The 115,343-nt window shown below is 71.4% G+C and carries 94 protein-coding genes and 7 pseudogenes (1 of these 101 cut by a window edge); 37 read left to right on the top strand and 64 right to left on the bottom strand.

All coding sequences use genetic code 11. The features are described 5' to 3' along the window. The 6 genes in view from gnd to tkt are tightly spaced (at most 18 nt apart) and all read right to left on the bottom strand, a layout consistent with a single transcriptional unit that may run on beyond the window. Positions 1-39: the start of a phosphogluconate dehydrogenase (NAD(+)-dependent, decarboxylating) gene (gene gnd / locus ACIQHQ_RS07775; protein ID WP_402610840.1), read on the bottom strand. Its footprint begins 846 nt before the window's first position; the window shows 39 of its 885 coding nt (coding positions 1-39); its start codon is at positions 37-39; the stop codon falls past the left edge of the window. Position 40: 1 nt separating this feature from the next. Then, entirely contained in the window at positions 41-1,705 is a 1,665-nt protein-coding gene (gene pgi, locus ACIQHQ_RS07770; RefSeq protein ID WP_402610839.1) for a glucose-6-phosphate isomerase, read from the bottom strand. Next, the gene (gene opcA, locus ACIQHQ_RS07765) at positions 1,698-2,633 is read right to left on the bottom strand and encodes a glucose-6-phosphate dehydrogenase assembly protein OpcA (protein WP_402610838.1); all 936 of its coding nucleotides are present in this window, start codon (positions 2,631-2,633) and stop codon (positions 1,698-1,700) included. The genes pgi and opcA overlap by 8 nt, the downstream gene beginning before the upstream one ends. Continuing rightward, positions 2,630-4,303 carry a glucose-6-phosphate dehydrogenase gene (gene zwf, locus ACIQHQ_RS07760; protein WP_402610837.1) on the bottom strand — a complete coding sequence of 558 codons (1,674 nt, stop codon included), beginning with the start codon at positions 4,301-4,303 and terminating at the stop codon, positions 2,630-2,632. The genes opcA and zwf overlap by 4 nt, the downstream gene beginning before the upstream one ends. Beyond that, positions 4,300-5,445: a transaldolase gene (gene tal, locus ACIQHQ_RS07755; protein ID WP_402610836.1), complete on the bottom strand. Its 1,146-nt coding sequence runs from the start codon at positions 5,443-5,445 to the stop codon at positions 4,300-4,302. The genes zwf and tal overlap by 4 nt, the downstream gene beginning before the upstream one ends. 18 nt (positions 5,446-5,463) lie before the next feature. Next, a complete protein-coding gene (gene tkt, locus ACIQHQ_RS07750; RefSeq protein WP_402610835.1) occupies positions 5,464-7,539 on the bottom strand; it encodes a transketolase in 2,076 nt (691 codons plus the stop codon). A 156-nt stretch (positions 7,540-7,695) separates the two neighbouring features. On the opposite strand from tkt, the gene ACIQHQ_RS07745 reads away from it, so the two are divergent. Beyond that, complete coding sequence (locus tag ACIQHQ_RS07745; protein WP_402610834.1) at positions 7,696-8,583, top strand: helix-turn-helix domain-containing protein; 888 nt, start codon at positions 7,696-7,698, stop codon at positions 8,581-8,583. Positions 8,584-8,642: 59 nt separating this feature from the next. On the opposite strand, the gene ACIQHQ_RS07740 is transcribed toward ACIQHQ_RS07745, so the two are convergent. After that, a complete protein-coding gene (locus ACIQHQ_RS07740) occupies positions 8,643-10,037 on the bottom strand; it encodes a glycoside hydrolase family 16 protein (protein ID WP_402610833.1) in 1,395 nt (464 codons plus the stop codon). Positions 10,038-10,589: 552 nt separating this feature from the next. Between ACIQHQ_RS07740 and ACIQHQ_RS07735 the strand changes: the two genes are divergently transcribed. The 4 genes from ACIQHQ_RS07735 (at position 10,590) to ACIQHQ_RS07720 (ending at position 14,562) form a co-directional block, all read left to right on the top strand. Then, entirely contained in the window at positions 10,590-11,099 is a 510-nt protein-coding gene (locus tag ACIQHQ_RS07735) for an SRPBCC family protein (RefSeq protein ID WP_402610832.1), read from the top strand. Further along, positions 11,092-12,711, top strand: coding sequence for a phytoene desaturase family protein (locus ACIQHQ_RS07730; RefSeq protein WP_402610831.1), 1,620 nt, complete (start codon positions 11,092-11,094; stop codon positions 12,709-12,711). The genes ACIQHQ_RS07735 and ACIQHQ_RS07730 overlap by 8 nt, the downstream gene beginning before the upstream one ends. A gap of 46 nt (positions 12,712-12,757) precedes the next feature. Next, positions 12,758-13,639 (top strand): SDR family oxidoreductase, encoded by an 882-nt coding sequence (locus ACIQHQ_RS07725; protein WP_402610830.1) that lies wholly within the window; start codon positions 12,758-12,760, stop codon positions 13,637-13,639. Positions 13,640-13,710: 71 nt separating this feature from the next. Next, on the top strand, positions 13,711-14,562 hold the full coding sequence (locus ACIQHQ_RS07720; protein ID WP_402610829.1) for an oxygenase MpaB family protein: 852 nt from the start codon (positions 13,711-13,713) through the stop codon (positions 14,560-14,562). 99 nt (positions 14,563-14,661) lie between these two features. Here ACIQHQ_RS07720 and ACIQHQ_RS07715 read toward each other — a convergent pair whose 3' ends face one another. The 4 genes from ACIQHQ_RS07715 to ACIQHQ_RS07700 form a co-directional block, all read right to left on the bottom strand. Then, the gene (locus ACIQHQ_RS07715; RefSeq protein WP_402610828.1) at positions 14,662-15,405 is read right to left on the bottom strand and encodes an IclR family transcriptional regulator; all 744 of its coding nucleotides are present in this window, start codon (positions 15,403-15,405) and stop codon (positions 14,662-14,664) included. Further along, complete coding sequence (locus ACIQHQ_RS07710; protein WP_402610827.1) at positions 15,402-16,772, bottom strand: alpha/beta hydrolase family protein; 1,371 nt, start codon at positions 16,770-16,772, stop codon at positions 15,402-15,404. Before ACIQHQ_RS07710 ends, ACIQHQ_RS07715 begins: the two co-directional genes overlap by 4 nt. Continuing rightward, positions 16,769-18,115 carry an MFS transporter gene (locus tag ACIQHQ_RS07705; RefSeq protein WP_402610826.1) on the bottom strand — a complete coding sequence of 449 codons (1,347 nt, stop codon included), beginning with the start codon at positions 18,113-18,115 and terminating at the stop codon, positions 16,769-16,771. Before ACIQHQ_RS07705 ends, ACIQHQ_RS07710 begins: the two co-directional genes overlap by 4 nt. Before the next feature lie 80 nt (positions 18,116-18,195). Beyond that, positions 18,196-18,621, bottom strand: a complete 426-nt coding sequence (locus ACIQHQ_RS07700; protein WP_402611600.1) for a MarR family winged helix-turn-helix transcriptional regulator — start codon at positions 18,619-18,621, stop codon at positions 18,196-18,198. A gap of 189 nt (positions 18,622-18,810) precedes the next feature. On the opposite strand from ACIQHQ_RS07700, the gene ACIQHQ_RS07695 reads away from it, so the two are divergent. The 4 genes from ACIQHQ_RS07695 to ACIQHQ_RS07680 are packed head-to-tail and all read left to right on the top strand — an operon-like array spanning position 18,811 to position 22,592. Next, positions 18,811-19,728, top strand: coding sequence for an SDR family NAD(P)-dependent oxidoreductase (locus tag ACIQHQ_RS07695; RefSeq protein WP_402610825.1), 918 nt, complete (start codon positions 18,811-18,813; stop codon positions 19,726-19,728). Between the two features lie 11 nt (positions 19,729-19,739). Further along, on the top strand, positions 19,740-20,615 hold the full coding sequence (locus ACIQHQ_RS07690) for an amidohydrolase family protein (protein WP_402611599.1): 876 nt from the start codon (positions 19,740-19,742) through the stop codon (positions 20,613-20,615). A gap of 10 nt (positions 20,616-20,625) precedes the next feature. Beyond that, a complete protein-coding gene (locus ACIQHQ_RS07685) occupies positions 20,626-22,128 on the top strand; it encodes a long-chain fatty acid--CoA ligase (RefSeq protein WP_402610824.1) in 1,503 nt (500 codons plus the stop codon). 8 nt (positions 22,129-22,136) lie between these two features. Continuing rightward, a complete protein-coding gene (locus ACIQHQ_RS07680) occupies positions 22,137-22,592 on the top strand; it encodes a MaoC family dehydratase (RefSeq protein ID WP_402610823.1) in 456 nt (151 codons plus the stop codon). On the opposite strand, the gene ACIQHQ_RS07675 is transcribed toward ACIQHQ_RS07680, so the two are convergent. The 8 genes from ACIQHQ_RS07675 to ACIQHQ_RS07640 all read right to left on the bottom strand — a co-directional run bounded on the left by ACIQHQ_RS07675 (position 22,583) and on the right by ACIQHQ_RS07640 (position 32,708). After that, the gene (locus ACIQHQ_RS07675; RefSeq protein ID WP_402610822.1) at positions 22,583-23,410 is read right to left on the bottom strand and encodes a PaaX family transcriptional regulator C-terminal domain-containing protein; all 828 of its coding nucleotides are present in this window, start codon (positions 23,408-23,410) and stop codon (positions 22,583-22,585) included. The two genes, ACIQHQ_RS07680 and ACIQHQ_RS07675, sit on opposite strands and share 10 nt — an antisense overlap. Before the next feature lie 191 nt (positions 23,411-23,601). Beyond that, positions 23,602-25,434 (bottom strand): LamG-like jellyroll fold domain-containing protein, encoded by a 1,833-nt coding sequence (locus tag ACIQHQ_RS07670; RefSeq protein ID WP_402610821.1) that lies wholly within the window; start codon positions 25,432-25,434, stop codon positions 23,602-23,604. Positions 25,435-25,469: 35 nt separating this feature from the next. After that, positions 25,470-27,449 (bottom strand): glycoside hydrolase family 2 TIM barrel-domain containing protein, encoded by a 1,980-nt coding sequence (locus ACIQHQ_RS07665; RefSeq protein ID WP_402610820.1) that lies wholly within the window; start codon positions 27,447-27,449, stop codon positions 25,470-25,472. After that, on the bottom strand, positions 27,446-28,366 hold the full coding sequence (locus ACIQHQ_RS07660) for an alkaline phosphatase family protein (RefSeq protein WP_402610819.1): 921 nt from the start codon (positions 28,364-28,366) through the stop codon (positions 27,446-27,448). The genes ACIQHQ_RS07665 and ACIQHQ_RS07660 overlap by 4 nt, the downstream gene beginning before the upstream one ends. Before the next feature lie 112 nt (positions 28,367-28,478). Then, entirely contained in the window at positions 28,479-29,327 is an 849-nt protein-coding gene (locus ACIQHQ_RS07655) for a carbohydrate ABC transporter permease (protein ID WP_402610818.1), read from the bottom strand. Further along, positions 29,324-30,208 (bottom strand): carbohydrate ABC transporter permease, encoded by an 885-nt coding sequence (locus ACIQHQ_RS07650; RefSeq protein ID WP_402610817.1) that lies wholly within the window; start codon positions 30,206-30,208, stop codon positions 29,324-29,326. Before ACIQHQ_RS07650 ends, ACIQHQ_RS07655 begins: the two co-directional genes overlap by 4 nt. Positions 30,209-30,332: 124 nt before the next feature. After that, positions 30,333-31,610 (bottom strand): extracellular solute-binding protein, encoded by a 1,278-nt coding sequence (locus ACIQHQ_RS07645; protein WP_402610816.1) that lies wholly within the window; start codon positions 31,608-31,610, stop codon positions 30,333-30,335. A 60-nt stretch (positions 31,611-31,670) separates the two neighbouring features. Further along, on the bottom strand, positions 31,671-32,708 hold the full coding sequence (locus tag ACIQHQ_RS07640) for a carbohydrate kinase family protein (RefSeq protein ID WP_402610815.1): 1,038 nt from the start codon (positions 32,706-32,708) through the stop codon (positions 31,671-31,673). Positions 32,709-32,857: 149 nt separating this feature from the next. Between ACIQHQ_RS07640 and ACIQHQ_RS07635 the strand changes: the two genes are divergently transcribed. The 5 genes and pseudogenes from ACIQHQ_RS07635 to ACIQHQ_RS07615 all read left to right on the top strand — a co-directional run bounded on the left by ACIQHQ_RS07635 (position 32,858) and on the right by ACIQHQ_RS07615 (position 39,153). Further along, entirely contained in the window at positions 32,858-33,622 is a 765-nt protein-coding gene (locus ACIQHQ_RS07635) for a DeoR/GlpR family DNA-binding transcription regulator (RefSeq protein ID WP_402611597.1), read from the top strand. After that, on the top strand, positions 33,619-34,959 hold the full coding sequence (locus ACIQHQ_RS07630; protein WP_402610814.1) for a 6-phospho-beta-glucosidase: 1,341 nt from the start codon (positions 33,619-33,621) through the stop codon (positions 34,957-34,959). The genes ACIQHQ_RS07635 and ACIQHQ_RS07630 overlap by 4 nt, the downstream gene beginning before the upstream one ends. Positions 34,960-35,030: 71 nt before the next feature. Then, a complete protein-coding gene (locus ACIQHQ_RS07625) occupies positions 35,031-38,072 on the top strand; it encodes an alpha-mannosidase (RefSeq protein WP_402610813.1) in 3,042 nt (1,013 codons plus the stop codon). A gap of 4 nt (positions 38,073-38,076) precedes the next feature. Continuing rightward, positions 38,077-38,381: pseudogene (locus ACIQHQ_RS07620) on the top strand (alpha-L-fucosidase); the annotation flags it as partial. Between the two features lie 259 nt (positions 38,382-38,640). Further along, the gene (locus ACIQHQ_RS07615) at positions 38,641-39,153 is read left to right on the top strand and encodes a cupin domain-containing protein (protein ID WP_402611595.1); all 513 of its coding nucleotides are present in this window, start codon (positions 38,641-38,643) and stop codon (positions 39,151-39,153) included. On the opposite strand, the gene ACIQHQ_RS07610 is transcribed toward ACIQHQ_RS07615, so the two are convergent. Continuing rightward, a complete protein-coding gene (locus ACIQHQ_RS07610) occupies positions 39,150-40,286 on the bottom strand; it encodes an ATP-grasp domain-containing protein (protein ID WP_402610812.1) in 1,137 nt (378 codons plus the stop codon). The two genes, ACIQHQ_RS07615 and ACIQHQ_RS07610, sit on opposite strands and share 4 nt — an antisense overlap. A gap of 255 nt (positions 40,287-40,541) precedes the next feature. Here ACIQHQ_RS07610 and ACIQHQ_RS07605 point away from each other — a divergent pair, with 255 nt between their 5' ends. Both ACIQHQ_RS07605 and ACIQHQ_RS07600 read left to right on the top strand, forming a co-directional pair. Further along, a complete protein-coding gene (locus ACIQHQ_RS07605; RefSeq protein WP_402610811.1) occupies positions 40,542-41,402 on the top strand; it encodes a metallophosphoesterase family protein in 861 nt (286 codons plus the stop codon). Further along, complete coding sequence (locus ACIQHQ_RS07600) at positions 41,399-42,058, top strand: 4'-phosphopantetheinyl transferase (RefSeq protein WP_402610810.1); 660 nt, start codon at positions 41,399-41,401, stop codon at positions 42,056-42,058. Before ACIQHQ_RS07605 ends, ACIQHQ_RS07600 begins: the two co-directional genes overlap by 4 nt. 36 nt (positions 42,059-42,094) lie before the next feature. Here the strand turns inward: ACIQHQ_RS07600 and ACIQHQ_RS07595 are convergent, their stop codons facing one another. From ACIQHQ_RS07595 to ACIQHQ_RS07585, 3 genes are all read right to left on the bottom strand, one after another. Then, positions 42,095-42,319 (bottom strand): hypothetical protein, encoded by a 225-nt coding sequence (locus ACIQHQ_RS07595; protein WP_402610809.1) that lies wholly within the window; start codon positions 42,317-42,319, stop codon positions 42,095-42,097. A gap of 175 nt (positions 42,320-42,494) precedes the next feature. Then, entirely contained in the window at positions 42,495-43,025 is a 531-nt protein-coding gene (locus ACIQHQ_RS07590) for a toxin-antitoxin system, toxin component (protein WP_402611593.1), read from the bottom strand. Between the two features lie 32 nt (positions 43,026-43,057). Continuing rightward, complete coding sequence (locus ACIQHQ_RS07585; RefSeq protein ID WP_402610808.1) at positions 43,058-43,717, bottom strand: helix-turn-helix domain-containing protein; 660 nt, start codon at positions 43,715-43,717, stop codon at positions 43,058-43,060. A gap of 238 nt (positions 43,718-43,955) precedes the next feature. Here ACIQHQ_RS07585 and ACIQHQ_RS07580 point away from each other — a divergent pair, with 238 nt between their 5' ends. The 7 genes from ACIQHQ_RS07580 (at position 43,956) to ACIQHQ_RS07550 (ending at position 50,113) form a co-directional block, all read left to right on the top strand. After that, positions 43,956-44,615: a hypothetical protein gene (locus tag ACIQHQ_RS07580; protein ID WP_402610807.1), complete on the top strand. Its 660-nt coding sequence runs from the start codon at positions 43,956-43,958 to the stop codon at positions 44,613-44,615. A gap of 70 nt (positions 44,616-44,685) precedes the next feature. Continuing rightward, positions 44,686-45,840 carry an NAD(P)/FAD-dependent oxidoreductase gene (locus tag ACIQHQ_RS07575; protein ID WP_402610806.1) on the top strand — a complete coding sequence of 385 codons (1,155 nt, stop codon included), beginning with the start codon at positions 44,686-44,688 and terminating at the stop codon, positions 45,838-45,840. Beyond that, positions 45,837-46,151: a (2Fe-2S)-binding protein gene (locus ACIQHQ_RS07570; RefSeq protein ID WP_402610805.1), complete on the top strand. Its 315-nt coding sequence runs from the start codon at positions 45,837-45,839 to the stop codon at positions 46,149-46,151. The genes ACIQHQ_RS07575 and ACIQHQ_RS07570 overlap by 4 nt, the downstream gene beginning before the upstream one ends. Further along, positions 46,141-47,505, top strand: coding sequence for an FAD-dependent oxidoreductase (locus ACIQHQ_RS07565; protein ID WP_402610804.1), 1,365 nt, complete (start codon positions 46,141-46,143; stop codon positions 47,503-47,505). The genes ACIQHQ_RS07570 and ACIQHQ_RS07565 overlap by 11 nt, the downstream gene beginning before the upstream one ends. Continuing rightward, complete coding sequence (locus ACIQHQ_RS07560; RefSeq protein WP_402610803.1) at positions 47,502-48,392, top strand: dihydrodipicolinate synthase family protein; 891 nt, start codon at positions 47,502-47,504, stop codon at positions 48,390-48,392. The genes ACIQHQ_RS07565 and ACIQHQ_RS07560 overlap by 4 nt, the downstream gene beginning before the upstream one ends. Positions 48,393-48,397: 5 nt before the next feature. Beyond that, the gene (locus ACIQHQ_RS07555) at positions 48,398-49,399 is read left to right on the top strand and encodes a proline racemase family protein (RefSeq protein WP_402610802.1); all 1,002 of its coding nucleotides are present in this window, start codon (positions 48,398-48,400) and stop codon (positions 49,397-49,399) included. Positions 49,400-49,441: 42 nt separating this feature from the next. After that, complete coding sequence (locus tag ACIQHQ_RS07550) at positions 49,442-50,113, top strand: GntR family transcriptional regulator (protein WP_402610801.1); 672 nt, start codon at positions 49,442-49,444, stop codon at positions 50,111-50,113. A gap of 115 nt (positions 50,114-50,228) precedes the next feature. Here the strand turns inward: ACIQHQ_RS07550 and ACIQHQ_RS07545 are convergent, their stop codons facing one another. From ACIQHQ_RS07545 to ACIQHQ_RS07465, 17 genes and pseudogenes are all read right to left on the bottom strand, one after another. Further along, positions 50,229-51,164, bottom strand: coding sequence for a PDR/VanB family oxidoreductase (locus tag ACIQHQ_RS07545; RefSeq protein WP_402610800.1), 936 nt, complete (start codon positions 51,162-51,164; stop codon positions 50,229-50,231). Continuing rightward, positions 51,161-51,340: a hypothetical protein gene (locus ACIQHQ_RS07540; protein ID WP_402610799.1), complete on the bottom strand. Its 180-nt coding sequence runs from the start codon at positions 51,338-51,340 to the stop codon at positions 51,161-51,163. The genes ACIQHQ_RS07545 and ACIQHQ_RS07540 overlap by 4 nt, the downstream gene beginning before the upstream one ends. Further along, complete coding sequence (locus tag ACIQHQ_RS07535) at positions 51,337-52,407, bottom strand: Rieske 2Fe-2S domain-containing protein (RefSeq protein ID WP_402610798.1); 1,071 nt, start codon at positions 52,405-52,407, stop codon at positions 51,337-51,339. Before ACIQHQ_RS07535 ends, ACIQHQ_RS07540 begins: the two co-directional genes overlap by 4 nt. Before the next feature lie 308 nt (positions 52,408-52,715). Further along, positions 52,716-53,622, bottom strand: a pseudogene (locus ACIQHQ_RS07530) (ATP-binding cassette domain-containing protein); the annotation flags it as partial. Positions 53,623-53,676: 54 nt separating this feature from the next. Beyond that, positions 53,677-54,343 (bottom strand): annotated as a pseudogene (locus tag ACIQHQ_RS07525) (ABC transporter substrate-binding protein); the annotation flags it as partial. Between the two features lie 61 nt (positions 54,344-54,404). Further along, entirely contained in the window at positions 54,405-54,509 is a 105-nt protein-coding gene (locus ACIQHQ_RS07520; RefSeq protein ID WP_402610797.1) for a putative leader peptide, read from the bottom strand. 135 nt (positions 54,510-54,644) lie between these two features. Continuing rightward, complete coding sequence (locus tag ACIQHQ_RS07515) at positions 54,645-55,103, bottom strand: RrF2 family transcriptional regulator (RefSeq protein WP_402610796.1); 459 nt, start codon at positions 55,101-55,103, stop codon at positions 54,645-54,647. A gap of 103 nt (positions 55,104-55,206) precedes the next feature. Beyond that, positions 55,207-56,106: a TauD/TfdA dioxygenase family protein gene (locus ACIQHQ_RS07510; protein WP_402610795.1), complete on the bottom strand. Its 900-nt coding sequence runs from the start codon at positions 56,104-56,106 to the stop codon at positions 55,207-55,209. Continuing rightward, on the bottom strand, positions 56,103-56,288 hold the full coding sequence (locus ACIQHQ_RS07505) for an FAD-dependent oxidoreductase (protein WP_402610794.1): 186 nt from the start codon (positions 56,286-56,288) through the stop codon (positions 56,103-56,105). Before ACIQHQ_RS07505 ends, ACIQHQ_RS07510 begins: the two co-directional genes overlap by 4 nt. After that, positions 56,285-57,658: an LLM class flavin-dependent oxidoreductase gene (locus ACIQHQ_RS07500; protein WP_402610793.1), complete on the bottom strand. Its 1,374-nt coding sequence runs from the start codon at positions 57,656-57,658 to the stop codon at positions 56,285-56,287. The genes ACIQHQ_RS07505 and ACIQHQ_RS07500 overlap by 4 nt, the downstream gene beginning before the upstream one ends. Before the next feature lie 90 nt (positions 57,659-57,748). Next, positions 57,749-58,759: an ABC transporter permease gene (locus tag ACIQHQ_RS07495; protein ID WP_402610792.1), complete on the bottom strand. Its 1,011-nt coding sequence runs from the start codon at positions 58,757-58,759 to the stop codon at positions 57,749-57,751. Beyond that, positions 58,756-59,604: an ABC transporter ATP-binding protein gene (locus ACIQHQ_RS07490; RefSeq protein WP_402610791.1), complete on the bottom strand. Its 849-nt coding sequence runs from the start codon at positions 59,602-59,604 to the stop codon at positions 58,756-58,758. Before ACIQHQ_RS07490 ends, ACIQHQ_RS07495 begins: the two co-directional genes overlap by 4 nt. Positions 59,605-59,608: 4 nt before the next feature. Continuing rightward, on the bottom strand, positions 59,609-60,652 hold the full coding sequence (locus tag ACIQHQ_RS07485; RefSeq protein ID WP_402610790.1) for an ABC transporter substrate-binding protein: 1,044 nt from the start codon (positions 60,650-60,652) through the stop codon (positions 59,609-59,611). 161 nt (positions 60,653-60,813) lie between these two features. Further along, complete coding sequence (locus ACIQHQ_RS07480) at positions 60,814-60,906, bottom strand: putative leader peptide (protein WP_402610789.1); 93 nt, start codon at positions 60,904-60,906, stop codon at positions 60,814-60,816. 153 nt (positions 60,907-61,059) lie between these two features. Continuing rightward, positions 61,060-61,419: pseudogene (locus tag ACIQHQ_RS07475) on the bottom strand (TSUP family transporter); the annotation flags it as partial. Positions 61,420-61,613: 194 nt separating this feature from the next. Further along, on the bottom strand, positions 61,614-62,843 hold the full coding sequence (locus ACIQHQ_RS07470; protein ID WP_402610788.1) for an acyl-CoA dehydrogenase family protein: 1,230 nt from the start codon (positions 62,841-62,843) through the stop codon (positions 61,614-61,616). Between the two features lie 13 nt (positions 62,844-62,856). After that, the gene (locus ACIQHQ_RS07465) at positions 62,857-63,426 is read right to left on the bottom strand and encodes a winged helix-turn-helix domain-containing protein (protein WP_402610787.1); all 570 of its coding nucleotides are present in this window, start codon (positions 63,424-63,426) and stop codon (positions 62,857-62,859) included. A gap of 548 nt (positions 63,427-63,974) precedes the next feature. On the opposite strand from ACIQHQ_RS07465, the pseudogene ACIQHQ_RS07460 reads away from it, so the two are divergent. Then, a pseudogene (locus ACIQHQ_RS07460) lies at positions 63,975-64,209 on the top strand (LLM class flavin-dependent oxidoreductase); the annotation flags it as partial. Between the two features lie 405 nt (positions 64,210-64,614). Beyond that, positions 64,615-65,172, top strand: coding sequence for an NADPH-dependent FMN reductase (ssuE, locus tag ACIQHQ_RS07455; protein WP_402610786.1), 558 nt, complete (start codon positions 64,615-64,617; stop codon positions 65,170-65,172). Between the two features lie 315 nt (positions 65,173-65,487). Here ssuE and ACIQHQ_RS07450 read toward each other — a convergent pair whose 3' ends face one another. The 7 genes from ACIQHQ_RS07450 to ACIQHQ_RS07420 all read right to left on the bottom strand — a co-directional run bounded on the left by ACIQHQ_RS07450 (position 65,488) and on the right by ACIQHQ_RS07420 (position 72,729). Continuing rightward, positions 65,488-68,229 (bottom strand): fumarate reductase/succinate dehydrogenase flavoprotein subunit, encoded by a 2,742-nt coding sequence (locus ACIQHQ_RS07450; protein ID WP_402610785.1) that lies wholly within the window; start codon positions 68,227-68,229, stop codon positions 65,488-65,490. Positions 68,230-68,246: 17 nt separating this feature from the next. Beyond that, positions 68,247-69,035: an ABC transporter ATP-binding protein gene (locus tag ACIQHQ_RS07445; RefSeq protein ID WP_402610784.1), complete on the bottom strand. Its 789-nt coding sequence runs from the start codon at positions 69,033-69,035 to the stop codon at positions 68,247-68,249. After that, complete coding sequence (locus ACIQHQ_RS07440; RefSeq protein WP_402610783.1) at positions 69,019-69,894, bottom strand: ABC transporter permease; 876 nt, start codon at positions 69,892-69,894, stop codon at positions 69,019-69,021. The genes ACIQHQ_RS07445 and ACIQHQ_RS07440 overlap by 17 nt, the downstream gene beginning before the upstream one ends. Continuing rightward, complete coding sequence (locus ACIQHQ_RS07435) at positions 69,891-71,234, bottom strand: ABC transporter substrate-binding protein (protein WP_402610782.1); 1,344 nt, start codon at positions 71,232-71,234, stop codon at positions 69,891-69,893. Before ACIQHQ_RS07435 ends, ACIQHQ_RS07440 begins: the two co-directional genes overlap by 4 nt. A gap of 15 nt (positions 71,235-71,249) precedes the next feature. Further along, positions 71,250-71,477, bottom strand: a complete 228-nt coding sequence (locus ACIQHQ_RS07430) for a ferredoxin family protein (protein ID WP_016437651.1) — start codon at positions 71,475-71,477, stop codon at positions 71,250-71,252. A gap of 42 nt (positions 71,478-71,519) precedes the next feature. After that, the gene (locus ACIQHQ_RS07425) at positions 71,520-72,308 is read right to left on the bottom strand and encodes a GntR family transcriptional regulator (protein ID WP_402610781.1); all 789 of its coding nucleotides are present in this window, start codon (positions 72,306-72,308) and stop codon (positions 71,520-71,522) included. Positions 72,309-72,531: 223 nt separating this feature from the next. Further along, positions 72,532-72,729: a hypothetical protein gene (locus tag ACIQHQ_RS07420; RefSeq protein ID WP_402610780.1), complete on the bottom strand. Its 198-nt coding sequence runs from the start codon at positions 72,727-72,729 to the stop codon at positions 72,532-72,534. Between the two features lie 1,531 nt (positions 72,730-74,260). On the opposite strand from ACIQHQ_RS07420, the gene ACIQHQ_RS07415 reads away from it, so the two are divergent. The 5 genes from ACIQHQ_RS07415 (at position 74,261) to ACIQHQ_RS07395 (ending at position 87,620) form a co-directional block, all read left to right on the top strand. After that, positions 74,261-77,539: a DUF6603 domain-containing protein gene (locus tag ACIQHQ_RS07415; RefSeq protein ID WP_402610779.1), complete on the top strand. Its 3,279-nt coding sequence runs from the start codon at positions 74,261-74,263 to the stop codon at positions 77,537-77,539. A gap of 6 nt (positions 77,540-77,545) precedes the next feature. Further along, positions 77,546-79,774, top strand: a complete 2,229-nt coding sequence (locus ACIQHQ_RS07410) for a hypothetical protein (protein WP_402610778.1) — start codon at positions 77,546-77,548, stop codon at positions 79,772-79,774. Then, positions 79,774-83,415: a hypothetical protein gene (locus ACIQHQ_RS07405; RefSeq protein WP_402610777.1), complete on the top strand. Its 3,642-nt coding sequence runs from the start codon at positions 79,774-79,776 to the stop codon at positions 83,413-83,415. Before ACIQHQ_RS07410 ends, ACIQHQ_RS07405 begins: the two co-directional genes overlap by 1 nt. Positions 83,416-83,441: 26 nt before the next feature. Further along, positions 83,442-84,959, top strand: a complete 1,518-nt coding sequence (locus ACIQHQ_RS07400; RefSeq protein WP_402610776.1) for a hypothetical protein — start codon at positions 83,442-83,444, stop codon at positions 84,957-84,959. 609 nt (positions 84,960-85,568) lie between these two features. Next, a complete protein-coding gene (locus tag ACIQHQ_RS07395) occupies positions 85,569-87,620 on the top strand; it encodes a phosphocholine-specific phospholipase C (RefSeq protein WP_402610775.1) in 2,052 nt (683 codons plus the stop codon). Positions 87,621-87,691: 71 nt separating this feature from the next. Here ACIQHQ_RS07395 and ACIQHQ_RS07390 read toward each other — a convergent pair whose 3' ends face one another. From ACIQHQ_RS07390 to ACIQHQ_RS07380, 3 genes and pseudogenes are all read right to left on the bottom strand, one after another. Then, complete coding sequence (locus tag ACIQHQ_RS07390) at positions 87,692-88,666, bottom strand: hypothetical protein (RefSeq protein WP_402611591.1); 975 nt, start codon at positions 88,664-88,666, stop codon at positions 87,692-87,694. A 423-nt stretch (positions 88,667-89,089) separates the two neighbouring features. Beyond that, positions 89,090-89,206 (bottom strand): annotated as a pseudogene (locus ACIQHQ_RS07385) (DUF2510 domain-containing protein); the annotation flags it as partial. A gap of 53 nt (positions 89,207-89,259) precedes the next feature. Further along, a complete protein-coding gene (locus ACIQHQ_RS07380) occupies positions 89,260-89,670 on the bottom strand; it encodes an anhydro-N-acetylmuramic acid kinase (protein ID WP_402610774.1) in 411 nt (136 codons plus the stop codon). A gap of 447 nt (positions 89,671-90,117) precedes the next feature. Here ACIQHQ_RS07380 and ACIQHQ_RS07375 point away from each other — a divergent pair. Beyond that, positions 90,118-92,801, top strand: a pseudogene (locus ACIQHQ_RS07375) (ATP-binding protein). Between the two features lies 1 nt (position 92,802). Here the strand turns inward: ACIQHQ_RS07375 and ACIQHQ_RS07370 are convergent. The 8 genes from ACIQHQ_RS07370 to ACIQHQ_RS07335 all read right to left on the bottom strand — a co-directional run bounded on the left by ACIQHQ_RS07370 (position 92,803) and on the right by ACIQHQ_RS07335 (position 99,820). Continuing rightward, positions 92,803-92,967 carry a hypothetical protein gene (locus ACIQHQ_RS07370; RefSeq protein WP_402610773.1) on the bottom strand — a complete coding sequence of 55 codons (165 nt, stop codon included), beginning with the start codon at positions 92,965-92,967 and terminating at the stop codon, positions 92,803-92,805. Between the two features lie 372 nt (positions 92,968-93,339). Further along, positions 93,340-94,455 (bottom strand): 3-oxoadipate enol-lactonase, encoded by a 1,116-nt coding sequence (gene pcaD / locus ACIQHQ_RS07365; RefSeq protein WP_402610772.1) that lies wholly within the window; start codon positions 94,453-94,455, stop codon positions 93,340-93,342. Continuing rightward, complete coding sequence (pcaB, locus tag ACIQHQ_RS07360; protein WP_402610771.1) at positions 94,452-95,747, bottom strand: 3-carboxy-cis,cis-muconate cycloisomerase; 1,296 nt, start codon at positions 95,745-95,747, stop codon at positions 94,452-94,454. The genes pcaD and pcaB overlap by 4 nt, the downstream gene beginning before the upstream one ends. Then, positions 95,744-96,349, bottom strand: a complete 606-nt coding sequence (gene pcaG, locus ACIQHQ_RS07355) for a protocatechuate 3,4-dioxygenase subunit alpha (protein ID WP_402610770.1) — start codon at positions 96,347-96,349, stop codon at positions 95,744-95,746. The genes pcaB and pcaG overlap by 4 nt, the downstream gene beginning before the upstream one ends. A 6-nt stretch (positions 96,350-96,355) precedes the next feature. Further along, positions 96,356-97,129 (bottom strand): protocatechuate 3,4-dioxygenase subunit beta, encoded by a 774-nt coding sequence (pcaH, locus tag ACIQHQ_RS07350; RefSeq protein WP_402610769.1) that lies wholly within the window; start codon positions 97,127-97,129, stop codon positions 96,356-96,358. Between the two features lie 92 nt (positions 97,130-97,221). Beyond that, positions 97,222-98,424, bottom strand: coding sequence for a thiolase family protein (locus tag ACIQHQ_RS07345; protein WP_402610768.1), 1,203 nt, complete (start codon positions 98,422-98,424; stop codon positions 97,222-97,224). Then, positions 98,421-99,065, bottom strand: a complete 645-nt coding sequence (locus tag ACIQHQ_RS07340; protein WP_402610767.1) for a CoA transferase subunit B — start codon at positions 99,063-99,065, stop codon at positions 98,421-98,423. Before ACIQHQ_RS07340 ends, ACIQHQ_RS07345 begins: the two co-directional genes overlap by 4 nt. After that, entirely contained in the window at positions 99,065-99,820 is a 756-nt protein-coding gene (locus ACIQHQ_RS07335; protein ID WP_402610766.1) for a CoA transferase subunit A, read from the bottom strand. Before ACIQHQ_RS07335 ends, ACIQHQ_RS07340 begins: the two co-directional genes overlap by 1 nt. Before the next feature lie 206 nt (positions 99,821-100,026). Here ACIQHQ_RS07335 and ACIQHQ_RS07330 point away from each other — a divergent pair, with 206 nt between their 5' ends. Then, positions 100,027-100,491: a MarR family winged helix-turn-helix transcriptional regulator gene (locus ACIQHQ_RS07330; protein ID WP_402610765.1), complete on the top strand. Its 465-nt coding sequence runs from the start codon at positions 100,027-100,029 to the stop codon at positions 100,489-100,491. A 23-nt stretch (positions 100,492-100,514) separates the two neighbouring features. Here the strand turns inward: ACIQHQ_RS07330 and ACIQHQ_RS07325 are convergent, their stop codons facing one another. Further along, positions 100,515-101,495, bottom strand: coding sequence for a DUF3048 domain-containing protein (locus ACIQHQ_RS07325; protein WP_402610764.1), 981 nt, complete (start codon positions 101,493-101,495; stop codon positions 100,515-100,517). A gap of 200 nt (positions 101,496-101,695) precedes the next feature. Here ACIQHQ_RS07325 and ACIQHQ_RS07320 point away from each other — a divergent pair, with 200 nt between their 5' ends. Beyond that, the gene (locus ACIQHQ_RS07320; RefSeq protein ID WP_402610763.1) at positions 101,696-102,886 is read left to right on the top strand and encodes a zinc-dependent alcohol dehydrogenase; all 1,191 of its coding nucleotides are present in this window, start codon (positions 101,696-101,698) and stop codon (positions 102,884-102,886) included. 21 nt (positions 102,887-102,907) lie between these two features. Here ACIQHQ_RS07320 and ACIQHQ_RS07315 read toward each other — a convergent pair whose 3' ends face one another. Further along, positions 102,908-103,972: an ATP-dependent DNA ligase gene (locus ACIQHQ_RS07315; RefSeq protein WP_402610762.1), complete on the bottom strand. Its 1,065-nt coding sequence runs from the start codon at positions 103,970-103,972 to the stop codon at positions 102,908-102,910. 74 nt (positions 103,973-104,046) lie between these two features. Between ACIQHQ_RS07315 and ligD the strand changes: the two genes are divergently transcribed. After that, entirely contained in the window at positions 104,047-105,078 is a 1,032-nt protein-coding gene (gene ligD, locus ACIQHQ_RS07310) for a non-homologous end-joining DNA ligase (protein WP_402610761.1), read from the top strand. On the opposite strand, the gene ACIQHQ_RS07305 is transcribed toward ligD, so the two are convergent. Beyond that, complete coding sequence (locus ACIQHQ_RS07305; protein WP_402611589.1) at positions 105,065-107,209, bottom strand: OmpL47-type beta-barrel domain-containing protein; 2,145 nt, start codon at positions 107,207-107,209, stop codon at positions 105,065-105,067. The two genes, ligD and ACIQHQ_RS07305, sit on opposite strands and share 14 nt — an antisense overlap. Before the next feature lie 44 nt (positions 107,210-107,253). Continuing rightward, the gene (locus ACIQHQ_RS07300) at positions 107,254-109,734 is read right to left on the bottom strand and encodes a ThuA domain-containing protein (RefSeq protein ID WP_402610760.1); all 2,481 of its coding nucleotides are present in this window, start codon (positions 109,732-109,734) and stop codon (positions 107,254-107,256) included. A gap of 189 nt (positions 109,735-109,923) precedes the next feature. On the opposite strand from ACIQHQ_RS07300, the gene ACIQHQ_RS07295 reads away from it, so the two are divergent. The 3 genes from ACIQHQ_RS07295 (at position 109,924) to ACIQHQ_RS07285 (ending at position 112,654) form a co-directional block, all read left to right on the top strand. Further along, positions 109,924-110,901, top strand: coding sequence for a multicopper oxidase domain-containing protein (locus ACIQHQ_RS07295; protein WP_402610758.1), 978 nt, complete (start codon positions 109,924-109,926; stop codon positions 110,899-110,901). A 94-nt stretch (positions 110,902-110,995) separates the two neighbouring features. Next, positions 110,996-112,033: a LacI family DNA-binding transcriptional regulator gene (locus tag ACIQHQ_RS07290; protein WP_402610757.1), complete on the top strand. Its 1,038-nt coding sequence runs from the start codon at positions 110,996-110,998 to the stop codon at positions 112,031-112,033. Positions 112,034-112,408: 375 nt separating this feature from the next. Continuing rightward, the gene (locus ACIQHQ_RS07285) at positions 112,409-112,654 is read left to right on the top strand and encodes a WhiB family transcriptional regulator (protein ID WP_402610756.1); all 246 of its coding nucleotides are present in this window, start codon (positions 112,409-112,411) and stop codon (positions 112,652-112,654) included. Between the two features lie 127 nt (positions 112,655-112,781). Here ACIQHQ_RS07285 and ACIQHQ_RS07280 read toward each other — a convergent pair whose 3' ends face one another. Then, on the bottom strand, positions 112,782-113,759 hold the full coding sequence (locus tag ACIQHQ_RS07280; protein ID WP_402610755.1) for an acyl-ACP desaturase: 978 nt from the start codon (positions 113,757-113,759) through the stop codon (positions 112,782-112,784). Between the two features lie 191 nt (positions 113,760-113,950). Beyond that, the gene (gene ddaH / locus ACIQHQ_RS07275; RefSeq protein ID WP_402610754.1) at positions 113,951-114,727 is read right to left on the bottom strand and encodes a dimethylargininase; all 777 of its coding nucleotides are present in this window, start codon (positions 114,725-114,727) and stop codon (positions 113,951-113,953) included. Positions 114,728-115,343 lie beyond the last annotated feature (616 nt).

Below are 115,343 nucleotides of genomic sequence, written 5' to 3'. Positions count from 1 at the left end.
GCCGCCCATCTTGCCGAGACCCACAAGACCGATCTGCATGTCAGTTCACTTCCCGGAGATTGCGGTAGGTGGCCACCAGCGCGGCCGTGGACGGGTCGAGACCGGGGACGTCCGCGCCCTCGGTCAGAGCGGGCTCGACGCGTTTGGCGAGGACCTTGCCCAGCTCCACGCCCCACTGGTCGAAGGAGTCGATGTTCCAGACGGCGCCCTGCACGAACACCTTGTGCTCGTAGAGGGCGACGAGCTGGCCGAGGACCGACGGGGTCAGTTCGGTGGCCAGGATCGTCGTGGTGGGGTGGTTGCCCCGGAAGGTGCGGTGCGGAACCTGTTCCTCGGGCACGCCCTCCGCACGCACCTCCTCGGCGGTCTTGCCGAAGGCGAGCGCCTGCCCCTGCGCGAACAGGTTGGCCATCAGCAGGTCGTGCTGCGCCTTCAGCTCGTCGCTCAGCTCGGCGACGGGCCGGGCGAAGCCGATCAGGTCCGCCGGGATGAGCTTGGTGCCCTGGTGGATCAACTGGTAGTAGGCGTGCTGCCCGTTGGTGCCCGGCGTGCCCCACACCACCGGCCCGGTCTGCCACTGGACGGGGTGGCCGTCGCGGTCCACCGACTTGCCGTTGGACTCCATGTCGAGCTGCTGGAGATAGGCGGTGAACTTCGACAGGTAGTGGCTGTAGGGCAGCACCGCGTGCGACTGGGCGTCGTGGAAGTTGCCGTACCAGATGCCCAGCAGGCCCATGATCAGCGGGGCGTTGGCCTCCGCGGGGGCGTTGCGGAAGTGCTCGTCGACGATCCGGAAGCCGTCGAGCATCTCCCGGAAGCGGTCCGGGCCGATCGCGATCATCAGGGACAGCCCGATCGCGGAGTCGTACGAGTAGCGGCCGCCGACCCAGTCCCAGAACTCGAACATGTTGTCGACGTCGATGCCGAAGCCGGCGACCTTCTCGGCGTTCGTCGACAGCGCGACGAAGTGCTTGGCCACCGCCTTCTCATCACCCCCGAGGCCCTCCAGCAGCCAGGAGCGCGCCGAGGTGGCGTTGGTGATCGTCTCGATCGTGGTGAAGGTCTTGGAGGCGACGATGAACAGCGTCTGTGCCGGATCCAGGTCGCGGGTGGCCTCGTGCAGGTCGGAGCCGTCCACGTTCGACACGAAGCGGAACGTCAGTTCCCGATCGGTGAACGGCCGCAGCGCCTCGTAGGCCATCGCCGGGCCGAGGTCCGAGCCGCCGATGCCGATGTTGACGACGTTGCGGATGGGCTTGCCGGTGTGTCCGGTCCATTCACCCGAGCGCACCCGGTCCGCGAAGGCGGCCATCTTGTCCAGCACGGCGTGCACGCCCGGGACGACGTTCTCGCCGTCGACCTCGATGACGGCGTCCCGCGGGGTGCGCAGCGCGGTGTGCAGCACGGCCCGGTTCTCGGTGACGTTGATCCGCTCACCGCGGAACATGGCGTCGCGCAGCCCGAACACGTCGGTCGCGGCGGCCAGCTCCTGGAGCAGGGCGAGCGTCTCGTCGGTGATCAGGTGCTTGGAGTAGTCGATGCGCAGGTCGCCCACGCGCACGACGTAGCGCTCGGCGCGCCCGGGGTCCGCGGCGAACAGTTCCCGCAGGTCCGGCTGGGACAGGGCGTCCGTGCGGTGGTTCTCCAGGGCGGCCCACTCGGGGCGCCGGGTGAGCCTCGGGGAACCGGAGGGGGAGTCAGACATGAGCAGGGATCTCCTCGGTCGCCTCGCCGTTCAGGGCGATGGCGTACATCTCGTCCGCGTCGAGGCGCCGCAGCTCCTCGGCGATCAGTTCGGAGGTGGCACGGACCTTGAGCGCGAGGGTGCGCGACGGCTGGCCCGGCAGGGTCAGCGTGGCCAGCGGCCCCTCGGGGCGGTCGATGACGATCTCGCCGTTCTCCGTGCCCAGGCGCACGGCCGTGACGACCGGACCGGCGGTGACCACACGGTCGACCCGGACGTGCAGCCGTGCCTCCAGCCAGCGGGCCAGCAGCTCGGCGGCCGGGTTCTCGGCCTCGGCCTCCACGGCCGCCGAGGTGATCTGCGCCCGGGCCTGGTCCAGCGCCGCCGCCAGCATCGAACGCCAGGGCGTCAGCCGGGTCCAGGCGAGATCGGTGTCACCGGGCGCGTAGGAGCGGACCCGGCTCTCCAGCATCCCCAGGGGGTTGGCGACGGCGTACAGGTCGGTGATCCGGCGCTGGGCCAGTGCTCCGAGCGGGTCCTTCGAGGGCACCTCCGGGGAATCCATCGGCCACCACACCACCACCGGCGCGTCCGGCAGCAGCAGCGGCAGCACCACCGAGTCGGCGTGGTCGGACACCTCGCCGTAGGTCCGCAGGATCACCGTCTCGCCGGTACCCGCGTCGGCGCCCACCCGGACCTCGGCGTCCAGGCGGGAGGCCTGACGGTCGCGCGGGGTACGGGCGTGCCGCTTGATGACGACCAGGGTGCGCGAGGGGTGCTCGTGCGAGGCCTCCTCGGCCGCCTTGATCGCGTCGTAGGCGTTCTCCTCGTCCGTGACGATCACCATCGTCAGGACCATGCCCACGGCAGGCGTGCCGATGGCGCGGCGCCCCTGCACCAGCGCCTTGTTGATCTTGCTTGCCGTGGTATCGGTCAGGTCGATCTTCATGGCCTGCGCCAGCTCCGTCCGTCTCGTGCGAGCATCTCGTCGGCTTCCTCGGGTCCCCAGCTGCCCGAGGCGTACTGCGCGGGCCGGCCGTGCGTGGCCCAGTACTGCTCGATCGGGTCGAGGATCTTCCAGGACTCTTCCACTTCCTGGTGACGGGGGAACAGGTTGGCGTCGCCCAGGAGGACGTCGAGGATCAGCCGTTCGTACGCCTCGGGGCTCGACTCGGTGAAGGACTCGCCGTAGGCGAAGTCCATCGTCACGTCCCGGATCTCCATCGACGTGCCCGGCACCTTCGAGCCGAAGCGGACCGTCATGCCCTCGTCCGGCTGGACGCGGATGACGATCGCGTTGGATCCCAGCTCCTCGGTCGCGGTGGAGTCGAAGGGGGAGTGCGGGGCCCGCTGGAACACCACGGCGATCTCCGTCACCCGGCGGCCGAGCCGCTTGCCGGTGCGCAGGTAGAACGGGACGCCCGCCCAGCGGCGGTTGTCCACCTGGAGCCTGACCGCGGCGTAGGTGTCGGTCGTGGAGGACTGGTCGATGCCGTCCTCCTCCAGGTAGCCCCGCACCTTCGTGCCGCCCTGCCAGGCCGCCGCGTACTGCCCGCGCACGGTGCCCTGCCCGAGGTCCTGCGGCAGCCGCACGGCCTTGAGGACCTTCAGCTTCTCGGTGAGCAGCGAGGCGGCGTCGAAGGCGGCCGGCTCCTCCATGGCGGTGAGCGCCATGAGCTGGAGCAGATGGTTCTGGATGACGTCACGGGCGGCGCCGATGCCGTCGTAGTAGCCGGCCCGGCCGCCGATGCCGATGTCCTCGGCCATGGTGATCTGCACGTGGTCGACGTACGACCGGTTCCAGATCGGTTCGAACATCTGGTTGGCGAAGCGCAGGGCCAGGAGGTTCTGGACGGTCTCCTTGCCGAGGTAGTGGTCGATGCGGAAGACCTGCTCCGGGTCGAACACATCGTGCACGATGCGGTTCAGCTCTTCGGCCGACCTCAGGTCGTGCCCGAAGGGCTTCTCGATGACCGCGCGGCGCCAGGCGCCCTCGGGGGCGCTCGCCAGCTTGTGCTTCTTCAGCTGTTGGACGACCTTGGGGAAGAACTTCGGCGGCACCGAGAGGTAGAAGGCGTAGTTGCCGCTGGTGCCCCGGGAGGCGTCCAGCTCCTCGACGGCGGCGCGCAGCTGCTTGAACGCCGTGTCGTCGTCGAAGTCGCCGGGGATGAACCGCATGCCCTCGGCGAGCTGCTGCCAGACCTCCTCGCGGAACGGGGTGCGCGCGTGCTCGCGGACCGCGTCGTGCACCACCTGCGCGAAGTCCTGGTCCTCCCAGTCCCGGCGGGCGAAGCCCACCAGGGAGAAGCCCGGCGGCAGCAGGCCGCGGTTGGCCAGGTCGTACACGGCCGGCATCAGCTTCTTGCGGGACAGGTCGCCGGTGACGCCGAAGATGACCAGCCCGGAGGGCCCCGCGATCCTGGGCAGACGGCGGTCGCGCGGGTCGCGCAGCGGGTTGCTGAAGTCGGGGTCCGCGTGGTCGGTGCGCGGGGCGGGCGGTGCCTCGCCGCTCACCCCGGTCTGCTCGACCCCGGCGGCCTCCTGGGCCACCCGGGCCTCCTTGTCCTCCTTGGTCCCCTTGGTCTCCTGTTCGGCCGTCTGGGGGATGCCCTCGCTCATTCCGCGTCAACTCCCTTGTCGTTCAAGGACTTGGTGACCGCGTCCAGCAGGTCCTGCCAGGCCACCTCGAACTTGGCCACGCCCTCGTCCTCCAGTTGCCGCATCACCTCGTCGTATGCAATGCCGAGCCGTTCGACGTCCGCCAGGTCCGCTCGGGCCCGGTCGTAACCGCCGGTGACGGTGTCGCCCCGGACGTCGCCGTGGTCGGCGGCGGCGTTCAGCGTGGCTTCCGGCATGGTGTCGACCGTGCCGGGGGCGACCAGTTCGTCCACGTACAGGGTGTCCTCGTAGACGGGGTCCTTCACACCGGTGGAGGCCCAAAGGGGGCGCTGCCGGTTCCCGCGGGCATCCGCCAGGGCCTGCCGGCGCGGCCCGGCGATGACCTGTTCGTACGCCTGGTGGGCGAGCCGCGCGTGGGCCGGGGCCGCCCCGCCCTTCAGGGCGAGCGCCTCGTCACAGCCCAGCACCGCCAGCCGCTTGTCGATCTCGGCGTCCACGCGGGAGACGAAGAACGACGCGACCGAGTGAATCCCCGACAGGTCGAGGCCGGCCGCCCGCGCCCGCTCCAGACCGGCGAGGCAGGCGTCCATCACCTCGCGGTAGCGCTCCAGCGAGAAGATCAGCGTCACATTGACACTGATACCCGCTCCGATCACGTCCGTGATCGCCGGCAGGCCCGCCTTCGTCGCCGGAATTTCGATCATCACATGGGGGCGGTCCACCAGCCAGGCCGGCTGCCGGGCCTCGGCGACGGTCGCCATCGTGTCGTGGGCCAGCCGGGGGTCGACCTCGATGGAGACCCGGCCGTCCCGGCCGCCGGTGGCCTCGTACACCGGCCGCAGGACGTCGGCGGCGGCCCGGACGTCGGCGGTCGTCATCATCCTGACCGCCTCGTCGACGGTCACGCCGCGCACCGCCGGGTCGGCGAGCTGCTCCTCGTAGCCGACGCCGGAGCCGATGGCGGCCCGGAAGACGGAGGGGCTGGTGGTGACGCCGACGACGTTCCTGTCGGCGACGAGCTCGGCCAGGTTGCCGGACTCGATCCGTCGGCGCGACAGGTCGTCCAGCCGGAGCGGCACGCCCTCGTGGGACAGGCGCTCCAATGCTCCCGCGTTCGCGGTCGCTTCGGTCACGGTGATCATCTTCTTTCGGGCGGTCGGTCAGTCGCGAGCCGCGGACAGGGATTCCCGCGCGGCGGCGACGACGTTCTCGGCGGTGAAGCCGTACTCGGCGAAGAGGGTCCCGGCGTCGGCGGATGCACCGAAGTGCTCCAGGGAGACGATGCGCCCCGCGTCCCCGACGAACCGGTACCATGTCAGGCCGATGCCGGCCTCGACGGCGACCCGGGCCTTCACGGACGGCGGAAGCACGCGGTCGCGGTACGAGCGCGGCTGCTCCTCGAACCACTCCACGGACGGCATCGACACGACGCGAGTGGGCACGCCCGCCTCCTGGAGACGCTCGCGCGCCTCGGCGGCGACGTGGACCTCGGAACCGGTGGCGATCAGGATGACCTGCGGCTCGCCGCCCTCCGCCTCGAACCGCACGTAGCCGCCGCGTGCCGCCTGCGGGTCCGGCTCGTAGGCCGGCACGCCCTGGCGGGTGAGCGCGAGGCCGTGCGGGGCCGGGGCGGTGGAGTGCCGCTTGAGGATCTCGGCCCAGACGATGGCGGTCTCGTTGGCGTCGGCGGGGCGTACGACATTCAGGCCCGGTATCGCCCGCAGTGACGCCAGGTGCTCGACCGGCTGGTGGGTCGGGCCGTCCTCGCCCAGGCCGATGGAGTCGTGCGTCCACACGTAGGTCACCGGCAGCTGCATCAGAGCCGACATCCGCACCGCGTTGCGCATGTAGTCGGAGAACACCAGGAAGGTGCCGCCGTAGATCCGGGTGTTGCCGTGCAGCGCGATGCCGTTCATCTCGGCGGCCATGGAGAACTCGCGGATGCCGAAGTGGACGGTGCGGCCGTACGGGTCGGCCTCCGGGAGCGGGTTGCCCGCCGGGAGGAACGAGCTGGTCTTGTCGATGGTGGTGTTGTTGGAGCCGGCCAGGTCGGCCGAGCCGCCCCACAGCTCCGGGACGACCGGGCCGAGCGCCTGGAGGACCTTGCCGGAGGCCGCACGGGTGGCGACCGTCTTGCCCGGCTCGAACACCGGCAGGGCGTCCTCCCAGCCCTCGGGCAGCTCGCCCTTGCTGACGCGGTCGAACGTGGCGGCCCGCTCCGGGTTCTCGCCCCGCCAGGCGGCCACCCGCTTGTCCCAGGCGCTGTGCGCCTCGGCGCCCCGGTCCAGGGCCCGGCGGGCATGGGCCAGCACCTCGTCCGCGACCTCGAAGGACCGCTCCGGGTCGAAGCCGAGGAGGCGCTTGGTGGCAGCGATCTCGTCCTCGCCGAGCGCCGAGCCGTGGGAGGCCTCGGTGTTCCGGGCGTTCGGGGCGGGCCAGGCGATGATCGTGCGCATCGCGATGATCGAGGGGCGCCCGGTCTCGGCCTGAGCCGCCCGCAGCGCCGCGTACAGCGCGTGCACGTCGACGTCGCCGTCCTCCCGCGGCTCGATCCGCTGCACGTGCCAGCCGTAGGCCTCGTAGCGCTTCAGCACGTCCTCGGAGAACGCGGTCGCGGTGTCGCCCTCGATGGAGATGTGATTGTCGTCGTAGAGGAAGACCAGGTTGCCGAGCTTCTGGTGGCCGGCGAGCGAGGAGGCCTCGGCGGAGACGCCCTCCTGGAGGTCGCCGTCGGAGACGATCGCCCAGATCGTGTGGTCGAAGGGGGAGTCGCCCTCGGGGGCGTCCGGGTCGAACAGACCGCGCTCGTAGCGGGCTGCCATCGCCATGCCGACGGCGTTCGCGACGCCCTGGCCGAGCGGGCCGGTGGTGGTCTCCACGCCCGCCGTGTGCCCGTACTCGGGATGACCGGGTGTCTTGGAGCCGTGCGTGCGGAACGCCTCCAGGTCGTCGAGCTCCAGCTCGTAACCCGCGAGGTAGAGCTGCGTGTAGAGGGTCAGCGAGGTGTGGCCGGGGGACAGGACGAAGCGGTCACGACCGGCCCACTCGGGATCGGCGGGATCGTGCCGCATCACCTTCTGAAAGATCGTGTAGGCGGCCGGCGCCAGGCTCATCGCGGTACCGGGATGGCCGTTGCCGACCCGCTGGACGGCATCCGCCGCCAGAAGACGGGCGGTGTCGACGGCACGCCGGTCGAGTTCGGTCCATTCGAAGCGGTCCGGTGTCTGCGTGCTCATCTTCAAGAAATCCTCGATAGGAGCGAAGCTGCTGGTCTGACGTGTTCAAAACTAAAAGTCTGACTTATTCGACGGAAGGTCGTCGTGTGCCAGCCTGTGGTGAAAGTGGGACACCCGCGGGCAGCGGGGCACGCGAGCGGGCGGTACGAGGCGGACATGGCGGACAGAAGCATCCAAGGCGGCGACGGGATCGATACGTTCCCCTTCCCGGTCGAGCTCAGTGTCGGCGGCGTCGGCATGCAGGTCGGCCCGATGGGCACCGGCCGTACCTGGCACGTCGACGCGCCGCTGGAGCGTGTGCACCGCATCGACTTCCACGTCGTCCTGCTGTTCGGCGCGGGCCCGGTCCGGCACATGGTCGACTTCACCGAATACGAGGCCACGGCCGGGGACCTGCTGTGGATCCGCCCCGGGCAGGTCCACCGCTTCTCGCGTACCAGCGAGTACCGCGGAACCGTGCTGATCATGCAACCCGGCTTCCTGCCCCGCTCGACCGTGGAGGCCACCGGCCTCTACCGCTACGACCTGCCGCCGCTGCTGCGCCCGGACCCGGCCCAACTCGACGGTCTGCGGGCCGCCCTGGCCCAACTGCGGCGCGAGTACGAGGACACGGCGACACTCCCGCTCACCCTGCACACCGCCGTCCTGCGCCACTCGCTGACGGCGTTCCTGCTGCGGCTCGCCCACCTCGCGGCGAGTTCGGCTCAGGCCCTGCGGCAGCGGTCCGACTCCACCTTCACCCTCTTCCGGGACGCCGTGGAGCGGGACTTCGCCACCAACCACAGCGTCAGCGCCTATGCCGACGCGCTCGGCTACTCCCGCCGCACCCTGGTCCGGGCGGTGCGCGCGGCGACCGGTGACACGCCCAAGGCCTTCATCGACAAGCGCGTGGTCCTGGAGGCCAAACGGCTGCTCGCCCACACCGAGTTGCCGATCGGCAGGGTCGGCGTGGCGGTCGGCTTCCCGGACGCCGCGAACTTCTCCAAGTTCTTCCACCAGCACACGGAGCAGACTCCGGCGGCGTTCCGGGCCGAGTTGCGCTGACGGCGGTCCGGCGCAGCGAAAAGGGGCCCCACGCACGTGGAGCCCCCCGCCGTGAGCGCTCAGTGCCCGAAGGTGAACCAGTTGACGTTCACGAAGTCCGCCGGCTGTCCGCTGGTGAAGGTCAGATACACGTCGTGCGTGCCCGTCACGGCGCCGATGTTCGCCGGGACGGTCCGCCAGGCCTGCCAGCCCCCGGTGTTGCCCACCGAGAAACTCCCGACGGGCGCGTTGCTCCGGCTGTCCAGCCGCACCTCGACCAGCCCGCTGACACCGCCCGCCGCGCCGCTCGCGACCCGGGCGCTGAACTGCCGGGCCGCCGAGGAGCCGAATTCGACGCCCTTGAAGTGCAGCCAGTCGCCGTTGGCCAGGGCGCCGACGTTCCGGCCGCCGCCGGAGTCGGACGTCGTCTCGGTGATCACACCGGACTGGCCGTCGTAGGACTCGGCCTGGATGGTGCCGTAGGCGTCACGGCCGCCGGTCGGGGGAGGCGTGGTGCCACCGCCGGACGACAGCACCTGCACGTAGTCGACGACCATCGCGTGGCCGGGCTGCGTCCCGGCGTCCGGGCCGCCGCCGAACGCGTCGGGGAAACCGCCGCCCATCGCGACGTTCAGGATGATGAAGAAGCCGTGGTCGGTGGCGTTCTTCCAGGTCGTCGCGTCGACCTGGTTGGCGCGCACCGTGTGGTAGTTGACGCCGTCGAGGTAGAAGCGGATCTCCTCGACGCTCGTCGAGCGGTCCCACTCCATCCGGTACGTGTGGAAGCCGGCCTGGCATGAGGTGCCCTGGCAGGTCGTCGAACCGCCGATGCCGCTGGTCTCGTTGCAGGGGCCGCCCGGCGAGGTGCCGCAGTGCATCGTGGCGAACACCGTGTTCATGCCCTGGGTGTTCTCCATGATGTCCAGCTCGCCGACCGCCGGCCAGTTCCAGTAGTCGCCGCGGTAGGGGGACCCCAGCATCCAGAACGCGGGCCAGTAGCCCTTGGCGGCGGCGCCGGTGACGTTCGGCACCTGGATGCGCGACTCGACGCGGAGCGTGCCGCCGGCCGGGGGCTCGAAGTCGGTGCGGTGGGTCTCGATCCGGCCGGAGGTCCAGTTGCCGGCGGCGTCCCGCCGGGGCGTGATGCGCAGGTTGCCGTTGCCGTCGAGCGAGACGTTCTCCGTGCTGTTCGTCATCGTCTCGATCTCGCCGGTGCCCCAGTTGGCGGGACCGCCCGGGTAGCCCTTGCCGGTCGCGTACTGCCAGTTGGAGGTGTCGACGCCGGAGCCCGCGGCGCCGTTGAAGTCGTCCGCGAACACCTGCGTCCAGCCCGGCGGGGGCGGTGGCGCGGAGGCCTCGGCCGAGTCAGTGGCGACCGTGGCGGCGGCCGCCGTGAGGCCGAGTGTGCCGACGACGGCGACGAACGCCCGCCGGAAGGGACGGGGTCCGCGGGGGGTGCTTGAGGTTCCGCTCATGTGGGGGCCTCTCGGGAAGGGGATTGAGAGCGCTCTCAAAGTGCCGCCAATGTGCTCCACCGCACCCGGGCCGTCAAGGGATGAAGCCAAGAAAAGTGGGCGGGCTCGGCCGGCTGCAGAGCCTGAAGGAAAGGGACCGGGAGCCGGCCGGAAGCCCCTTCGCCGGCGGACCACCGCATCACGTACCGGGCCACCGTGTGGTCCGAGGCCAGGATGAGCACGATGCCGATCCCCGTCGTCCACTCGGGAAGCCCGGTGAAGAACCCGGTGAAGACGAGGGTGCCCACGGCCCTCGAGGCGACGGCCATCGGCAGCCACCGCGGCCCGGTCCGCCGCCAGCGGTGCGCCGCCGGCCACCGTGCCTCACCACCGTGCCCCGTCCGACGGTGCCGTCCCCGGTTCCCGCCGCTGAGCACCTCGCAGGGTTCGACCCCCTCGGGCCGCGGCGGTCGCCCCGAGCGCCGCCCTGTGCGCTCGCGCACCGGGCTGTTGAACCGGGCCTGGCGGGGCACTCGGGGGCGGAGAACCCGTTCGAGCCAGCAGGAGGCATCCGTGGCCGTACGCCATCACCTGATCCGAGTCCCGCCGAGCACCGTGTGGGACGTCCTCGCCGACGGCCACCGCTACGCCGAGTGGGTGGTGGGAACCTCCGAGTCCCACCCCGTACGCGGACAGTGGCCGCGCACCGGCGCGGCGATCCGCTACGAGGTCCGGCTCGGGCCGGTGTGCCTGAACAACGAGACGGTCGTCCGCCACTGTGAGGAAGGCACCCGGCTGGAGCTGGAGGCGCAGGCCGGTGCGCTGGGCTCGGCACGCATCGCGATCGAGCTGCGGCCCTGGGGCGAGCACTGCCTGGTGATCGTGGACGAGCATCCGCTGCGCGGCGCGGGCGGCCGGCTGCACAACGTCGGATTCGAGGCACTGATCCAGTTGCGCCACCGCGCCATGCTGGCCCGGCTGGCCCGGCTGTGCGAGGCCGAGGCAGGGCAGGCGGAAGACACCCGGCGGCCCCTGGGCCAGGTGACCGTGGCGTCCGACGCCGACGGAGCCCGCGATGCCTGACGCCGTGGTGATCGGCGCGGGCCCCAACGGGCTGGTCGCCGCCAACGTCCTCGCGAGCGCCGGGTGGAGCGTCGAGGTGCTGGAGGAGCAGCCCGAACCGGGGGGCGCGGTGCGCCACGACCGGGGCGTCGACGCCGCCTTCGTCAACGACCTGTTCAGCTCCTTCTACCCCCTCGCGGCCGCCTCGCCCGTCCTGGCGGCGCTGCGCCCCGAGGAGCACGGACTGCGCTGGAGCCACGCGCCCAGCGTCCTGGCCCACCCCCTCACCGACGGCAGCTGCGCCCTCCTGGACCGGGACATCGACACCACCGCCGCGTCCCTGGACACCTTCGAGCAGGGCGACGGAGCGGCCTGGCGGCGGCTGCACGATGTGTGGGAGGGCCTGCGCCCCGGGCTCCTGGACGCCCTGTTCACCCCCTTCCCACCCGTTCGCGCGACGGCACGGATGGCGCTGCGGTTGCGGGCGGCGGGCGGACTGCGCATGGCCCGCTCCCTGGTGCTGCCGGTGCGGCGCCTGGGAGAGGAGGAGTTCCGCGGCCAGGGCGGGCGTCTGCTGCTGGCCGGCAACGCCCTGCACGCCGACCTCGCCCCCGAGTCGGCGGGCAGCGGAGGCTTCGGCTGGCTGATGGCCATGCTGGGCCAGACCTACGGCTTCCCCGTCCCGGCCGGTGGCTCCGGTGCGCTGACCTCGGCCCTGGTCCGGCGTCTGGAGAGTCTGGGCGGGCGGGTCCGCTGCGGGCAGCGCGTCGAGCAGGTCGTCGTCCGCGGCGGGCGGGCCGTCGGTGTACGGACGGCCACCGGTGACGCGGTGCGGGCCCGGCGGGCGGTGCTGGCGGACGTGTCGGTGCCCGCCCTGTACGGCGAGCTGGTCGCCCCCGCGCACCTGCCCGCCCAGGTCCTCGACGACCTGCGCCGTTTCCAGTGGGACTTCGCCACGTTCAAGGTCGACTGGGCGCTCGACGGCCCGGTGCCCTGGCAGGCCGAGCAGGCCGCCCGGGCCGGTACGGTGCACCTCGCCGACGGCATGGACGAGCTGACCCGTTTCGCCGCCCAGATCGCCATGCGGCAGGTCCCGGACCGCCCGTTCCTGATCTTCGGGCAGATGACCACCTCCGACGCCACCCGCTCGCCGCAGGGCACCGAATCGGCCTGGGCCTACACCCACATCCCCCACGAGATCCGCGCCGACGCCGCGGACGAGGGGATCACCGGCAGCTGGGACACCAAGGACCAGGAGCTCATGGCCGACCGGGTCGAGCGCCAGGTGGAGCGCTTCGCGCCCGGCTTCCGCTCCCTGATCCGCGGCCGCCGCATCCTCGCGCCGCCGACCCTGGAGGCGCTCGACGGCAATCTCACCGGCGGCGCCATCAACGGCGGCACCACCGCGATGCACCAGCAGCTCGTCTTCCGCCCCCTGCCCGGCACCGGCCGCCCCGAGACCCCGGTGCCCGGCCTGTACCTCGCCTCCTCCGGAGCCCACCCGGGCGGTGGCGTGCACGGAGCGCCGGGAGCCAATGCCGCGCGGGCCGCCCTGCGCCGCAACCGGCCCCCCGGCCTGGCCCGCGCCCAGCGGCTCCTCGCCCACCGCGACCGCACCGGAGCCAGGCGCTGAGCCGGTCCTGCGGGAAGGTGTCCGGCACCGGAAGGAAGGGCAGCCCATGAGCAGCAGCCCGCTCGCCGAGCGCACCGTCGTCATCACCGGAGCCGCCCGCGGCGTGGGCGCCGCCCTGGCCGGCGAAGCCGCCCGGCGCGGCGCCCGGGTGGGCCTCGTCGGCCACGAGAAGAGCGTTCTGGACGAGGTGACGGCCTCCCTGCCGGGCCCCGCCCTCGCCGTGGAGGCCGACGTCACCGACCTCTCCGGGCTGGAAGCCGCCGCGGACACCGTGCGGGCCCGACTCGGCCGTCCCTCGGCCGTCGTGGCGAACGCCGGCATCGCCGAGGGCGGCGCCCTCCTCGACTCCGACCCGGCCACCTGGCGCCGGGTGATCGACGTCAACCTCACCGGCAGCGCCCACACCGCCCGGGCGTTCCTGCCGGACCTGCTCGACACGGCGGGCTACTTCCTCCAGGTCGCCTCGCTGGCGTCGATCGGCGCCGCCCCGCTGATGAGCGCGTACTGCGCATCCAAGGCCGGGGTCGAGGCCTTCGCGCACTCCCTGCGCGCGGAGGTGGCACACCGCGGGGTCGGCGTGGGCATCGCCTACCTGAACTGGACGGACACCGACATGATCCGCGACGCCGAGCGGTACGACGTCCTGCGGGAACTGCGTCTGCACATGCCCCCGCCGGCCCGCCGCGTGTACCCCGTGGACACGGTCGCCGCCCGCATGGTCAACGGCATGGAGCGCCGCCGTACGGCCGTGTACGCACCGGCCTGGCTGCGGCTGGCCCAGCCGATACGCCCGGCCATGCCCCCGGTGGTTCTGCGCGTGGCGCGCCGCGCCCTGCCCCGCCTGGAGGCCTCGGGTTCGCTCCGCCCCACCGGGCCGCTCGGCGCCGGCGGCCTGGCCGACCGCGCGGCGACCGGGCCGGGGACCTGACGGGGCCGGGCGTCAGGTCCGGACGGCACGGTCATGCCGGACACTGGGCAGCAGAGGAAGGGAGGCCGACCGTGCTGACCGGAGTCCGTGAACAGCTGGGCCAGGCCCTGTTCCGCCGCGTCGCGGGCCCGGGCGGACCCGAGACCCGTGCCCGCATCCACCACACCCCCGGCCCGCGCTGGTTCGGGCCGGACCGGCCGATCCGCGCGGTCCACGGTGACGCCTCGATGTTCATCGGCGGGCTGACCGCTCTGCTCCTGCAGTCGCTGCATCCGCTCGCGATGGCGGCCGTCGCCGGGCACTCCGGCTTCCGCGGCGACCCGTGGGGCCGGTTGCAGCGCACCAGCACCTTCCTGGCCGTGACGACCTACGGCACCGCCGCGGACGCCCGGCAGGCCGTCGACCGGGTGCGCGGCATCCACGAACGGATCCGCGGCACGAGCGCCGAGGGTGTGCCGTACCACGCGGCCGATCCTCATCTGCTGGGCTGGGTGCACGCCGCCGAGACGGACAGCTTCCTGCGCGCCCACGAGCGCTACGGGGCCCGGCCGCTGGACGCCGCCGGCTACGACGCCTACGTCGCCGACACCGCGCGCGTCGCCGAGGCGCTGGGAGTGGCCGACCCGCCGCGGGACCGGCGTGAACTGGCCGAACGCCTGACCGCCTACCGGCCCGAGCTGCGGCCCACGCCCGAGGCGCGGGCCGCCGCCCGCTTCCTGCTGTTCCAGCCTCCGCTGCCCCTCGCCGTCCGGCCCTTCTACGGCGGGCTGGCCGCGAACGCCGTCACCCTGCTCCCGCCCTGGGCACGCGGCATGCTGTGGCTGCCCCGGGTGCCGGTCGTCGAGGACCTCGCCGTCCGTCCCGCCGGCCTGGTCCTGACCCGGACCATCCGCTGGGCGATGACCCCGGCCCAAGAAGCCTGACGGCCCTCAGGCCCTTCCCGGCCCGAGCCGGTTGCGACAAGGGACAGCGGACGTGGATCCACGTCGCGGGCGTCAGCGCCCGGCGCACCCCGGCAGCGCTCAGGGCTGCCACCCCAGCGCCCGCGAGATGCCACGCGCCGCCATCCGCACCGCCGGGCCCAGCACCGGGACCTGGGCGTCCGCGTGGGGCACCACGATCGACACGGCGGCGGTGACCGTGCCGTCCGCGCCGCGGACCGGCGCGGCCACGGACAGTGCGTCCTGTGTGACCTGACGGTCGCTCACCGCCACCCCCGACCTGCGCACTTCGGCGAGCGCCCGCCGCAGGCGCTCCGGTTCGGTAATCGTGTACGGGGTGAAGGACGCGAGGTCGCCCGCGCAGTACTCCTTCTGGAACACCGGGTCGCCGTGGGCCAGCAGCGCGAGGCCGACGCCGGTGGCGTGCAGCGGCCAGCGGGCGCCGACGCGGATGTGCACGCCGACGGCGGACCGGCCCGACAGCCATTCGATGTACACGACGTCCCGGCCGTCCCGGACGGCCAGCTGCACGTTCTCGTGCGTCGCCTCGTACAGGTCCTCCAGATACGGCAGCGCGATCTGCCGCAGGGCGAGGCCGCGCGGGGCCAGTGCGGCGAGCTCCCACAGCCGCAGCCCGACGTGGTAGACGCCGGACTCGTCCCGCTCCAGGGCGCCCCATCCGGTGAGCGCGCCCACCAGGCGGTGCGTGGTGGTCAGACTCAGCCCGGCCCGTCGGCTGATGTCCGTCAGGCACAGCCCCGGATGCTCGTGGTCGAAGGCCGCGAGTACGGACAGCAGTCGGTCGGGCGCGGTGGAGGCGGTCATGGCCGGGCGTCTTTCGGGTGGGCGAGGTCGTAGGGGCGCGGGTAGGCGGTCGGGCGGTACGGAACGTAGCGGGGCCCGGCCGTCGGCTCCACCGCCTTCGCACGGGAGTTGAGGGCACGGGGCGAGGCGTCCCAGCGGCCGGTGTCCAGGCGCTTCTCCACGGTGTGCAGGGCGGCCAGTGTCTCGCCCGGGGTGAAGGTGCAGTGGCCCGGGGCGTCGACGTACGCCTGGCGGAGGAGCCCGGCGGAGCCCGCCGCCGTGGCGGCCCGCCGGTAGGCGCTCTCCGACTGCACCGGTATCAGGGCGTCGCCGGTGGTGTGGATGTTCAGCTGGGGGTCGGTGAGCCGGCCGGAGAGCACGCTGGTGCCGCGCATCCACCGCACCGCCGAGGGGTCGGCGGAGATCCTGGGGGCCCGGGCCAGGGCCGAGAGGTCGGTGCGCAAGGACAGTCCCGCCTCCTTGTAGAGCTCCGTCACCTCTTTGTACAGCGGGGACCGCACGAGCATCGAGCGATAGTCGACACCCGTGTTCCAGGACGGGTTGCCGCCCGCCCGGCCCTCGGCCTCCTGCCGCCAGCTGAAGGCGGGCAGCTGGAGAAGTCCCCGGACGGCGGAGTACTGGTTGGACTGCGCGGTCTTCCAGTCGGTGGGGCCGGGCTCGGGCTGAGAGGCGTCGTTGTGGCCGGGGATGTCGTGCAGGGCCGCGGCGAGGGCGATCCGGGCCCGGCCCCCGGGGGTCTGCTGGGCCGCGTCGACCTTCGAGGTGAGCGCGTTGCCTGCGGCGACCGCCTCGGCCTGGTCCGCGAACCCCGCGAGCTTGATGCCGGAGTCCGGGGCGAGCAGCGTGCGCAGCGCGAACACCGGGTCCAAGGTGCTGTTCCAGTTGGCGACACCGCCCTGCACCAGCCCGCACATCGACAGCGACCCGTCGAAGCGGCCGGGGTGCCGCTCGGCGAGCATGCTGGTGACGAAGCCGCCGTAGGAGGTGCCCCAGGCGAGCGTGCGCCGCGCCGAGCCGAACGTCTGCGTGAACAGGTCCAGCGTGGCGAGCTGGTCGGGCACCGCCTCGGTGATCGCCCAGCCGTTCGTCGCGTAGGAGGAGCCGATCAGGGCGTAGCCCTCGGCCAGCAGCTTGTCGCGGGCGGCCGGGCCGGGCGAGTTCTGGGCCGGGTTGGGGGCTCCGGCCGGGGTGTAGCCGTGGCTGTACAGCAGCACCGTGCCGTTCCACGACGCGGGTACGTCCATCACGTACGCGGCGCCGGAAGGGAGCTCGCCCTCCAGATGGGCGCCGGTGGCGTCGACGGCCTGCGCGGGCAGCGCGGTCGCCACGGACAGGCAGGCGGTCAGGAGGACGAGGCGGATCCTCACCGCGGGGTCCCTTCCAGGGCGGGGGCGGCGGCGGGGGTGTCCAGCGCGTCCGTGTGGGTCTCGCGCAGCCGCCACACGGTGACCGCGGTGATCGCCGCGCCCGCGCACAGCAACAGCGACACCGGAGTGCTGCCGCCGCCGAAGGAGGCCAGGAGGCTGCCGGCGATCAGCGGGGAGAACCCGGCGCCGATCAGGGTCGCCCCCTGGTAGCCGAGGGAGGCGCCGGTGTAGCGGACGCGGGTGCCGAACATCTCGGTGAGCAGGGCGCCCAGCGGCCCGTACATCGTGGACTGGGCGACGCCGTGGCCGAGCGCCAGGGCGAGGATCAGCAGGCCGGGGGAGCCGGAGTCGACCAGGGCCAGCACCGGGAAGGAGAGCGCCGCCGCGGCGACGGCACCGGCGAGGACGACGGGCCGGCGCCCGACCCGGTCCGACAGCGTGGACGCGGCCGGCAGGACGACGAGGGCCACGCAGGAGGCGATGGTGACCGCCGTCAGTACCTGCGGGCGGGTGTATCCCTCGTCGACGGCGTAGGAGATCATGAAGCTCGTCAGCAGGGACTGCGCGGTGAACGCGCCGATGCCGACACCGGCGGCCAGCAGCACCGGCTTCGGGCGGCGCAGCACCTCCACGATCGGAGGCCGGTCCACCGGCTCCCTCCTGGCCTGTGCGAACAGCGGGCTTTCCGCCACCTTCAGCCGCACGAACAGGCCCACGCCCAGCAGCACGATGCTCAGCAGGAACGGCACCCGCCAGCCCCAGGAGCGGAACTCCTCGTCCGGCAGGGCGGCGACGAGGGTGACCACACCGGCCGACAGCACGGAACCGAGCGGCGCGCCGAGCTGGGTGAAGCTGGACCACAGGCCACGCCGGGACCCCTGCGTGTGCTCGGCGTGCTCGACGACCATCAGCATCGCGCCGCCCCACTCGCCGCCGATCGCGATGCCCTGCACCACGCGCAGGGCGACCAGCAGCACCGGCGCCCAGACGCCGATGGTGTCGTACGTCGGCAGAAGGCCGATGAGGAAGCTGCCGGACCCCATCAGGACCATGGTCAGCAGCATCATCGACTTGCGGCCCAGCCGGTCGCCGAAGTGCCCGAAGAGGATGCCGCCGAGCGGCCGGGCGAGATAGCCCGCGGCGAAGGTGCCGAACGCCGCGACGGTGCCGACCGCCGGGTCGGCCCGTGGGAAGAACAGCTCGCCGAACACGAGCGCGGCGACGGTGCCGTAGACGAGGAAGTCGTAGAACTCGACGGTCGTGCCGAGTAGGCCGGACACGGCGACGCGGCGCAACTGGCGTGAATCGGGGGAGGGTTGGGCGGCTGACGGGGCAGGCTGCACGGTGGGCTCCCTGAGGACGGGGCGCGGTTGGTCCGTGAAGTTATGCATCCATCGTGCAGCCGTCAATCATTCGCACAACATCAGTTCAGGCCGTCCTCCGCGATCCGCAGCAGCAGCGCGTGCAGGGTCTCCCGCTCGGCCGGGTCCAGCGGGCCGAGCAGTTCGCCGGTCACCCGCAGGCCGGCCTCGTCGGTGTCGCGGAGGAAACCGCGGCCGCTCTCGGTCAGGGCGACGATCCGGCTGCGGCGGTCGTCGGGGGAGGGGCGGCGCTCGGCGAAGCCCAGCTTCTCCAGGTCGTCGACCAGGCCGACGATCGCACTCGGGTCGTACCCGAGCCGTGCGCTCAGTTCCCGTTGCAGCGCGCCGTCGGTGGTGGCGAGGAAGCGCAGCACCGCGTAGTGGCGCAGGCGCAGGCCCGACTCCTGCAGGCAGGCGTTGAACAGCTGCCCCGAGCGCAGGCCCAGGCGGTACAGCAGGTAGCCCGTGTCGGCGTGCAGTCCGCGCATCCACGGCTCGTGGGCGTCGATGGGCTTCGCGGAGACGTTCTGGCGTGTGATGGCGGACTCCCTGTGCTCGGTGCTGCGTCCTGGTGATTCCAGCATCCCGCACCCGAAGGTCGCCAACAACTATTGACGACAACAATTATTGCTCTTAGCTTCGATCTCGCAGTCGACCCCGTGCGAAGGGACCCACCCGTGCCCAGCATCGATCTCTCCGGCAAGGCCGCCGTCGTCACCGGCAGCGGCCGGGGCCTCGGCCTCGCCTACGCCCACGCCCTGGCCGCCCACGGCGCGTCCGTGGTGGTCAACGACGTCGACGAGGCGGTGGCCGAGGCGGCCGTGAAGTCCATCGCGGAAGCGGGCGGCAAGGCCGTCGCCGAAGTCGTCCCCGTCGGCACCTCCGAGGCCGCCGAGCGGCTGGTCAACCGTGCGGTCGAGGAGTTCGGGAGGCTGGACGTCCTCGTCACCAACGCGGGCATCCTGCGCGACAAAGTCCTGTGGAAGATGACCGACGAGGACTTCGACGCGGTCCTCACCACCCACCTCAAGGGCACCTTCACCTGTGCCCGCGCCGCCGCCGTGCGGATGCGCGAGCAGGGCGAGGGCGGCTCGCTGATCCTGGTCGGCTCCCCGGCCGGACAGCGCGGCAACTTCGGTCAGACGAACTACGCCGCCGCCAAGGCCGGCATCGCGGCGATGGCCCGCACCTGGTCGATGGAGCTGGGCCGCGCGAACATCACGGTCAACGCGATCGTGCCGGTCGCCGCCACCGCGATGACCGAGACCATCCCGGCCTTCGCCCCGTACGTCGACGCCATGAAGAACGGCGAGCCGCTGCCGGACTTCCTGCGCAAGGGCGAGGGCTTCGGCACCCCCGAGGACTGCGCGGCCCTGGTCCCCTTCCTGGCGTCGGAGGCCGCCCGGGGCGTCACCGGCCAGTGCGTCGGCATCGGCGGTGACAAGGTGGCACTCTGGTCGCATCCGCAGGAGATCAGGACGGCCTACGCCGACGGCGGCTGGACCCCGGACACGCTGGCCGGCGCCTGGCCCACCTCGGTCGGTGCCGAGCTCCAGTCGGTCGGCATCCCGGCGCCGAAGTTCCCGGAGGCGTGATGGACCCCGTGATGGACCTGGAGTCACTGGTCGCGATCGACGTCCACACCCACGCCGAGGTGTCCTCCAAGGGGCACTCCTCCCTGGACGACGACCTGCACGACGCCTCCTCGGCCTACTTCAAGGTCGAGGGCAAGCGGAAACCGACCCTGGAGGAGACCGCCGCGTACTACCGCGAGCGGAACATGGCCGCGGTGATCTTCACGGTCGACGCCGAGTCCGCCACCGGCACGGCGCCCGTCCCCAACGAGGAGGTCGCCGAGGCCGCCGCCGCCAACGCCGACGTCCTCATCCCCTTCGCCTCCGTCGACCCCTTCCGGGGCAGGGCGGGCGTCAAGCGGGCCCGGCGCCTGGTCGAGGAGTACGGGGTGAAGGGCTTCAAGTTCCACCCCAGCATCCAGGGCTTCTTCCCCAACGACCGCGCGGTGGCGTACGACCTGTACGAGGTGATCGAGGAGACCGGCGCGATCGCCCTGTTCCACACCGGTCAGACGGGCATCGGCGCCGGCGTCCCCGGCGGGGGCGGGATCAGGCTGAAGTACTCCAACCCCCTCCACGTGGACGACGTCGCGGCCGACTTCCCGCACCTGAAGATCATCCTGGCGCACCCGTCCTTCCCCTGGCAGGACGAGGCCCTGGCCGTCGCCACACACAAGCCGGGCGTGCACATCGACCTGTCCGGCTGGTCGCCGAAGTACTTCCCGCCGCAGCTCGTGCAGTACGCGAACACCCTGCTGAAGGACAAGGTCCTCTTCGGCTCCGACTTCCCCGTCCTCACCCCCGACCGCTGGCTCGCCGACTTCGGCAAGCTGACGATCAAGGACGAGGTCCGGCCGAAGATCCTCAAGGAGAACGCGGCCCGCCTGCTCGGGCTGACGAAACCGTAAGGGGCGTGACATGCGCAACGAGGGACTGGGGTCATGGCCCGCACGCCGGGCCCGCAAGACCCCGCACCGCACCGCCCTGATCCACGGCGGGTCCGCCACCGACTACGGCACGCTCCACGCCCGCACCACCCGACTGGCCCACGCCCTGCGCGCCCGGGGCGTGCGCCGCGGCGACCGCATCGCCTACCTCGGCCCGAACCACCCCTCCTACCTGGAGACCCTGTTCGCGGCCGGCACCCTCGGCGCGGTCTTCGTCCCGCTCAACATCCGCCTCGCCGGACCGGAGATCGCCTACCAGCTCGCCGACTCCGGAGCCCGGGCCCTCGTCTACGGCCCGTCCTACGCCGGTCTGGTCGCGGGCCTGCCCGGCAGCACGGACGTCCGCGTCTACCTGGAGGCCGGCGCCGAGTACGAGGCGGCCGTAGCCGAGGCACCCGGGGAGCCGATCGACGAACCGGTCGGTGCCGACGACACCTGCATCATCATGTACACCTCGGGCACGACCGGCCGCCCCAAAGGCGCCATGCTCACCCACGGCAACCTCACCTGGAACGCGATCAACGTCCTCATCGACCATGACCTGGTCGCCGACGAACGAGCTCTGGTCTCCGCCCCGCTGTTCCACACCGCCGGCCTGAACATGCTGACGCTCCCCGTCCTGCTGAAGGGCGGCACCTGCGTCCTGGTCGAGGCCTTCGACCCGGACGCCACCTTCGACCTCATCGAACGGCACCGCATCACCTTCATGTTCGGCGTGCCCACGATGTTCGACCAGGTGGCCCGCCACCCGCGCTGGCCGGACGCGGACCTGTCCTCGCTGCGCATCCTCACCTGCGGCGGCTCTCCGGTGCCCACCCATCTGATCGCGGCGTACCAGGAGCGCGGTCTGACCTTCCTCCAGGGCTACGGCATGACCGAGGCCGCTCCCGGCACGCTCTTCCTCGACGCAGAACACGCCCTCGCCAAGGCGGGTTCCGCGGGCGTGCCGCACTTCTTCAGCGACGTCCGCGTCGTCCGGCCCGACCTGACCCCGGTCGACGCCGGCGAGGTGGGCGAGATCGTGGTGCGCGGCCCGCACGTCATGCCCGGCTACTGGGGACTGCCCGAGGAGACGGCCGCCTCCTTCACGGACGGCTGGTTCCGCAGCGGGGACGCCGCCCGGGTCGACGAGGACGGCTACGTCCACATCGTCGACCGCATCAAGGACATGATCATCTCGGGTGGGGAGAACATCTACCCCGCCGAGATCGAGGACCGGCTCCTCGCCCACCCGGACATCGTCGAGTGCGCGGTGATCGGCGTGCCGGACGACAAGTGGGGCGAGGTCCCGCGCGCCGTCGTCGTGCCCCGCGAGGGCTCCGCCCTCGACCCCGACGAGGTGCTCGCCTCCCTCGCCGGCCACCTCGCCAAGTACAAGATCCCCAAGTCGGTGGTCCTCGCGGACGCACTTCCGCGCACCGCCTCCGGAAAACTCCTCAAGTCCCGTGTCCGTACCCGATACGGCAAGCAGTAAGGAACCGCATGAGCCTCACGGTCAACGGCCTCGACGAACTCAAGAAGCTCGCCGGCGGCGACCTCGGCACCAGCGAGTGGATCGAGGTCACTCAGGAGCGCATCGACACCTTCGCCGACGCAACGGGCGACCACCAGTGGATCCACGTGGACCCCGAGCGTGCCAAGGAGGGCCCCTTCGGCGCCCCCATCGCGCACGGCTACCTCACGCTCTCCCTCTTCATCCCCCTGTTCACCGAGCTGCTGGACGTCCAGGGTGTGACGACGAAGGTCAACTACGGCCTCAACAAGGTGCGTTTCCCGGCACCGGTGAAGGCCGGCTCCCGCATCCGGCTGGTGGCCAGGCTCGCCGAGGTCGAGGACGTGCCGGGCGGTGCGCAGATCACCGTCGAGGGCACCATCGAGATCGAGGGCGGCACCAAGCCGGCCGCGGTGCTGCAGAGCCTGTCCCGGTTCTACGCCTGAGGCCGCACGGGCACCAGGTCCAGCAGGCGTTCCGAGGCGTCGCGGGCGAGTGGCGAAAGCCGCTCGTGCACGGCCCGGAACGTCTTCTCGGCCTGCTCCGCCGGCCAGTCGTCCGGCAGATGCCCGACGGGCAGCCGCGGGTCGCGCCGAACGATCCGGAGCCACTCCGTCTGCAGGCGCAGACGCAGCACGAGGGCGTCGTCGGCGTCCGGCAGGTCGTCCTCCCAGGGCTGCCAGCGCCGCACGAACCCCTCGTAGCGCCCGGCCAGGTCGGCCAGCTCCCAGGTCTCCTCGATCATCTGGCCGATGTCCGTGCCCGTGTCCGCGTGCGCCCGGAAGACCTTGACGTGCGCGGACAGGCCGAGCTCGGCGACCAGGGCCGACACGTCGGCCTCGCCGGGGGCGATCCACAGGCCGTTGAAGAGCGGACCGAAGCCGCTCCAGGTCAGCTGGGAGCGCAGGTCGTGGCGCTGGCGCTGCCAGGACTCCGGAAGGGAGAAGCCGAGCAGGGTCCAGGTGCCGTCCCACTGCCGGTTGACGGCCCCCGTCCGCCAGATGCGCTGCTCGCCGTCGCGCAGCACCGCCTCCGAGCGTTCGGTCAGCCCGAAGTACATACGGCGGCCCTCGCGCTGGCGGCGCAGCAGGTCACGGCCCGCCATGCGGCTCAGCGTGGAGCGGGTGGCCTGCTCGCCGATCCCGGCACGGGCGAACACGTCGATGACGCTGCCCGAGTACACGCACACGTCACGGCCGAGCACCTGGTCGCCCAGGAACGTCAGCATCAGGGACTGGGGCCGCAGCGGCTCTTCACCGGTCACGCGGCCCACCGTACCTCCGCTCGATCAGTCCGTGACCTGCTGGTACACGAGGGTCACGAACCCTGGACGTCGACGAACACGGGGTTCGAGCAGAACCACGTGTCCGCCCACGGATCACCGTTCCCGGGCGGGTGCGGGACCGGCCCGTGCGGGTCGGCCGAGGCGCCGGGACAGCCCGGGCCGTCGGGATCTCAGTGATTCATGAAGGAGGTGACGGGCAGCGCCCGGGCGACGATCCGGACGTCGCCCAGCCGGCCGTGGAGGATCTGGTCGATCTTGCCGCCGTACTCGTAGCCGCCGAGCAGCCACGGCAGGCCGACGGAGGTGATGCCGACGGAGGGCGCCTTGGGGTTGCGGACCACCGGGCAGCCCTCGACGTACAGCGTGGTGTGCCGCCCGTCGTTGACGACCGCGAGGTGCCACCAGGTCTCCAACGGCGTCTCCTGGCCCCAGTTGGTGGCGATGCCCTGCTGGTTGAGCGGGCGCATCGCCCACTGCGGCTCACGGTCGTTGGACAGCGACAGCGTGGCCAGCGGCTCGTCCGGGTCGTCGGCGGTCTTCCCGGCGGCGCCGCCCGTGCCCGTGCGGGAGACCAGGCCCGACCAGGCGTGGTGACCCGGGTCCCAGTCGGCGGGCAGGCGGTAGAACGCCTCGATGGTGTAACCGTCCTCCAGGGTGGCCCTGTTGAGCGGGGCGCCGTCGACCGTGCGCAGGTAGGCGCCCTTCAGCGGCGATTTGCTGCCCTGGAACTCCAGGCTGCCGTGGCCCGGCTGGTCGGGGTGGTGGTCCGCCGACCAGCCCAGGGCGCCGCCGCCGACCGTGACGAGGGACAGGTCGTTGCCCCGCCCCGACAGGTCACGGACCGTGCCGGCCGTGCCGTCGACGGGCTTGTCGAAGCGCCAGTACGCCATCGTGCCCGGGACGAGCAGCTTCGAGGCGGGTCTGGCCGGACGGGCGGGCACGGGCGCGAAACCGGAGAAGCGCCGGTCGAAGTCGATCTCGACGGAGAACCGGTCGGCGTCGCCGCTCAGCTCCATCTCCTGCCGCTCCAGCGCGTTGACGCCCTCCCCGGCCCGGCCGAGGATCCAGGGGGAGACCGTCTCCACGTCGATGACCTCGCGGTCCAGGTCGAAACGGTAGAGGCGGATCATCCCCGCACCGCCGAAATAACGGTTCTGGTAGTTCGTCAGATGCAGATGGACATCATGTCCGGCGGCGTTCTTCCGGGTCGCGCGGGCCGCGGGCCAGTAGTGGCCGTTGAGGGTGAGGAAGATCTGGTCGTGGTCCTCGATCAGCCGGTCCCACAGGTGCTGCCCGTAGTCCGACAACGTGTCGTCCTCGGCGACCAGTTCGTGTGTCGTGAGGATCACCGGTGTCCTCGGGTGCTGCGCCAGGACGCCCTTGGCCCACGCGCAGCCCTGCGGCGACAGCCGCCAGTCCAGCGCCAGCACGAGCCACGGCCGGCCGCCCGCCGTGAACAGGTGGAAGGAGTTGTAGCCGTCCGGGGACGCCCCGCCGAACGTCCGCTGCCCCCTGAACCGCCGCGGCCCGAACGCGTCCAGGTACGGGGTGGTGCCGCGCTGGTCGGTCGTCGACGACTTCACGTCGTGGTTGCCGGCCAGGACGCTGTAGCCGACACCCCGCCGGTCCAGCAGCCCGAACGCCTCACCGATCGCGGCGAACTCCTCCTTCGCGCCGTTCTGCGTGAGGTCACCCAGGTGGGAGAGGAAGACGATGTTGTCCTGTCCGCCGCGCTCCAGCAGATAGCGCAACGAGGCCTCGACCGGCGCCTTGTCGATGCTCGGGCCGTCGAAGAGGTACTGGGTGTCCGGCATCACGGCGAGCGTGAACCGGCGGCTGTCGGGGTCGGGGCGCCACGCCGAGGCCGCCGCCTCGGCGGCGGCCGGCAACGCGGTCACCGCCGCCGCGCTCGCGCCGAGCAACGCCGTCGCACGCAGGAAACCGCGTCGTCCGGCACCGGCCTGGGGCGCCTCGCCCAGGTCGTGGTCATGCGAAATGCACACGGGTGCTCCATGAGGTGACTTGAGTGGGAGGGAAGTCAGAGAACGCGCAGCGTCCAGCTCCAGCGATGGACACCCGCCGCGACGAGGCAGGAGGCGAAGGTGTCGGGCCCGCACGAGGCCGTGCCGAGCCCGCGGTGCGCCGCGTCGATGTGCACCACGCAGCCGGCCCGCGGCACCAGTTCGTCATGATGGGCGACGGCGGCGAGATCGGCCGCGCGATGCCGCGTCACACAGACCTGGCGGGCCCGGTCCAGCCGCACCGCGAGGCCGGTGGCGTCCGGCGCGGACAGGGTGAACCGCCGTACGCCGTGCCGTCCGCCGCTCTCCTGAGGCCGCAGGTAGGGCGTGAACAGCTCGTCCACCGGCAGGCAGTGGTGACCGACGGGCGCGCCCGCGGCCCGGTCCGGATACGACTCCCAGGGGCCCCGGCCGAACCACTCCAGCAGATTCAGCCCGGCGACCGTCTCGAACACGGTTCCCACCCGGGCCACGTCGTACAGCGTCTCGGGCAGCTCGGCGCTCTCCTCGACGAGCAGCCCGCCCTCCACGGCCGTCAGCACCTGTTCGTGCCGGACGGTTCCGCCGGTGCAGAGGTAGTCGGACACCACGGTGACCCGGCCAGGGTCGCGCCGCGTGGAAACGACGGTGCGCAGGGGTGCCTCCAGCCCCCACTCGCGCCAGCGTGCCGCCATGCCGCCCAGTTCGTCGTTGTCGGTCGGCGCCCGCCACAGGGACAGTGTGGGCGCGGCCGTCAGCAGGGGATGGACCAGCAGGCCGTCCTCGTCGACCTCGACCGAGCCGTCCGGGACCCGGGTGTGCACCGGCGGGAGCGCCGCCCGCAGCCGCACCTGCGGCAGGCACACGACCGTGCCGCGCGGCGCCCACGGCTCGTCACGGGCCGTCGTGACCCGCAGGGTCAGCCACGCCTCACCACCGTCCTCGGGCAGCGTGAAGGGCAGCGGCACCGCGGCCGTCTCACCCGGCCGCAGGGCGGGCAGCTCGGCGGGGGCCGTCAGGGTGATGCCGTCGGCGAGGGACAGCTCCCACTCGCCGCACAGCCAGTCCAGGCTCCGGAAGTGCTGGTGGTTGCCCATGACGACGCCCTCGTGCCGGAAGGACTCGAGCCGCACCGGCGCGGCGATCTCCCGGTGCTCGAACATCACGGGCTTGGGGGTGCGGTCGGGGAAGACGACCCCGTCGGCGATGAAGGCGCCGTCGTGGTCCGTCTCGCCGAAGTCGCCGCCGTACGCCCAGCGGTGTCCGGGCGCGGCGACACCGTTGTCATAGAGCCCGGCGCCCCCACGCCCGGCCGGTCTGCCGTCGTTCACACGCTGGAGGATGCCGTGGTCCCGGAACTCCCAGATGAACCCGCCCTGAAGACCCGGGGTGGCCTCGATGGCCGCCCAATGGTCCGCCAGCGTGCCGTTGCTGTTGCCCATGGCGTGCGAGTACTCGCACTGGATGAGCGGCTTGGTCTGGGCGCCGGACAGGGCGTGCGCCAGGCACTCCTCCAGCGGGGCGTACATCGGGCAGGCGATGTCGGAGGCCAGGTCAGGATCCGCCCAGCCGCGCTTGGCCGCACCCTCGTACTGCACGATCCCGGTGGGCCGCCCGTCCACGTGCACCAGCAGCACGCTCTCGGCGGCCCCCACCCGCAGCACGATCCGCAGCCCGGTCCACTCGGCCGGCACGTCCACGGCACGCTCGTACACCCCGGTCGGATTCGCGGCGGGCACGTGCGGCGGGAACTCGGCGAACGGCATGCGGACGTTGAGGTACCGGGGGAGATCGTCCGTGCCCTGCATGGTCCACACGCCGGGGACGTACGACGACGACCAGACCTCCCCGACCGGGGAGTCCGGCGCGGGCAGCAGCTGGAAGCGCCAGTCGCCGTCCAGGCAGACGGCTCCGGCACGCCGGTCGACGGCGTTCATCGGCAGCCGCCCCCAGGAGGTCACCTCGGGTGACTCCCAGGGGCGCAGGGCGAGCAGGGGATCGGGAGGCGCGTCGGTCATGACCGTTCCGAGGTTCGTGGGGTGGGCCGGGGCAGGACGCGCCCCTGCAGGCCCCAGGCGGGGTCCACGGGGATGCCGAGACGGTCCAGGACGGTGGGGGCGATGTCGATGAGCCGGGGTGTGTCGAGCCGGGTGCCTGCGGGCCCGCCCGGTTCGGACAGGACGACGAAGATCTCCCGCTCGGCGCGCGAGTCGCCGCCGTGGCCACCGGAGTCGAGGTGACCGTGGTCCGTCGTGACCAGCACGGTCCACCGCTCCCGCGCGCGGCCCGGATCCGCGCGCCGGGCGTCGATCGCCTCCAGCAGCCGCCCGAGGTGGGCGTCCTGGGCGAGGAGGGCCCGGTCGTAGGCGGGCGACAGGGGGCCCGTGGCGTGGCCGGCCTCGTCGGTGGCGCCGAAGTACACGAACAGGACGTCCGGGTCGGACGTGGCGAGCCAGCGCAGGGCGGTGCGGGCGACGCGGTGGTCTGCGGTTTCGTAGCCTCTGGATTCGCCGTTGTGGCGCACACGCCGGCCGATGGCCCGGCCGAGGGTGCCGCGGCGGACCAGGGCGGGCCAGGACACCGCGGCCGCCGTGCGCAGACCCGGCCGGGCGGTGGCCGCGCGGGTCAGGAAGTCGGGGTAGCGGGCGTAGTCGGCGCCTTTGAAGTCGTTGCCGGTGACCCCGTGCCGGTCGGGCCACACCCCGGTCAGCACACTCGACCAGCCGGGTCCGGAGTCGGTGTAGGCCCTGCCGTCCGAAGGCCCGTCGTCGGCTCGGCCGTAGGGCAGCAGGCTCGTGCCGTGGGCCCCCGTGGCCATCAGGCCGTGCAGCACGGGCGCGGTGGAGGGGGACCGGGCCAGCCGGTCGAAGCGCAGGCCGTCCATGCCGACGACCAGTACCTTGGCGCGTCGGCCCCCGGGGTTGACGTCCGTCACTGGGGTGCCCTCCTTGTGTGACTCCTGCGAGTTCGAGACCGTCAGCCGGCTCTGGGCCGCGCGTGCGCCGTGGCCGGCCGCGCAGCAGCGTGCCCCTTCCGGGCACTCCCGGTCAGCTGCCCTGCACGGCTCCTTCGGTGGCCCCCGCGATGAACCCGCGGGCGAAGATCGTGAAGACCACGACCAGCGGCACGGACGCCATGAGCACACCGGCCATGACCATGCTGTAGTCGGTGGTGTGGCCGACGTGGAGCTGGGCCAGCGCCACCTGGAGAGTGAGGTGGGTGGGGTCGTTGAGCACGACGAGCGGCCAGATGTAGTCGTTCCAGGCGCCGACGAAGGCGTAGATGGCGAGGAAGGACAGGGCAGGCCTGATCATCGGCAGCACGATGTTCCAGTACTGCCGGAAGAAGCCCGCGCCGTCGATGCGCGCGGCGTCGAGCAGTTCGTCCGGCACGCCGTTCTCGATGTACTGGCGCAGCCAGAAGATGCCGAAGGCGTTGGCGAGGGCCGGCAGGATGAGCGCCTTGAGGGTGCCGACCCAGCCGATGTCGGACATGAGGATGAACTGCGGGAGCACGGCCAGCTGGAGCGGGAGCATCATGAACCCCACCAGCAGGGCGAACAGCACCTTGCGGCCGGGGAAGTCGAACTTGGCGAAGGCGAACGCGGCCAGGGAGTCGACGAACAGCACCAGCACGGTGGTGACGGACGCGACGACGACCGTGTTCGTCATCGACCCGAAGAAGTCGATGGTGTCCAGCACGTGCCGGATGTTCTCCAGCAGGTGCGAACCGAAGGTGAGCTTCGGCGGGCTCTTGTAGATGTCCTCGGTGGTGTTGGTCGCCATGACGATCGTCCACACGAACGGGAAGACCGAGACCAGGACGGCCAGGACGAGGACGATGTGCGCGGTCAGGCCCTTGGGACGCCGTGACCGCCTCGGGACCACTGCGGTCATGACTTCCTCCCGCGCTGGACGACACGCCAGTTGACGACGACCAGCACCATGATCAGTACGAAGAAGGCCCACACGATGGCCGCGCCGTAGCCGTAGTCGTTGTTGACGAAGGCCGACTGGTAGAAGTACAGCAGCGTGGTCAGGCCCGCCTGGCCGGGACCGCCGAGATTCGGGTTGGCCGCGTTGCTGCCGAACAGGACCTGGGGCTCGCTGAAGCTCTGCAGGCCGTTGATGGTCGAGATGATGACCGTGAACAGGATGATGGGCCGCATGATCGGCATGGTGATCTGGAAGAACGTACGGATCGGCCCGGCACCGTCCAGCTTGGCCGCCTCGTAGACCTGGGCCGGGATGGCCTGGAGGCCGGCCAGATAGATGATCATGTTGTAGCCGGTCCACATCCAGGTCATCAGCAGCGCGATGACCAGTTTGATCAGCCACGGATTGCTCAGCCACGGCACGGGCGGGACGCCGACCGTGCCCAGGATCGCGTTGACCAGACCGAAGTTGTTGCTGAACACCGCGCCGAAGAAGATCGAGACGGCGACGATCGAGGTGACGTTCGGTACGTAGAGCGCGATGCGGTAGAAGCCCTTGAAGCGGCGCACCGAATGCAGCAGCGTCGCCAGCACCAGGGCGCCGAAGAGCGTGGGGACGGTGGACAGGACCCAGATCACCAGGGTGTTGCGGATCGACAGCCAGAAGACCGGGTCGTCCCAGAGGAACCGGAACTGCTGAAGTCCCACGAACTGGATGGTGCCCATGCCGTCCCAACGCTGGAAGGCGAGGTACAGCGAGTAGAAGACCGGGAGGAACGAGAAGGCGCCGAAGATCAGGAAGAAGGGCGAGATCGCCAGGTACTGCCGCCAGTGGGACAGCACCCCGCGACGCCTCGGCCGCACGGCGCCCGGGGGCGGCGTGCGCCGCGGGCGGAAGCGGGCCGGGCCGGTTCCCCCGTGGTGCCGGGGCACCGCGGGGGAACCGGTGACCGGAGGGGACGACACCTCAGTTCACCCCCTGCCGCCGGGCGATCTGCCTGGCCTGCGCGACCGCGTCCTTCCAGGCCGCCTCCGGCTTCTTGCCCTTGGCCTCGATGCTGCTCAGCTCGGTGAAGTAGGGGGCCATGACGGCGGCGTCGGCGGGCGCCTCGTAACTGGCCGGGATGGCCTTCGCGGCGGGGCCGAACACCTCGATGACCTTCTGCCCGCCGAAGAAGGGGTCGCCGCCCGTCATGGCCGGCATGGTGTACGCCTCCGGCGCGGCCGGGAAGATGGCGGCGTCGGTGAAGCCGCGGGCGTCGTTCTCCGGGCTGAGGATCCAGCTGATGATCTTGAATGCCTCTTCGGGGTTGCGGCACTGCTTGGGCAGGGCCAGGTAGGAGCCGCCCTGGTTGGCCGGCCCGCCGGGCGTGGCGCAGACGCGCCACTTGCCCTTGGTCTTCGGGGCGGCCTGCTCGATGTCCAGGGCGTGCCAGGCCGCGCCGAGTTCGGTGGTCAGGGTCTTGCCGATGGCGGCGTTCCAGGTGTTGTCGTTGATCTTGGCGTCGAGGCCCAGGGTGTAGGGGCGTATCGCCGTGTCCCACGCCGTGCGGATGTGGTCCTGGTCGCCGATGAAGTGGTTGTCCTTGTCGATGAACCGCTGGGTGCCCTGCCCGACCGCGATGGTGAAGACCGAGCCGATGTTGTTGACGAGGTAGGTGCCGGGCACCTTCTCGCGCAGCTCGGTGCCGAGTGCGAAGTACTCCTCCCAGGTCCCGGTCCGGGCGGCGACCTTGTCGGGGTCGGTGGGCAGTCCGGCCCTGTCCAACAGGTCCGCGCGGTAGAAGAGCGCGGTGGGCCCGATGTCGATCGGGAAGCCGATCTGCCTGCCGTCCTCGGTCCGGGCCAGCTTGGTCTTCCAGGCCAGGTACCGGGACGCGATCTTCTCGAAGCCGAGGTCGTTCAGATCGAGGAAGCGGTTCGCGTTGGGCAGGAAGGACGCCATGTCCTCGCCCTTGATGCCGGTGATGTCGGGCACGGAGGCGCCCGCCGCGAGGGTGGTCGTCAGCTTCTGCTTGAAGTCGCCGCCGATGGAGGCGGCGGTCAGCTTCACCCGGCCGCTGAAGTGCGTCTTCGCCTCGGCGACCACCTTGTCGCTGAGCGCGCCTCCCCAGTACCACAAGGTGAGGTTCTTTCCGTTCTTGCTGCCGGCCGATCCCGAGCCGCCGCCGCATGCGACGGTCAGACCGGAGGCGGCCGCGGTCAGCGCGGCGGCCTGGAGGAAGCCTCTACGAGAAAGGTCCACGGGTCACTCCTGTTGTTCCTGTTCGACATGCGGAGGGGTGGGGAGTCGGTGCCGCCTTTCTCAGGCGCGCGGACCGACGGGGGTGTGAGGGCTCGGCGGGGTGACGGGGGCGTGGCACACGGGCGGGCCGGGGTCGGCGGGGAGGCGGTCGGCCAGGAAGCCGTAGGCGCGTCGCAGTGCGGGGTCGGTCTGTGAGCGCCACCAGCGTGCGATGCCGTACCAGCCGGGCGCCGCCAGGGCACCGCCGTGGTGGCGCACGGACAGCCCGGCCGCGAGCACCGCGAACCGCAGCCGCTCCGCCAGCGGCCAGCCGCCGAGCGAGGCCGCGACGAAACTCGCACCGAAGACGTCCCCGGCGCCTGTCGCGTCCAGGACGTCGGTGTCCAGGGCCGGGACGTCGGCGTACTCACCGGTGATCTGGTCGACGGCGAGGGCGCCGTCCCCGCCCCGGGTCACCACGGCGACCGGCACCAGCTCGCAGAGCGTGCCGAGCGCGGCCACCGCGCTGTCGGTGCGGGTGTAGGCCATCGCCTCGGTCTCGTTCGGCAGGAAGGCGTGGCACAGGGCCAGCTGGTCCAGCAGGGCCGTCGGCCACTCCTGGGTGGGGTCCCAGCCGACGTCGGCGTAGATCTGCGTGCCGTTCGCGGCGGCCTTGGCGAGCCACTCGCGCGGCTCGGCCTCGAGGTGCACCAGGGCGGTCCGCGCGTCGGGCGGGTCACCCATCAGCACGTCCTGCGAGTACGGCGGCACCTGGCCGTGGGTGAGCAGGGCCCGGTCGTGGCCGTAGGCGACGGAAACGGTGACCGGGGTCGGCCAGCTGTCCGCCGTACGGCAGAGCGAGAGGTCGACGCCTTCCTGGTTGCCCAGGACATCCCGGCAGTACGCGCCGTAGAAGTCGTCGCCGAACACCGTGGCGAGGGAGGTTCTCAGACCGAAGCGGGAGGCAGCCACGGCGAGGTTGGCGATGCCGCCCGGGCCGCAGCCCATGCCCTGGGTCCAGATCTCCTCGCCCGGGGTGGGCGGCCTGCCGAGCCCCGTGAGCACGAGGTCGTAGAAGAGCAGCCCCGTCAGCAGGACATCGGGCCGGTCATCGTCCACGGATGTGTCCTCTCGCTCACGGATTCGACGGAGATCGTCAGAAGTCTTCATTCGATGACCGGAATCGTGCGCCGTGCCAGAGAGATTGGTCAATACCCGAGCAGAACTGAGCATAGAAATGATTGAAGATGACGAGTAGTGTTCCCGCCGTGCTGGCAGAACGACGACACCAACTCATCCTGCGGGCCCTGCGCGCCGGCGGGCCCGCGGCCGTGACCGACCTCTCGGAGCAACTGGGAGTGAGTCCCGCCACCATCAGGCGTGACCTGGTCAAACTGGAAGAAGACGGACTGCTCACACGCGTGCACGGCGGCGCCGTCGTGGAGGAGGGCGATCAGCCCTTCGCCGAGGTCGCAGAGGTGCGCGTGTCCGAGAAGGACGCCATAGCCGAACGCGCCGCCGCGATGATCGAGGACGGCCAGTCGGTGCTGCTGGACATCGGGACGACGGCCTACCGTCTGGCCCGGCAGCTGCACGGACGGCGGCTCACCGTGATCACCAGCAATCTGGTGGTCTACGAGGAACTCGTCGACGACGAGGGCATCGAGCTGGTCCTGCTCGGCGGCATGGTCCGCCGCGAGTACCGCTCCCTGGTCGGCTTCCTCACCGAGGACAACCTGCGCCAGCTGCACGCCGACTGGCTCTTCCTCGGCACCAGCGGGGTGCGGCCCGGCGGGCAGGTCATGGACACGACGGTCGTGGAGGTGCCGGTCAAGCGCGCCATGATCAAGGCCGGCGAGAAGGTGGTCCTCCTCGCCGACGCGGCGAAGTTCCCGGGACACGGGATGGCGAAGGTCTGCGGTCCCGAGGACCTGGACGCGGTGGTGACGAACGAGCCGGTCGACGCGGCGACGCGGACCTCCTTCCAGGAGGCGGGCGTCGAGGTCGTCGTGGCGGGAAGGGAGCAGACGTGAAGCTGACGATTCTCGGCGGCGGGGGATTCCGCGTGCCGCTGGTGTACGGAGCGCTCCTCCAGGACCACGCCGAGGGCCGGGTGACGCACGTCGTCCTGCACGACCTGGACGCCGGACGGCTGTCGGCGGTGACACGCGTCCTCGCCGAGCAGGCGGCCGGAGTCCCGGACGCGCCCGGGGTGAGCGCCACCACCGACCTCGACGAGGCCCTGCGCGGCGCCGACTTCGTGTTCTCCGCGATCCGCGTCGGCGGCCTGGAGGGGCGCGCGAACGACGAACGGGTGGCCCTGGCCGAGGGCGTGCTGGGCCAGGAGACGGTCGGCGCGGGCGGCATCGCCTACGGCCTGCGCACGGTCCCGGTCGCCGTCGACATCGCCCGGCGGGTGGCCCGGCTCGCCCCCGACGCCTGGGTCATCAACTTCACCAACCCGGCCGGCCTGGTCACCGAGGCCATGTCCCGCCACCTCGGCGACCGCGTCATCGGCATCTGCGACTCACCGGTCGGCCTCGGCCGCCGCATCGCCCGGGTACTCGGAGTGAAGAACCCGGGGGAGGCATGGATCGACTACGTCGGCCTCAACCACCTCGGCTGGGTACGCGGCCTGCGCGTCGCCGGCCGGGACGAGCTCCCGCGCCTGCTCGCCGACCCCGACCTGCTCGGCTCCTTCGAGGAGGGCAAACTCTTCGGCGCCGACTGGCTGCGGTCCCTTGGCGCGATCCCGAACGAGTACCTGCACTACTACTACTTCAACCGCGAGGCCGTCCGCGCCTACCAGCGGGCCGAGAAGACCCGCGGCGCGTTCCTGCACGACCAGCAGGCCCGCTTCTACGCCGAGATGAGGAACCCGGACGCCCCCGCCCTCACGGTGTGGGACCGCACCCGCGCCGAGCGCGAGGCCACTTACATGGCCGAGAACCGCGAGACCGCGGGCGCCGGCGAACGCGACGAGGACGACCTGTCCGGCGGCTACGAGAAGGTCGCCCTCGCGTTGATGCGGGCGATCGCCCGGGACGAGCGCACCACCCTCATCCTCAACGTCCGCAACCGGCACACGCTGTCGGTCCTGGACGCGGAGGCCGTCATCGAGGTCCCCTGCCTCGTCGACGCCAACGGCGCCCACCCCGTCACCGTGGACCCGCTGCCCGGCCACGCCACCGGCCTGGTCTGCGCCGTCAAGGCCGTCGAGCGCGAGGTGCTGGCCGCCGCCGGCTCCGGCTCCCGCGCGACGGCCGTGAAGGCCTTCGCCCTGCACCCGCTCGTGGACTCCGTCCATGTGGCCCGCAGGCTGGTCGAGGGCTACACCGAGGTCCATCCCGGGTTGGCGTACCTTAGGTGAACGCCGCCTGGTAAGCGCTTTCCCCCACCGCTTGCCGCCTGCTCGCTCTTCCCGCTTCCTGGAGACATTCCATGCACGACGAAAGCCGCCGCATCGAGGAGCGCGTGCAGCGCCTTCACGACCAGCGCATCAAGACCGCGGTCTACGCGGCCACCGTCCCCTTCGAGGTGGAGGCCTGGCAGGCCCCGGGGGAGCCGGTCCCCTTCGACGAGGCCGCCGCCGCCTCCTACGAGCCCTTCGCGATGGGTACCCCGTGGGGCCCGCCCTGGGGCACCACCTGGTTCCGCATGCGCGGACAGGTGCCGAAGGAATGGGCGGGCCGCCGCGTCGAAGCCGTCATCGACCTCGGCTTCGTCGGCGACTGGCCCGGCAACCAGGCCGAGGCCCTCGTCCACCTGACGGACGGCACCCCGCTGAAGGCCGTCAACCCGCTCAACCAGTACGTGGCGATCGCCAACCCCGCGCAGGGCGGCGAAACGGTCGACTACCTGGTCGAGGCCGCCTCCAACCCGGACATCCTCGCGGACAACTTCTCCAGGCCCACGCCCCTCGGCGACAAGCTGACCGCGGGCGACAAGCCGCTCTACACCTTCCGCGCCGCCGACATCGCCGTCCTCGACGAGGAGGTCTTCCACCTCGACCTCGACGTGCAGGTGCTGCGCGAGCTGATGCTGGAGCTCGGCGAGCACGACCCGCGCCGCCACGAGATCGCGCACGCCCTGGACCGGGCCATGGACCTGCTCGACCTGGACGACGTCTCCGGCTCGGCCGCCGCGGTGCGCGAGGCGCTGAAGCCGGTGCTGTCCAAGCCCGCACACGCCAGCGCGCACACGATCTCCGGCGTCGGCCACGCCCACATCGACTCCGCCTGGCTCTGGCCGATCCGCGAGACCAAGCGCAAGACGTCCCGCACCTTCTCGAACGTCACCTCGCTCGCCGACGAGTACGACGACTTCATCTTCGCCTGCTCCCAGGCCCAGCAGTACGAGTGGGTGCGCGACAACTACCCCAAGGTGTGGGCCCGCATCCAGGAATGCGTCAAGAACGGCCAGTGGGCGCCGGTCGGCGGCATGTGGGTCGAGTCCGACGGCAACCTGCCCGGCGGCGAGGCCGTCGCCCGCCAGTTCGTCCACGGCAAGCGGTTCTTCATGGACCACTTCGGCATCGAGACCAAGGGCGTGTGGCTGCCGGACTCCTTCGGCTACAACGCGGCCTACCCGCAGATCGCCAAGCTCGCCGGGAACGACTGGTTCCTCACCCAGAAGATCTCCTGGAACCAGACCAACAGGTTCCCCCACCACACCTTCTGGTGGGAGGGCATCGACGGCACCCGCATCTTCACGCACTTCCCGCCGGTCGACACCTACAACGCCCGCTTCAGCGGCGAGGAGATGTCCCGCGCGGTCCGCAACTACCGGGAGAAGGGCGGCGCCTCCCGGTCCCTGGCCCCCTTCGGCTGGGGCGACGGCGGTGGCGGCCCCACCCGCGAGATCATGGAACGGGCCCGTCGGCTGGCCGACCTGGAGGGCTCCCCGAAGGTCGTCGTCGAACACCCCGACGAGTTCTTCGCCAAGGCCCGCGAGGAGTACCCGGACGCACCCGTGTGGGTCGGCGAGCTCTACCTGGAGCTGCACCGCGCCACCTACACCTCCCAGGCCCGCACCAAGCAGGGCAACCGCCGCTCCGAGCACCTCCTGCGCGAGGCGGAACTGTGGGCGACCACGGCCGCGCTGCACGCGCCGGGCTACAGCTACCCCTACGAGAAGCTGGACCGGCTCTGGAAGACGGTGCTCCTGCACCAGTTCCACGACATCCTGCCCGGCTCCTCCATCGCCTGGGTGCACCGCGAGGCCGAGGCCGAGTACGCCCGTGTCGCACGGGAACTGCACGCGCTGACCGCCGAGGCGGTGGCCGCGCTGGGCACCGGCGCACCCCGCGTCTTCAACACCAGTCCCTACGCCCGCGCCGAAGTGATCCGCACCGCCGACGGAGCACCCGCGTACGTACAGGTGCCCGCGAGTGGCTCCGCTCCCCTCGCCGACACCGCGCCCCCGCAGCCCGTGACGGTGACCGGCCGGACCCTCGACAACGGACTGGTCCGGGTGGAGGTGGCCGAGGACGGCACCCTGTCCTCCGTCCGCGACCTGCGCGCCGGCCGTGAGGTCCTGGCCGAGCCGGGCAACCTGCTCCGCCTGCACACCGACCTGCCCAACTACTGGGACGCCTGGGACATCGACAAGCACTACAGGAACCGCTACACCGACCTCCTCGACGCCACCTGCGTCGCGGTCGTCGAGCAGGACCCGCTGATCGGCGCCGTCCGCGTCGAGCGGGCCTTCGGCAAGGGCTCCACCATCACCCAGACGATCACCGTCCGCGCCGGCAGCCCCCGGATCGACATCGAGACGGACATCGACTGGCACGAGACCGAGAAGATCCTCAAGGCGGCCTTCCCGGTCGACATCCGCGCCCCGCACTCCAGCGCCGAGATCCAGTTCGGCCACATCCAGCGCCCCACCCACACCAACACCACCTGGGAGGCGGCCCGCTTCGAGGTCTCCGGCCACCGCTGGGTGCACCTCGGCGAGCCGGGCTACGGAGTCGCCGTCATCAACGACTCGACGTACGGCCACGACGTCTCCCGCACGGTCCGCGAGGACGGCGGCACCACGACCACCGTCCGCCTCAGCCTCGTCCGCGCCCCGCGCATCCCGGACCCCGAGGCCGACCAGGGCCGCCACCGCTTCACCTACGCGCTGCTGCCGGGCGCGACCATCGAGGACGCCGTGGCCGAGGGCTACTCGCTCAATCTCCCGCTCCGGGTGGCGGAGTCGGCCGGGGCCCCCGAGCCGGTCGTCTCCGCCGAGGGCGAGGGCGTCACCGTGGAGGCGGTCAAGCTCGCCGACGACGCCTCCGGCGATGTCGTCGTACGGCTCTACGAGTCCCGCGGCGGTCGCGCCACCGGCACCCTGCGCACCGGGTTCCCGCTCGCCGGTGCCCAGGTCACCGACCTGCTGGAACGACCGCTTCAGGACGCGGAGATCACCGACGGCGCCGTCGCCGTCGCCCTGCGGCCCTTCCAGATCCTCACCCTCCGGCTGCGCAGGGGCTGACCTCGTGGCCATGCAGCCGTGGTTCGAGGACGCCGAACTCGCCGATCTTCGTCCACTGGGGCGTCGACGCCGTCGACGGCGTCCCAGGAGTCCTGGTCGTTCCACGACGGCGTCGCCCGCACGAGCTGGAGGTGTCCCGGCTCCACCGGTTCACGGCCGCCCGCTACGACCCGCGCGACCGGGCGAGGCTCTTCGCGCGGGCCGCGCCGGGTACGCGGTCCTGACCAGCCGTCACCACGACGGGTCGCCCCGTGGGACACCGCGTACGGCGACCTGCACGTGGGCCGCGACCTGATCGGCGGCTGTGCCCGGTCCCGGTCCTGGGCAACGGCACGGAACCGGCCCCACGTCACCGGCGGCCTGCACGAGACGCGCGGGATCCTCTGGATCGCTCCCCCACGGCGGTGGACCTCGATCCGCACGCGACGGTGCCGGCGTCGAACGGGAAGGAGAACGGGCGCTGTACCGGGGCGAGGGCCGCTTCTGGCCGCCGAATTGACCCACGATTTCGGCACCGGAATGCCCCCGGCGGTGGGTCGCCCGGCTCCCTAGAGTCATCATCATGACGATGAAGCAGAACGAGACGGAACACGCCGGCGACGTTGGGCCGGTCCTCACCCGCGCCGCCGAGGCCGAGACGACGCGCGACCCCAGCAGCGTGATGACCCTCCTCGCCGACTCCCGGGACACCGGCGGGCGGCTCACCAGCTACCGGTCGACATTCGCCGAGGGCGCGGTCGGCGCGCCCGCCCACCTGCACACCAAGGCGTCCGAGCTGTTCTACGTGATCGACGGAGCGCTCCAGGTCCTGGTGGGCGAGGAGATCACCGTGCTCCGGGCCGGCGACTTCCTGCTGGTCCCGCCCCACACCCCGCACGCCTTCGCCGCCGCGCCCGCGGCGACAGCCGACGTGCTGTTCGTCTTCACCCCGGGCGCGGGTCGCTTCGACTACCTGCGGCTGCTGGGCCGGGTGATGCGCGGCGAGGCCGACCCGCAGGAGATCAAGGACTCCTCGGAACGCTTCGACAACCACTATGTCGACAGCCCCGTGTGGCGCGAGGCTCTCGCCGCCAGGCGCTAGAGGGGCAGCGCCTGAGCCGCCGCCCCGAGGGGGCCGACCGGTTCTGCCGACGGGGGCGCGGGCACCCCCGGCAGCGGCTCCGTCGTCTCCGGCCGCTGCTGCGTCGGCGACACCGGCCGCAGCGGACGCAGCCCCGACACCACCGTGTAGTCCTGGCCCAGGAACGGCAGGACCATCTCGCCCGGGTCCTCGCCGAGGGCCAGCTGCACCGCGGCCCAGGGGGCGTTGACGCCGCACAGGGACAGCTGGTGCAGTCCGCCGGCCGGGCGGGTGTTGACGTCCATGAGGACCGGCCGGTCGCCGAACATCCGGAACTGGATGTTGGACAGGTAGTGCAGACCGAAACCCTCGGCGATCCGCCGGGCCGGGTCCAGCCACTGCTCGTGCAGGGTGAAGCCCCGGCGGCGGCCGTTCTTGGTGCGGCCCACCGCCAGCCGGACCAGGTCGTCCGGGCCGGTGAGGCAGTCCACCGAGACCTCGGGCTGCTCGAGTCGCGGCATCACCAGCCAGTCCACCGGCTCCTCGGCACTCCGCAGCGCCTCCAGCACCAGATCGAGCGGCACGTACGGGCTGGGGAACCCGCTCAGCTGCATCAGCGAGAAGGGCGTACGCGTGATCACGCGAAAACCCACCCCGCCGGCCCCGGACGCCGGCTTGAAGCACGCCTTGTGCCCGTCGGCCTCCAACTCATCGACAGCTGCGACGAGTTCGTCCTCCGAGCGGACCCGGTACCACGGCGGCACCGGTACCCCGATCGCCTGGACCGCCTCGTAGGCGATCACCTTGTCGTGGAAGACGGCCACGGCCTCGGGCGGCGGCGCCAGCAGGGCCGTGCCGGCCGCCTCGAACTCGGCGCGGTGCGCCACGATCGCCGCCTGGTGCAGCCGGGGCACGAACACGTCGATGCCACGTCGCGCGCACTGGTCCAGCGCGTACTCGACGTACCCGGCGGGGGAGAGGTTCTCGGGTTCCAGCTCGGCGGTGTCGGCGGCGGCCAGCACGGGCGAGTCGGGGTCGCCGTGGGTGGCATGGATCTCGACGGCCCGGTCGCTGGGATTTCTCCGCAGCTGGTCCATGAAGAACACGTTCTCCGCGTACGTGCGGTTGAGCCAGACCCGTACGCGAGAGACCATGCAGGCCGCCTTTCACGGTTCGCGGGCAGGGCTGAGCAGCCCGTGCCCGGGCAGAAGAATGGAGGGACACCAAACCGCCCCTGTGAAAGGGAAGTTCCAAGCGGTGGTGTTGGGCCAGATCATACGGCTTCGGCGGGCCCCGCCGTGCACTGCGCGTGTGAAGGATTTCTCCGGCCACGGCTCTCGGACCGCCCTTGTCCCGGTCGCACGGATGTGATCTCTTGGTGGCGTCCGGGTGCGCGGAGGGGGCGAAGAGTGATGGCGACGGCCGGTGGAGCCGCACAACTGCTGGCCGTCAGCGATCTGCACATCGGGTACCCGGAGAACCGCGCCCTGGTCGAGGGCATGCGGCCCGGGACGGACGACGACTGGCTGCTCGTGGCCGGTGACGTCGCGGAGACCGTGGCGGACATCCGCTGGGCCCTCCGGACGCTCTCGGGCCGCTTCAGCAAGGTCGTCTGGGTGCCCGGCAATCACGAGTTGTGGACCCATCCGAGCGACTGCGTGACCCTGCGCGGTGCCGCCCGCTACGCGTACCTGGTCGAACTGTGCCGCGAACTCGGAGTGACGACACCCGAGGATCCCTACCCCGTCTGGGAAGGCCCCGGCGGCCCGGTGGTCGTCGCCCCGCTCTTCGTGCTGTACGACTACTCCTTCCTGCCGGCCGGCTGCGCCACCAAGGAGCAGGGACTGGAGTACGCGCAGGGCACCGGGATCGTCTGTACCGACGAGTATCTGCTGCACCCCGACCCCTACCCGAGCCGGGAGGCCTGGTGCCGGGCCCGGGCCGCGGAGACCGAACGCAGACTCGCCGAACTGCCGGGCGACCTGCCGGTGATCCCCGTCAACCACTACCCGCTGCACCGGCACCCGATGGACGTCCTGCGGCACCCCGAGTTCGCCATGTGGTGCGGCACGGACCTGACCGCCGACTGGCACCGCAGGTTCCGCGTCCGGACGATGGTCTACGGCCATCTGCACATCCCCCGCACCACCTGGCACGAGGGCGTGCGCTTCGAGGAGGTGTCGGTGGGCTACCCGCGCGAGTGGCGCAAGCGGCCCGGGCCGCCCGGGCGGCTGCGGACGATCCTGCCGGGAGAGGGCGAGGAGCGGTGATCGAGGAACTGCTGCCGAAAGCCGCGGTCACCGTGGAGGCGTACGGCCACGAGGACGCGGCCACGCCGCTCTACCCCGAGGAGGCGGCGCTCGTGGCGCGGGCGGTCGCCGAGCGGCGCAGGGAGTTCGCCGTCGTGCGCTCCTGCGCCCGCAGCGCCATGGAGAAGCTCGGGGTGCCGCCGCGGCCGATCCTGCCGGGGGAGCGCGGCGCCCCCCGCTGGCCGGAAGGGCTGGCCGGCAGCATGACCCACTGCGACGGCTACTGCGCCGCCGCGCTGGTGCGCGCCACCGATCTGGCCTCCCTCGGCATCGACGCCGAGACCCACGGCCCGCTACCGGAGGGCGTCCTGTCGGCTGTCTCCCTGCCGGCCGAGGCCGGCCGGCTGCGGCGGCTCGCGGCCGAACGCCCCGGCATCCACTGGGACCGGTTGCTGTTCAGCGCGAAGGAATCCGTCTACAAGGCGTGGTTCCCCCTCACCGGGAAGTGGCTGGACTTCATGGAGGCCGACATCGAGCTCACCGCGGACGGCACCTTCCGTGCGGCACTGCTCGTCCCCGGCCCGCGCCTGGGAGCCCGCCGCCTCACCCACTTCGACGGCCGCTGGACAACGGCGCGGGGCCTGATCGCGACGGCGATCGCGGTACCGCACGCCTGACCCCGCGCCGCGGCATCCGGTCCGCGTCACCGTGGCTCAGGGGCCCGGCTGCGGACACCAGTTCCCCAGGAGGCGGAAGAACGCCTCCTCGTTGCCGGTCAGCCCGGCGCGCTCCAGGGCCTGCTCCGCCTCGGCGAGCACCGCGGGCGGGACGAGCGGCGGGCCGCCCTCCAGATCGAATGCGGCCCGGACGGTGTACAGCAGTCGCAGATAGGCCTGGACGGCGGTGCGTTCACGATCGGTCAGAACGGCGGTGGGCATCGGTCGGCTCTCCCCGTGTCGGCGTCGTCGGTCAAGCGCCCTGGCGGCGCGCGCGCCCCGCACAGCGGTGGCGTACCTCCAGCTTGCCGCCCACCACTGACAATCCGGTCCCGCCGCCCTCCGGTTCGCCCGCTCGGCGGAGGCGGACGCACCGGTATCCGCCGGGGACGGCCCGTCAGCCCTGCGGTCCGCGGTACCCCAGCGAGGCCTCGATCCGCCCCGCGAGATGGTCCCGCTGCACCGGCCCCCGCGACGACGAACCGGCCAGCCAGGCCCGGCACTTGCTGGCGAGCAGCAGGCCGAAGCTCTCGGCCTCCTTCTCGTCGTCGAGGTCGAAGCGGGTGCGCGCGGCGACCTTCAGCACGGTCGCCTGGAGGTCGGCTCCGTCGTCCAGCAGCCGGGCCGCGACGGCGGCGCCCTCGACGTGGTGGGAACAGTGCCCGGCCTTCATGTGCCACAGCTCGTGGCCGAGAATCACCAACTGGTGTTCGGGAGCGGTGCGTTCCTCGATCACGACGAGGTCCTGCTCGGCCATGTCCAGCCAGAGCCCGCTGGCGGTCCCGGCCGGGAAGGCGGCCGTACGGAAGAGGACGGGGCGACCGCGGCGTCTGCTCATGCCGTCGCACAGGGCCGCGTACAGCTCGTCGGGCCGAGCCGGCGCGGGGAGGGTCAGCTCCGCGACCAGCTCACCGCACAGGCGGCGCATTTCCCTACCGATGCCCACAGTTCTCCCCACGGTCACGACTCGGGCCGCTTGACGCTCTCCAGGAGCATGTCCAGCCACTCCGCGACCTTGTCGCGGTGCTGGTCGGTGGGCAGTTGCGCGGCCCGCCAGGCGATGCCGCGCACGCCGTGGTCCTGCAACAGCCGCTCCAGCGGGTCGTCCGCCGCCGCGGCCGCCTCCCGCTCGCGGTCGGCGAGCTTCTGCAGCAGCTCCTGCTCGGTGTGCTGGAGGGCGCTCACCAGCGCCTCGGGGTCCTCGGCCGTCAGGAACCCGGCGTGCACCCGGAAGAACCGCTGGAGGGCGTCGCAGTGCTCCATGGTCGGCCGCCGGTCGCCGTTGATGAGAGCGCCGGCCTGCTGGCGGGACATGCCCGCGCCGTCGGCGATCTCCTGCTGGGTGTACTTTCGGCCGTTGGGCTTGAGCCGGGTCCGGCGCAACAGGTCCAGGCGCTGCAGGAACCGGGCCTGCACATCGGGCTCACCCGCGGGCCGGCCGCTGAGCAGGGCCTTGACCACCGGCTCCGGGACCCCGGAGGCGACGGACAGCCGGCCGGTGTCGAAGACCTCGGCGTGCGGCACGCCGAGCCGGTCGGCGAGCGCGGTGACACGGGAGACGACGGCCGTTAGCACGGCCGTACGCGTGGCGCCCGGACCCTCGACGAAGCCACCCGTCACCGACAGATCTCCTACGTATCTCACAGGCTTCTCACAAGTGGATGCCGTGACCTACCCCGGCGTGAACTTCCCGGAGCGTAGCCGGTGCTTCGAACTCACATCCAGGTCTCGCCACAACTGTGGCCAATTTCAGCCGTCAACAGGCACGGAATGCCACGATAGTTGACACGCCTCAGCTCGGGGCAGCAGGATCGGGGCGCCGCGTCAAGGCCGCACAGGCAAGAGGGGTGACCTCCCGATGGCATATCAGGCAGGAGGGCAGCGGCCGGCACCGCGGCCCGTCCCCGAGACTCCGGAGACCCAGGCCTACCTGGAGGACTACGCCGGGCTTCTCGACGGTGTCCCCTTCCCGTCGATCGTCGTCGACCACTGCTGGGACGTGCTGCTGACCAACGGCGCCTTCCGGTCACTTTTCCGCGAGGTCGGCCCCCACCCGACGGCCATGCCGGACGACAACTTCCTCAGGTTCGTGCTGTTCCACCCCGACGCCCCCGCGGTGCTCGGCGAGCACGAGGCGAGCTGGTGCCTGCCGATGCTCGCGCACTTCGCACGGACCGTGGAGAGCCACGGCCCCGACCACGGTCTGCAGGCCATCCGCCGCGACATCGCCCAGGACCCGATCATGGAGGCCGCCTACCGGCACGGCCTGCCGCACTGGATCCGCGCGGTCGGCGAGGGCGCCGTCGAGCAGGACGGTGCCGTACGGCCGCTGCTGCACCCGGATCCGCGCCGTGGTGCCACCGCATGCCGGGTCGTGGTCGAGACGTCCAGGACGCTCCAGGAACTGGGCTGTGCCCGGGTCACGTTCGTCCTGCGCGAGGCCCGCCGGGCTCCGGCCCGGGAGCGCCGCACCCGCCGTAGCGCCTCTCACCTCAGGGTCGTCCCCGCGACCGACTGACCGTTCCCGTACGCCCGCCCGCGCCCGCGGCACCCTTCCCCGATTCTGTGGTGTGTGACATAGTACTGGCGTGAGCGAGTCGCTGACCTGCGATGTCGTGGTGGTCGGAGCCGGTGTGGTCGGTGCCGCCGCCGCGCTGTACGCGGCCCGGGCAGGCCTGGACACCGTCGTGGTGGACCGGGGCCCGGTGGCCGGCGGGACGACCGGAGCGGGGGAGGGAAACCTCCTCGTCTCCGACAAGGAACCCGGACCGGAACTCGAACTGGCCCTGCTCTCCGCCCGGCTGTGGGCCGATCTGGCCCGGGAAGGGCTCGGAGAGGTCGTCGAGTACGAGGCCAAGGGCGGAGTGGTCGTCGCCGCGACCGAGCGCGCACGGGCCGGTCTGGAGGAACTCGCCGCCGCCCAGCGCGCGGCCGGGGTCGAGGCGGTCCCGGTGCCGCCCGACCGGCTCACCGACCTGGAGCCGTACCTCACCCCCGGCCTCGCGGGCGGCGTGCACTACCCGCAGGACGCTCAGGTGATGCCCGCCCTCGCGGCGGCGCACCTGCTGCGCGCCTCGAAGGCCCGGGTGCTCACCGGCTGGGAGGTCACCGGCATCCTGCGCGGCCCGGGCGGTGCGGTGCGCGGCGTGCGGACCGGCCGGGGCGACCTCCACGCGCCCGCGGTCGTCAACGCGGCCGGCACCTGGGGCGGCGAGGTGGCGGCCCGCGCCGGGGTGACCCTGCCGGTGCTGCCCCGGCGGGGTTTCGTCCTGGTCACCGAGCCGCTGCCGCCCCGCATCCGGCACAAGGTGTACGCCGCCGACTACGTGGCCGACGTCGCCAGCGACTCGGCGGCGCTGCAGACCTCCCCGGTGGTGGAGGGCACCCCGGCCGGGCCGGTCCTCATCGGCGCCAGCCGCGAACGGGTCGGCTTCGACCGGTCGCCTTCCCTCCCGGCGCTGCGCGCGCTGGCGGCGGGGGCGACAGGGCTCTTCCCGTTCCTCGCCGGAGTCCGGGCCCTGCGGACGTACGCCGGCTTCCGGCCGTATCTGCCGGACCACCTGCCCGCGATCGGTGCCGACCCGAGGGCGCCCGGGCTCTTCCACGCCTGCGGGCACGAAGGCGCGGGCATCGGCCTCGCCACCGGCACCGGGCACCTCCTCGCGCAGGTGCTGACCGGACGGACACCCGACCTGGACCTCGGCCCGTTCCGGGCCGACCGCTTCACCGAGGAGGCCGAGTGAATCCGCTGGAGCTGGCGAGGGCCAGGCCCGGCCCCGCCTTCACGGTCACCTTCGACGGGCGGCCGGTCGAGGCGCTGCCCGGGCAGACGGTCGCCGCCGTGCTGTGGACGGCGGGCGTCACCTCCTGGCGCGCCACCAGAGGCGAGGGCCGTCCGCGCGGGGTGTTCTGCGGGATCGGCGTCTGCTTCGACTGCCTGGTGACCGTCAACGGCCGCCCCAATCAGCGGGCCTGCCTGGTGCCGGTGCGGCCCGGGGACCTGATCGGCACGCAGGACGCAACGGGGCACGAGGAGGGGGCACATGCCAACTGACCTCGCCGTGATCGGCGCCGGACCGGCCGGGCTCGCCGCCGCCCTGGCGGCCTCCGCGCGCGGCGTACGGGTCACGCTCGTCGACGCCGCGACGCAGACCGGCGGACAGTTCTACCGGCAGCCCGCAGCCGGACTCGGCGCCGGGCGGCCCCAGGCACTGCACCACCGGTGGCGGACCTGGGAGCGGTTGCGGGACGGGCTCGCCGCCAGTGCCGTACGCGTGCTGACGGATCACCACGTCTGGAGCGTGGAGCGCACCCCGGACGGCTTCACCGTGCACGCGCTGCTCGGACCGGAGCAGGAGGAGCCCGCCGAGGTGCCCGCCCGCGCCGTGCTCCTGGCCACCGGCGGCTACGAGCAGGTGCTGCCCTTCCCCGGCTGGACCCTCCCCGGCGTCGTCACGGCCGGGGGTGCCCAGGCCATGCTCAAGGGCGGGCTCGTGGTGCCGGGGCGCCGGGCGGTCGTGGCCGGGACCGGGCCGCTGCTGCTGCCCGTGGCGACCGGACTCGCGGCCGCCGGAGCCGAGGTCGCCGCCCTCGTCGAGTCGGCCGGCCCCGGACGCCTCGCCCGCCACGGCCGGGCCCTGGCCGGCAAACTCCCGGAAGGCGCCGGGTACGCCGCCCGGTTGCTGCGCCACCGCGTGCCGGTCCTCACCCGCCACACCGTCGTCCGCGCCCACGGCGACGACCGGCTGACCGGTGTCATCGTCGCCGCCCTCGACGCCGACGGGCGCGTCCGGCCCGGCACCGAGCGGCATCTGCCCTGCGACACCCTGGCCGCCGGCCACGGCATGCTCCCGCACACCGACCTCGCCGAGAGTCTGGGCTGCCGCCTCGACGGGTTCGCCGTGGCCGTCGACACCGAGCAGCGCACGGACGTACCCGGAGTGTGGGCGGCCGGGGAGGCCACCGGCATCGGCGGCGCCGCCCTCGCCCTCGCCGAGGGCCACATCGCCGGCCGCTCCGCCGCCGCGTACCTGCGGGACACCGCCCCCGACCCCGCTCCCGCCGCCCTCATCTCCCGCGCACGGCTCAGACGCTCCGCCGCCGCCCTCGACTCCGCCTACACGCCGCCCGCGCACTGGGCCGAGCAGATCACCGGCGACACCGTGATCTGCCGCTGCGAGGAGGTCACGGCCGGGGCCGTGCGCGAGGCGGTGGATCTCGGAGCGGGGGACGAACGCACCGTGAAGCTCCTGACCCGGGCCGGAATGGGCTGGTGCCAGGGCCGGATGTGCGGCACCGCCGTCGCCGGTCTCGCCGGCTGTGCCCCCACCCCGGCCAGGCGTCCGTTCGCCCGTCCCGTACCGCTCGGCGTCCTCGCGCGCCCACACCCCCAGGAGGGACTGTCATGACCGATCACCGCCCCTGGCGCGGCGTCCTCGTCGCCACCGCGCTCCCGTTGGACGACGACCTCCGCGTCGACTACGACCGGTACGCCGAGCACTGCGCCTGGCTGGTCGACAACGGCTGCGACGGTGTCGTACCGAACGGCTCCCTCGGCGAGTACCAGGTGCTCACACCCGAGGAGCGGGCCCGGGTCGTCGAGACGGCCGTCTCCGCGATCGGCGGGGAACGCGTGATGCCCGGCGTCGCCGCGTACGGGTCCGCCGAGTCCCGCCGCTGGGCCGAGCAGGCCGGCGAGGCGGGCTGTCACGCGGTGATGCTGCTGCCCCCGAACGCCTACCGCGCCGACGAACGCTCCGTCGTCGCCCACTACGCCGAGGTCGCCGGGTCGGGCCTGCCGGTCGTGGCGTACAACAACCCGATCGACACCAAGGTCGACCTCGTGCCCGAGCTGCTCGCCCGGCTGCACGGCGAGGGGCACATCCAGGGTGTGAAGGAGTTCTCCGGCGATGTCCGCCGGGCCTACCGGATCGCCGAACTCGCCCCCGAGCTCGACCTGCTGGTCGGGGCGGACGACGTCCTGCTGGAGCTGGCCGTCGCGGGCGCCAAGGGCTGGGTGGCGGGTTACCCCAACGCGCTGCCCCGCGCCTGCGTCGAGCTGTACCGCGCCGCCGTCGGCGGCGACCTGGACACCGCGTCGGCGCTGTACCGGCAGCTGCACCCGCTGCTGCGCTGGGACTCACGGGTGGAGTTCGTCCAGGCCATCAAGCTGTCGATGGACCTCGTCGGCCGCCACGGCGGGCCCTGCCGCCCGCCCCGCACGGCGCTGCTGCCCGAGCAGGAGGCGGCGGTGCGCGCCGCCACGGAGAAGGCCGTCGCGGCCGGATTGAGCTGAGGACCATGCGCAGCGGACTCGTCCTGCACGCCGTCGACTCGCACACCGAGGGCATGCCGACCCGCGTGATCACCGGCGGCATCGGCACCATCCCCGGCGCCACCATGAACGAGCGGCGGCTGTGGTTTCGCGAACACCGCGACGACATCAAGCAGTTGCTGATGAACGAGCCGCGGGGCCACTCCGCCATGAGCGGTGCCCTCCTCCAGCCGCCGACCCGGCCCGACTGCGACTGGGGCGTCGTCTACATCGAGGTCTCCGGCTATCTGCCGATGTGCGGGCACGGCACCATCGGCGTGGCCACCGTGCTGGTCGAGACCGGCATGGTCGAGGTCGTCGAGCCGGTCACCACCATCCGGCTCGACACCCCCGCGGGACCGGTCGTCGCCGAGGTGGCCGTCGAGGACGGCGCCGCCAAGGCGGTCACCCTCCGGAACGTGCCCTCCTTCGCCGTCGGCCTCGACCGCACGGCCACCCTCGCCGACGGCCGGACGGTGACCTACGACCTGGCCTTCGGCGGCAACTTCTACGCCATCCTGCCGCTGGAGCGGTTCGGCCTGCCCTTCGACCGGTCCCGCAAGGACGAGATCCTCGCCGCGGGCCTGTCCCTCATGGCCGCCGTCAACGCCGAGGACCCGCCCGTCCACCCGGAGGACCCGTCCATCCACGGCCTCCACCACGTCTACCTGGCCGCCCCCGGCTCGACCGCCCGCCACTCCCGGCACGCCATGGCCATCCACCCCGGCTGGTTCGACCGCTCGCCCTGCGGCACCGGCACCAGCGCCCGCATGGCACAACTGCACGCACGGGGCGAACTCCCGCTGCACACCGAGTTCGTGAACGAGTCCTTCATCGGCACCCGCTTCACCGGCAGACTGCTCGGCACGACCGAGGTCGCCGGCCGCCCGGCCGTCCTGCCCAGCTTCACCGGCCGCGCCTGGATCACCGGCACCGCCCAGTACCTGCTCGACCCCGACGACCCGTTCCCGGCGGGGTTCGTCCTGTAGACCGGCCCGCGCACCCCGACCACGAGAGGAACCCCGACCGTCATGGCCCCGCAGCACACCCCCGCCCTGCCCGTGCTGGGCAGCAGGAAGCCCAGCCACCGGGAGCGGGTCGCGGACGCGCTGCGGGCCGCCCTGATCGCCGGCGAGCTGCGGCCCGGCGAGATCTACTCGGCCCCCGGTCTCGCCGCCCGCTTCGGCGTCTCCGCCACACCCGTGCGCGAGGCCATGCTCGACCTGGCCAAGGAGGGCCTGGTCGACACCGTGCCCAACAAGGGCTTCCGCGTCACCGCCGTCTCCGAGCGGCAGCTCGACGACTACACCCACATCCGGGCGCTGATCGAGATCCCCACCACGGCCGAACTGGCCCGCACGGCCGACCCGGTGGCCCTGGAGGCGCTCCGCCCCGTCGCCCGGGAGATCGTCACCTCCGCCGCGGCCGGCGATCTCATCGCCTATGTGGAGGCCGACCTGCGCTTCCACCTCGGGCTGCTGGCGCTCGCGGGCAACGGCCATCTCGTCGACGTCGTACGCGACCTCAGACGCCGCTCCCGGCTCTACGGGCTGACGGCGCTGGTGGAACAGGGGCGGCTGGAGGCGTCGGCCGAGGAACACCTGGAGATCCTGGACGCGCTGCTCGCCCGCGACGAGGAGGCCGTCCGGGCCGTGATGGGCCGGCACCTCGGACATGTCCGGGGTCTGTGGGCCGCACCTTGACCACTCCGCGCCAGGCCTGAAGACGGAAAGATGTACCTGTCCTGACCGCACCGGGCCGATCGCCGTCCGGGTACTTCCGCGGACCGGGCCCGGGACGGCGGACCGGGCGGCCGGTTCACAGGTCCAGCACGAGCCGCTTCCCACGGCAGCGGGACACGCAGATGAGCATGGTCTCGCCCGCCGCGCGTTCGTCCTGCGTCAATACGGAGTCGCGGTGGTCCGGCTCGCCGTCGAGCACATCGGTCTCGCACGTGCCGCAGGTCCCCTCCGTGCAGGAGTACAGGACCTCCACCCCGGCGGCGCGCACGGCGTCGAGCACGGACACGTCCGGCGTGACGGTGAGCGTCCTGCCGCTGCGCGCCAGCTCCACCTCGAACGCGCTGTCGCCGCCGGTCTCCTGCTCCTTCGGCCGGAACCGCTCGACGCGCAGCGCCCCGGACGGGCACCGTGCCTCGACCGCGTCCAGCAGCGGACCCGGCCCGCAGCAGTACACGAGCGTGTCCTCGGGCAGGTCGTCCAGTACGGAGGGCAGGTCCAGCAGGCCCGTCTCGTCCTCGGGCGCGATCGTCACCCGGTCCCCGTAGCGCGCCAATTCCCCGGCGAACGCCATGGACCGGCGGGTGCGACCGCCGTACAGCAGGGTCCACTCGGCGCCGGCCGCCTGAGCCGCCGCCAGCATCGGCAGGACCGGGGTGATGCCGATGCCGCCCGCGACGAAGCGGTACCGGCGAGCGGGCTCCAGGCGGAAGTTGTTCCGGGGCCCGCGCACCCGCACCTCGGCGCCCTCGCCCAACCGCTCGTGCACATGGGCCGAGCCGCCCCGACCGGCGCTCTCGCGCAGCACCGCGATCCGCCAGGCCGACCGGTCCGCCGGGTCGCCGCACAGCGAGTACTGCCGTTCCAGACCCGGCTCCAGCAGGACGTCGACGTGGGCGCCCGGCTCCCAGGGCGGCAGCGGCTCATCCAGCGGATGGCGCAGGGTGAGGGAGAGCACGCCGTCGGCGGCGACCTCCCTGCGTGTGACGACCAGTTCGGTCTCGTGGACGGTCATGAGCTGTTTCCTCCCGGCTCCTCGACACGGTGCCCCTGCGGATGCGCGAGCATCCACTCCCACATCTCGACCGGGTCCTGCGCGGTGTGCTCACGGCCGCAGTGGCACGTGCCGTGCAGGGTGTCGGTGCCTGGCAGCCAGGCGATGCGGTAGATCTCGCCGGTGGGAGCCGTCACCGGACCTTCTCCACGGGCTTCTCGCCCTGCTCCACCAGCCGGGCGAGGATACGGCGGGCGGCCAGGCCTCCGGTGTCGATGTTGATGCTCAGCTCCTGGTAGCCGGTGCGTTCGCCGCCGAGCGTCCTCTGCAGCAGGTTGAGCGCGGTGACGTCCTGCATCACCACGGTGTGGTTGTTGCCCCGCAGGAACTCGGTGACCTCGGCGTCATCCGTCGCCCAGTCCCGGGAAACCGCCCAGAAGTCGTACACCGTGCCGTCACCGGAAGGGGTGATCGCGTAGGTGATCTCGGTGTGGAAGCCGTGGGGGTCGCTGCCGTCCGCCTCCGGCACCACACCGACCGGGGCGATACGGCTGTGCAGCAGATACAGACAGGGGGCGTGGTACTCGATGTCCTGCCAGCGGGTGATCCGGCCCTCGATGCCGGTGGACCTGGCGTAGAAGGGCGGGCACTCGGCGTCGTCCATGTGCCGGCTCACCCGGACGATCCCGGCGCCCTCGTCGACCTCCGTGGTGATCGGCGTCTCGGCGACCTCGGGGGTGCCGATGTAACCGCCGTGCAGGTACGTCTCGTGGGAGAGGTCGAGGAGGTTGTCGACGAGCAGGCCGTAGTCGCAGTCGATGGGCTCCATGCCGCGCACGGTGACCCAGCCGGGGGAGTCGAGGTGCCGGGCCCGGGGAACGGCCTGCGGGTCGGCGAGCGCGGGGTCGCCGATCCACACCCAGATCAGCGAGTCCTGCTCGACGACGGGGTAGCTGGCGATCCGGGCGGTGCGCGGCACCCGTTTCTGCCCCGGCACGTACACGCACGTACCGGACGTGTCGTAGGTGAACCCGTGGTAGCCGCACACGATCCGGTCCCCGTCCAGCCGCGTCGGCGCCTCCGACAGCGGGTAGCGGCGGTGCACACACCGGTCGTGCAGGACGACCGGGGTGCCGTCCTCCTCGGTCCGGTACAGCACCAGCGTCTCACCGAGGATCGTCCGGCCGAGCAGCTCCCGCCCGACCTCGTGACTGTAGGCGGCGACGTACCACTGGTTCCTGGCGAAGGCGGTCATGTGAGGCATGGGGTTTCCCGTCCCTGTCGGCGGGGCGCCGTCGCCCCGCGTGCCGTGGTTGGGATCAGGGTCCTGACAGCTGTGGTTGCCGCGCAAGACGACTTCTGCCAGGCGGAAGTGTCTCTGCGAAAGAGCTGGTCAGGGACGTGCCATGCGTTTGCCTTGTCATTGGCAGGGGGCGGTGCTGCCGGGATTGTCCAGAAGCCGAACTCGTGTTGGTGAACGGGCCGATTTCTTGCCCACCCGGCTGCCAGTCGAGTCCTTGCACTGGCCCACGGGGCATGTTCGGCGGAGCGGTAGTGCTTGCGATCCGTCGCTCAGCCGGTGACCCGCAGGCCTCGCCCGCGCAGCACCCGCCGCTCCAGCGGGCTGAAGATCAGCAGGTCGATGGCAATGCCGACGAGCAGGATGAGGAAGATGGCCAGGAACACCTGCGAGATGCTGGCGTTGTTGCGGCCGTTCTCCAGCAGCTGGCCGAGGCCGACGCCGAGATCGGGTGAGGAGGCGATGATCTCGGCGGCCATCAGGGAGCGCCAGGAGAATGCCCAGCCCTGCTTCAAGCCGGCGATATAGCCGGGGAGCGCGCCCGGCATCACGATGTGCCAGGCGCCGCGCAGGCCGGTCGCGCCCAGGGTGCGTTCTCCCGTCTCCCGCCAGATGCGCGTCAGCTCGTCGTCCAGCACGTCACGGGTGATCGCGTCCAGCGCCGCGAACGGCTCGTCCATCAGCAGTAGGCCGCTGTCCTGGGCGAGCGCCCGGGCCAGTGCCACGCGCTGGCGCATACCGCCTGACAGCTCGTGCACCCGCTTGCCGTGCGCGCCCTGCAGCCGCATGAGTTCCAGCAGCCGTTCCACCTCGGCGCGGCGCTCCGATTTGGCGACGCCGCGCAGCTTCAGCGCGAGTTCGATGTTCTTGCCCGCGGTCAGCCATGGGAACAGGGCGTGTTCCTGGAACATCAGGGCGAGCCGGCCGTCCGTGCCGATGGAGCCGGCGGACGGCAGGTCAAGGCCCGCGACCAGGTTGAGCAGGGTGGACTTGCCGCAGCCGGAGGCCCCCAGGGGGTGACGAACTCGCCGGGTGCGACATCGAGCGTGATGTCACACAGCACGAGCTGCTGCCCGCCGGGCATGCCCGGCGCGGGGAATGACTTCGAGACATGCTCGATACGGGCGGCGTGCGTCACCGCCGGGGCGTCCTGACAGCCCTGGCGACCGTGGTGGCCATGGTCGTCACCTCACGGGTACTCATCGGGCCGGTTGTCGCTTGTCAGCTGTTCGGCTACTCGGCGCCGAGACCGGCGTCGTACCTCGTCCTTGCCTTCGGCCTTGAGGACCTTGTGCGGGGTGAGGTCGTAGATGCCCTTCAGGTCGGGCTCCTTCAGCAGACCGGCCTTCACCGCGTGCTCCGCCTCGGTGTCGAGGGGGGCGGCCGGCGGATCGTCGAGCAAGGTGATCGACTTCCAGGCCGGGTCGATGACCTCGGCGGGCAGGGCCTTGCCCGACTCCGCCTTCAGCACCTCGTTTGCGGAGGCCTTCGCCTTCTCCGGGCTGGCGTTGATCCACTCGTTGGTCTTCACCGAGCCGCGCAGCACGGCCTCGACGACGTCCGGGTACTCCTTGAGGAACGCCTGTCGGACGATGATGTTCGTGATCGCGAACTTCTTGTCGGGCCACAGGTCGGCCTCGTCGAGGAGCACCTTCGCGCCCTCGGTGACCAGCTTGGACGCGGTCGCTCCGGCCCAGGCGCCGTCGATGGAATCGGACGTGCAGGCGTCCGGGGTGATCTTGTTGTCCGTGCGGACGACGGAGACATCGCCCTTGCCGCTCTCCGCGTCGACCTTCCAGCCCTTCTCCGCGATCCAGTGGAGGAACGTGACGTCCTGGGTGTTTTGCGGCGTGGTGATCTTCTCGCCCTTGACGTCGTCCAGGGACTTGATCTTGGCAGGGTGTGCGGAACGGGCAGGCGCGCGGGGCGCTGCCGACCGAAGGATGTTCTGGCGGCAGGCCTCAGGCGGGTCGTCGACAGATGGCGCTGGACGTGCGGCCGAGGTCGATGTGGCGGCGCGAGGTCAGCAGGGGGAGGGGCAGGTCTGCGCGGTCACGCGTTCTCATGGCCCCCACAGTTCCCTAGTTTTCTACCGGGCTGATAGGGGTCGTGGCAGAAGGTGGCGTGCACCCCAAGGGGGCGTTCATATGATGGACGCGGCCATCTCGCTCTTTGGGAGACTTGGTTGATTGCCCAGCCTGTCAGGGGTTGACCCAGGCTTGCGGGGCGTCGGTCAGCGCGGCTACGTCGGAGGGCAGTTGGGCCGATGCGACGTCCGCGAGCGACACGCCCTCGAGGATCTCGCGCACGTTGGACCGCAGAGCGATCCACAGGGGGAGCAGTGACTCGGCAGGGCCGGTGTAGGACAGCTCGGGCGGGCGGACCCCGCGTACCGAGACCAGGGGGCCCTCCACGACGCGGATGACGTCGGCGATGCTGATCGACTCGGCGGGTTTGGCCAGCCGGTAGCCGCCGTTGCCACCGCGCTGGCTGAGCACGAGGCCGCCCCGGCGCATGTCGTTCAGGATGTTTTCGAGGAACTTGTGTGGGATGTCCTGGGCCTCGGCGATGGCCTCGGCTTTCAGTGGCCCGTCATCCCGTGACGCGGCGAGCTGCAGCGCGGCACGTACCGCGTAGTCCGCTCTGGCTGAGATCCGCATGCGTCCATTATTCCGTAGGGCCTCGGCCGGTATCCACTACCGGCGGGCCGCCGGGCGGGAGCGGAGCTCCCTGCCCGGCGGCCACGCGTGGCGGGCGCGGTGCTCAGGCTGCCGCCCGGGTGTAGTGGGCGGCGTCGTCGCCCTCGATGACGTGGCTGAGAGTGCCGTCGACACCGGCCGGGACGTCGCCCGCGACAGTCACCCGGTGCAGCAGGCGCGGCAGGTCGCCGTAGTCGTCGGGGGCGTAGTGCTGGGTGATGCGGTTGTCGAACAGGACGAGGTCGCCGGGCGTCCAGGCCACGCGCACGATGTTCTCGGGACGCGTGATGTACGACTGGAAGATGCGCAGCAGGTCACGGGAGTCGGACGGGCCGAGGCCCACGATGCTCCGGGCGAAGCCGCCGATGAACAGCCCGCGCTCCTCGGTCTCGGGGTGGACGCGGACGACCGGGTGGGCGGTGCGGTACTTCCGGGAGACGAACCGCCGGCGGTGCTCGGCCGCCTTCTCGTTCTTCGGGGCGGCGTAGTCGTAGTCGTTGGTGTGCACCGCCCACAGCGTGTCGGCCAGCTCGCGCAAGGGCTTGGGCAGGTCCTGGTAGGCGGCGGCCGAGTTGGCGATGAGGGTGTTGCCGCCGTAGGGCGGGACCACGATGCTGCGCAGCGTGGACGCCTTCGGGGGTGTCCGGACGAAGGTGACGTCCGTGTGCCACTGGTTGGCGCGGATCCCCTCGTCACCGTCGACCGGCAGGATGTTCGGCTGGCCATCGACGGAGGGGACTGTCGGGTGTGCGGTGGTGAGCTCGCCGAAGAGGGAGGCGAAGCGGAGCTGGCCCGCGTCGTCCAGGTCCTGGTCGCGGAAGACGAGCGCCTTGTGTTCCAGGAGTGCGGAGTTGATCTCGGTGACGACGGCGGGGTCGAGGCCGGTGGAAAGATCCAAGCCGAGGATTTCGGCGCCGATACGGCCGCTGATCTTGCGGATGCCGAAGTCGGTGCTCGTGGTCATGCGCGGGTGTCCTTTCGAGGGTGATCAGTCGGGAGGAACGCGGTGGCGCCGCTGGTGCCGCAGTAGCCCTTGCCGGCGAGGACGACGTCCGCCCCGTCCTGGGCCGCCTTGAGCGCGGCACAGGTGGCGGCGGGGCCGCCGCCGACCACCAGGACGTCCGTGGTGAGGTCGAAACCGGTCATACGGCCACTTCTTCCTCTGTGGCTGTGGCTGTGGCTGTGGCTGTGGCGGTGAGCCGGTTGGCGGGGCGGGCCAGGCCGTAGTTCTCGCGCAAGGTCCGGCCGGTGTACTCGGTACGGAACAGCCCGCGCCGCTGCAGGATCGGTACGACGTGGTCGACGAAGTCCTCCAGGCCGCCGGGCAGGTGGGGCGGCATGATGTTGAATCCGTCGGCGGCGCCCTCGGTGAACCACTCCTCGATCTCGTCGGCTATCTGCTCGGGAGTACCGGCGAAGACGCGGTGGCCGCGTCCGGCGCCGAGGCGGGCGATGAGCTCACGCAGGGTGAGGCCGTCGCGGTGGGCGAGTTCGACGACGAGCGTGAAGCGGCTCTTGTTGCCGTTGATGTCCCGCTCCTCCGGAAGCTCGGGCAGCGGCCCGTCCAGCGGCAGCCCGGTCAGATCGGTCCCGAGCATGCCGGACAGCTGGGCCAGCCCGTACTCGGGGACCTGGAGTTCCGTCAGCTCCTGTTCCAGCGTCCGGGCTTCCGCTTCGGTCGAGCCGATGACGGGGGCGATGCCGGGAAGCACCAGCAGCTGGCCCCTGGTACGGCCGTATCGGGCCAGCCGGGACTTGAGGTCCTTGTAGAAGGCCTGGCCGTCGGCGAGGGTCTGCTGAGCGGTGAACACGGCCTCGGCGTACTGGGCGGCGAACTCCTTGCCGTCCTCCGACGAGCCGGCCTGCACCAGCAGCGGGTAGCCCTGCGGGGTGCGCGGTACGTTCAGGGGGCCCCGCACCCCGAAGTACTCCCCGCGGTGGTTGATCTCCCGCACCTTGTCGGTGTCGGCGTAGACGCCGCGCTCACGGTCGAGCAGGATCGCGTCGTCCTCCCAGCTGTCCCACAGCTTGGTGGCGACCTCGACGAACTCCCGTGCCCGCTGGTAGCGCAGCGCGTGCTCCAGGTGCTCGTCCTGCCCGAAGTTGAGGGCCTCGTTCACGGTGCCGGAGGTGACGATGTTCCAGCCGGCCCGGCCGCCGCTGATGTGGTCCAGGGAGGCGAACTTGCGGGCGGTGTGGAAGGGCTCGTTGAAGGTGGTCGAGACGGTGGCGATCAGGCCCACGTGTTCGGTGACCGCTGCCAGGGCCGACAGCAGGGTGAGCGGTTCGAAGCCGCCGAGGGCGTTGTGGCGGACCTTCCCCCACAGGGCGAGGCCGTCGGCGAGGAAGACGGAGTCGAGCAGACCTCGCTCGGCGGTGCGCGCGAGGTGCTGGAAGTAGCGCAGGTCGGTGACACGTTCGGGCTGGGTGAGCGGATGCCGCCAAGCGGCGTCGTGGTGGCCCGCGTTCATCAGGAAGGCGTTGAGATGCAGCTGACGGGGTCGGGGTGCGGTCATGGGGTTCCTCGGATCGGGGGGCAGAGAAAGGAGCGGGTTGGCGGAGGGAGAGGGGGAGGGGCGGAGAGGGCAGGGGCGATGCCGGGCAGGTCAGCCGCCCGCGGGTACGCGCCAGGAGCTGAGCCGTCGCTCTACGATCACCAGGAACTGGTTGAAGACCACGCCGATGACGGAGATCGTGATGATGCCCGCGTACATCTGAGGGATCGCGAAGTTGTACTGCGAGGCATTGATCAGATAGCCGAGGCCCGCCTTGGCACCGATCATCTCGGCGGCGACCAGCACCAGGATCGACACCGCTCCGGCCAGCCGGATGCCGGTGAACATCACCGGCACCGAGGCCGGCAGGATGATTTTCTGGAACAGCCGGGGCGCGGGCAGGTCCATCGACTTCGCCAGCTTCAGCAGGGTCGGATCGACGTGGCGGACCGCGCTGATGGTGTTGAGCAGGATCGGCCAGGTGCACGCGTACACCACGATGGAGATCTTCGAGGTCTCGCCGATGCCAAGCAGCAGTACGAACACCGGCAGCAGGGCCAGGGCGGCGGTGTTGCGGAACACCTCGAGCAGCGGTCCGAGGAGGTCGGCGACCGGCCGGTACCAGCCGATCAGCAGCCCGAGCGGTACGGCGACGGTTAGGGCGATACCGAATCCGCTGAACGAACGCGCCAGGCTGGCGCGCGCGTTGTCGGCGAGCTGACCGTCTGTGGCGAGCCCCCACCAGGCGTCGGCGACCTCGCTGAACGGCGGCAGGAAGGTCCGGTCCACCAGGCCGGCCCGTGGCGCGATCTCCCACAGCAGGAGCAGGGCCACGATGGCCGCGGACTTGGTCGCCCCCTTCAGCAGCAGGTACGGCAGTCGGCGGACGGTCCGCAGCGCCGTCCGGCGGACAGGGGCCGTGAGGGAGGGAGCCCGGCGCGCGACCGGGGGGGATGAGGTGCCGGGCGCGGTGGATGTGCCGGTCTCAGGGGACGTGGCGGACTCGGCGGACTTGGTGAGGGAAGGTGCCTGGACGGATTCTGTCGTGTTCGCCGCGTCGGTCGTGGTGGTCGCCTGGGTCGCGTCGGTCTTCTCCGCGGTCGTGCCGGTCGTGGAGCTCATGCCGAGGCCCTCTCTTTCTCCAACTGCTGAGCCCTGGCCACCTCGTCGTGCAGCAGCGACCAGATCTCGTGCCGGTGGCGTGCGAACTCGGGACTGGAGCGGAGGTCGTCCGTCTCCGTACGGGACTCGAAGGCGACCGGCACGATCTGCTTGATCCGGCCCGGTCTGGACGTCATGACGGCGACTCGCTGCCCGAGGTAGACCGCCTCGTCGATGCCGTGGGTGATGAAGACGACGGTCTTGTGGGTGTGTTGCCAGATGCGCAGCAGTTCGTCCTGCAGTGACTCCCTGGCCTGGGCGTCCAGCGCGGCGAACGGCTCATCCATCAGCAGGACATCGGGGTCGTAGGCGAGGCTGCGGGCGATCGCCACCCGCTGCCGCATTCCGCCGGACAGCTCGTGCGGATGGTGGTCCTCGAACCCGATCAGACCGACCAGGTCCAGGAACTCCCGGGCCCGTGCGGCTCGTTGGCGTCGCGGGACGCCGGTGGCCTCCAGGCCGAACTCGACGTTCCCCTGCGCCGTGCGCCACGGCAGCAGCGCGTACTGCTGGAACACGATGCCCCGGTCCAGGCCCGGGCCGGTGACGGGTTCGCCGTCCAACAGGATCCGCCCGCCAGTGGGGTGGGCGAGGCCGCCGAGCAGATCCAGCAGCGTCGACTTTCCACAGCCGCTGGGACCGACCAGGACGACGAACTCGCCGTCCGCTATCTCCAGGTCGATACCGTCGAGGGCAGTGAACCGGGTGGTCTGCCCGGTCCCCGTCCGGCCCCTGACGGTGAATTCCTTCCGTACGTCCTCGAACACGATCTTGGGCGTCGTGAAAGGCGTGGTGGAATCCGGCATGGGATCAGCTCCCGCTCTTCGCGGCGGAGGACTTCTTGTCGTCGTTGAACTCATTCGTGTAGAGGTCCGACAGCGTGACCTGGCCCTTCTTGATGTCGCCCCGTTCGGCCAGCCAGTCGACCCACAACTGGAGTTCCTCGCCGGTGATCCGGCCCGCCGTCTCGGCGACGCCGTAGGACCGCCAGAACTTCAGCGGTGCCGTGTCCTCGTTGCGGCCGCGCTTCTTCACGATCTCCGTCATCCGGTCGACGACTTCCTCGTGCGGAGTGGAACGCGACCACTCGATGGCCCGCCCCACGGCGGTGACGAAGGTCCGGGCCGTGTCGGGGTTCTGCTTCAGGAAGCGGTCCGTCATCACGTACGTGCCGGCGCTGAACGCGCCGAGCAGCTGGTAGTCCGTGAACAGCGGGCGGACGCCGCCGTTCTCCAAGGCCTTGTCGCGCAGGATGCCGCCGAGTACTGCCACTTCGATCTGCTTTTGGCGCAGGGCCTGCTCGGTGTTGACCGGGGGCACCACGAGCGGCTCGACCTTGTCGATGTCCGCCTGGGACAGACCACCCCGCTGAAGGTAGATGTCGAGCATGGCCTCGGAGTGGGCTCCGAGGGTGTTCATCCCGACCTTCTTGCCGATCAGGTCCCGGGCCGAGCGGATCGGGCTGTCCTTGAGGACGTAGAAGCCGTTGTAGGCGTACTTGTCGGCGCCGTAGTAACTGATGACGGCCTTGATGGGAGCGTTGTTGGCGGCCAGCTTGACGACCGCGCCGTTGAACGCGCCGCCGAAGTCGACCTGGCCCGTGGCCGCGGACTGGATGTCCTGCGGCCCGCTGATCGTGTTGCCGACCCACTTCAGCGTCACGTCCTCCAGATAGCCGAGATCCTCGGCCAGTTCGGGCAATGTGACCTGACCTGCCCAGCCCTGGTATCTCAGCGTCCTGGTCTGGTCCTTTGCGGCAGGTACTCCGGACGCGGACGTGCCGCAGCTCACCGACACCGCCGAAAGACCGAGCAGGGTGAGGAAGTGGCGTCGGGTCGATGCCGTCGTGGCCATGGAAAGGTCCTGTTCAGGAAACGGGGCAAGGAAAGGCAGACGTCGAACGGCGGAGAAGAGACTTCAGCGGAAACGGCTATGAGGAGGGCGACGTCTGTTGAATACAGCGGCTCGCGCAGAAGCCGACTGTGAAATGGAGCGAAGGGGGAGAGCTATGCCTGTCAGCGGGTTCGGCGACCGATGGCACAGATGGCGCTGGCCTGACGTCGCAGATCGACGTGCAGTCGCGCGGCGAGGATCTCGGACTTGCTCACAGCCAAGAGAGTCGCAGCGAAATCCAGCCGGGTCAATGTCGCTTGCGTATACGTCTCATGTTCTCAATAGTCCGCCATGCGAATGAAGCGCGGTGTTCACAATTCTCCGGAAGGACGGTGGTGTGGTGACTGCCGGGTGCGCCGCCATCGCCGTCAGCGCAGTGAGTGCGCGGCGTAGCGGGCACCCAAGACGGTGGCCAGGGGGCCGAGCAGGTTTCGGGCAGACGAGGTTGCAGGTGTGGCCCGAGGTGGCCGCCGATCAGTCCGCCGAGGCCGCAGGCCAGACCGAGGTACCGGTCAGGGGCGATGTCACCGGAGTCCGTCAGGGACAGCAGCGCGAAGACCGCGGCCCGGTCACGGAGGTGGCGAACGTGGAGGCGAGAGCGTCCGGTGCCACGCGGGCGACGGGCGTGCCCCGGCCGACCAGTATGGGGCCGAGGAAGATTTTCCGCTGATCCCGTGGATGCTGCCGACGGTCCCGACGACCAGGGCCAGTCCGGTGATGCAGCCCGGTTGACCATGTCACGGCAGGCCTCTGATGCGAATGTCCGGCCTGTATCGCCGCCGTCCTCCCCGCTGCCGGCCCACAGGGCTGCTGAGCACCCCGACAGCGAGGGATCCTGGCAGCGGATCAGTCGGCTCAGGCACGGGCGGGACCGCGGAATCGATCTCCGGAATCGGTCTCTTCGAACGTCCCCGCCTCCCGATCAGGCGGGCAGGACGAACGGAGGGTGGGCGCCGGTGAGGAAGTACTCCCCGACATCGCGGAGTCGGTGGGTCACGGGCTCGTACAGGGTGTGGGTTCGGGCATTGCGCCAGAACCGGTCGAAGCCCAGCCGCGTGGAGATGGAGCGGGCGCCGACGATATCGAGGGCGCGGGTGGTGGACTCCTGCGCTGCCCCGGCCGCGGCGGTTTCGGCCATGGCCACGAGAGCGGAGATGTCCGCGGACTCGTCATAGGTGAGGTCTTCGCCGCGCTCAAGGCCGCCCCGCACGGCTTCCAGTGCCTGATCGGTGAGTGCCGACGCGGAGCGGGTGAGGACGGTGAGTTCCCCGTAGGCGGTCTGCACGTGCGGGTCGTGCGGGGTAGCGGCCGGCCATGCGGGGTGCCAGGCTACGTGGCCCGTCCTGCTGTACTCACGGGCTTCAGCGAGCACTCCCTCGGCCATGCCGAGAAGGACTTGGGCGGAGAAGAGACGCCCGACCGGAGACGCCAGCGCGGCCCAGGGCGACAGCAAGTCCTCGTCCGCGGACAGGGAGCCGAGTACGTCCTCCGTGTCCACCAGTACGTAGTCGAACTCCACGCTGCCGCCGGCCGCGAGCCGCTGGCCGAAAGTGTCGGCGTCACCGTCGATCGCCACACCGCGACGGGCGGGATCCACCACGACGGCGAGTGGTTCGCCTGTGTCCTCCCGCACGGCGCGCACGGCGAGACGATCCGCGACCAGGACGCCGGTGGAGTAGCTCTGCCGACCGTCGAGCACCAGTCCCTTGGAGGTCCTGGCCAGCTTCAGAGGCGGCTCCTGACACGCGAAACCGCCGCCCCAGCACCACTGTTCGGCTGCGGACCGCTCGTCCATCTGCGCGGCGAGGGCGGGCCCGGCGAAGAACCGGGCGCTCCCCGACAGGAAGTAGTGACAGCCGAGCAGTTGACCGATCGCGCCGTCGGCCGCGGCGATCTCCCGGACGACGGCGTAGGCCGTGGGCCAGTCCGCGCCGCCCCCCTTGGCCTCGGCCGGCGTCAGGAGCGTCAGCAGTCCCGCCTCGCGCAGCCGGGACACCTCGTCGATCGGGGCCTTGCCCGCCTGCTCCCTGGCAACGGTGTCCGTGGCCAGGTCGTCCGCCGCCTCGCGGGCCACGTGCAGCCAGTGCGCATGGCCGGGCCCGGTCCGGTCGCACGGCGAGACGGCGCGGGACGGCGCGGAGGCAGGGCCCATGGAAGTCGTCTCCTCAAGATCGGCGGAAGTGTGCGGAATGGGGGCTCTCCTGCTGCGCGGGCACGTACTTGTAGCCCACGCGCCGGACGGTGACGATCCGGTGCCGGTGATTCTTGCCCAGCTTGCGGCGCAGACGGGCGATGTGGACATCCACGGTGCGGCCGTCGCCGATGTGGTCGTAGCCCCAGACGGCGGCCACCAGCCGATCACGCGTCTGCACGTGGTAGGGATACTGAACGAGATGCGCCAGCAGCTCGAACTCCAAGTAAGTGAGGTTGAGTTCACGTCCATCGACCTCGGCGACATGTCGCGCCGGATCGATGCGGACGGCGTCGTCTGCCGTCCGCCGGACGGGGGCCGAGCCTGCGGCGGCGACCGGTCGGATCTCGGGCCGAGGCCTGTCCTTGGCGAAGAGCTCGGGGGGATCGGTGCCCTCGGGGACGAGCACGAGGTAGCCCACGAGCGGCGCGGAAGTATGTCCCTGGGTGTCTCTCCGAGCGTTATCGCCCACGAGGCGAAGATGGGGTGTGTCGGAGAGGAGCGGATCAGGTGGGGTGGCCTGGGCTGGAAGCGCCGTGGTCATGGCGGTTGTCCCTCAGAAGTGTGTGGGGCCATCAGGCGCAATGGGTGAATTCGCCTGATCGCCCGGGAAGGGGGGAGCGGAGCGGCACGGGCAAAGGTGCGATTCGCGTGCCTTACGCGCGGCAGCAGGCGGCACTGACGACGTGACCAAAGTCGACATGCCGACGACGAACGAGTCGTTGCTGCTTACGGGACATGTCCATCATCCTGTGCGCCCGCGGCGGACACAGTCAAGGCTTCCCTAGTAATTCCGTAGGAAAAGCAGGGAAGGTCTCACGCCTTGAGAGGTCGGCCGTCGATCGGAGACGTTGTCGTCTGGGCCTCGGTGGCCCTCGGGAGGGCAGGAGCGCGCGGGCGGCCGCGTCGTTCTGGCGGAGGGCCGGCGTGTTGGTGCGGGGCGGGCGAAAGCGGCGGCGGCCCGGCTGTTGGTGGGGGCGCCGAGGGCGATGCGGCGGGGATGAGGGCCGGCGCAGGGCGGGTCGATGACGTGGCCGTCTGTGGGGGAGACCGCGAGCAGGCCGGAGCGGTGGGTGTGTGTGGGGGGCGATGCCGCAGGCGCTGCGGGTCTCCGGCGAAACTCGCGGACGGGATCATGTCCCTGCTCGCCGGACCGCGTGCCCTGGCCGAGCACATCGTCCCGGGCGTCACGGCCGCTGCGGAGGCGGCGGGCCGTCCGGCACCGCGCATCGTGGCGTTCGTCCTCGCAGTGGTCACCGCGGATGTCGAAGCCGTGCGGGAGACTGCGACCGAGACGCTCGCGTTTTTCCGCGAGCAGTTCCCCTCCTGCCGGCATGGTTCAAGGGAAACCCTGTCACAACCTCGTGAATACCGACTCTCAGGATGTGGAATCACGGCCCGGAATTCTTGACCGGCAGGACTCCCCGCTGGTTGTATCGGCGACATGAAGCGACAGGACCTCACGCGTCGACGCCACGTCGACCTCGCGCGTGTCTTGAGCTCCTGCTGTCGCTGTCGCGTCTGAGCGCGCCCGAGGAACCCCCCCCACCGCTCCGTCTGCGATCTCCTTCTGTGAATTCCGATCCAGGCCGATTTCTGTCGCTCGCTCGCGCTGTCGCCCCGTTGCGATGACGACTTTCCCGGGAACGCCGCTCCATCGTGCCTGAATTCCCCAGGAGCTCATCGGCCCTGCCCGCAGCAGTATTTCCCGTCTGAAGCGAAAGGTCCTTACATGGCCACCATCCTCTCCGTTTCCGGCAGCCCCTCCGCCACCTCCCGCACCGCACGTCTGCTGCGCCACTTGGACGACCGCCTCACGTCCCACGGGCACGACGTGATCCCGCTGGACGTGCGTACGCTCCCCGCCGAGGCCCTGCTGCACGCCGACTTCGGTCACCCGGCGATCGCCCGGGCCACCGCCCTGTTCGAGCAGGCGGATGGCGTCGTGATCGGCACTCCCGTGTACAAGGCGGCCTACTCCGGCCTGCTGAAGTCGCTGCTCGATCTCCTGCCGCAGTACGCGCTGACGGGCAAGACCGTCCTCCCGCTGGCGACCGGCGGCTCCACCGCGCACGTCCTGGCCATCGACTACGCCCTGCGCCCCGTCCTTGCCTCCATGGGCCCCGCTCACATCACCCCGGGCTGGTTCACGCTGGACAAGGACATCACGGCTGGCGACGACGGCACGCTGACCGTCGCACCGGGCTCGGCCGAAGCCCTCGCGCAGGTCACGGACCAGTTCTCCGCCGCGCTGGGCGGCCGTACCACGGTGCTGGCGGCGGCCGGATGAGCGCCGAGACCGTCATCGCCGACGACACCGAGGCTCTCGCCGTCGCCGCCGAACTCGCCGCGGTGCCGCAAAGACCGTGCTGTCGGCGCTGTTGGGGCCGCGTACCGCCCCGTTCGGCCTGACCAGCCCCACCGCGCCCGGGGTGACCAGGACGTACACCACGGGGGAGCGGCTCTCGGACGAGGACGTGGACGCCCGGGTCTTCTCCGGTACCCCCCCGGTCGGCCGACGAGGCGGGGAGCAGGCTCGGCACGAACGTGGCGCGGTACGCCCTGCGGAACGCGGGACGTCTCCTCGCCTCACGGTAGGACGCGGTCACAGCGCCCGCGCCGCATAGGCCCTGACGTCCGCGTCCGAGTCCGTCGTCGCGGCGGCCAGGGCCGCTCGGGCGTCCTCGGTGGCACGGTGGCGGGTCAGGGCCAGTGCGGCGGCCTTGCGGACGTCGGCGTTGGCGTCGGCGAGGGCCTTGGCGAGTGCGGGGACCGCGACGTCGGCAATCGTGGCGGACAGGGCGGTGGCGGCGCCGGCGCGCACCTGCCAGGCCGGGTCGGCCAGGGCCGCCTCGGCGCGGACGGCCAGGGCGGCCGGGCAGCCGACCGTGCCCAGTGCCTCGTAGGCGGCCCCACGGACCAAGGCGTCGGGATCGTCCACGAGTTCCGCGAGGGCCGAGTGGGTCAAGGCCGGGTCCGGGCCCGCGGTGGCCAGGGCCTTGGCGATGGTGACGCGGACCTCGCGTGACGGCTCGACGGCAGCCGCGCGCGCCAGCTCTCCGGCGGCGTCGACCGACACGAGCGCTCGCACGGCCGCGATGCGGACAGCGATGTCGGAGTCCGACAACAAGTCCGCGAACAGCTCCACATCGCCCAGGCGCAGGGCGCGCAGCACATCCAGTGCGGTGGCACGGACAACGGGGTCGGCCTCGGACAGGGCGGCGGCGAGGCCGTCGCGCAGGGCCGGTTCGGGGGACAGTGTCTCGACGAGTTCCCGCAGCGAGGCGGCCGCGGCGGCGCGGACGCCGGCGTCGGTGTCCGTCAGCGCGGCGGCCAGTGCCGGTCCGGTGCCTGGTGGCACGGTCTCCGTCAGGACCGTGACGGCCGTACGGCGCACTGTCGGCTCTGGGTCGGTCAAGTAGGGCGTGAGAGCGGACAGCTCGGGCTCGCCTTCCGTGAGGGAGAGGAGGTCGAGCAGGCGAGGCGTGGCCGGCGTGTCGGCGTCGGCGCCGGCGTGGGCGGGTGTGGCGGTCGCGGTGGGATCCTGCCGCAACGCCACCGGCGCCGCTTCCCGGGCCCCCGCGGTCGCCACCTGTTCTGGGTGGACCTCGCCGAGATGACGGGAGGGGCCGCCGACGGGGGCGAAACCGTCGACCGGGACCAGGAAGGGGGCCACGGGGCGGGCCGTGAACTCCATCGCGCCCGTGGGGGACTTGCGCAGATCGAGGTGGTGGAACCAGGACGCGTCGTCGCGCTGTGGGTGGTCGAGGCGGTCGTGGTAGAGGCCCCAGCGGGACTCCGTGCGGGCCAGCGAGGCGCGCGCGGCCATCTCCGCGCAGTCACGGATGAAGGTGACCTCGGCGCAGCGCATCAGCTCGTGCGGGGTGCGGGCGCCCATCGCGGCGGTGTCGGCGCGCATCCGCTCGAACGCCTCCAGGGCCAGGGAGAGGCGGGCGCCCGACTTCGGCGGGGTCACGTAGTCGTTCACGAAGCGGCGCAGCTTGTACTCGACCTGGGGCTGCGGCGGGCCGTCGGGGTTGCGCAGGGGACGGTAGATCAGCTCGTGCGCTTCGCGGAGCTGGTCCAGGGGCAACTCTCCGTCATATCGCGTGTACTGGGCCGCGTCCGCGCCGGCCAGGTCCCCGAAGACGAAAGCGCCGATCATGTAGTTGTGCGGCACGCAGGCCAGGTCCCCGGCGGCGTACAGGCGAGGAACGGTCGTACGAGCATGGTCGTCGACCCGTACACCCGAGGCCGAATGGCCACCGCACAGCCCGATCTCCGAGATGTGCATTTCCACGTCATGGGTGCGGTAGTCGTGGCCACGGCCGGCGTGGAAGGTGCCGCGCGTGGGGCGCTCCGTCGAATGCAGGATCGACTCCAGCGCCGCGACCGACTCCTCCGGGAGGTGGCTCAGCTTCAGGTACACGGGGCCGCGGTCGCTCGCCACCTCCGCCGCGAACTCGGCCATCATCTGGCCCGACCAGTAGTCGGAGTCGACGAAGCGTTCGCCGCGCCGGTTGACCTGGTAGCCGCCGAAGGGGTTGGCGACGTAGGCGCAGGCGGGGCCGTTGTAGTCCTTGATCAGCGGGTTGATCTGGAAGCACTCGATGCCGGTGAGCTCCGCGCCCGCGTGGTAGGCCATCGCATAGCCGTCGCCCGCGTTGGTGGGGTTCTCGTACGTGCCGTACAGGTAGCCGGAGGCAGGCAGGCCGAGACGGCCGCAGGCACCGGTTGCCAGGATCACCGCGCCCGCGCGGACGGTGACGAACGCGCCGGTGCGTGTGTGGAAGCCGACCGCGCCCACGGCACGCCCCCCGGCGGTCAGCACGCGCACCGGCATCACCCGGTTCTCGATCCGGATCCGCTCCCGCATCTCGCGCCGCCGCAGCTGCCGATACAGGACCTTCTTGACGTCCTTGCCCTCCGGCATCGGCAGCACGTAGGAGCCGGAGCGGTGGACCTGGCGGACGGCGTACTCGCCGTGCTCGTCCTTCTCGAACTTCACGCCGTACGACTCCAGGCGCTGCACCATGGCGAAGCCACGGGTGGCGGTCTGGCGGACTGTGGACTGGTCGACGATGCCGTCGTTGGCGCGGGTGATCTCGGCGACGTAGTCGTCGGGCTCGGCGCGGCCGGGGATGACCGCGTTGTTGACGCCGTCCATGCCCATGGCGAGCGCACCGGAGTGGCGGACGTGCGCCTTTTCCAGCAGCAGGACGCTCGCACCGTGCTCGGCGGCGGTCAGGGCGGCCATGGTGCCGGCGGTGCCGCCGCCGATGACGAGGACGTCGCAGGTCAGTTCCTCGGCGTCGCTGAGGGCGGGGATCTCCAGGGAGGTGTGCACGGGGTCACCAGGGCCTTTCAGGTACCGAGCGAGGTGAGGACGTCGCGACGCAGGGCTACGCGCACCGGGTCGTCGTGGGCGGCGCGCTCGCGCGGGCGGGGCACGTCCCGTACGGCGAGCAGCCGGCCCGCGCCGAGCAGGGCGACGCGGTCGCCGAGGAACAGGGCCTCGTCGACGTCGTGGGTGACGAAGACGACGGTCGCGCCCGTGCCGTGCAGCACCTCCACCAGCAGGTCCTGCATGCCGGCGCGGGTCTGGGCGTCGAGGGCACCGAAGGGTTCGTCCATGAGGACGGCGCGCGGGCGTCCGGCGAGGGCGCGGGCCAGCTGGGCGCGCTGGCGCTGCCCGCCGGAGACGCGGTGCGGCAACTGACGTTCCTGGTCGGCGAGTCCGACCCGCTCCAGCCAGGCCTCGGCCTGTTCCCTGCGCAGCGTGCGCGGCATTCCCTGGATGGCCAGGGGCAGTTCTACGTTGGCACGCAGGGTGCGCCAGGGCAGCAGGGCGTCCTCCTGGAAGACCAGCGCCCGTTCCGCCCCTGGGCCGGTTACCGGCCGGCCGTCCTGTTCCACCGCACCGTCCAGCGTGGGCAGCAGCCCGGCGAGGGTGCGCAGCAGGGTCGACTTGCCGCAGCCGGAGGGGCCGACGACGGTGAGGATCTCGCCAGCGGCGACGTCCAGGTCGATGTCGGCCACCGCCGGGGCGTCCGGTCGGCCGAGCGTGGCGCTGCGGAGGGTGAGGCGGGTGCCGCGCGGGCCCGCCGGCGCGGTCGGCGCCTCGGCCGGCCTGGTCTCAGACGAGGTGCTCATCGCGTGCCTCCTCGGCCTTGCTGGGTTCGATGGTGGAGGCCTGGGTTCGTGCGGGCCGGGGGCGAGCGCTGGGGACGTACGACGTGCGCGGCAGCCAGCGGGTCAGACGGCGGCCGACCAGCTCCACGGCGGTGGAGGTCAGCCAGCCGAGCAGGCCGATGGTGACCATGCCGACGAAGACGCCTGGGTAGTTGACGATCGTGTAGTCCTGCCAGGTGCGGTAGCCGACGCCGTACTGGCCGGAGATCATCTCGGCGGAGATCACGCAGATCCAGGACACACCGATGCCGACCGACAGGCCGCCGAAGATGCCGGGCAGCGCGCCCGGCAGGATGACCGAGCCGAGGATCCGCCACCGGCCGCCGCCCATGGTGCGCACTGCCTCCTCCCACACGGGGATCAGGGCGCGAACCGCGTGCCGGGTGGAGACCAGCACCGGGAAGAAGGCGGCGGTGAAGGTGATGAAGACGATGCCTTGTTCGTTGGAGGGGAACAGGAGGATCGCGACGGGGACCATGGCGATGGCCGGGATAGGCCGCACGATTTCCAGGACCGGGCCGAGCAGGTCCTCAGCGAGCCGCGAGCGGGCCACGAGCACGCCGGTGGCCACGCCCAGGACGGCGGCGAGCAGGAAGCCGGTCACGATCCTTGTGAGGCTGTCGATGAGGTCGGTCCAGTAGTCGGGGCCGGCGAGCCGGTCGGCGAAGGCCCGGGCCACGTCGGTCACCGTCGGGAACTGCGAGAAGCGCATCCACAGGTTCACGTCGAGGGTGGTCAGCAGTTGCCAGAGGCCGAGGGCGGCGGCCAGTGAGCCGGCCCGCAGCGCGAGGCGGCCCGTTTGCCGGGGGTGACGGCTCACGAGGCCCGTCCCAGGGCGTCCGCGTATGTGATGACCCGGGCGCCACTGTGCCCGGCCACGTAGGCCCGCGCGGTGGCCGGAGCGACGAAGGGCAGCAGCTGCTTGCCGTCCGCCACCCAGACGGCCTTGTCGGCGAACCAGAGGGTGCCGGTGGTGGCGTCGGGTACGTAGGCGGCGCGGATGTCGTCCTTGTGCTCTGCGACATGGGCGAGGACCTGGGCGGGGGAGGTGAAGCGCCGGGTCTTCGTGGCGGCCTTGGGCCAGACCTCGCTCGCGGCGGCGGGCGGGGTGGCGGCGAGCCGCTGCGCGTAGCCGGCGCCGAGGGCCTTCTTGACGTACTGGTCGTCGACGAAGGAGTCCACGTCGATGTCGCCGGTGAGCTTGGCCGCCTTCAGGACCGCCACGTCCTGCTCGAGTGCGGAGACGAGCTGCGGCTTGACGGCCGGGTCGAAGGTGGCGATGCCGTGGGCGCCGTTGTAGAGGTAGACGACCTCCGCCGGCAGGCCGGTGGCCTTCGCGACCCTCTCGGCGGCCTGAACCGGATGGGCGTTGAGGTAGTCGGTCGCCTCTGCCTGGGCCTTCAGAAACGCCTCCAGCACGGCCGGGCGCTGCTGGGCGAAGTCCTCGGGGGTGGTGACGCCGTGGAAGGTGGGCAGATCCAGCTGGGCGCCGTCGTAGAGCGCCTTCGCCTTGCCCTGGTAGGCGAGCAGGCCGGGCCATGCGACGAACTGCGAGAGCGCGTCCGCGCTGCCCGCCGCCAGGGCCGAGGCGCCCACCGCGGGCTGCTGGTTCAGCTTCTCGATGCCTTCGTCCGGATCGATGCCGACGCGCTGCAGTGCCCGTACGAGGGTGCCGTCGGCGGCGGAGCCGACGCTCGTGGAGACCTTCTTGCCCTTGAGGTCCTTCAGGGAGCTGAGCTTGGACTCCGGTGGGACGACGACCGTGTTCAGGCCGCCCTTGAGGTTGTAGCCGGTGACCGAGACCAGGTGGGTGGGCTTGCCCAGCTGCTTGCCGCGGGCGGCGTTGATGAGCAACGGGAAGTCGCCCATCGAGCCGATGTCGATCTTCCCCGCGGTCATCTGGGCGGTGATGGGGGCGCCGGTGGCGTAGTCCTGCCAGTCGACCTTGTACGTCTTCCCGTCCTGGAGGGCGTTCAACTGCTTCTCGAAGTAGCCGAGGGAGCGCAGCAGGGTGCCGGCCGTGACCGTGTTGATGGTCTTGGACTGGTATCCGACGGTGACGGTCACCGTGGAGCCGCTGCCCGCCTCGGCGCTGCCGCCGCAAGCGGACAGGGGGAACAGCAGAGCGGATGCGGCGAGTGCGGCTGCCGTGCGATTCATGGGAGTTCGGGCCTCTCAGCGGAGCAGATAGGGCATGTTGACCGTGACGGCTCCGGTGGGACAGCGGGCCGCGCACGGGCCGCAGTACCAGCACTCGTCGACGTGCATGTACGCCTTGCCGCTGCTGTCGTCGATGGCGAGGGAGTCCAACGGGCACATGTCCACGCAGAGCGTGCAGCCGTCGATGCACTTGGACTCGTCGATGGTCACGGGCACGTCGGCCCGCTGGGGCGCCAAGGGCATGGCTGTCTCCAGGAAGGTCGTGCTGAGGGGAGCGGGTGGTGTCTACAGGGAGCGGTGCAGCAGGCCGCTCATCGTGATGCGGTCGCCGCGGAAGCGGATGAACTCCAGGTCGACCGGGCGGCCGTCCGCGAGGTGGGTGAGCCGTTCCAGCATCAGGACGGCCGCGCCGCGGGGGGCTTCCAGGACGGTGGCCGAGTGGGCGTCCGCGTTCACCGCCTCCAGGGTGATCTCGGCGTGGCCGAGCCGCCGGCCGGTGGTGCTTTCCAGGAGGCGGAATACGTCGGTGTTCTCCAGATCGGCGCCGAGCAGGGAGGTGCCGATGTCGAGGGGAATGTAGGTGAGGTCGAGGGAGAGGGGAAGGCCGTTCAGGCGGCGCAGGCGTTCGACGTAGAGGACGTCGGCGCCGGGTGGGATGTGGAGGCGTTCGGCAACGGGGGCGGGTGCGGGGGCGGGGCCCAAGGTGCGGACCTCGTTGGTGACGTAACCGTGTTCGCGCAGGGTTTCCGCGAGTCCCATCAGGCGGTCGAGTCCGTGGGGGTACTTCTGGGCGACGACCACCGTGCCGACGCCGGGGAGGCGTTCCACCAGGCCCTCGGCGCGCAGGAGGTCGAGGGCCTGGCGGACGGTGTTGCGCGAAGCCCGGTAGTCGGTGGCCAGGGTCGACTCGTGCGGGAGCGTGCCGGCAGGGAAGCCCCCGGTGAGGAGCTGGTGGCGTAGCAGGTCGGCGAGCTGGCGTGCCCGGTCCGCGCGCAGCCGACGCCGCGTGCGCTGGGCGGCGACGGTGGGCGCGCCCTGGCCGGCGTGGTCTCGGATGCGGTCGGTGGGCGGCATGGCCGGAACCATACCTTTCCGGTAGGGATAGTGGTGTTGCGAAAGTGTTGCGCCACTTGACGCATCGCCGGATGCGCGCTGACCTCGGCTTTTCGGCAGGTGGAAGGAAGATCCGCCAGGACCCGTCGGCACAGGGCGGATGCCGGGCAGAGGCCCGGCCGGAGCGGCCCCGGGGAAACCTGCACCTGTCCTGTCCGCTGTGCCAGGCGGTCGCGCAGCCGCCTCAGCCGATCGCGATCGCGGATCGATTGCCGCAGGCCGGCGTTTCGACCACGCCGAAAGCCAGGGAGACCGCGTCGGCGCGGGCACAGCGCCGTTGCGGATCGTCTACCACGAGCTGGACCGGTGGCGATGTCGCGCCGGTCCTGGACGGGGTGAGGCCGAGGGCCAGGAGGTCACGGATGGCGCGGACGTGTGCCACCTCGTGCGTTCCGTACCGGCGTTGGCCGGTGGCCGTGCGCGGGGAGGCCGCGCTCTTCGTGGAACCGCAGCGCCCGCGGGATGGTTCGGCTGCCGCCGCCGCGTCTCCGATCCGCGTGCGGACCTCACCTCGTTTCGTTTCGCGCGCCGACCCGTGAAGCGCGGCGGCGATCTGTCACTGGTGCGGCAATTCCACGACGACGGTGCGGACGTGCCGCCCCTCGAACAGTTCTGCGTTCTTGAGATTCCCGTTCGATGCCCGGGATCCTTCTACGAACCGCGTCTGAGCGTCGACTGACTCGTGCCGTTCGTGGGCAGGCGGTCCAGTGAGTCGGATCATCCATGTGCCCCTTGGTGCACTCGCGCACGGTTCCAACACCGGTGACGTCGTTGAGTGATTGAGCTGTGACCTCCACTAATGTTCGCTGCGGACAGGCCGACCGCCGAGATCCTGCGGGTCGAGGTCACTGACACCCTGGCCTTCTGGACGGTTCTTGCCGGGCCCACCTTGAGGGTCGTCGATGACGTGGACGGCTTCCTCTGCCACCTGCGCTTCGGCCGGACCCGCGCGGAATCGACCACAAAGGCGTACCACGAAGCCGGACGGCCCCGATCCACCCGCATGGTGCTGTTCCCACCCCGCGCCGCTCCCGCGCCCACGCGCTCGGCGAGCGGCCCTACGACAGCAGCACGATCGGCTACTGGCTTCAGACCTGGCTCGACCAGTTCGCCGTGGCCGACGAACACGGCAAGCCCTTCGACCCGGCACGGGTGTTCCCCTACGCCTTCCGGCACACCTACGCCCAGCTTTGACCTGTAGCAGCACCCCGACGGATGTTCCAGAACGTCGACCCCGATCACCACCTGCGCGGCACCGTCGCCTACCTGCTGGAACAGCGTCACGCCCGCCCGGTCCCGCCGGGAGGGCGCGGTGACCACGCTCGGGCGTCCCGTCCGGGCGCGACTACGCCCGGACAAGGGCAACCAGGCGGCCCCGCTCGCCCGGGTCCACGCAGCTCTGACACCCGCCGTCCCCGAAGCGGAGGAGCACGTCCAAACCGAGCGTTCCCACGGTCGGATCATCCGCTCGTCGGTCTGGACCGCCCCGCTACCTGATCAACTGACTTTGACGCCACCCTAGGGGCACATGGCCGAATTCCGCGATTCGGCAATTCATTCGGGACGGCGGGATGGCGAAGTGGAGCGGGCAGCGGGCTCGGTCGTCTTCGAATGCGCTGACCGAATCGATTCTCCGAACGGCCCTTCGATTAGATGTCCGCTTTCGGCGGCCCGTAAAATATCCTAAATTCCCTCACGTAAAAGAACGTTTGGCGGGAAAGAGGTGGCCATTTCCAGGTTCCTGGCCGGTGTTTTCCAGACGTATTGGCCGTATGGCTGTGCCACCCGCACGCTCCGTATTGATGTTTCCGTGACCCTCGCCTATTTTATTTCCGTAATGGCACATAACGGCACAGGGGCCCCGCATTTCCGCGGGCGCCTCACCAAACCGTGTCTACAGGCGGGGGTCACCCATGGCGCTGACGGTCGACGAACTGGTTGCACTGTTCCCGGCGGAGGGTGCCGGTACGTTCGAACTCGACACCGGGCGGCTCGGGCTGAGCGGCGAGTCCGAGTCCCTGGAGCACCTGCCCAGCGGCATTCTGACCCTCACTGAGGCGACTGCCGACAGCGCCGCTCTGACAGTGACCGGCAAAGTCACTTTGGCCGGTGAGGAGATGCCGGCCAGTGCCCGGTTCTTCGCCACCGGCACGGCGGTCGACGCGCTGCTCTTCGAGGCGAGCCCGGCGACCTGGCTGCTCCAGACCGCCGTCGCCCGCGTCGACTTGTCCGGACTGTCCGGCGGCCGGTCACTGCGGGTCCTGCTGGCCGCCGGGCAGGCCGCGGCCGCGGCAGGACGGTGCCCCGGCACCGGGCCCTGGGTGGGCTTCCAGCTCGGCGGGGCGGTCGCTGACCCGCTGGAGTTCCGCGCCGAACTGCGCAAGGAGTCCATCGGCACGGCCCAGCCCCTCGACGGACCGCCGCTGCTGATCACCCCGCTGCTCGAAGCCCTCGGCGAGTACGGGGTAGAACTGCCCGGACCGCTGGTCGACTGGCTGGAGCGGGTGCAGCTGCACCAGCATCCGATGGGCAAGAGGGACAACCTGATGGTCACCGCCGAAGCGCCGGTGGACCACGGCACCGGCGCGAACCCGGTGGAACTGCTGGTGCTGCGGACCACGGTGCTCGGCCGCACCGGCCAGGACGGCAAACCCAAGGCCACCACCGTCGCCATGGTCCGGGCCCGCACGGACTGGGACGGTTCCGGGCTGCCGGTGGTCGGACCGATGATCGGCAACGGGCTGCTGTCCCTGCCCGCGCTCCAGATCATGTACGTCTCCGAGAACCTCAGCGCCGAAGACGTCATCAAGATCAATCGGGTCGTCACGGAGTACAACCTCGGCCCGCTCCAGCAGTTGCCGGTGGTGAACGCGGCAGCTGGGGTCCCGCTGGGCAAGAAGGTGAGTGCGGCGGTCTACCTGGCGGTCATGGGCAAGCCGACTCCGGCGCTGGTGATCACCGTCCCGCCGAAGTTCGGACCGGATCCGGAGAGCCCGGAGAAGCCGAAGCTCGCATACGAGTTTGTGATCGGCAAGCAGTTCGGGCCGGTCTACCTCTCGTCGATCGTATTCCGCTACGACTTCAAAAAGGGCCTGCTGATCGAGCTCCAGGGCCAGGTCACGATCGGTTCTCTCACCTGGCAGGTCGCCGGACTCGGCTTCTACGTCGGCATGAGCGGCGGCTTCCCGCTGCTGCCTTTCCTGCACGGCATGAACATCGAAGCCACCGCCGCCGACGGGCTCATCGGCTTCAAGGGCGGACTGCTCAACAAGACACCTGACGACCCCACCCTCGGCTTCGAACTCGCCGGACTGGTCCTGGTTCAGGCGACGGCGGTCGAACTCGGCGCCCAGGCCGTGTGGGCACGCAGCGTCGAAGGCTGGCACTCAGTCTTCATCTACGGTGAGATCTCCCTCCTCGGTGGCGCCTCGGTCTTCGGTCCGCCGCCCTTCACCGTCACCGGTTTCTCCGCCGGATTCGGGATCAACAGCTCGTTCAAGAAGGTCCCCACCGGCGCCGAGATCGCCGAATTCCCTCTGGTGGCACGGCTGGACGCGGCCCAGGCCCTGCCCGGCATGCCGGCCCCGACGCCGTACACCCCCGAGGACGCGCTCAAGGCCCTCACCGGACCCACCGGCTGGATCCGCCCCACCGAGGGCCAGTACTGGGTCGCCGCCGGGGTGAAGTTCACCAGTTTCGGCTTCATCGAGACCAAGGCCCTCGCCGTCATCGAATTCGGCGACTCCGTCAAGGCCATGCTGCTCGGCCGCACCTCCGTCAGCCTGCCGCGCACCCTCAACCCGAGCGCCCGGGCCATCGCCAGGGTGAACATCGGTCTGAGCCTCGGCTTCAGCTCCGCCGAGCACTGCCTGTCCATGGACGTGGCTCTGCTGCCCGGCAGCCATGTGCTCGATCCGTCGATCGAACTCACCGGTGGCATTGCCGTCTACGTCTGGACCGGCGGAGGCCACGCCGGGGACTTCGCCATCAGCCTCGGCGGCTACCACCCCGACTACAACATCCCCACGCACTATCCCCGGCCCAAGCGACTCGGGTTCGTGTGGTCCCCGGCCAGCGACATCACCGTGCGGGCCGAGGCCTACGCCGCGATCACCCCCGCCGCGCTCATGTTCGGCGGGCGCCTGGCCGCCGTCTACGACAAGGGCATCTTCTCCGCGTGGTTCACCGCACACCTCGACGTGCTGGTCCAGTGGAAACCCTTCTACCTCGATGTCCGGCTCGGCATCAGCATCGGTGTCGCGGCCACCATCAAGGTCTGGTTCGTCCGGGTCCGCATCTCCGTCGAGGTCGGCATCGACCTCCACCTGTGGCTGCCGCCCTTCGGGGGCCGGGCCACCGTCAAACTCTGGTTCATCTCCTTCAGCTTCGGCTTCGGCTCCTCCCGCGACAACACCCCCACCGTGGACTGGCCCGAGTTCCGCACCCAGATCCCCGCACCCGCCCGGGTCATCCCCAACGAGGGCCTGCTCGCCGACGCCGACCAAGGCGAGATCGCCCGGCGCGAGGCCACCAAGAAACCGACCCTCGTCTCCTCGGCCGGATTCACCTTCACCACCGAATCCGGCATCCCCGCCTCGCACCTGTACATCAATGAACGGCTGATCAAGCAGTCCGACGAGGGGAGCATCGACATCCGCCCCATGCGGAAGACCGGTGTCACCTCCGCCCACCGGGTCACCATCACCAAGGACGGCAGGACCTTCCACCCCACCGACCATCACTGGGTGGTCAAGCCGGTCACCGGCACGGTCGCCCCCGGCCTGTGGGGCAAGCCCCTGGCCAAACCCGGTGATGCGCTCGACGGCGACCAGCTGCTCGAAAACCGCCTCACCGGACTGAGGATCACCCTCCCCGAGCCGGACTACGGCACCGATACCGGGGCCGTCACCTCGAAGGCGCTCTCGTACGAAGGACTCCCGGACGGTCGCATGCCCCTGCGCGTGTCCGACCCCGCCGGGCCCGAGCCGCGGGCCGACGACCAGAGCGTCCGGATCATCGTCGACACCGTCGCCGCCCCCACCGTCAAGGCCCGCCGTACCGCCGTGCTCAGCACCCTCGCCCGGCTCGGCGCGGGACCCGGCGCCGACACCGACAGTCCGCTCACCGGCTACGCCGCACTCGCCGGCCGCAGCCTGACCACCCCGCCCCTGACCACCACCGTGACGAGGTGACCGGCCGTGACCGCTGAACCGGATCTGCGCATCCACTTCCTCGACCACCTGATTCCACGTGCCACCCCCGGCGACTACCGGGTCGTGGTCAAGAACACCCTCAGCGACCCCGGCGGCGAACTGGACGCCCAGGACAAGCTGCTCCCGTCCGAGGAGACCTTCGAGATCAAGGCCGTCCGCTTCGTGCTCAGCGAAGCGTCCGTCCACGCCTACTACCCGCCGCGCGAGAGCACCGGCGCCTACACCAGGACCCTGCCGCACATCACCCTCAGCCGGTCGATCCTGCCCTGGGAACGCAACCTCGCCGGAACCCGCGCCGAGCAGCCCCCGGCCCGCCCGCCCTGGCTCGCCCTGCTCGTCTTCGGCGAGAACGAACTGCCCGACGACCCCGCCGCGTCCGGGGACACCGTGCTGCGCACCGTCGAGGAGCTCCGCAACCCTGCCGAGGCGGGGGTCAAGGGCCCGAACCTGCCGTCCGGCGGCGTCGACGAGGCTGAGGCTCGGACCAAGTGCCAAACCATCGACGTCCCGGCGGACCTCTTCAACGCGGTCGCCCCGCGCGACGACGAGATGTACTACCTCGCCCACGTCCGCAAAGTCGTCGACGCGAACAAGACCCGGGCCGACGGCGAAGTCCTCGAAGAAGGGGAGTACGCGGTCGTCAACGCCAACCGCTTCCCCCACAACCCCGGCAACTACGCCGTCCACCTCGTCTCCCTCGAAGGCTTCGAGGGCCGCCTGTCCGGCACCCTGCCCGGCGGCACCACGGCCGTCCGCCTGTGCTCGCTGCACAGCTGGAGCTTCACCAGCAGCGAAGGGCCCGCCGCCGACCCCGGAGCGCTGCTGGAGAACCTCGTCGCCCCCGGCGCCGAGGAGCCCGAGGAACTCGCCCTGCGGCTGCCGGTGACCGCACCGGTCACCGACGACCCCGAGGACGACTATGTCCGCGACCGCCTTGCACTCGGCTACACCGCCGTCCCGCAGCTGACCCTCTCCGGCGAACGCACCTTCGCCTGGTACCGCGGCCCGGCCACGCCGGTCACCGCCTTTGACGTGCCCACCGAGCACAGCCCCGGCCCGCACACCACCTCCGACCATGCGCTCATCTACGAGCCCGAGCACGGGATCTTCGACGTCAGCTATGCCGTCGCCTGGACTCTCGGTCGCACCATCGGCCTGGCCGACCCCGAATACACCACCGCCGTCAGCCGGGCCCGCCGCGAACTCGCCAACCGGGCGACGACGCTGATGGCGCTGGCCGGAGATCCGGCGCGCGCCTCGGTCGACCCGGATGCCCCGCCCGCCCTCGGCGCGCTGCGTGAACTCGCCTCCGCACGCTTCCGCGAGCGGCTCAGCACCGGGCTCACGTGCCCCCAGCTCCCGGACGACGCCGGACGCAGGGCACCGCAGCCGAGAGTGACACGTGCACAGTCAAGGTCCGTGCTCGCGGAAGAACGCGCCGTCTCCCTGCTGCGGACCACCGCGGAACGCAACGCCGAGGCCATCGCCGCCTGGCAGGCCCGCCTCGGCCTGCTCCAGGGCGTGCCGTTCCACCACCTCGTGCCCGACCCGCGCATGCTGCCCCTGGAATCCCTGCGGATGTTCCGCCTCGACCAGGGCTGGCTGGACGCGCTCGTCGCCGGAGCCGCCGACGTCGGCGTGCACACCTCCGTCGACAGCCGCCTCGCCACCGTACTCAACCGAGCCACCGCCCGGTCGGGCAGCACGAAGCGAGCCGCCGGCGGACTGCTCATCCACTCCGAACTCATCCCCGCCTGGCCGGACATCAAGGTCAACGCCTACCTCAGGGACGGCACCGTCCTCACCGAACTGCGCCGCGCCAAACCAGACAAGAGGATCATGCTCATCCTGTGGGACGGCGTTCCCGACAAGGTCGTCATCCGCGAACCGGGACAGGGCATCCACTACGGCATCGACGCCGGGAACCGCCTCGGCCTGCGCAGCCTGGCCACCGACCCGCCGATCGGCACCCCGCTGGAGACCTACTACCCCGCCACCGGCAGCCTCTTCGACCTCCACCTGCGCTCCGACCCGGACACCGGACCCGCGGTGCTTCAGATGTTCGGCACCGGCGGCCTGGTGCCCGCCCTGGCCCGGGAGTTCGGACTCACCGACCTGGACCCCGGCCAACTGGCCCTGGAACTCGTCAACGCCCCGCTGGAACAGGAAATCCTCAGCCCCACCGGCACCGCTGCCCGGACGGAGACCGCCTGATGAGCGCCACGGACCTGATCGTCCCCGTCAAGGTGAACGCCCTTGTCGTCAACCGGCTGACCCGCACCGCCGAGACGTTCAACCGGTGGACACCGAACTTCGACGCCATGATCGAGGAGGGCGCGAGCGCGGAACCGCCCCCCGGCGTCGGCACCGAGACCATGGGCCCGGATAGCGAAGGCGTCTACGTCCACTGGCAGCTGCCCGAGGCGCTGGCCAACGGGCACTACGACCAGACGACGGGGGAGACGACCTTCCCCTTCGTCCCCAACCGCTGGCTGGTCGTGCGCTACAGCACCACAGCGGCGGCGGCGGACCGCAAAGCCGTCGGGTGGATCGTGCAGAGCGACTACCTGGAGAGCCGCCCGGTCCAGGACGCCGACGGCAACGACATCTACGGCACCACCAAGCACCCGAACCCCGATACGCCGGAGGGCGCTCCGCTGGAGCTGACCTTCCTCGGCCGCCGCCACGACCTCACCCAGGCGCCGTGGACCGAACCACCCGCCCAGAAGCCACACCTGACCGCGGCCGGGCCCGGACTGCCCGGCTTCGCGGCCTACCAGCCGTACAACAAAGACGTGTTCTCCCTCCACGACACCCTTGAGGACCTCAAAGGCGACCTGGACAATTACCCGCCCGACGCGACGCTGAGCTACTTCGTCGTCGGCTGGTACAGCGACGACGCCCTCGACTACCTCAACCGCGCCGCGTCCGTGCCCGGCCTGCTCCCGCCGGACGCGGACGGGACGGCCGACCTCCTCGAAGCCCTCGGCTGGAACATCCCCGAAGGCACCGCCGCCGACGCCCTGGACCGCACCCTCTACAGCGGCTCGGCGCTGGGAGTCGACTGGCAGCGCGAAGGCGCCACCCACGAGTCCGACAAACCGAGCAACATCGAGCTCAGCAAGATCCTCACGCTGGGCAGCAGCAGCGCCGAAGCCCTCGGCCGGCTGGCCGCCCGCCAGACCCGGTCCGCGCGCACCGGGGACCTCGTACGCTCCCTCTTCCACGGCACCCTCGAAACACTCGACACCGCCGACGGCGAAGAGGACCTCGACACCCTCACCCATCACTCCTGGTTCTCCGGCTCCGACGGCGGCCATGTGTGGAGGGTGACCGCGCGCCCCGTCGAGGGCGACGACGAGCTGCCGCCCCCGCCGCCGGAACCCGGGTGGCTGACCGAACTCAACGATGCACAACGGCAGTACGACGACCTCATGCCCAGGCTCCGCCGCTCCCAGCAGCGCCTGTGGAACATCTGGTGGCTGCGCAACAAGCCGGTTCCCCCGTTCACCCCTGAGCACCCCGCAGGGTTCGACGCCGCAGCTGATGTCCAGCTCGACGAGAGCGATGCGACGAGTCTGGCCGGGCGGACCAAGGCTTTGCTCGACGAGCGGTTCGTGCTGTCGAGGCAACTGCCCACCGGCGGTACCCCGGAGGAACTCGCGGCCGACATCGCGAAGTACGCGACCGAACGCGGACTCGACCCGCGCTACCAGTTGGAGCGCACCGCCCGCGAGTCCTACTACCGCCCCGCCGACCCGGTCGTGCTCATCAAGGACACCGGTGCCAAGGAACCCCTCACCCGGGACACCCCGCTGCCCTGCCGCTTTCCCGAGGCCCTGATCACCCGGATCACCGTCGGCGGCGCGACCTACGACCGGCCCACCACTCCGCCCAGCCCGGGACTGGCCGGACTCCCCGACGCCTGCACCCCGCTGCTCGCCGAGTTCGCCCTCCTGGACCAGGTGGCCCGGGTCCCCGGCGCTCTCGACGCGGCGCTCAAGGACCCCGCCGCCGTCGCCGGGCCCGTCCCCGAGCACACCGCGCCGTGGCAGCAGCCCTGGCTGCCCATGCACCTCGAATACGAACTGAAGTACTGCCCCACGCCCTTCCAGGCCGGTGACACCACCTACTGGACCTTCAACGGCAGCCGCTACGAATGGTCCGGCCGGGGAGCCCAGCCCGGCGGCGGCGAAGCCAACCTGCGCTGGCTCACCTTCAAGAACCGGGCGTTCCTCACCCCGAGCGTGCCGTGGGTCCTGCAGAAGCAGATCGACCGCTACCTCGACACCTACTCCGGCGCTCCCGCCGAAGGCCTGCTCGCCCTGCGCGAGGAACTCGGCCACCCAGGAATGCTCTCCCAGCGCCTCGACGGCTTCCACGACTGGCTCGTCCAGCAGGACTCCACCGCCAGGACCACCGTGCACGTCCCCGAGGCCATCGCCAGGCTCGTCGGCGACATCCAGAGCGTCCCGGAAGGCGGCCCGCTCGAACCGCCCGCCGACGACCCAGGAACACCGTTCCAGCCGGTCCGCGCCGGCCAATTCACCTTCCACGACCTGCGCATCGTCGACCGCTTCGGGCGCACCTACGACATCGTCAACAGCGGCAACTACGAACAGGTCCCCCTCACCCTCGCGGAGAGCGTTACCCCCGACAGCGTCCTGCACGAGGACCTCATCGGCACGGCCCGCTTCGTCCAGCTCGGGCCGCGCCTTCTCCAGGGCGCCCGACTGCGGCTGGAGACCGTACGCGCCGTGGACGGACAGCGGCTCTCGCCGATGGCCCGCGCGGCCACGACGGAAAACCCCCTGGCCGGCTGGCTGCTGCTCAACCATCTCGACCAGACCCTCGTCGTCCACGGACCCGACGGCGTCTCCCTCGGCGAACTCCGCGTCGTCAAGGACATCGACGGCGCGGACGACAGCGTGTGGCTACCGCTCCCCGGCTCGCCCCATCCCGACGTCGAAGCCCAGGAGTTCGAGGACGCCATGCCGCACCTGGCCCGGTTCGTCCGCACCCTGAAGGACAAACCCGCCGCCGCACTCACCGGTCTGCTCGACACCATCGACCAGACCCTCGACACCGTCCTCGACGACGCGGCCCAGGAGGACGGCTCTCCGCTGCGGCTGATCGGCCGCCCGCTCGCGCTGGTGCGCGCCGATCTGGGCGTCGAGCTCGAAGGGCCGCTGCTGAGCAACCCGAGCTGGGACCAGGTCCTTGGAGAGTCGGAGGAGGAGTACGACGGCTACCACTGGCCGGTCCGGCTCGGCAACGAGAAACGGCTCGGCGACGGCCTCATCGGATACTTCGCCGGGGCGACCGGGCCCGACCAGGAGACCTCGTACGAGCTCTTCCACGCGGTCATGCCGCAGGGCGGCGGGGGCTACCTGACCCCGATCGACAAAGGCCACGGCCTGGCCGTGCCCGCGCGCACCCCGGACCAGCCGGTGACGCACCACCTGACGCTGCTGATGGATCCGTACGCGGCGGTGCATGCCACCACGGACATCCTCCCGGTGACCAAGGTCCGGCTGCCCGACGACCTGGTGTCCGAGGCGATGCGGCGGATCCGGGCGTCCTTCCGGCTCGGCCCACTGCTCGCGGCCGAGCGGGTCGACAAGGCCGAGGAAGCCCGGCGGGCGCGGGCGGGAGAGGAACCGACGGAGGCAGGCGTGGTGCTGCCGCAGCCCGCGTCGTGGCACGGAACGTGGAGTTGGGCTGAGCCGCGCGGATCGGAGACCGAGTGGGTGGAGCTGCCGATCGTTCCGGCTGATTCCGCGGCGCACTTCGGGGATCCGCAGGCGGAGACCCGGTATGGATACCTGCTGCTCGACGCGACCGAAACGTCCTGAACCTCCGTTGACAGAAAGGCCGTTGCATGAGCGTTGTCATGGTGAACGCCACCAACCTGCTGCCGTACGAACCGTCGACCGACCCGAAGCCGTTGCGGGTGAGCTCCGCCGAGGAAACCGAATACGGCTCCGTCAACATCAATGTCGGCGGCGGGATCACCACGTCGGCCTGGTGCAACAAAATCACCGTCCGGGTGCCGGTCGGCGCGGGGGCCGAGCACCTCACCACCGAAGGCGCCGACATCAAGACCGGTGCCAGCACCGGCTGGACGCCGTCCGCTCCCGCCGTCTCCGGCGGCTTCGCGGTCATCACCTTCACCCCGGCCCGCGCGGTGCAGTTCACCGGGCAGATCGTCACCCTCACTCTGTCCAACATCGCAGTCAACCGCACGGCGGGTCAGGTCTCCATCGCGATCATCGAGAGTTCGTCAAGGACGAACGGGAGCTTCACCAACAAGGATGCTGCGGTCGAGGTGGACAAGTTCCCGGCCGGGTTCGTGTTCCGGAATTTCGCGCCAGAGAAGATCATGGTGGAGAACGGTGAGGTCGCCGTGCTCCGCTGGGAGGGCTCGGACGCGAAGTACACGATGCACTGGGGCGACACCCCCGCCGGAGTCTCCGTCGACAAGGTACGTGTCTGGTCCACCCCGCGCGGCCTGACCACCGTCACCGGCTTCATGCTCCGCGCCGAAGTCACAACCGGTGGCGTCACCCTCACCCACACCCTGACCACGGCGGTCACCGTACGCATTCCTGACCTCGTCGTCAGGAACCTCACCGTCCAAGGCCCGGCCACATTCGCCGACAGCGTCAGCCTCACCAACACCGCCAAGGACCTGACGGTGGCCGGATCGGTGCGCGGCGCGGGCAGCAACCCGCTGCGGGTCAGCCAGAACGCGGGCCTGAAGGTCGACGCGGCCCTGAACGTCAACGGGGCGAGCACCTTCAGCAACAGCATCACGACCATCGGCGCCGTCACCGTCGGTGGCACGCTCACCGCCAACGGCAACCTCAACGCCGTCGGGAATGGGATCGTCCGAATCGCCGACCTCCGCGGCCCGTACGGCGAACCGCTCAAAATCGACAGCCACGTCAACGTCTTGCCCGGCAACAACGTCACCGTCGGTGGCACGCTCACCGCCAACGGCAACCTCAACGCCGTCGGGAATGGGATCGTCCGAATCGCCGAACTCCGCGGCCCGTACGGCGAACCGCTCGAAATCAACAGCCACGTCAACGTCTTGCCCGGCAACAACGTCACCATCACTGACAATCTCACCGTCGGCGGCAAGCGGGCTATCCGCGTCGGTGACCGCATCCAGCTGGAGGTCAACAGCCACAACAAGGAGCTGTATCTCTACTGTGAGACCGGTAACAGGGACAACGTCTACGGGGGAAGGCGCTCCGACGGCAGTACCTACTACCTCAACGCCATCTGGCGAGTTCATTACTTCGACTCCCGCAGCCGCGTGAACGATGCTTCGGACGGCCAAGGAACCATCGCTGGACCCAACGGAGGCGACATCCGCTCGGCGGATGACTGAGCAGCCGTCTCCCAACCGACCTTGGATCGTGCAAGCCGAACGAAGTTCCTGGGCGGGTGATCTTCCGCCGATACGTGCATGAAGGCAGGGCCTCCTGTAGCTCGGGGGTGCGACCCCATCCCGAGCGGTTCCGGAAGGCCCTGTTGTCGTTGTCGTACGCGCCCGAGCCAGTTGACTTCAATTCGCCTGCTGTTCGTGCGATTGCCTCACGCACGTGTACGGCAACGCAGCCGATCATCCCGCGGGCCGCCTCACGCGGCTCCGCCACTTCGGGGTGGTCGGTGCCGCTGTAGCCGAGCAGCGTGATCCCCTGGGTGATGACGAGGAACGTGTCGATGCCGACCGGTGCGCTGCCACCGCCCCTCGTGGGGGACACCTGCCGGACAGCGCACCGTCCAGCGCGAAGCGGGCACCGCGGCGCGCTGCCGTGAGGGCAGCGGTCAGTTGCTCTCCGCCCACCGTGTCCACCGCACACCTGGCGTACCGGCGGCTTTCACACGAGGGTCATGCATCCCTTCCTTGTCGTTCGGTGTCCCTGAAACACTCCTTGCGCGCAGATTCCGACACGTTCCGGCCATCCCGCAGCTCAGGATGAGAGGTCTGTCCTTCATGTCCGAAGTCAACCGGCGCCGCTTCCTCCAACTCGCGGGTGCGACCACGGCGTTCAGTGCGCTGTCCGCCAGCATCCAGCGCGCCGCCGCCCTTCCGGCGAACCACCGCACCGGGTCGATCCGGGACGTCGAGCACATCGTCGTCCTCATGCAGGAGAACCGTTCGTTCGACCACTACTTCGGCACCCTGAGAGGCGTCCGCGGCTTCGGCGACCCGCGTCCGGTCACCCTCGACAACGGCAAGCCGATCTGGCACCAGGAGAAGGACGGCAAGGAGATCCTGCCGTTCCACCCGGACGCCGACGATCTGGGCATGCAGTTCCTGGAGGGCCTGCCGCACTCCTGGCCCGACGGCCAGCAGGCCTACAACGGCGGCACGTACGACCGGTGGGTGCCCGCCAAGGGCACCACGACCATGGCGTACCTGACCCGCGAGGACATCCCCTTCCACTACGCCCTCGCCGACGCCTTCACCGTCTGCGACGCCTACCACTGCTCGTTCATCGGCTCCACCGATCCCAACCGCTACTACATGTGGTCCGGGTGCACCGGCAACGACGGCACCGGCGGCGGCCCGGTCCTGGACAACGCCGAGCTCGGCTACGGCTGGACCACCTACCCCGAGCGCCTGGAGCAGGCCGGCGTCTCCTGGAAGATCTACCAGGACATCGGTGACGGCCTCGACGCCCGGGGCTCCTGGGGATGGATCCAGGACGCCTACCGCGGCAACTACGGCGACAACTCGCTGCTGTACTTCAACACGTACCGCAACGCCCGGCCCGGCGACCCGTGGTACGACAAGGCCCGTACCGGCACGAACGTCAAGGCCGGAGAGGGCTACTTCGATCTGCTGCGCGCCGACGTCAAGACCGGCAAGCTGCCCCAGATCTCCTGGATCGCCGCCCCCGAGGCCTTCTCCGAGCACTCCAACTGGCCCTCGAACTACGGCGCCTGGTACATCGCCCAAGTCCTGGACGCCCTCACCTCCAACCCGGAGGTCTGGTCGAAGACGGCCCTGTTCATCACCTACGACGAGAACGACGGCTTCTTCGACCACGTGGTGCCGCCGCTGCCGCCGAAGGACGCCTCCCGCGGCCTGTCCACGGTGGACGTCTCCCTCGACCTCTTCCCGGGGGACGGCAAGAACACGGCCGGCCCGTACGGCCTCGGCCCGCGGGTGCCGATGCTGGTCGTCTCGCCGTGGAGCAAGGGCGGCTACGTCTGCTCCGAGACACTCGACCACACCTCGATCCTGCGGTTCATGGAACGCCGCTTCGGTGTGCGCGAGCCCAACATCTCGCCCTGGCGCCGCGCCGTCTGCGGTGACCTGACGGCCGCCTTCGACTTCTCCCGCAAGGACCCCCGCCCGGCCCCGCTGCCCGGTACCGACGACTACGAGCCGCAGGACCGCGAACGTCACCCCGACTACCGGCCGATCCCGCCCGCCGACCCGCGCATGCCCCGGCAGGAACGCGGTCTGCGCCGCGCCCGGCCCCTCAAGTACGCCCCGCACGTGGATGCCTCGGTCGACGCGGCCGCCGGGAAGCTCACCCTCACCTTCGCCTCCGGCGCGAAGGCCGGCGCCGCCTTCCACATCACGTCCGGCAACCGCACCGACGGCCCCTGGACGTACACCACCGAGGCCGGCAAGACGCTCTCCGACACCTGGAACTCGGCGTACTCCGCGGGCTCCTACGACCTGACCGTGCACGGCCCGAACGGCTTCGTGCGCGTCTTCAAGGGCTCGAACAGGACGGCCGGCTGCGAGGTCACCGCCCGCCACACCGGCGACGACATCGAACTGACCTTCACCAACAAGGGCTCCGGCCCGGCCCGTCTGAAGCTCTCCAGCGGCTACGGCGGCCGGCCCTCCACCGTCACCCTCCGCCCGGGCGCGAAGGCGCGCCGGACGGTGGATCTCGCCGCCAGCCGCCGCTGGTACGACCTGACCGTCACCGCCGAGGGCGACAAGGCGTTCCTGCGGCGGTTCGCGGGCCACGTCGAGAACGGGCAGCCGGGGGTGAGCGACCCGGCGATCATCACCGCGTAGCCGCGGTGAGGTGCCCCTGTGAGCGGCAGGGGCACCCCCAACGGCCGCTCGGTGTCCGCGGGCGCCGGCCGTCAGACGTCCTGGCCGTTGCCACCGCCCAACGACACCTTGATGCCCTTGGTGATCTCGTCGAGCACGGTCTCCTTCTGGTCGGCGTCGACGCCGACCCGCACGACGACCATCCGCTTCGGGTTCGCGGGGGAGGGGAACGCGAGCGACTCCACGATGCCGTCGGCGCCCTTGCTCGTCACCGCCTTCCAGCGGACCAGGTAACCCTTCTGCCCGGCCACGGTCACGGCCTTGGAGTCCAGCACGTCGTGGGAGGTGATCCCGCCGTAGGACTTGCCCCCGTAGGACTCCTCGGCGTTCGCCGCGATGTCCGCCTTCGCGATCTCCTCGGCGGTCTCGCCCCTGGTGCCGAGGGCCAGGGCCGGTGCCGAGTAGGCCCCGCCCTTCGTGCAGGTCGAGGAGGTGTCGCCGGGGCACTTGTAGGAGTCGTCGGACGTCACCTGCGCACCGGCCTTGGCCTGCCGGCCGTACCAGCCCTTCGGTATCGGCAGGCTGATCCCGCTGAGCGCGTCGGTCACCGACCCGCTGCGGATCTTCGGCGGCTCGGACCGCTCGGGCTGCGGACTCTGCCCGCCGGAGCCGCCGTCACCATCGGGGCCCCCGGACCCGCCGGAACCTCCGGATCCGCCCGGCCCCCCGGGTGCGCCCGGCCCGCCCGGTCCCTGCGAGGTGGGCGAACCGCTCCCGCCGCCGTTGTCCGTCAGCGCGTACACGCCCACACCTATGCAGGCGAGGACGACCACGGCCGCGGTGACGGCGGCACCCGTGCGCAGCCGCCGCCCCTTTCCGCCGGGAGGTGAGGCGGGGTAGGCGGGATAGGCGGGATACCCGGCAGCCCCCGGGTACGCGCCACCGCTCGCCGGCCCACCGGCCCCAGGCTGCCCGACCGCACCCGATGCCCCGGCGGCTCCAAAGCCCCAGACGCCTGCCGGCTGCCCGGCTCCGCCCTGCCCGTGCCCGTTCGGCTGCCCGGCGATACCCGGGTCCCAGGTGCCTGCGGGCTGCCCGGCGGCGCCCAGGCCTCCGGCGCCCGCCGTCTGCCCGGCTCCGCCCTGCCCGTGCCCGCTCGGCTGCCCGGCGTCGATCGTCTGCCCGCCCGCGGCAGCACCCCCGGCGCTCGTCGGGTGCCCGGCCCCCTGCTCCGCGGCGCCGGTCGGACCGGCTCCCCGTGTCTTGGCGGCTCCCGGCGTCCTGGTGTCGGTCGGACCGGCTCCCGGCGTCCTGGCGTCGGTCGGTCCGCCTCCCGGCCCGTCGGCGGCAGCCGGACGCTCAGCCGGTGCCGGGTCCGCCGAGGGCGCCGTGGCGTCCGGTGCCGTCGGTGCCCCGCCAGGGGAGGTCCGATCCGTCGGTGCCGTCCCGGCGGATGCCGGGCCCGTCGGGGGACCCCAGGTCGCGGGCGGCTGAGCCGGACGGATGCGGTCCGTCCAGGCCTTGCCGTCCCACCAGCGCTCGGTGGCGGGCCCGTCACTTGTCTGTCCGGGGTCTGCGTACCACCCGGGAGGAGTCTCCTGCGTCATGCCCCCACCGTATGAGGCGTCGGTGAAAGAGGCATGAGAGGAGTCGGAACCGGTTATTCCAGGAGCAGCCGCGTGGGCTGCCGAGCCGCGGGCGGCGGAAGCCGCGGTCCGTCCCGGCCCGGTGTCACCGACCCCAGCACACTGGGACGCCGGGCCCCGTGCTCGCCGGTTCCGTGCCCGGCAGCCCGTGCGGGGTCGGAAAACCCCAGCACCGCGAAGGCGTACGCCTCCTTTGCGTCCGACGGCAGCCCCAGCTCGTCCGACGTGCGCACCGGCACCCCGCGCAGCGACTCCCCGAGCATCGCCATCAGCACCGGGTTGCGCGTCCCGCCTCCCGAAGTGACCTTGGAGCACCCGCAGAGCGTGAGCAGCCAGGGCGCCGGCCCACTCGCCTGCGCGTACGTGGGCAGTACACCGACGAGTGCCGTCGCGACCGTCATCAGCATGATCACCGGGACCAGCACCGGACGCCGCCCGGCCCGGTCGCCCGGTCGGCCGAAAAACGCCGCCCCCGACGGGCCGGAAGGAGAACGCGAGCGCGACGGACGCGTACGTCCTCACCAGGGTCCCGGCCTGGCCGCCGCCCTCCGGCGTGCAGAAGCGCGCCGCGCTGATCGTCGCGAAGCAGCCGTAGACGCCGACTCGTACCACTCGATGAGATCGCCCACCGATCGCACGATCAGCGCCCGGCTGCCGCCCCGTGTGTCCCGTCGTCACTGAATGAGCGTCACCTCCCTTGCCACCAAAGGCCGTTGACTCGAAGGCGGCTGGTGGTGGGCCGAGTGCGTCGCCGGGTCGCTCCCGGTGTCACCCGTCACGGCAAGAGGTGCCCCGACCATCCTCCACTCAGGCAATCGGACGGCTACGCTCGACGTCTGTACGTCGTTCGGGCGACTTGAGGAGGTAGCGGGATGACGGAGGTACGGCCGGCGGCCGCGGCCTCGGCTTCCCTGTGGGAGCGTGACGAGGAGGTCGCCGCCGTCACGCGGGCGGTCGACGCGCTGTGCGCGGACCGCGCCTCGTCCGGCGGACTGCTGGTCTTCCGCGGCGAGGCCGGTCTCGGTAAGACCGCGCTGCTGGCCGAAACCCGCCGCATCGCGGAGGCCCGCAGGTGCACGGTCTGGTCGGCGCGCGGCGGCGAGACCCTCAGGTCGGTCCCCTTCAACGTGGTACGGCAGTTGCTGCAGCCGGCGCTGGTGTCGATGCTGCCGGAGGAGGCCCGCGAGTACCTCGGCGACTGGTACGACATCGCCGGCCCCGCCCTCGGCATAGCGGACCCCAAAGACCGGCAGGCCGACCCGCAGGGCGTGTGCGACGGCCTGGTCGCGGCCGTGCGCCGGCTCGCCCGCCGGGACTGGCCGCTGGTGCTGCTGATCGACGACGCCCACTGGGCCGACCAGGAGACCCTGCACTGGCTCGCGGGGCTCGCCGAACGCCTCGACGAGATGTCCGTCCTGATCGTCGTCACCCGCCGTCCCGGGGACGTCTCCGGCGCGAGCGCCCGCCACCTCGACACCGTCGCCGCCGCCGCCGACGGCCCCGTCACCACCCTGAGCGCCCTCACCCGGACGCCACGGCCGGGCTCACCCGCGCCACCCTGGGCAAGCACGCCGACGCCGCGTTCTGCCGCGAGGTCTGGGCCGTCACCGCCGGAAACCCCTTTGAGACCGTCGAACTCCTCGCCAAGGTGCGGGAGAGCGAACTCGAACCGATCGAGGCCCGGGCCGGCGAACTGCGTGAACTGAACCGCTCGGCCCGCGGCGGCGGTCTCGTCGCCCGGCTGGAGGAACTCGGCATCGACGCCACCAGGTTCGCCTGGGCCGCCGCCATCCTCGGCACCAACATCTCCGTCGGCCTGGTCGCCAAGCTCGCCACCCTGCGCCCGGACGATGCCCGGCGTTGCGCCGAACTGCTGCGCACCGCACGCATCCTCACCGAACCCGACCCCGCGACCGGCCGCAGCGCCGACGGCGACCTGGAGTTCGTCCACCCGCTGATCGCCACCGACGTCTACAACTCCATCCCCGATGCCCTGCGGACCGCCATGCACGGCATCGCCGCCCGCATCGTCACCGACGAGGGGCACGGCGCCGCGGCCGCCGCCCGCCACCTCCTCGAAGTCCACCCGGACGACGACGAGGAACTCGTCGCGCAACTGCGCGAGGCCGCCCGCGAGCACCTCGCCGTCGGCGCCCCCGACGCCGCCCGCCGCTGCCTCGAACGGGCCCTCAAGGAGCCACCCCGGCCCGAGTCCCACCCCCACGTGCTCTACGAGCTGGCCGGGGCGACTTTCCTCACCGCGCCCGCCCGCACCATCGGCCATCTGCGGGCCGCGCTCGCCATGCCGGGTCTCGACGGCGATCAGCGGGTGGACGCCGTCTTCCGGCTCTCCCAGGCGCTGCTCCACAACGACCAGCTCGAGGAGGCCGTACGCACCGTCGAGGCGGAGGCCGCCCGGCTGCAACCCGGGCCGGCCCGGATGCGGCTGCAGGCCGCGCACTTCATGTGGGAGGGCCTGCACGCCGGTGAGGCCACCTCACCCGGCCGCTCCCAGCGGCTCGCCGACCTCGCGAGCAGCTGCACCGGCCGGGACAACGCCGAACGCGCCCTGCTCATCCTGCGCGGCTTCGACGCCCTGATGCACGGCGAGAACGCGGAGGAGGTCGCAGAGCTGTGCGACCGCGCCCTGGTGAACGGCCGGCTGGCCCCCGGACTCGGCTGGACCGACACCGAGTGGGGCATCGAACTGCTGCTGATGCTGGCCAACGCGTACGGCTTCACCGACCGCCTCGACCGCGCCGAGACCCTCTACAACGAGGCGCTGCGCGCCTACGAGACGGCCGGCTGGAGCGGCGGCCACCTCGCCCTGGCCCACGCCTACGTGGGGATAGGCCACCGCAGGCGGGGCCGGCTGAAGGAGGCGGAGGCGTCCCTGCGCGAGTCGCTGCGCCTCGCCGAGCGCGTCGGCCGCGGCCTGCCGCTGTACTGGTCCGCGACCTGCAGCCTCGTCGACACCCTGCTGGCGCGCGGCCATGTCGAGCAGGCTTGGGAGGTCGCCGAACGCCACGGTTTCGCCCCGCCCTACCCGTCCACCATCGTCCTGCCCGACCCGCGCTCGGTGCGCGGCCGGCTGCTTCTGGCCGTCGGACGCACCAAGGACGGCATCAACGAACTGGAGGCCGCCGAGAAGGCGGCGGCAGCCCGCGGCCACCACAATCCGGTGCTCGTCCCCTGGGCGACCGACCTCGCCCGCGCCCTCAGCACCGAGGACCCGGACCGGGCCGCCCGGCTCGCCGTCGACGTCCGCCGCCAGGCCGAGCGCTTCGGCACGGACACGGCCATAGGAGAGGCCTTGCGCTGCGCCGCCGACCTGGAGACCGGCCAGCGGGCGGTCCGGCTCTACGCCCAGGCCGTGACGTACCTGGAGGCCTCGCCCTGCCAGTACGAGCACGCGGCGGCACGCGTCGAGTACGGCATCGCCGCCCGCTCGGCGGCCGACCTGCGGCGCGGCCTAAACCTGGCGGTCTCGTGCGGGGCCGACGGACTGGCGGAGCGGGCCCGGGCAGCGCTCAGGGGCGGTGTCGGCACGGCGTAGTTCACGCGCGCGGCAACTGGCCGGTCACCGTCGTGAGGCGCCCCCGCGCTCCGAGGTCGTAGGCCGCCTCGTCCGCCCGTGCGGCTTCGCGCCCGACCTGGGTATGGGCCGCGACTTCGACGACCACCGCCGTGTCCATGTGGGTCGCGGGGCGCGGCACGTTCACCGCGACGCCGCTGCCCCGGAGCTCCCCGGCGAGGGCGAAGGTGTGCGCGGCGAGCGAACTCGCTGTGGCAGTGCGCGGACAGGCCGCTGCGGCGGCGGGTGAGCTCCGGGTCGGCGAAGTCGAGCGGTTCCTGTCCGGCCGAGCCGACGTCGACGATCCGGGCGGGCGCGTCCGCGCGCAGCACCGGCGGCAGGGCGCGGGCCGGCGCGACCGGCGCCAGGGAGTCGACCGTCAGCCGCAGCTCGTGTCCGTCGGCGCTCAGCTCACGCCCGGCCCCGCGCGCAGGACTGGACATGCCCCCACCGTGGGCACGCGAGGAAGGCGGGTGCGAGACCCGGCCGGGCCTACGACCGGCGCAGTCACCCTTCGGTGCTAGGCGCCGTCCTCTTCCGCCAGCACCCGCTGGGCCGTCGAGAACGCCGAGTTGGCCGCCGGTACCCCGCAGTACACCGCCGTCTGCAGCAGCACCGCGCCGATCTCCTCCGGGGTGAGCCCGTTGCGGCGCGCGGCGCGGACGTGCAGGGCCAGCTCGTCGTAGTGGCCGTGCGCGACCAGCGCGGTGAGGGTGATCATGCTGCGTTCGCGGCGCGACAAGGTCGGGTCGGTCCAGATCTCGCCCCAGGCGTAGCGCGAGATGAAGTCCTGGAAGCGGGCGGTGAAGGGGGTCTGCCGGTTCTGCGCCCGGTCGACGTGCGCGTCGCCGAGCACCTCGCGCCGTACGGCCATGCCCCGCGGGGCCTCCTGACCGAAGTGGGCGCGCAGCGCGGTCAGCACCGCCTGTGGGCACTGCGCGGGTGCCAGGTGCGAGGCGCCGGGCAGCTCCACGAGCGTCGCGCCCGGCACCGCGTCGGCGATCTCCCGCAGATGCGCGGGTGGTGTCGCCGGGTCCTCGCGGCCGGCGACCAGCAGGGTCGGCACGGTGATGCCGTCCAGCCGGTCGCGCAGGTCGAACGCGGCGAGCGCGTCACAGCAGGCGGCGTACGCCTCCGGGTCGGCGTTCCGGTGGTCCCGGACCAGGCGGGGCACGGTGAAGCCGCCGGTGAACCAGCGCGCGTCGGCGTTGTCCGCCAGCCGGGCCAGGCCCTCCCGTCGCACCAGCGCGGCCCGCTCCTCCCACGGCCCGGCACCGTTGAAGTGCGCCGACGAGCAGATCACGGCCAGGGACGACAGCCGCTGCGGATGGTGCACCGCGAGGTGCAGCCCCACGGCCCCGCCCAGCGACACACCCGCGTACGCGAACCGCTCGATGCCGAGCGAGTCGGCGAGCGCCAGCACCAGCCCGGCGAGGTCACCGACCGTCGCGCCCGCCCCGATGAGACGGGCCGCCGAACCGCCGTGCCCCGGCAGATCCCAGCGCACGACCCGGTGGGTGATCGACAGCTCGGGCGCGATCTCGTCCCACAGGGCGTACGACGTGCCGAGTGAGGGACCGAGCAGCAGAGGGGGAGCGGTGCCGGGACCTTCGATGTGGTGGTTCAGGAGGGTCAACGTCGCTCCAGAGCACGGTCGGTGAGGGTCCCGGCGGAACCCGTGTAGTGGGTGGGATCGAGGTCGGAGTCCGCCAACTCCGGTGCTTCGGCGATCGGTTGTCCCTCGGCGGCGAGCCGGGTGAGGAGTTCCTTGGCGCGGGCGCGGCCCAGCACCGGGGTCAGTTCGGCGGAGAGCCGCTCGGACACGATCAACCCATGGGTGAGGTCCAGGTGTTCGCGCATGGCCTCGGGCCTGACCCGCAGCCCCTCCGCCAGTTCTGCGGCGTCCCGGGCGGCTCCGCCGACCAGCCGCAGCAGATCCCGCAGCGGCTCCCATTCGGCGTGCCAGGCCCCGGCCGGACGCTCGTCCTCCGCGGTCATCGCGCCGTAGAGGGTGGCCGCGAGCTGGGGTGCCCGCCGCGCGGCCGACGCGATCAGGGTGGACCGTACGGGGTTGGACTTGTGCGGCATGGCGGACGAACCGCCGCCATTGCCCTCCACGACCTCGGCGATCTCGGTGCGCGACAGGGTGAGGACGTCCACGGCGAGTTTGCCGAGCGCACCCGCCGTGAAGGCCAGGCACCCGGCGAGATCGCCGATCGGCGTCCGCAGGGTGTGCCACGGCAGGGCGGGCGCACGCAGACCGAGCTCGCGGGCGTACGCCTCCGGCAGCCCGGCGGGATCGCTCGCGCCGTACGCCCCGAAGGCCGCCAGCGTGCCCGCCGCGCCGCCGAGTTGGACGGGCAGTGATTCCCGTACGGCCCGCAACCGGTCCCGGGCGTCCAGCGTCAGCGACCGCCACCCGGCCGCCTTCAGCCCGAACGTGGTCGGCACGGCGTGCTGGGTGAGGGTCCGCCCCGGCATCGCGGTGTCGCGGTGCTCGGCGGCCAGCCGGGACAGCGCCTGCTCGGTACGGCCGAGGTCGGAGAGGACCGGGCCGAGGGTCCGCGCGGCGACCAGCATCGTCGCCGTGTCCATGATGTCCTGGCTGGTCGCGCCCCGGTGCACGTAGGGGCCGTACGCCCCGCCCACGGCCCTCGTCAGATCCGCGACCAGGGGGATGACGGGATTGCCGCCCGCGCGGGCCCGTTCGGAGAGGGACCGCACGTCGAAGGCACCGGTCCGGGCGGCCTCGGTCACCGCCGTCGCCGCCTCGGCCGGGGCGAGCCCCGTCGCGGCCTGGGCGCGGGTCAGCGCGGCCTCCGCGTCGAGCAGCGCCCGCAGATAGGCGTGGTCGCCGGTGGCGGCCGCGGCAGCCGATTCGGCCCACCCGGGGGCGAGCAGCCCGGTGTCGCCGGAGGGAGCTGTCACTGGAACTCCAGGAAGACCGTCTCGCCTTCGCCCTGAAGGCGGATGTCGAAACGGTACGTGCCGTTCCCCTCCCGCGCGGCGATCAGCGTGTCGCGGCGGGCGTCCTCAAGCCCGGACAGCAGCGGATCGGCGGCGAGCGCCGCCGTGTCGCCCGGCAGGTAGATCCGGGTGTACAGGTGCACGAGCAGCCCGCGCGCGAAGACGCACACGCTGATGTACGGGGCGCTCCGCCCGCGAGCGCCGGGCCGCAGGGTGCGCGCGTACCAGTGGCCGTTCGCGTCGGTCTGGATGCGCCCCCAGCCGGTGAACTCCACGCCGTTGCGCCCGAGGAAGCCGCCCGAGGCCGGGTCGCGCCGCATGGAGCCGTCCACCTTCGGCAGGTTGCCGTCGGGGTCAGGACCCCACAGTTCGATCAGGGCGTCCGGCAGCGGCCCGCCCTCGCCGTCGGTGACGTGGCCGTGCACGGTGACCGTGTCGGGGTGGCCGAGGGGTGCGATGTCCTCGCCGCCGCGGAACGGCAGGGCGTGGCCGTAGAACGGGCCGACGGTGTGCGAGGGGGTGGGCAGCACGCTCTCCGGCCGGCTGGGGTCGATCTTCGTCATGGCTGGTCAGCGTCCTTCTTCGATCCAGGTGGCGTGCGGGCCGTCCAGCACGATGTCCCAGTGGTAGCCCATCGAGAACTCCGGCACCGACAGGCTGTGGTCGTACGTGGCGACCAGTCGCTGCCGGGCCGCGTCGTCCGTCACGGACTGGATGATCGGGTCGTAGGGGAACAGCGGGTCGCTCGGGAAGTACATCTGCGTCACGAGCCGCTGGGTGAACGCCGTGCCGAAGAGGGAGAAGTGGATGTGCGCCGGCCGCCAGGCGTTGAGGTGCTGGCGCCACGGGTACGGGCCCGGCTGGATGGTGGTGAACCGGTAGCGGCCCTCGTCGTCGGTGAGGGTGCGGCCCACGCCGGTGAAGTTCGGGTCCAGCGGGGCGTCGTGCTGCTCGCGCTGGTGGGCGTACCGGCCCGCCGAGTTGGCCTGCCAGACCTCCACGAGCTGGCCGCGCACCGGGCGGCCGTCGCGGTCCAGCAGCCGCCCGGAGACGGTGATGCGCTCACCGATCGGTTCGCCGTCGTGCTGCCGGGTGAGGTCGTTGTCGGTCTCGGTGATGTCCCGTTCCCCGAAGGCGGGGGAGGACAGCTCCACCAGCTCCGGGTCCCTGCCGACGTCGATGGTGACCGGCGGCTGCTTGGGGTGCCGGAGCACGGAGGACCGGTACGGCGCGTAGTCGCGCCGCGGCTGATGCTCGACGGGCCCGCCGTCGGCGAGCCGCTTCCCGTACGCGGCGTGCTCGGCCGCGATCTCCTGATCGATGTCGTGCTGAGTGAGAGTCATGGGGTCCCCTGAAAGGTTCTTTCGGATCGCGCCCCAAGGGGCGCGGGGAACTGCGCGACCAGCCACGGAAGGGCTGCGGTCGCGCGGCTCGCCTAGCGTTCCAGGACGAGGGCGAGTCCTTGGCCCACCCCGATACACAGCGTGGCAACACCCACGCCGCCGCCGAGCCGGGCCAGCTGATGGGCCACCGTGCCGGCAAGCCGAGCCCCGGACGCGCCGAGCGGATGCCCCAGCGCGATCGCGCCGCCCTGCGGATTGAGGATCGCGGGATCGAACTCGGGCCACTCGGCCAGGCACCCCAGCACCTGCGCGGCGAACGCCTCGTTCAGCTCCAGCACGGACAGGTCGGCGAATCCCCTGCCCGCCTTGGCCAGCGCCCGGTTGACCGCTTCGACGGGCGCCAGCCCGAAGTAGTGCGGGTCGGTCGCGGAGACCCCCGTCGCGCGGACGCGGGCCAGCGGCTCGCGGCCCGTGGCCTTCAACCCCTCGCCGTCGACGAGGAGCAGGGCCGCCGCACCGTCGTTGAGCGGAGAGGCGTTGCCGGCCGTCACCGTGCCGCCCTCCTTGCGGAACGACGGCTTCAGCCCGGCCATCGCGGCCAGGGAGGCATCCGGCCGGACGCACTCGTCGGCGGCGAGGACCACCGGCTCGCCCTTGCGCTGCGCAACGGCCACGGGCGCCAGCTCACCGTCGAACAGGCCCTCGGTCCGCGCCCGCGCTGCCTTCTCGTGGCTGCGCAGGGCGAACTCGTCCTGCTGTTCCCGGCCGATCCTGTGCTTGTCGGCGATGAGTTCGGCCGACTCGCCCAGCGGGATCGTCCACTGCGGCTCCATGCGCGGGTTGACCATCCGCCAGCCGAGGGTCGTCGAGTACAGCTCGGTGTGCCCGGCCGGGAAGGGCTTGTCGCTCTTCGGCAGGACGTACGGCGCCCGGGTCATGGACTCGACACCACCGGCCAGTACGACGGACGCGTCGCCGAGCGCGACGGCGCGTGCCGCCTGGATCACCGCCTCCAGACCGGACGCGCACAGCCGGTTGACCGTCACCCCCGGCACGGACGTGGGCAGGCCGGCGAGCAGCGCGGCCATCCGGCCCACGTTGCGGTTCTCCTCGCCGGCCCCGTTGGCGTTGCCGAAGTACACGTCGTCGATCCGCGCCGGGTCCAACTCCGGGACACGACCGAGGAGTTCGCGGACGGCATGCGCGGCCAGGTCGTCCGGGCGCACGCTCGCGAGGCCCCCGTTGTAGCGGCCGATCGGCGTGCGGACCGCGTCGACGATGTAGACGTCCTTCACTGCGGGCCCTCCGGAACGGTCAGATCGGCGCCGGTCCGGGCGACGATCTCGTCGGCGGTCACACCCGGCGCGGTCTCGACCAGCACGAGACCGCCCTCGGCGACGTCGAGGACGCCGAGGTCGGTGATGATCCGGTTCACGCACCCCTTGCCGGTCAGCGGCAGGGCGCACTCGGTGAGGATCTTCGGCGAGCCGTCCTTGGCGGTGTGTGTCATGACGACCACGACCGTACGGGCGCCGTGCACCAGGTCCATCGCCCCGCCGATGCCGGTGACCAGCTTGCCGGGTACGGCCCAGTTGGCCAGGTCGCCCCGCTCGGACACCTGCATGGCGCCGAGCACGGCGACGTCGATGTGGCCGCCCCGGATCATCGAGAAGGACAGCGCCGAGTCGAAGAAGGAGGCGCCCGGCAGGACCGTCACCGTCTCCTTCCCGGCGTTGATCAGGTCCGGGTCCACGGCGTCCTCGGTGGGGTAGGGGCCGGTGCCCAGGATGCCGTTCTCCGATTCGAGGACGACCTCGACGCCCTCGGGGAGGTGGTTCGGGATGAGGGTCGGCAGGCCGATGCCGAGATTGACGTACTGGCCGTCCCTCAGCTCCCGTGCCGCCCGCGCGGCCATCTCCTGGCGTGTCCAGGCCATCAGGACCTCACCGTCCGCTGCTCGATCTTCTTGTCCGCCGCCTGCTCCGGGGTGAGCACGAGCACTCGCTGCACGAAGATGCCCGGCAGGTGCACCGCGTCCGGGTCGATTCCGCCGGGCTCCACCAGCTCCTCCACCTCGGCGATCGTGACCCGCCCGGCCATCGCGGCCAGCGGGTTGAAGTTGCGGGAGGACTTGGTGAAGACCAGGTTGCCGTGCCGGTCGCCCTTGCGGGCCCGCACCAGGGCGAAGTCGGTGCGGATGCCCCGCTCCAGCACGTACTCGGTGCCGTCGAACTCCCGGACCTCCTTCGGCGGCGAGGCCAGTGCGACCCCGCCCTCACCGTCGTAGCGCCAGGGCAGTCCGCCGTCGGCGACCTGTGTGCCCACGCCGGCCGGGGTGTAGAAGGCGGGGATCCCGGCGCCGCCGGCCCGCAACCGCTCGGCCAGCGTGCCCTGCGGGATCAGCTCGACCTCCAGCTCACCGGCCAGGTACTGCCGGGCGAACTCCTTGTTGGCGCCGATGTAGGAGCCCGTGACCCTGGCGATCCGGCCGGCGGCCAGCAGCACCGCCAGACCCGACTCCATCGCCCCGCAGTTGTTGGAGACCACCGACAGCCCGGTCACGCCGCGCTCGTGCAGCGTCTCGATCAGCGTGTTCGGCACACCGCTCAGCCCGAAACCGCCCACCGCGAGCGACGCGCCGTCCGGCACGTCGGCCACCGCCTCCAGGGCTGTGGCGACCACCTTGTCCATCCGAGAAGCCCCATCTCTTCCGAGCGGCCCGACCGAATTAATCAGGGCACTGAGTATTTCTGCGAGCTGCCCTTCACGCTGCCATCGGCGCACCGGGGCGTCAAGGCCTGTGCATAACCGCCCGTGATCCTTGGCATGGACGGCAGACAGCGCCCGACGTGTTGAGTATCGTTCAGTGCACCGATGAAAACGACCGAGGGGTGCACATGACGGCCGCGGACCTCACCACCCACCCCGGGCACCTGGCCCGGCGCCTCCAGCAGGCGCACTACCTGCTCTGGAACGCGATGGTCTCCGAGGAGATCACCTCGCCCCAGTTCGCGGTCCTCAACACGCTCGTCGCCGAACCGGGCCTGGATCAGCGCACGGTGGGGGAGCGGGTGGGGCTCGACCGCTCCACCATCGCCGAGGTGATCAGCCGGCTCAGCCGGCGCGGACTGCTCGACAAGGTCCGCGACCCCCGGGACGGCCGCCGTTCCCTGCTGCACCTCACGGACGAGGGGGCGCGCACACATCGCAGGCTGACCGTGCGCACCGCCCGGATGAACCAGGTGTTCCTCGCCCCGCTGACCGCCGACGAGCGGACGGTGTTCTTCGACCTCATCCGCCGGGTCGCGGACGCGGCCGAGGGGCTCCGCAATCCCGAGGAGCCCCTGGTGGCGCCCCGCTGAGGGCCGCGGCCCGGGCGGGCCGGTCAGGACGCCTCGGCGAACACCACCCACACCTGACCCGTCGCGAAGTTCACCGGCGCGCCGTCACCGGTGGTGAACGAGGTACCGTCCGCAGCCTTCTCCCGCTCCCAGTTCACGTCCCAGGCCCGCCCCCCGCGCAACACCTCCGCCTTCCCCGAACCGACCGTCTCCGTGTACGGCGTGTTGTTGCCGAGGAAGTCCTGGAAGGCGGACTCGCGCACCTTCACGTACTGCACCACGACCGTCGCGGCCGTCATCCGCTCTCCGTCGGCCGTCGTCGCGGGCGTGCCGTCCATGCCGACCAGCCAGCGGTCGCGGGCGCCCGACCAGGTGAAGGTGAAACGGGCCGCCGCGTAGCGCACCGTCCGGGAGTCCGTCGCGGTGCCGCCCGCGGGTGCCGAGCCGTAGCGGAAGCCGGTGGTCAGGGCCGCCTTGCCCGGGGCCTCGGGCACGATCCGCTCGGGCCGCAGGTAGAGGTTGTGCGGGGCGGGTCTGCCGGAACCGCGGAAGTAGGCGTCGGCGGCGTTGTCCGGGGTCTCCGCCCGCAGCGGTGCCTTGTCGATCAGCGGCAGGAGCTTCTTCTGCGCGCCGGAGAAGGCGAGCGTGGGCCGGCCGAACTGGCGCAGCAGCTCCAGGTCCGACTCGCGTGCGCTGCGCACCGGCCCGACGGTCTCCGGCAGCCGCGTCGCGTACACGGCCATCAGTCGGCTCAGTCCGCCCTCGACCTGCTCGGCGTAGACCACGTCCGCGGCGTCGATCCCCGTGTGCGGGCGCGCCCGGACGGCGTTGTCGATCTTGACGGCGAGGGCCGAGGGGCCCGCCTGCGAGGAGGACTCCTGCCGCGACTCCTTCGCTGATCCCCGTCCGTCGTCGCCCGGTCCGCCCCCGCCCGTGCAGCCCGCGGCCAGGGCGGCTGTGACCGTCGCGGCCAGCAGCGCCGTCGTCGTGGCGCGCCGTCCGCGCGCCCCTCGTCCAGTGCCCACCGTCGCCACCGCGCCTCATGTCATCGATGTGTCTTGATTGTGCGCTTATCTGAACATCGTTAGCCATGGTCGCTCGTTTCAGGGCGAGGGGGCGTCTCCGTCGGGTCCGTCGATCGGCTCAAGGTTCAGCGCGGCGTGGCCCGGGTACCCGGCCCACGCCGTACGACCGACGCGCACGCCGACGGAGGGAGCGCGAGGCGATGAGGGCAGTGACCTGGCAGGGCAAGCGGGACGTGCGGGTGGAGAACGTGCCCGATCCGACGATCCAGGAGCCGACGGACGCGGTTATCCGCATCACCTCCACCGGACTGTGCGGGTCCGACCTGCACCTCTACGAAGTGCTCACACCGTTCATGACCCCCGGTGACATCCTCGGCCACGAGCCCATGGGCATCGTCGAGGAGGTCGGCGCCGGCGTCCCGGACCTTCAGGTGGGGGACCGTGTGGTGGTGCCCTTCCAGATCGCCTGCGGCAACTGCTGGATGTGCCTCACCGGCCTGCCCACGCAGTGCGAGACCACCCAGGTACAGGGTGAGGGCATGGGCGCCGCGCTGTTCGGCTACACCCGCCTGTACGGCTCGGTGCCGGGCGCCCAGGCCGAGTACCTGCGCGTCCCGCAGGCCCAGTTCGGCCCGATCAAGGTTCCCCAGGGACCTCCCGACGACCGTTTCGTCTACCTCTCCGACGTCCTGCCCACCGCCTGGCAGGCGGTCGCCTACGCCGGCGTCCCGCAGGGCGGCAGCGTGGCCGTGCTGGGACTCGGCCCCATCGGCGACATGGCCTGCCGCGTCGCCCAGGTACAGGGCGCCGGCCGGGTGTTCGGCGTGGACCTGGTCCCGGAGCGGCTGCGCCGGGCGAAGGAACGGGGCGTGGAGACCTTCGACCTCAGGTCCTTCGACGACGAGAAGGAACTCGTCGCCGCGATCCGCGACCAGACCGACGGCCGTGGCCCGGACGCCGTGATCGACGCCGTCGGCACCGAGGCCCACGGCAGCGCGGCCGCGCGCCTGGTGCAGAACACCGCGGCGATCCTGCCCCGCAAGCTGGGCGCCCCGATCGCCGAGCGCTTCAGCGTCGACCGTCTCGCCGCGCTCTACACCGCCATCGACCTGGTGCGCCGCGGCGGCACCATCTCGCTGTCCGGTGTCTACGGCGGCATGGCGGACCCGCTGCCGCTGCTCACCCTGTTCGACAAGCAGATCCAGATGCGGATGGGCCAGGCCAACGTCCGCCGCTGGAGCGACGAGATCATGCCGTACCTGACCGACGAGGATCCCCTCGGCGTGGACGACTTCGCCACCCACCGGGTGGCGCTGTCGGAGGCCCCGCACGCCTATGAGATGTTCCAGCGCAAGCAGGACGGCGCGGTCAAGGTCCTGATGCAGCCCTGAGCACCGCCGGAACCTGGACGCCTAGACACCGAGGATCTCCGCCAGGTCGTAGCGCACCGGCTCCTCCAGCTGGGCGTAGGTGCAGCTCTCGGGGGTCCGGTCCGGGCGCCAGCGACGGAAACGGGCAGTGTGCCGGAAGCGCTGCCCGTTCTCCATGTGGTCGTACGCCACCTCGGCCACGCGGTCCGGCCGGAGCGGCACCCACGACAGGTCCTTGCGGCCCGACCAGCGGCTCGGCGCCCCCGGCAGCCGGGCCTTCTCATGGGCGGTCTCCTCGGACCAGGCCGCCCACGGATGCCCCGACACCTCGTCCATGCGCAGCGGCTCCAGCTCCTCCACCAGCTCGGCACGCCGCTTCATGGTGAACGCGGCGGACACCCCCACGTGCTGGAGTGTGCCTCCCTCGTCATACAGGCCGAGCAGCAGCGATCCCACGACCGGGCCGCTTTTGTGCAGGCGGTACCCGGCGACCACGACGTCCGCCGTCCGCTCGTGCTTGATCTTGAACATGGCGCGCGCGTCCGGCCGGTAGCGCACCGTCAGCGGTTTGGCGACGACCCCGTCGAGACCGGCCCCCTCGTACTGTTCGAACCACTGCCGCGCCACCTCGATGTCGGTGGTCGCGGGCGCCAGGTGCACCGGCGCCGCCACCCCGGACAGCTCCGCGGCCAGCCGCTCCCGCCGCTCGGTCAGCGGCACGTCCATCACCGACTCGTCACCCAGCGCGAGCGCATCGAACACGACCAGCGAGGCCGGCGTCCGCTCGGCCAGCATCCGCACCCGCGAGTCAGCCGGATGGATCCGCTCGGTCAGCGCGTCGAAGTCCAGATGCCCCTCCCGCGCGATCACGATCTCCCCGTCCACCACACACCGCTCGGGCAACCGCTCCCGCACGGCCGTCACCAGCTCGGGAAAGTACCTGGTCAGTGGCTTACCTGTGCGGCTGCCCAGCTCGACCTCGTCGCCGTCGCGGAACACGATCGCCCGGAACCCGTCCCACTTCGCCTCGTACTGCATGCCCGCGGGGATCGCCGCCACCGACTTGGCGAGCATCGGCAGGACAGGGGGCATCACCGGCAGATCCATGGATCGATTCTGCGCCGACATGCCGATGAATGCCCGATGTGCGAGGTATGCGGGCGACGCCTACCGTGGCGAGCATGGGTGACGCGGTGGAACTGGAGGTCGGCGGCCGGACCGTACGGCTGTCCAGCCCGGACAGGATCTTCTTCCCGGAGCGTGGCTTCACCAAGCTGGACCTCGCCCGCTACTACATCGCCGTCGGCCCCGGCATCCTGCGCGCCCTGCGCGACCGGCCGACCACCCTGGAACGCTACCCCGAGGGCATGAACGGCGAGAACTTCTTCCAGAAGCGGGCTCCGAAGAACATGCCCGACTGGATCCCGACCGCGCACATCACCTTCCCCAGCGGCCGCAGCGCCGACGAGATGTGCCCGACCGAGGTGGGAGCGGTGGTGTGGGCCGCCCAGTTCGGCACGCTCACCTTCCACCCCTGGCCGGTACGCCGCGACGACGTCGACCACCCGGACGAGCTGCGCATCGACCTCGACCCGCAGCCCGGCACCGACTACGACGACGCCGCCCGAGCCGCCCACGAACTGCGGGCGGTGCTCGACGAGTTCGGCGGGCTGCGCGGCTTCCCCAAGACCTCCGGCGGCCGGGGCCTGCACGTCTTCGTGCCCATCGAGCCGCGCTGGACCTTCACCCAGGTCCGCCGCGCCGCCATCGCGGTCGGCCGGGAGATGGAACGGCGCATGCCCGAACGCGTGACCATCAAGTGGTGGAAGGAGGAGCGGGGCGAGCGGATCTTCATCGACTACAACCAGACGGCACGCGACCGCACGATCGCCTCCGCCTACTCGGTACGCCCCCGCCCGCACGCCCCCGTCTCCGCGCCCCTGCGCTGGGACGAGGTGGGCATCGCCCACCCCCAGGACTTCGACCTCGCGACCATGCCCGCGCGCTTCGCCGAACTCGGCGACGTGCACGCGGACATGGACGAGCACCGCCACTCCCTGGAAGCCCTGCTCGACCTCGCCCGCCGCGACGAACACGACCACGGGCTGGGCGACCTGCCGTACCCGCCCGAGTATCCGAAGATGCCGGGGGAGCCCAGACGGGTACAGCCGAGCAGGGCCCGCAAGGAGAAGCAGCCTCCTACAGCTCCTTGATCCGGATGTCCCGGAACGAGACCACATCCGTCGTGCCGTGCACCTGGAGCCCGATGTAGCCGGAGGCGAAGCGCCGCCCGTCCGTGCCCGGGTCGTCCGAGCGGGGCGGGGTGAACTGCTGGCCGCCGGTGTTGTCGAACTCGTTGATCAGCACACCGTTGCGGAACACCGAGTAGTGCTGGCCCTCCACGCGGATCTCGTAGTCGTTCCAGGTGCCCTTCTGCGTCACGCCCGCACCGGCCAGGCCCACGCGGTCGAAGCCGTAGACCGAGCCGGTCTTGTACATGTCGCCGTCGGGCCGGTCGAGCACCTGCACCTCGTGCCCGTACTTGATGGCGACCCACTCCGGGCGGGACTCCTCCGGGTGGTCGTGGACCCACGGGAAGCGCACGAAGACACCGGAGTTGGCGTTGCCCGTGCCCGGGGCGTCGTCACGCCACTGGAGCTTCAGCGAGAAGTCGCCGTACGTGCGCTGCGGGAACCACAGCATGCCCATCCCGGGCGTCGTGGTGCCGGAGGTGATCGTCCCGTCCGGGTTCAGCCCGAACGAACCGCCGCCCACCTGCTGCCACTTGGCGAGGGACTCCGCGGTGCCGTCGAAGAGCGCACGGTATCCCTCGGTCTGCCCCGGCGTGCCGATGCCCGACTGCCGGGCGGCCTTGCGGATCGCCTTGGACTCCCGCTGGTCGATGACCCCTTCCTTCAGCAGCGCGTCCAAGACCGCGTTCACGTGCTTGAGGAACAGCGCCTGGGACGTCCACTCCTTCTCGTCCTCGATCATCTCGCCGATCCGGCACCGGTTGTCGGTGACCCGGTTGCGCACGCCGGAGTCGACCGTGCCGACGATCACCGTCGACCGCTCGTCGTACTCGGGGCAGTTCGGCGCGGGGACCTGCCCGGAGACGACCGTGAAGGCCACGGTGCGGGCCGCCGCCGTGTTGCCGGCCTTGTCCGTCGCCCGGTACGCGACGGTGTGGGCGCCCGCCCGGTCGACCACCACCGGGGCCGTGTACGCGAGGTAGGGCCCGCCGTCGAGCGAGTACTCGATCCTCTCGACGCCCGAGCCGTGCGCGTCGGTCGCCGTGACGGTCACCCGGGCGCTGTTGACGTACGCACCCGCGGAGTTCTTCGTGCCCTCCACACTCACGCCCGTCACCGGCGCAGTGGTGTCCTCGGGCGGCGCCGCGACGACCGTGAACCGCACGTTCTTCTCGGCCGCCGTGTTGCCCGCCTTGTCGGCGGCCCGGTAGCGGACGGTGTGCGTGCCCACCTGATGCACCATCACGGGCGCCGTGTACGGCTGCCAGGCGCCCGAGCCGATCGCGTACTCGATCGTGTTGACGCCGGATCCGCTGTCGGAGGCCGAGACGGTGACCGTCGCCATGTCGATGTACGCACCGTCGGCGTCGCGCTCACCGCTCACCGTCGCCGAGGTCTCCGGCGCGGTGGTGTCGTCCGACTGCGGCGCCACGACCGTGAACTCGGCGCTCTTCTCGGGGGAGACGTTCCCCGCCTTGTCGAACGCCCGGTAGCGGACCTTGTGGCCGCCGACCTGGTCGACGACGACCGGCGTGGTGTACGGCTGCCAGGCGCCCGCGTCGCCGATCGCGTACTCGATCCTCTCGACGCCGGAGCCGCCCTCGTCGGTGGCGTGCAGCGCCACGCTCGCCGAACCGACGTACGCGCCCTGCGTGTTCTGCGTGCCGCTGACGTGCGCCGACACCTCGGGCGCCGTGGTGTCCTCGCCGGTGCCCCCGGTCACCGTGAGGATGCCCTGCATCTGGCCGTGGCCGGGGATCGTGCAGTGGTAGAAGTACCGGCCGGGCGTGAGCGTGACCCGCGCGGTGTACCTGCCGCCCTGGGCGTCGTTCGGGTTGGCCAGGATGTTGAGCTGCACGTCGCTGTTGAACTCGGGATCACTGGTCACGAACGTCAGCGTGTGCGGCATGCCCGTGGTGTTGCCGGTGGCCGCGCTGTTCTCGAAGACGATCGTGGCCGTCCCGGCGACCGCGGTCTTCGGTGCCGAGAGGTACTTGTCGATGTCGTTGCCGGCCGTCCAGGTGAGCACCTGGTCGGCGGCCGCCTCCTCGGGCTGCCCGGCGGCGGGCAGCGCCTGCACGCCGAGCATCATCAGCAGAGCGGCCAGCAGTGCGGCCCAGACTCTTCGTCGACGGATCACTCGCTCCCCCTCGCCAGCCGGCCGGCGGCCGGAGTCGGCCCGCCGCCCTTGTAGGTGACCCGCCACAGGGCCGACTTGGAGTCCGAGGTGAAGAAGCCGCGCCCGTAGTCGAGGACGTACAGCGCGCCGTCCGGACCGAACGTCCAGTCCATCAGGTTCTTGATGCCGTCGTTGCCGATCGGCACGATCTTCTTCAGCGACTCCGCGTGCACCGGCAGACCGCCCTCACCCTGCGTCTTCGGGTCCATCAGCACCGCGTGGCGCGGCTGGTCGGCGTCGTAGAAGTCGCCGACGAACCACTTGCCGTCCCAGTAGGCCGGCCACTTGACGGTGCTGTCGGCCGCGGCCGTGCCGTACCGGTAGACCGGCCCGTTCATCGCGGCCTGCCCGCCGCCCTTCAGCCAGGGCAGCCGGTACGTGGCCTCCGACGGCTTGTACGACGGGACACCGTTCGCGTCCCGCGGGTAGTCCGGAGCCCCGCCCGAGGGCGAGTACCAGATGTTGTTGCCGGTCACCGGCGGCAGGTTGACCAGGCCGTCGTTGTTCGGCGACTCGTTCTTCGGGTGGTCGCAGTCGTACCAGCCCAGCGGCTTGGACGGGTCGGGCAGATTGCGGTCCCGGTAGGGCTGCTTGTTGCCCATGCAGTACGGCCAGCCGCGGTTGCCCGCCTCGGTGATGGCGGCGAACGTGTCGTACTTGGCCGGGCCCCAGGTCGTCGAGGGCGCGCTCGCGTCCGGGCCGACCCAACCCGCGTACAGCACGTCGGTCGACGTGTCGACGGAGATGCGCGCCGGGTTGCGCACGCCCATCACATAGATCTCGCCGCGGGTCTTGCCGCCGCCCTCGTCGGTCTCCTTCCCGGTGAAGAGGTTGCCCTCGGGCAGTGTGTACGTCCCGTCCGGCTCCGGGTGGATGCGCAGGATCTTGCCGTTGAGGTTGTTGGTGTTGCCCGCGGTGCGGCGTGCGTCCGCGAAGGAGACGCCCTTGTAGTTCGGTTGCGGGTTGTTGCCCGAGTAGCCGGCGCTGAAGCCGCTGGAGTTGTTGTCACCGGTGGCGATGTACAGGTTGCCCTTGGAGTCCCAGGCCATCCCGCCGCCCGCGTGACAGCAACTGTGGATCTGCACCGGCCACTTCAGCAGCACCTTCTCACTGGACAGGTCCAGCTTGTTCGTGGCCTGGTCGAGCGTGAACCGGGAGACCCGTCGCTGCGCCATCCGCGTATCGCGGTTGATCTGCTCGTGCGGTGTGTAGTGCAGGTACACCCAGCCGTTCTGCGCGAACCTCGGGTCCAGCTCGATGCCGAGCAGCCCTTCCTCGACCTTGACCAGCTCGTCGCCGCCGCCCTTGTTGCCGAAGACGGTGAGGGCGCCGGCCAGGGTGACCTGCTTGGTCTTCGGGTCGTAGACGTGGATCTCGCCCCTGCCCTTGCCGATGTCGGGGTTGTTCCAGTCCGTGATCACGGGCTGTGAGGAGTCGGCGCCGCCCCGGCCGATGTAGAACACCCGGCCGTCGGGCGCGGTGACCATGCCGTGCGGCTCGCCGATCTGGTCGTTCTGCCCGGGCTGGTTGGGCTTGGTCAGCCGCTCCACCGCGTAGTTGGCGTTGATGGCCGCCTTGCAGTCGGCTTGTTCCAGGCGGGTCGTCCACATCAGCGCACCCCGCAGATGATCACGGAAGTCGGTCTCGTCGTACGACGACACCGTCCCGCCCATCCCGGTGTAGAAGGACCGGCCGCCGTCGTAGTCACGGCACCAGCTGACCGGGTGGTCCCAGCCGTTGGCGCCCGTGCCCGGCTGGTACGTCGACTCGCGGACCCGGGCGACCGTGTGCACCTCGCCCGAGGGGTTCTTCACCCAGTTGAACCACCGGTCCGGGCGTTTCCACTGCACCGGCAGGTCCTTGGTGGCGGGGTGTCTGCGGTCTCCGACCTCCACCGTGGCGCGCTGGACGGCCGTCGGGCCGGACGCGGCCGGACGGGCACCCACCAACCCGGTGAACCAGTGCGAGTACGGCTCCGCGCGCGCCGCGTCATGGAGGCCGACGAACCCGCCGCCGGCCTCCATGTAGGCCTCCAGGCCCGCCTCCTGCTCCGCGTCGAGGACATCGCCCCCACCGGTCAGGAACACGATCGCGTTGAAGCGGCCGAGTCGTGTCTCGTCGGTGAAGACCGAGGCGTCGCCGGTGGCCTGGACCTTGAAGCGGCGGTTCTCCGGGCCCGTCAGACCGATGTCCTCGATGGCCTCGATCCCGGCGTTCACGACCGGCGACTCCTCCCCGGCCGCCGCCGAACCGTGGAAGATCAGCACCCGTACGTTCGCGCCGCCTGGCGGCGACTTGATCGACATCGTTGTCAGCGGGGGTTCGGGGTAAGGGCGCGCACTCGCCGCCGGGCCGGACAGCAGCCCGGCGGTCACGACCCCGGCGGCGGCGGACACCGCCCAGACGCGTCTTGATTTGCTCAACCCTCGTAAGTGCATGGGCACCTCCTCGGTCACAGCGACACCGCCAAGGAAGCTAAACCCCTTTGCGTGTCTCGCCAATACTTATGACCGGGGCGGCACCAACTTTGTCTTGAGTGTGGATAAACGGGAGGGTGGCCGGTACCGTCGCACAGGTTCATCACAGGTACGCCTCCGTACATGCCATACCAGGGTGGGGAGTTCCGCATGGACAGGCGCAGCTTCAACCGGCGGGTCCTGCTGGGCGGCGCGGCCGTCGCGACATCGTTGTCCGTGGCGCCGGAGGCCGTGAGCGCCGCCGGACCGGCGAAGACGGCGCCCGCCGGGGGCGAGGTGAAGCGCATCACGCTGTATGCCGAGAAACTGCCCGACGGTCAGATGGGCTACGGGCTGGAGAAGGGCAAGGCGAGCATCCCGGGGCCGCTGATCGAACTCAACGAGGGCGACACGCTGCACGTCGAGTTCCAGAACACCATGGACGTGGACGTGAGCCTGCACGTCCACGGTCTGGACTACGAGATCACCAGCGACGGCACGAAACTGAACCGCAGTCATGTGGAGCCGGGCGGAACCCGCACCTACACCTGGCGCACCCACGCCCCCGGCCGCCGCAAGGACGGCACCTGGCGCTCGGGCAGCGCGGGCTACTGGCACTACCACGACCACGTCGTGGGCACGGAACACGGAACGCAGGGGCTGCAGAAGGGCCTGTTCGGCCCGGTCGTCGTCCGCCGCAAGGGCGACGTCCTGCCGGACCGGACCCACACGGTCGTCTTCAACGACATGCGCATCAACAACAAGCCGCCGCACTCCGGGCCGGACTTCGAGGCCACGGTGGGTGATCGCGTCGAGTTCATCGTGATCACGCACGGCGAGTTCTACCACACGTTCCACATGCACGGTCATCGCTGGGCGGACAACCGCACCGGCATGCTGACCGGCCCCGAGGACCCCAGCCAGGTCGTCGACAACAAGATCACGGGCCCGGCCGACTCGTTCGGCTTCCAGGTGATCGCGGGGGAGGGGGTCGGCGCCGGGGCGTGGATGTACCACTGCCACGTCCAGAGTCACTCCGACATGGGGATGGTGGGGCTGTTCCTGGTGAAGAAGCCGGACGGGACGATTCCGGGGTATGAGCCGCACGAGCACGGGCAGGAGCCGCCGGGGGGCGGGCACGAGCACTGACGGGCCGCTGCCGCCCGCGACCTGCGAGAGCGCTCTCACCTCGCTGTGCCCCCGGGGCTATCCTGATCCGCAGCCGCAGGTGAGGAGCCCCGAAGTGACCGACACAGCGCCGCGTCCCACCCTGGAGGCCGTGGCCGCCCGGGCGGGTGTCTCGCGGGCCACCGTGTCTCGCGTGGTCAACGGTGGCGACGGGGTGCGGGACACCCTCGTGGAGAGGGTCCTCAAGGCCGTGGACGAGCTCGGCTACGTGCCCAACCAGGCCGCCCGCTCGCTGGTGACCCGGCGGCACGACGCGGTCGCGGTCGTCGTCGCCGAACCGGAGACCCGGGTGTTCGCCGACCCGTTCTTCGCGCTCCAGCTGCGCGGCATCAGCAAGGAGCTCACCGCCCACGACAACCAGCTCGTGCTGCTGCTGACCGAGGGCCGGGACGACCACGCCCGGGTCGGCCGGTACCTCGCCGGCGGGCATGTCGACGGGGCCCTCGTCTTCTCCCTGCATCTCGACGACCCGCTGCCGGAGCTGATCCAGCGGGCCGGTGTCCCCACCGTCTTCGGCGGCCGGCCCGGCTGGAGCGGTGACCGGCGGGACGTGGTCTACGTCGACAGCGACAACCGCGGTGGCGCCCGCGACGCCGTCCGCCACCTGGCGGGCCTCGGCCGTACCCGGATCGCGCACATCACCGGCGCCCTCGACCAGACCTCCGCCGCGGACCGACTCGACGGCTACCGGGACGTCATGGTGGACGCGGACCCGCGGCTGATCGCCGAGGCCGACTTCACGCCCGCCGGCGGTGAACGGGCGATGCGCGAGCTCCTGGAGCGCTGCCCGGACGTCGACGGGGTGTTCGCCGCCAACGACCTCATGGCCTCCGGGGCCCTGCGCGTCCTGCGCGAGTCCGGCCGCCGGATCCCCGACGACGTCGCCGTGATCGGCTTCGACGACATGCGGCCCGTGGCCGAACAGACCGACCCACCGCTCACCACGGTTCGTCAGGACATCGAGGAGATGGGCCGCCTGATGGCCCGCCTGCTGCTGCGCGGCCTCGACCGGGGCGCCCCGAAGGAGGGCGTCGGGGCGACGCCGTCGAGCGTGGTGCTGCCGACGACACTGGTACGGCGCGGGTCCGCGTAGGGCCGCTCGCGGCCCGGCCCTTCCCGCGGCGCGCCCCGGGGCGGCCCCAGTCCTGCCGGGGCTCGCCGCGGATCACCGCGAAGCGGGCGCCGTACGGGTCGGTGAACTCGGCCAGGCGGCCGACGGCGGGGAACGTCCGTGGCGGGCAGGCGGACCGTGCCGCCCGGCTCCCGGGCCCCGGCGACGGTGGCGTCCGTGTCGGTGACCTCGAAGTGCGGCGGCCGGTATGCCTCCTGGGCCGGTTTCCGGAGTTTCCGCGCGCCGCCGTGCGCAGGCCCCTCCGGCGGGCGACCATCGAAGTGGCCGGGGGCCCGTGAACGCCGTGTTGATCCCGCGTTGATCGGATGTTTTTCGCCGCCCGCGACGCTTCCGGGCATGCACATCGACACGATCACCTCGCCCGAACTCACCTGGCAGCAGGAGGCGTTGTGCGCGCAGACGGGAGCGGACTTCTTCTTCCCCGAGCCGGGCAGTTCGGTGCGGGAGGCGAAGCGGATCTGCGGTATGTGCCCGATCCGCACGGCCTGCCTCGAGTACGCGCTGGACAACGACGAGCGCTTCGGCGTCTGGGGCGGCCTGTCGGAGAAGGAACGGCTGGAACTGCGACGCATGTCCCGGTAGCCAGGGCGCCCCGGAACAGGCCTGTCCCGGCCGGATTCGCCCCTCGCGCCGAAGACCGCCCGGCAGCGCACAGTGCCCCGGCCGCTCGTGGCGGCCGGGGCACTGTGGCCGTGGGTGCGGGGCGGCGTCAGGCGCCGGCGCGGGCCGCCATACGTGCCTTGCGGGCGGCCAGCTTCTCGTCGAACTTCGACGCCTCGGAGTCCAGACCGCCCATGAACAGGCCGAGCTCCTCCTGCGCCTTGCGGCCCTCCGGGCCCAGGCCGTCGATCTCCATGATCTTCAGGAAGCGCAGCACGGGCTGGAGCACGTCGTCGTGGTGGATGCGCATGTTGTAGATCTCGCCGATCGCCATCTGCGCGGCGGCCCGCTCGAAGCCGGGCATGCCGTGGCCGGGCATCCGGAAATTCACGATGACGTCGCGCACCGCCTGCATCGTCAGGTCGGGCGCCAGCTCGAACGCCGCCTTCAGCAGGTTCCGGTAGAAGATCATGTGCAGGTTCTCGTCGGTGGCGATGCGGGCCAGCATGCGGTCGCAGACGGGGTCCCCGGACTGGTGGCCGGTGTTGCGGTGCGAGACGCGGGTCGCGAGCTCCTGGAAGGCCACGTAGGCGACCGAGTGCAGCATCGAGTGCCGGTTGTCCGACTCGAAGCCCTCGCTCATGTGGGACATCCGGAACTGCTCCAGCTTGTCCGGGTCCACCGCGCGCGAGGTGAGCAGGTAGTCGCGCATCACGATGCCGTGCCGGCCCTCCTCGGCGGTCCAGCGGTGCACCCAGGTGCCCCAGGCGCCGTCGCGGCCGAACAGCGAGGCGATCTCGTGGTGGTAGCTGGGGAGGTTGTCCTCGGTCAGGAGGTTGACGACGAGCGCGATGCGCCCGATCTCGGTGACCTTGGACTGCTCCTTCTCCCAGGCCTCGCCGTCCTCGAAGAGCCCGGGGAAGTTGCGCCCGTCGCTCCACGGAACGTACTCGTGTGGCATCCAGTCCTTGGCGACCTTCAGATGCCGGTTGAGCTCCTGCTCGACCACTTCCTCCAGGGCGTGCAGCAGCTGAGCGTCGGTCCAGGCGCCGGCGGGGCTGCCGAGGTGGGGAGTGGTGATCGTCATGGACTCTCCAGGGGGACAAGCGTACGAGCGGTGATCATTGAACCTACGGCATCGTAGGCTACGTATGCGTAGGTTACGATGCCGTAGGTTGAGAGGGCTGTAAAGCCGACCGATCAGCGGGGTCGCCCGTTCGCGCGCCCACGCCCCGGAGGCGCAGGTCGAGGCGCTGCGCGATGAGGTGGCGCGACCGGTCAGGCGTACAGCTCCCGCAGCCGCACCGAGAGACACGTCACACAACCCTCGAGCTTCTCGAACTCGCTGATGTCCACCACGACCGGTTCGTACCCGAGGTCGGCGAACAGCTCGGCGGTCTTCGGCGCACTCGCGGCCATCAGCAGCTTCGCGCCGCCGAGCAGCACGACATGGGCCCCGGCTTCCTCGGGGACCGGCAGGAAGCGCGCGAACAGCGACGGCGCGTCCATCTTCGGGATGTGCCCGATGACCGTACCGTCCGGCAGCGCCGTGACGGCCGACTTCAGGTGCAGCACCTTGCTCACCGGTACGGCGACGACCCGTGCGCCGAGCGGCTCGAACGCGGCGCGCACCTGCTGGACGCCGGCCGCGTTGGTGCGGCCGCCCCGGCCCACGTAGACCGTGTCGCCGATCTTCAGGACGTCTCCGCCCTCCAGTGTGCCCGGCTCCCAGATCCAGTTCACCGAGCAGCCCAGACCGGCCACGGCCTCCTCGACCCCGGCGGTCTCCGCACGGCGTGAGTCGGCGCCCGGGCGGGCGATCAGCGCCACGTTGCGGTACATCACGACCGTGTCCTCGACGAACACCGAGTCCGGGCAGTCGTCGGCCGGGTCCACCTCGATGGTCTCCCAGCCGTGCGCGCGCAGAGCCTCCACGTACGCCTCCCACTGCTCGACGGCGAGGTCGGCATCGACCTGCTTCCGCTCGATGTGCGTCACCAGCCCTTCCGCGAGACGCGGGCTGGGGCGGCGGACGAGGGCCTTCTTGCTGGGCACGAGCGTGACTCCGTATCGGGTGGGACGTGTCGGGGCCGCACCGACGGGAGCTTCCGGGGTCGGCCGGAACCCATCGGGCGTCGGCCGACCATCATGCAGGGCGAGTCGAGGAGAGGACAGCTCTGGGGGAGGGGCGGAAGGGGCGGAGGGGAGGAGGCGCAGTGAGGGAGCCGCCCGTGGGACGGTCGGGGCCGGCGGCTCCCTGGGGCGGGCGGGGCGGCTCCTGCCCCGCCGGTGGCCCGTCGCAGAGGCGGGGACGTCACGGCCGCCCCGGCCGAGGGCCCGCGTCGAGGAGCGCGTCCTTTTCGGGCTCAGGAGCGCGTCCTCCTCGGGCTCACCCCGGTGGCCCGGCCTCCTCCGGACCTGCCGCTGCGCCGGTGTCGTCGTGGCCGGGTGCCCTCGGGTGCGTCCGGGCGCAGGCATGCGGGCTCACCCCGGTGGCCCGGCCTCCTCCGGACCTGCCGCTGCGCCGGTGTCGTCGTGGCCGGGTGCCCTCGGGTGCGTCCGGGCGCAGGCACGCGGGCTCACCCCGGTGGCCCGGCCTCCTCCGGACCTGCCGCTGCGCCGGTGTCGTCGTGGCCGGGTGCCCTCGGGTGCGTCCGGGCGCAGGCACGCG

Origin of the sequence: Streptomyces sp. NPDC092370, assembly GCF_044755265.1 — a bacterium.
Lineage (GTDB): Bacteria > Actinomycetota > Actinomycetes > Streptomycetales > Streptomycetaceae > Streptomyces.
Note: the sequence above shows the minus strand (reverse complement) of the source record. Positions and strands in the feature narration are given on the sequence as shown.

Coding starts and splice junctions, on each gene's coding strand:
- pgi (WP_402610839.1), bottom strand. CDS start 1,705: ATGTCTGACTCCCCCTCCGGTTCCCCGAGGCTCACCCGGCGCCCCGAG.
- opcA (WP_402610838.1), bottom strand. CDS start 2,633: ATGAAGATCGACCTGACCGATACCACGGCAAGCAAGATCAACAAGGCG.
- zwf (WP_402610837.1), bottom strand. CDS start 4,303: ATGAGCGAGGGCATCCCCCAGACGGCCGAACAGGAGACCAAGGGGACC.
- tal (WP_402610836.1), bottom strand. CDS start 5,445: ATGATCACCGTGACCGAAGCGACCGCGAACGCGGGAGCATTGGAGCGC.
- tkt (WP_402610835.1), bottom strand. CDS start 7,539: ATGAGCACGCAGACACCGGACCGCTTCGAATGGACCGAACTCGACCGG.
- ACIQHQ_RS07745 (WP_402610834.1), top strand. CDS start 7,696: ATGGCGGACAGAAGCATCCAAGGCGGCGACGGGATCGATACGTTCCCC.
- ACIQHQ_RS07740 (WP_402610833.1), bottom strand. CDS start 10,037: ATGAGCGGAACCTCAAGCACCCCCCGCGGACCCCGTCCCTTCCGGCGG.
- ACIQHQ_RS07730 (WP_402610831.1), top strand. CDS start 11,092: ATGCCTGACGCCGTGGTGATCGGCGCGGGCCCCAACGGGCTGGTCGCC.
- ACIQHQ_RS07725 (WP_402610830.1), top strand. CDS start 12,758: ATGAGCAGCAGCCCGCTCGCCGAGCGCACCGTCGTCATCACCGGAGCC.
- ACIQHQ_RS07715 (WP_402610828.1), bottom strand. CDS start 15,405: ATGACCGCCTCCACCGCGCCCGACCGACTGCTGTCCGTACTCGCGGCC.
- ACIQHQ_RS07700 (WP_402611600.1), bottom strand. CDS start 18,621: ATGCGCGGACTGCACGCCGACACGGGCTACCTGCTGTACCGCCTGGGC.
- ACIQHQ_RS07690 (WP_402611599.1), top strand. CDS start 19,740: ATGGACCTGGAGTCACTGGTCGCGATCGACGTCCACACCCACGCCGAG.
- ACIQHQ_RS07685 (WP_402610824.1), top strand. CDS start 20,626: ATGCGCAACGAGGGACTGGGGTCATGGCCCGCACGCCGGGCCCGCAAG.
- ACIQHQ_RS07680 (WP_402610823.1), top strand. CDS start 22,137: ATGAGCCTCACGGTCAACGGCCTCGACGAACTCAAGAAGCTCGCCGGC.
- ACIQHQ_RS07665 (WP_402610820.1), bottom strand. CDS start 27,449: ATGACCGACGCGCCTCCCGATCCCCTGCTCGCCCTGCGCCCCTGGGAG.
- ACIQHQ_RS07655 (WP_402610818.1), bottom strand. CDS start 29,327: ATGACCGCAGTGGTCCCGAGGCGGTCACGGCGTCCCAAGGGCCTGACC.
- ACIQHQ_RS07625 (WP_402610813.1), top strand. CDS start 35,031: ATGCACGACGAAAGCCGCCGCATCGAGGAGCGCGTGCAGCGCCTTCAC.
- ACIQHQ_RS07615 (WP_402611595.1), top strand. CDS start 38,641: ATGAAGCAGAACGAGACGGAACACGCCGGCGACGTTGGGCCGGTCCTC.
- ACIQHQ_RS07610 (WP_402610812.1), bottom strand. CDS start 40,286: ATGGTCTCTCGCGTACGGGTCTGGCTCAACCGCACGTACGCGGAGAAC.
- ACIQHQ_RS07595 (WP_402610809.1), bottom strand. CDS start 42,319: ATGCCCACCGCCGTTCTGACCGATCGTGAACGCACCGCCGTCCAGGCC.
- ACIQHQ_RS07590 (WP_402611593.1), bottom strand. CDS start 43,025: ATGCGCCGCCTGTGCGGTGAGCTGGTCGCGGAGCTGACCCTCCCCGCG.
- ACIQHQ_RS07580 (WP_402610807.1), top strand. CDS start 43,956: ATGGCATATCAGGCAGGAGGGCAGCGGCCGGCACCGCGGCCCGTCCCC.
- ACIQHQ_RS07565 (WP_402610804.1), top strand. CDS start 46,141: ATGCCAACTGACCTCGCCGTGATCGGCGCCGGACCGGCCGGGCTCGCC.
- ACIQHQ_RS07560 (WP_402610803.1), top strand. CDS start 47,502: ATGACCGATCACCGCCCCTGGCGCGGCGTCCTCGTCGCCACCGCGCTC.
- ACIQHQ_RS07555 (WP_402610802.1), top strand. CDS start 48,398: ATGCGCAGCGGACTCGTCCTGCACGCCGTCGACTCGCACACCGAGGGC.
- ACIQHQ_RS07550 (WP_402610801.1), top strand. CDS start 49,442: ATGGCCCCGCAGCACACCCCCGCCCTGCCCGTGCTGGGCAGCAGGAAG.
- ACIQHQ_RS07545 (WP_402610800.1), bottom strand. CDS start 51,164: ATGACCGTCCACGAGACCGAACTGGTCGTCACACGCAGGGAGGTCGCC.
- ACIQHQ_RS07535 (WP_402610798.1), bottom strand. CDS start 52,407: ATGCCTCACATGACCGCCTTCGCCAGGAACCAGTGGTACGTCGCCGCC.
- ACIQHQ_RS07520 (WP_402610797.1), bottom strand. CDS start 54,509: ATGAGAACGCGTGACCGCGCAGACCTGCCCCTCCCCCTGCTGACCTCG.
- ACIQHQ_RS07515 (WP_402610796.1), bottom strand. CDS start 55,103: ATGCGGATCTCAGCCAGAGCGGACTACGCGGTACGTGCCGCGCTGCAG.
- ACIQHQ_RS07510 (WP_402610795.1), bottom strand. CDS start 56,106: ATGACCACGAGCACCGACTTCGGCATCCGCAAGATCAGCGGCCGTATC.
- ACIQHQ_RS07505 (WP_402610794.1), bottom strand. CDS start 56,288: ATGACCGGTTTCGACCTCACCACGGACGTCCTGGTGGTCGGCGGCGGC.
- ACIQHQ_RS07500 (WP_402610793.1), bottom strand. CDS start 57,658: ATGACCGCACCCCGACCCCGTCAGCTGCATCTCAACGCCTTCCTGATG.
- ACIQHQ_RS07495 (WP_402610792.1), bottom strand. CDS start 58,759: ATGAGCTCCACGACCGGCACGACCGCGGAGAAGACCGACGCGACCCAG.
- ACIQHQ_RS07490 (WP_402610791.1), bottom strand. CDS start 59,604: ATGCCGGATTCCACCACGCCTTTCACGACGCCCAAGATCGTGTTCGAG.
- ACIQHQ_RS07485 (WP_402610790.1), bottom strand. CDS start 60,652: ATGGCCACGACGGCATCGACCCGACGCCACTTCCTCACCCTGCTCGGT.
- ACIQHQ_RS07470 (WP_402610788.1), bottom strand. CDS start 62,843: ATGGGCCCTGCCTCCGCGCCGTCCCGCGCCGTCTCGCCGTGCGACCGG.
- ACIQHQ_RS07465 (WP_402610787.1), bottom strand. CDS start 63,426: ATGACCACGGCGCTTCCAGCCCAGGCCACCCCACCTGATCCGCTCCTC.
- ssuE (WP_402610786.1), top strand. CDS start 64,615: ATGGCCACCATCCTCTCCGTTTCCGGCAGCCCCTCCGCCACCTCCCGC.
- ACIQHQ_RS07445 (WP_402610784.1), bottom strand. CDS start 69,035: ATGAGCACCTCGTCTGAGACCAGGCCGGCCGAGGCGCCGACCGCGCCG.
- ACIQHQ_RS07435 (WP_402610782.1), bottom strand. CDS start 71,234: ATGAATCGCACGGCAGCCGCACTCGCCGCATCCGCTCTGCTGTTCCCC.
- ACIQHQ_RS07430 (WP_016437651.1), bottom strand. CDS start 71,477: ATGCCCTTGGCGCCCCAGCGGGCCGACGTGCCCGTGACCATCGACGAG.
- ACIQHQ_RS07425 (WP_402610781.1), bottom strand. CDS start 72,308: ATGCCGCCCACCGACCGCATCCGAGACCACGCCGGCCAGGGCGCGCCC.
- ACIQHQ_RS07415 (WP_402610779.1), top strand. CDS start 74,261: ATGGCGCTGACGGTCGACGAACTGGTTGCACTGTTCCCGGCGGAGGGT.
- ACIQHQ_RS07405 (WP_402610777.1), top strand. CDS start 79,774: ATGAGCGCCACGGACCTGATCGTCCCCGTCAAGGTGAACGCCCTTGTC.
- ACIQHQ_RS07400 (WP_402610776.1), top strand. CDS start 83,442: ATGAGCGTTGTCATGGTGAACGCCACCAACCTGCTGCCGTACGAACCG.
- ACIQHQ_RS07395 (WP_402610775.1), top strand. CDS start 85,569: ATGTCCGAAGTCAACCGGCGCCGCTTCCTCCAACTCGCGGGTGCGACC.
- pcaG (WP_402610770.1), bottom strand. CDS start 96,349: ATGACGAAGATCGACCCCAGCCGGCCGGAGAGCGTGCTGCCCACCCCC.
- pcaH (WP_402610769.1), bottom strand. CDS start 97,129: ATGACTCTCACTCAGCACGACATCGATCAGGAGATCGCGGCCGAGCAC.
- ACIQHQ_RS07340 (WP_402610767.1), bottom strand. CDS start 99,065: ATGGCCTGGACACGCCAGGAGATGGCCGCGCGGGCGGCACGGGAGCTG.
- ACIQHQ_RS07335 (WP_402610766.1), bottom strand. CDS start 99,820: ATGGACAAGGTGGTCGCCACAGCCCTGGAGGCGGTGGCCGACGTGCCG.
- ACIQHQ_RS07330 (WP_402610765.1), top strand. CDS start 100,027: ATGACGGCCGCGGACCTCACCACCCACCCCGGGCACCTGGCCCGGCGC.
- ACIQHQ_RS07320 (WP_402610763.1), top strand. CDS start 101,696: ATGAGGGCAGTGACCTGGCAGGGCAAGCGGGACGTGCGGGTGGAGAAC.
- ACIQHQ_RS07315 (WP_402610762.1), bottom strand. CDS start 103,972: ATGGATCTGCCGGTGATGCCCCCTGTCCTGCCGATGCTCGCCAAGTCG.
- ligD (WP_402610761.1), top strand. CDS start 104,047: ATGGGTGACGCGGTGGAACTGGAGGTCGGCGGCCGGACCGTACGGCTG.
- ACIQHQ_RS07305 (WP_402611589.1), bottom strand. CDS start 107,209: ATGATGCTCGGCGTGCAGGCGCTGCCCGCCGCCGGGCAGCCCGAGGAG.
- ACIQHQ_RS07300 (WP_402610760.1), bottom strand. CDS start 109,734: ATGCACTTACGAGGGTTGAGCAAATCAAGACGCGTCTGGGCGGTGTCC.
- ACIQHQ_RS07295 (WP_402610758.1), top strand. CDS start 109,924: ATGGACAGGCGCAGCTTCAACCGGCGGGTCCTGCTGGGCGGCGCGGCC.
- ACIQHQ_RS07285 (WP_402610756.1), top strand. CDS start 112,409: ATGCACATCGACACGATCACCTCGCCCGAACTCACCTGGCAGCAGGAG.
- ACIQHQ_RS07280 (WP_402610755.1), bottom strand. CDS start 113,759: ATGACGATCACCACTCCCCACCTCGGCAGCCCCGCCGGCGCCTGGACC.